The organism is Paenibacillus sp. KN14-4R, from assembly GCF_052180255.1.
Taxonomy (GTDB): Bacteria; Bacillota; Bacilli; order Paenibacillales; family NBRC-103111; genus Paenibacillus_AM.
In genome coordinates, this window is the sequence record NZ_CP197466.1 from 3,757,149 (window position 1) to 3,855,000 (window position 97,852).

Here is a 97,852-nt window from a genome sequence, read left to right on the forward strand (position 1 = left end):
CAAAGGCCGTGACAAACACGATTTTGACAGCAGGATAAGTTTCTTGGATCAACTCAGCCGCCTGTAAACCATAGATACCCGGCATATGAATATCGAGAAACACGACATCTGGCTGCAATCTACTTACCTCATCTATCGCTAAAGAGGAATCCATATAAGACCCGATTACCTCTATGTCTGGTATTTCCTGCAACAACTTCCCAAGCTGCATCAACGCTAAATTTTCATCGTCTACTAACATCGCCCGTATCAATTTTGTCACCCCATTACTTATATCGGAATGCAATCTTATCAATTGTATCTATTGTTAGGTCTAATCTAATAATCGTGGAAATTTCAAAATAATTTTGGTACCTGAACCTACGCCGGATATCACTTGGATCACGCCCTGATGAGCGTCGACGATTGCCTTGGCAATACTCATACCCAGTCCAGCACCGTCAATACCTTCTTCTGTATTGGTTCCACGATAGTAGCGTTCGAACAAGTTACGCTTCGTCTCCTCATCCATTCCAATTCCGTTGTCTTCGACGTATATAACCGCATGGCTCACTTCCACTTCGGTCCTTACAATAATTTGTGTGCCGGCCGGATTATGCTTAACTGCATTCATAATCAGATTGTCCAGCATCCGACGAAACCAATGGGTATTGGCCTTCACAAACAAATCATCTTCATACTCTTCAAATATAAAATCTACCTGCTGAATGGTTGCATCGTTCACATATCGGAGAACAGCGCGTCGAACGAATTCATTCAGTTCAATGCTTTCTTGCATTTGGACCGTATTATTTTTTAATTGAAACGTTAGGGAGAAGTCTTGCAGCAATTCCACCATATAATCGCCTTTTCCTCGAATCATACTCCCCATTTCCTTTAATTCCTTTTCCGTAAAGGTAAATTGACCGCTTTCCAGCAAATGCCCGTAACCTTGTATCGTCGCAAGTGGTGTTCGAAGATCATGGGATATGCCAGTCATCCACTCTTCTCTTGTCTTTTCCAGACGAACACGTTCCTTCTCGGAAGTCTCTAGTTTAGCTGCCATGTCATAAAATCCGTCAATGACTTCTTTATATAAGCGATAGCGCATGCGAAGTTTGCCATTTTTTCGAAATACTTTTTTTCGATCTTTATCTGGCAATGCTTCGTGATAATGACCTTGCCCCATTCGTTCAAACCAGTCAGTAAAAAGTAACAAAGGCTGGCCGTAGCGATAACCGTTCCAAGTCGCGAAAGCAAGAGTCAACAGCAGCAAACCTCCACCTAAGTATATTAAGCCTAGAATGAAATCATTTAGAATCGCCTGTTTGGCTACATCACGTTGTTCCTTCCTATTATGCAAAATCCAGGTGTTTCCCGACTGATTGTCAAAATAAACGGCAATATCGGAAATATGCAGGGCCGGCTCCACGCGCATGGAGATGAGCTCAAGTGGACGATAAGGTTCTTGGCGCTTTGCAGCTCCAAGCGATTGAACGACTTTACCCTCTGAATCGACAATCTCTATATATTGCTCGGACTTTCTGATCTGTGATTCTAGAGTTACCATGGATTGCGAACTTATCCTTCCGTTCTCTCCATAAGATTGGAACCAATCTTCCAGCTTATCCACGCCTTCATCCTCTAAGCCAAGCATATAAAAGTACGGTTTATCCATTGTTTCAAGATAGGTCATGATCCGAAACGACCCCATTCGGCCCTTCTCCTCGATTTGAAGAAGTTCCGTCGCTCCATAGGAAGTCTTCAATCCATCAGGCACATTCGATGAAAAGACAACCTTACCTTCCGCATCAACGATTTGGAGCCAACAACCTGATTTTTTAAGTTGATCCGTCCACCGTGCTGGTACTTTTGCACGATTTTCTTCAAAAATTGTTTCCGTTGCTATATTCGATACGGCTCCAATTGGGAATGTCTTTTTTAAATCCTTATTTACTAAATTTTGAAGAATTAAGAGCGAGGCAGCAAGTAAGGTGACCACGACAAACACCCACAGGAAAAAAAATTGTGCTGTAAAATGAACAGCTATCCTTCTTCGGATTCGGCTCATGTGTTCTTTTCCTTCATTAATTTATAACCTAGCCCGCGAACAGTAACCAAATATTTGGGCTCACTTGGGTCTGTTTCAATACGCTCACGGATCTTGCGAACATGCACCATAACCGTGCTGTCATCACCAACGCCATCAATGCCCCAAACAGCCTCATACAGCTGCGATTTAGAGAAAACAATATTCGGATGTTTGCACAAATAGAGCAGCAATTGATAAACCTGGGCAGGACAAGAAACGGGCTCATCTTCGACCAACACCTCTCCCGCTTCTTCGTTCACTGTAAAATGTCCAAAGTCGTACAGAATAGGAGTCTCCACTCTTCTAGCTATTGTCGGCACAATGCCTCTGCGCAGCCTCGCCTTAATTCGAGCCGCCACCTCTAGAGGATTAAACGGTTTCGTTACATAATCATCTCCACCTGTCGCAAAACCAGTCAGCACGTCTAGATCCGAGGTTCTGGCTGTTATATAGATGAGATGAGCGTCAGATAACTCTCTGATTTTGGGACACAATTCGAACCCGGTTTGATCCGGAAGCATGACATCAAGCAGAACAATATCCGCTCCATATTTGTTTAGAAGCCGTAATGCCTCCTGCGCAGTACCTGCCGTATAAATATGGTTGAATCCTTCTTTGCGCAATACCATTTCGAGCATTTGCAAGATGGATTTCTCATCGTCGATCAGTAATATTTTTGCGTTATACATCTTATCCCTCCCTGCCTATCCTACCTACATCTATTCTACCAAATCTTTCTTAACTCCAGCTAAACAGGCAAGATTCATGTTTAGGAAACATTAAGATAACGTTTAGAAGCCCTTTAACCTGTGCGATTACAATCAAGCTGAGGTGAGAAAACATGGGTATACAAAACAAACGAAATGGTATGATCGATGGTTTAAGGGGATTTAGTTTACTAGGTATATTAATGGCCAACATGCTGATATTCCAATATGGTCTATGGGGAAAAGAGAAGATGGAGCTTTTCGGCATCTCTAAACCCGATACCCTCTTTCACCATTTACTAACCGTATTAATTGAGAGCAGCTTTATGCCGATTTTCACATTTATGTTCGGTTACGGCATGATCAAAATGATGGAAAGCCTAGAGTCACGAGGATTGAAGCCAAAGCGCTATTTATCTCGCCGGTTTCTTTTACTCCTTGCTATAGGTGCACTCCATTCTCATTTTTTATGGGAAGGCGACATCTTATTTTTTTATGGCATTATGGGATTTTTTCTACTTCTATTTATGAAAAGGAAACCCAAAACAATTCTTATTTGGGGGGTTGTATTACTCTCAATAATCAGCTTAATGGGGCTCGCACCTAAAGAAGAAAATGATCCGGCTGCGATAGCAGAGCAGACTCGAATGGAAGCCTATGTGAAACAGTCGATCATCGTCAACGGAACAGGTACGTATGAGGAAATTAAACATTTTCGAAATAACGAAGATCCTCTTGGCATGCCTAACTATATGCTCGTTACCGTACTTTTCATCGCTCCATTCATGAGTGCTCCGATGTTTCTGTTCGGGATGTATGCTGCCAAGAAACGATGGTTCGAGAAACTGGAAGATGAACGTGCCTCGTATCGTTTCAAAATGCTCATCTTTCTGCTAACAGGTCTTATACTGAAATCATTGAAGTTTATTCTCCCTGGTTATTGGTGGAGTGGCATTGGTGGGATGTGCGGTGGGAATCTACTTGCCCTTGGTTACATTTTCGGATTTGTCTGGCTCTTCTCAAGAACAAAATCTTCAACTTGGCTGATGCGATTCCAAGCAGTTGGAAAGCTATCACTAACGAATTACCTCATGCATACCGTCATCTGTACAACAATTTTCTATGGCTACGGTTTTGGTAGGTTCGGGAAATTGGGGGTACTCGCAGGATGCGGGCTCGCGATGTCTATTTATGCCGTTCAACTTTTCATCAGCCCACTGTATTTGACCCGTTTTCGTGTTGGACCCATCGAACAGCTTCTACGGATGTGGACTTACTTTTCTATCACAGGTAAACCTAAGCCGCGCAAAGATAACAAAACAATTGCTGCATAAAAAAATAACCAGCTGCGGTATATGCTACATGCAGCTGGTTATTACCTGTTTATCAGATCGTCTTTATTCAAACGTTGTATGTTTAGCCTTCCATTTTTCAAGTGCAATGATCAACCAAAATGAGTAAATCCCAATGGTAATAATGCATAACAACCACCATTTAATCCAATTACCGAATAGTCCTACAGCTGTACCTTCAAATTTTAATCTACGTCCTTCAACAACCGTATGTTCAATCTTCCAACGGTAATTCATAACCAATGCCCAAGGATAACAAATTCCTAAGGTTACACATGTCACCAGAATTCCTAGAATATTTACTCCGATTAAACTAAGCAATCCACCATCAAAATAAGACTTTCCACTATACGCTTGCGCCATGTTGAGATTTACATTGATGTTCGCCGATGATTCCAATATCATCACTCACTCTCATTCATTTTATAGAAAGATTCAACAAATTTTTACAAATTCCTTCAAAATATGAAAAAAAACATATAATCTCTATTTTACCCACATTTCCCCCAACCAGGTGTCAATTAGATACCATTCATTCCACTGCAAGCGTGCATTCACTTTTTGTGAAGACAGGTGTGCAGCTGGAACTTTATCGGAAGGATCTCGATACATCGGCGTGTGATCGGACAGTTCAAGCTGTTTGTTCACAGACTTAACGGGTCTTATCGATTGAGAAAGAGATACCCAACGTTCACCAACCCATGTGCTGACTTTACCCCAGTTCCCTTTAGTCGATGTAATTTCTATGAGTTGAGGGGATAGCGCAAGCGATGTACGCATCATTTTACCATTTGATTGTTCATAAAGCGGGGTGCTAGCTTTCAAGTAGGCTTCGAACTGCTCGTCTTTTATCGCATCATTCGTTGATGTGCCTAGTACGTTATGAATTCCCTTCGCAATACCTTCGGTTAATTGATTCAAGTATTCCGAATTGGATAAACGCATGTCTTCTTCTGGGTTCGTCATGAACCCCATTTCCACAAGAACAGAAGGTACCTTCGTCCAGTTAAATCCTGTAAGGTCTGATCTTGGGATCACACCTCTTGATACCGCCCCTGTTGCAGCAACTGTTTCTTGAAGAATAATGTCAGCCGCTTCTTTACTCTGCGTAAAGATTGACTCCGTATTCTGGCTCAGTGCCGGATAGAGTAGAGAGATTCCCTCTGTCTTCGGTGAACTATCACCATCGGCATGTATACGTACAGCCAGATCGACTTGCAGCTTATTGCATATTTGAGCGCGATCCACATTTGAAATATTGATATCATGTGTATCTCGGGTCATGTAAACTTTATAACCGAAAGCTTCTAGCTTTTCCTTCAGCAGCAGCGAAGCCTCTAAAGTTAGAACATATTCCGGTTTCTTCGTCTTAACTCCTCTTGTACCTGAAGACACTTTCGCTTTCTTTTCCTTCGAGTTCGGGGCTACTGGCTCAAGATTGTTATTGCCGTAAAGCTGATGGCCAGGATCTAAGCAGATCGTAGGTGTATCCTGCCCTTTTGCCTCTGCATGAATTGGCGCTGCTAGTAGCGAGCTGATAAGCAAAGCAGTACCTAGGATAATGAATTGACAACGACGCATGAATCGCATTATTTTTCCTCCTTAATCCAACTCGTTCCAAACCATGTCTTAATTAATATCCAATCGTTCCAGCGCTCTATGGCTTCTACGGATTGTGGGTTTAACTCCGCAATCTTTCCTTTACCCTCTTGATTGGGGTAATGATATAAGGATGTCTCTGCTTTTAGGACAACGCGCTCAGTAACTTTTTCACTGTGACCTTTCAAGTACGGTGTAGACTTGAGATTGACCCACTTTGGACCGAGCCATGTCTGGATTCGATACCATTCACCCATATGAGCGTCAGCCGTTACTTTTCCACTATTAATCTTAGCACCAACAGGAAACGATTCATTCGGACGATTAAATAATTTAGCTGTATCTAGTAATTGAATGTTCTCTTTTGCCGTTTCTACTGGATAACGCTCCCGCCACAGCTTATACCCTTCTTCCACCATGTAAAGTCCAATTTCTTGGTTCTGCTCCCAGATTTGCTTGAAAGTCCAAAGAGGCAGCTCCGTTTCCTCTTGGTAAGTCCCCAGCTCAGCAGTAAACCCAGGGCGACCAAATTGCGCAATGAACCAATCTGTGAAGCCACCACCGGAAGGATCTTTCTCCGGCTTCACTTGGCTGTATCCAGTCATATAAGTGATCGCATCTGCCATCTTCTTATCGCGTGATAGATTTTCGGATGCCGTATAGAAATTCCAGTACAAAATTTCACCTGAAGTATGATACGAAAAAGCAATTTCTGGATCGATCTCATTGGAAAATTGGATCATGCTGCGTGCTTCCGCCGCCTCCGCAGGCTCAGAACCTTTATAGTTCTTGAACATCGGATACTTAGAAGCATTACGAATGCTAGACCACATGGCAGGATATTGGCGATTAATATCGATTCCTTCTGCATTGGCTTTCCAACGTTTGAAATTCGTGCTCCCCTCATTCATCTGTACCAGATACGAATGGAAATCAGCTGGAAAAGCATCCAAACCTTTCTGCTGCAGGGTTACACCATCTGGATTTACCATCGGCACAAACCAAATGGAGCAATTATTGAGCAGTTGTTGAACGATATAATGGTTGTACTTCATGTTGTGCTCATAAGCATAAGTATAACGGTCGATCATATACATGATCAGATTTGTCCCCATCCATTCTCTCGCATGCTGCGATCCATCAATTAGGACGGTAGCGTCTCCTTTTCCAAGCTTCAACGCCATAATTTCACGACCAAATGTTGTCTTCCCAATCGACTTAACCTCAATTAAGGCTGGATAAGCCGCTGCAAGTTGATCCATGTGCTTGGACATTAATTCATATGTATACACTTGATACGGATCAACAATATCCTTACTTACAGAACTTGCACGCACACTTCCTACATGAATAACTCCCATCACTAAACATAATGCTAGAGTAGCCGCTAGTAATCTTGGCAGTGTTCTATGCTGTCTCTTGTTCCTCAATTCTCTCTCCCCTAATCTTGTTCATCTAGGAAATATTACCCTATTAACCTCGTATATTTTAAGGGATTTTCGACAAGATTTCTATATTTTCGAAAAATAATAAATATATTGTCATCGTGAAGATGAAAAAAAGACACCTCCAAAAGGTGTCTTTCTCACATGCTATAGTCAAATAATTATTCAAACTCCACGTTATGATACACTTGCTGCACATCTTCCAGATCTTCCAGTACATCCATCATTTTATCAAATTGGGCTTGTACATCATCTGAAAGTGTAATGAATGTTTGTGGAAGCATTGTAATTTCAGCAACTGTAAATTCGGTGATTCCTTCTTGTTTGAAAGCGTCTTGAACAGCAGCGAACTGATCCGGCTCTGCATAAATAATAACCGAATCGTCTTCTTCCAAGATGTCACGAACATCTAAATCTGCGTTCATTAGAATTTCTAACGCTTCTTCTGCTGTTTTACCTTCCATACCGATAACAGCTGTCTGATCAAACATATAGTTTACAGAACCACTTACACCAAGGCTGCCGCCATTCTTGTTAAATGCAGCACGCACCTCAGATGCGGTACGGTTCACGTTGTTTGTCAAAGCGTCTACAATTACCATGGAACCGTTGGGTCCAAAGCCCTCATAACGAAGCTCGTCGTAGTTCTCATCAGAACCACCCTTCGCTTTTTCAATCGCACGATCGATGATCGCTCTTGGTACATTGTATGTTTTAGCACGTTCAACAACGAACTTCAAAGCTTGGTTGGATTCCGGATTCGGTTCCCCTTGCTTCGCGGCTACATAAATTTCCTTACCGAATTTAGCATAGATCTTACTTGTGTTGCTATCTTTCGATGCTTTCTTATCTTTAATATTGTTCCACTTACGTCCCATAATTCCAGCTCACTTTCCACAATAAATGTGCACTTCTATCTAATTTTATCGTGCAAAGCGATTTTGAGCAAATTTTTAGGAACTTGATTATCTATTTCTGCACAAAAAATATTGTCTGAAATGAAATCAGCATGATATTGATAGGACAATTTGAATAAAAATTAAATTTTTCGATGTCGTTAGCATCTTTAGGATTGTAATTGCGAATGTTCACTTTCATTAGACAGCCCCCTGCTGTGAATATTGTTAAATTGCTGCGAGATGAGTGTATGAAATCCATCTATTCCATCGATCTCAATACGTTCTTCTTCCTCGGAAAACAAGATCTGATGCCGGTTGTAATACTTCTTCCAGAAGGCTACTGCCGTCTTGTTATTTTTCAATTGATCCACTCTTATATTCCCTTTCACTTTTTCAAGTACATGCTCAACTGCTATCGAAGCAATTCCCAAACCTCTATATTTCTTTAAAATAAACAATTCTTGAATGGTAAAATCAATTCCCTTGGGTACAAAGGGAGGGGTGCATACCAGAATAAATCCAACAATTTTGTCATGATACGTAATTAAAAATGGATGCAGTTCCTCTCTTTCCAAATATAAATAAGTATTCGTAAGATCAAACTTCCCATTTTCTTTCGGATCTTCCGACGTATATTCAGATAAATCGTATAAATATAAATGATATAAATTTAGGAATAGTTCCCCTTGTTCTTTTTTAACTTTCGTAATTTGTGTGTTCATCATAATCCCCACCTTTTACTTCATTATAGGAAGGGCTCTGTTCAGAACATAGATAATAAATGATCTAAATCATTTATTGCACACAAAAAAGCCACATCAGAACAGGCTCCCAATGTGACTTTTAGTAATTATGTTTTGGTGTAAACAATTTTTTTAATGCTATCATAAGAAAGACAGTATTGTGCTTGCAGCTCATCAATCTTTGCACCTGTAGAGAAACTGTATCGGATTTCGGCATTTCGTTGTTCCAGGTATTGCCTACTACCCGATTTTTCGCCCCATTTGGTGCGGGAACCTTCTCTTTTTGGTACATAAATCAATCCACCATGCACATATTTCTGAATTTCCTTAAGTAACTGTTCCGGTAAAACAATTTCAGCATTTGTGTATTTCATCTTAGCTTCGCTCCTTAAAATGTGTAGTTTTTTAAGGTAGCAAAGTCTAAATGACCAACTATTTTTATGATGCTAAAAATATTAGCGGTGAGGTAAAGCTAGCTCTATACAAACAACCGCCGTTGTTCGTCTTTTAGACTTTGCATAGAGCGAATAGAAAATCTGTTCCTACATCTATTCATAGCGGAACCTCCTTTCTGTTATTTTCAAAATATTGTAACATAAATTTTAGATCTACTCTTTAAACCCTATCGAAAAGGAGAAATATAAATTGCCAAACCAACTGCGAAACATTGAAGAAACCGATCAAGTCGTACTCAAGTTCTACGAACCCCATAATAAAAAGCAATTAGAAAACTACTACCTAGCAGAGGAGCAGCTTCAGTACACCTCTCTGCCATTAGATGCCATCGCTAAATGCGACACGGATGATGAGCGTCACCCCATTGTAATCTTCCATCAGGATCAAATTGCTGGTTTTTTTGTGCTGCATGGATGGGAAGGTGTTCAGATGTATAGTGATAATCGAGATGCACTACTACTGAGAGCATACTCTATCAACACACCCTACCAAGGAAAAGGGATAGCCAAGCAATCCTTAGAACTGCTGCCTCAATTCCTTAAACAAAACTTCCCTGATAAAAATGAAATTATTTTAGCAGTTAATCAGAGAAACATTGCCGCCCAGACTGTATATCAGAAAACGGGTTTTATTGATAAGGGTATTCGTGCAATGGGTAGAAACGGTTCGCAGCTCATTTTACATATGCAGCTACTGCCATAGAACCCTACGTTCCAAAATACGATAAGCCCTGCAATCGGACAATGGCCTGTGCACGATCCACAACCTCTAACTTGCTATAGAGATTACTAATATAATTACGAGCGGTACCTTCAGCAATATGGAGGGTATCCGCAATTTCACGATTGTTCAGTCCTCTAAGAATAAGCTGTGCAAGTTCCAGCTCTCGATCTGTTAGCTTGACTCTATCCAGGCTGGATCTCTGCCATTGTCCTTGATCTTCTGAAAATCTACTCATTCGTTCCACCAACTTAGCCGCAACAGCAGCAGGCAGAATATACTGACCCGACACGGCATCACGAATGGAAGCGATCATTTTATCCCCATCCATGTCCTTGAGCATGTATCCACTTGCCCCGCTTGCCATACCCTCAACAATATAGTCGGTTTCAATGAATGTTGTTAAGATGAGAATAAACGTCTTCGGACAATTCATCTTCATGCGCTTCAGTGCAGCAATCCCATTCATCATCGGCATCTGGATATCAAGCAACACCAAATCGGGATGGAGATCTTCAACTATTTCACAAGCTTCCAACCCATTCTTCGCCACACCAATAACTTCAAAGTCATCTTCTAAATCCAGAATCGTTCGAAGCCCTTCCCTAGTCAACAGTTGATCATCTGCGATCACAATTGTAATTTTGTTCATAAGTTATCCCCTAACAATCGCATTGGGTACGGTAGATCAATTTTCAGATGACAACCTTGATCCGGCCAGCATTCAATCGATAAACTTCCACCTATTTGTTCGACACGTTCTTTCATAACTTTCAAACCAAATCCCATTACAATTGCGCTAGCGCCTTTCCCACGATCTTTAAGCCTGATCTGCAAGTCTGATCCAACTGTCTCTAATGTAAAACGAAATTGTTTACTTCCGCCATGCCGAATTCCATTGGTCAGCCCCTCTTGCAGCGCATGATAGATCGTCTTCTTACAAACATTGGATAACCCCGATACATCTTGAATATGAGCGTGGATGGCAGCCCCCGTATTTCGCTCTGTGTCGCGAATTAATTGTTGCAACATGGGAGTCAGCGCAGCGAACTTATCCTCTTTTAACATATGAACGGAGCCTCGAATCTCATTAAGGCTATGCCGTACAAGGTCCTGCGCCTCTTTTAGCCTTATGGAAGCAGCCTCCATATCCCTTTGCATCAATCGCCTGCCCGCTTCAATCTGAAGGATTGTTGATGTGAGTGTATGTCCAACGATATCATGGATTTCCTGTGCAATCCGATTTCGCTCTTCATAAACAGAAACTTCGGCTAATGCTGCAGACGTCTCACGCATCGATAACTCCAAACTTCGAGTTCTTTCTTTAACCTGATCTTCTAGACTATTATTTAAATGCTGGATACCTGTATACAACTTCGCATTTTCAATTGAAATTGCACATTGCGAAGCGAGTAACTTTAGCACCTCTAACCGCTGCGGTGTAAAAACACGAGTCGCCAGTTTATTTTCCATATAGAGCAAGCCAATGAGTTGATTCTTGTGCATAATTGGTAAGCAAAGAACCGACTTAAGTCCTTTTTCCCTAACAAAAGAATTCCTTGCAAACATACCTACCCTCGCTGCGTCATGCAGCACAACTTCTTCCCTTGTTCTTGCCGCATATCCGATAATAGCTGCTGGAACCAAGTCCGAATCCTCTTTGAGATGTACCGATTCAATATGGAGCTCCTCCACAGTTCCGTGCGCTTCGACCATCCATTTTTCATTATGATTAAAAATAAGTGCGCCGTACTCTGCCCCTGCGTTGTGGAGCATAATTCGCATCAAAGTTTGTAGGAGACGGTTCATCTCTACCTCTCCCGACAAAGCTTGCGTAGACATAATAAGGGAGAGTGAATCCACCCGCTCTAACGCTGATTCTCGTCTGATGTGCAATAAATGACCGTATTTTTGCTCCATATCGGCCGCTTTTGCCTTTGCTCCCCACTCTAAATAAGCTTCATAGGCTTCTGTCATATAAATTTTTGCAAGATGTTCCTTACCTTGCCCAAGACCATACCTGCCGAAACATTCAGCTGCCATCGCCAAATCATGAATATGAACATACTTGCGCGCAGCTTCGATCGACTTTTCATATAACTGTTCGGCGTGTGGGTTCTTCCCTGCTAATCGAGCCATTTCAGCTTGAAGCAGGAAATACTTGTGCAAGTAATGTTCCGGGCAACGCATGGCATGCTTCTTCATCATCTTCAGATTCTTTTTCAATGTGATCCAATAAGTATGTTGATCTTCAGCCGAGGCTTCTGCATATAACTGCGCCATTACCAATGACTCATACATGATTTGGACGACATTCTCAAAAGGATCTGTACGTGCATTCAAAATAACTCCCGATCGCTTTAAAGCCTCATGTGCTTCTGTATATTGACCGAATATATAGCCAGGCAAATATTCCAGAACACAAACAAGCTCTTCAATGATCTGGAACTGATCCCCATGCACCGAAGTTGCAAATTCCGCACTATGAACATCAGTGGCTGCAAATGGATCATTCGGTGCGCGATATCCTGTCAATCGGGCAATAAGTGCAGCTAAGATTACCGCCTGCTTCCAATGGAGACTATTATTGTGCCGGAGTAACTCTCCGGAATGTGCGATTAATCGATCATAAATGTCCTCTAACGAATGGCCAAATTGCAGTAATATGCCGCTATTGATCAGCACACTCTGGTTACCATGCCACAAATCCCCCGACTCTAAGCCCACTTTACCAGCATGCTCACTAAAATTCTGAAGCATATGGAGTCTATCGTGCCGCCAACAGTCACAACACAGCGCGAAGGAGGAAAGTGTTTTGACATATAAATGCGGGTATGGTTTCGATATCTGACATGCAAGCATTCCCCATTTATAGGTCTCTTCATAGTGATGAAAGCGAAAGTACAAGAACATCGCGTATCCAATAAATCCAATCGATGCCTCTGGGGTCATTCCATATTCAAGTGTCATTTCGATCATTGTAATCGAACTCGCAACCCAACCCTTTTGATTGATAAAATAGCATGCATTTCCCACATGAACGAGTGCAGACATGGCAACCTTGCGTGCTTCATCCTTCATGGGCTGCATTTGATAAAATGACTCAATGGGATGTTTCTTTATTTTCCGACGGAGCTTGAGCCATGCAAGAGTCAATTCAAACGTACTCGGTTCAAATTGATGGCGGATATCCAGCAACTCTAGTGTCTGACGACCTAAGGCAATAACTTCATGATAATTATCTTGACTGGATTCGAATTGGATCATCATGTTGCAGACAATTGCCTTGTCCAAATTGGAGCTTGCTTTACTCATTAGCAATTGGAACAATTCATTTGCTTCAGCAAAATGCGCACACAAATATTCGGCCTCTGCTCGTTCGCGATAAATTTGAAACGTTACTGTGTAAGCTTCACCCCAACTAGCTTCATCGAGCAGATCTGTAGCTCCGCGTAAGTATCGAAGTGAAGTTTCATAAGCTGTGGATTGTTTTGCTTTCAAAGCTGCCTGGAGGTTGAGCTCTGCTAGCTCCATTTTTTGAGCGGGAAGATGGATACGTGCCAATGCCTGATTCAAGTGGTTTACGACATGAAAAAGATTTGTGTTGTTTTCACCAGATTTCAATTGTTGAGTCAAATAAGAACCAATTGTCATGTGTATGTCAGGACGATCTGCCTCCGGAATAAGCCTATAAGCGGCTTGCTCGATTCGATCATGTAAAAATTTATACTTTGTGCTATTCTCCTTGCTGATAGACTGTATCAATCTTTCCTCGATAGCAACCGCTATCATTTCCGATAACTCTAGTACGGAAAGCCCTGTGATCGATACAAGCGCTTCTAGATCAAATTGGCTCCCCAAAAATGCAGCATAGCCAAGAACACGCCTCATTTCACTTGGGAAATAGTTGATTTTATCCGCAATATAACCCGTCGCATTATCCGAGAGATTCATTTCTGCTATACCCTCTATATCCCATTGCCAGATTCTGCTCGTTTGTTCAAATGTCACTTGCTTATGATCAATCAAATCCTGAAGAAGCTGCTTAAGGAAAAACGGATTACCTCCCGTCTTATCAAGCAGTATTTTGGCAATTTCATCATTTCCACTGAGATTGTTACGCATTGCATCGCTTAATAACTGCTTCAGGTCTGTGATTTCAAGGCTCTTCAGTTGAATGCTATTTATCGGTAAATTACGCTTTATCAAGTGGCTCTCAAATTGATGAAGTGGATGATCAGGTGCAATTTCACCGTCCCGATAGGCTAGTATGAGGAGCAGATTCTTCGTACCTTTATCATCTAGAAGATAAGTCAGATATTGAAGAGATGCCTCATCTGCCCATTGGAGATCATCAAAAAACAACACGAATGGACGGTCTCGATGCAAAAATAACTGGATAAATCGATTTAGAAGTAGATGTAGTCGATGCTTGGCCTCAAAAGGTGGCAATGACTGTACCTCCACTTGAGGCCCAATCAGCAATTCCAGCTTAGGAACAAGTTCAATTAGCAATTGTCCATATCCATCTAATGCTTCTAATACACGAAGCTTCCAGACTTCCATCTGCAGCTTACTTTCCATCAAGATCTGACTCATTAATTGTTCAATCACTTGTATCCATACATCATAAGGAAATTTCGCATGCTGAATTGCACATTTTCCTGTAGCATAGAGTCCATCTTGTGGGATTGCTTGCTGAAGTGTGTATTGAATAAAAGTCGTCTTTCCCATTCCTCCATGACCAATTACTCGTACGGTCTCAGCCATGCCATTCGATACCCGCTCTAGTGCATCTAGTAACTTTTGCTGTTCTAACCTTCTTCCGTAAAAATGTGTGGGGATAATCAAATGTTCTGGACTATCACTGCTTGCCACAGTAATCGATTCAATCCTACCTGAAGTCTGAATTTGAGCTAAACATGCCTCTAAATCTGATTTGATGCCAAATGCACTGGCGTATCGATCTTCAGGTATTTTTTCTAAGCATTTATCAATAATATTCGAGATTGCTAGTGGGATAGAAGACAATCTATGATGAAGAGGTTCTGGCTTACTGGCTAAATGGTGATAGACAATATCCAGAACATCCTGTACTTCAAATGGTAAACTTCCAGCGAACAACTCATATAAAATAACACCCAGCGAGTAAAAATCTGAACGATAATCAGGTGTTAATCCTGTTCGTCCTGTCTGTTCCGGTGAAATGTATGGCAAAGTATAATCAGATTGGTTACTTGCTTGGTGTCTAGGATACTTAAACGTGTCTGATGAACACATCCGAATATCGACAAACTTCACTTCTGATGTGTCTAGATTAACGATTAATTGAAAAGGGGTAATTTCATTGAGCCTAATATCCGCACGATGAATATGCATGAGACTGTCAGCTGCGGCTGCAGCAATTTTAAGTTTGGATTGTAACCCTAATGCACTATTGTTTGTATGCGTGCGTACTACTTGATCGAGGGTACTCCCTCCGATATCTTGCATGAAGATGACGGGCCTACTCCCAACGATTTCAAAACCGTATACTTCTAACGTTCCTCTACCATCCAACTTGGTAAGCATGTCATACTCATATCGAAATGCTTCAATGATAGCTCCCCCTGGATATTCATCACAAGTTGTCTTCGCAATCACGCTTAATCGATCTTCCAAGCGCAGCAATCGATAGTACGCGATCTCTCCGTTCTTACTGATTACATCTATCGTTTGATAACTTGTTATCTCGATCATTCAACAGAACTCCTTATTCGTCCTTAGATATAATTATTATAACATTCCGAACAATTAGATTGAAAAAGAAACCAGACGTCCGAAGAGTTGTCTGGTTTCTGAATGGGTACTCTTTTATTGAGGAGCTGGAAGATCAGCTAGCTTTCATATGATCAACTTTAATCCTAAGGGATTGTTTGCTGTCAAAATAGTGAGCATTGTCATCACTTTTGTCATATGACAAGTCAAAAAACGACAAAAAACACAACCTTTGTGGTTGTGTCTTCGTATCATCACTTTCTATTCATCTACCATACGCTTCTTGAACACGTATGCAGCTAACAAGTGAATAACGATTGCCCATAGTAAAATGACACCAAGTTTAGAACCTACTTCTAGGAAGCCTGCTCCATCTTGAACTTGATTAGCCAATTCAATCAGCTGCAAATTCGGCATGAGTTTTACAAATGCTAGAGATGGATTGTAATCAATTATTGGCATTAAGAATGTACCGAAACTGAATATCCCTATAACTGGTAAAATCGCTACGGATGCTTCCATGACCGATTTGGTTAACAATCCAATCAATGAGCCTACCCCGATATAGAAAATCGAAGACAAGAACAACGCAATACCAACGAGCAAGACATTATTCGGTTGATAACCCGTTAAGAAGATCGAAATCACAACAACTAGTGCAGCCGCAATGAAGCTTAACAAGCTTTTACCGCAAAAGATTTCAAACGTTGTAGCCGGTGATAGCATAAGCCCTCGAAGGGTGTTCTTTTCTTTTTCTTCCGCAATGAGTGCCGATTGAAAGTAAGTTCCAATAAGGATAAAGCCTAGATTAATGACCATGTAATGCTCGGCTATTGTCTCCACACCCATGCGACCATATAAAGCGGCCAATATTAATGGAAAGAACAGTGTTGAACTGACAAACATGTTTCTGGATATATCTTTATAGTCTTTCTTTAAGATCGCGTTAACGCGTTTCATTGAGAATGTCATCATGATAATTTCCTCCCTGTTACCTCTACAAATATGTCACCTAGCGTTGGATGATTCGATTCCACAGATACAACTTGATCCGAACTCATATATTGGAACAATTGCTCAGCCCCGGCAGGTCCTTTGGGTATAACCACTTCCGTACCATCAACTAATTCGACCGTAATCGTCGCATCAGCGCGTTCTTGACGCAGCTTTTTCGGAGAATCTAGCAATTGAATCTCTCCATTATTCAGGAATGCCACCCGATCACACAGCGTCTCTGCTTCATTCATATCATGTGTCGTTAAGAAGATCGTCGTACCCTTCTCTCTTAACTGTAGTAATCCTTCATAGATATGTTTTGTGTTCACAGGATCAAGTGCCGATGTCGGCTCATCCAGGAATAATAACTCGGGTTCATGCAAGAAAGCACGTGCCAAGATGATTCTTTGCAGCATCCCTTTCGATAATTTCGAGATGATCTTCTTGCTCTCTTTTGTTAAATTGACCATCTGTAGAACTTCATTAATTCTTGTTTCCGGTACATCATATAAATCACAATACATCTTCAAATTATCGTAAACCGATAAACGTCCATATAGCGAAGTGTTATCTGTAATGATTCCGATTTTTTTACGATACTTCGGATCTTGCAACTTTTCAGTCGGTACTCCGAATACGTATGCCGTTCCTGATGTCGGTTTTAATTGCGCCGTTAATATTTTAATCGTAGTTGTTTTACCTGATCCGCTCGGTCCAAGGAATCCGAATATCTCACCCTTCTTAACTTGAAAGGATACATTTTTTAATGCTTTAGATGTTGAAAATGATTTTTCTAAGCCGTTCACTTCGATGATGTTTTCCATCGTGCTCTTCGCCTCCGCCATGTTTTTTGCTATACCCTAATCCTAGACCAGATCAGGAAAGTCCGCATTATAATCCCGGTGAAAGGAGCATAAACAAGGGGGTTTGGAGCATTTCGAGGGGTGAATGGAGCTTATTTCATACCCATCATTTCCTTTAATTCCGCCATTTTCGTCTTAGATAGAGGAACCGTAGACCTCGATCGGTCATCAAGAACTAGACTGTAACTATTGCGTGTAAAGGTCACTACTTCTCTTACCTTTTGCAGATTCACAATGTACGAACGATGGCAGCGGAAAAATCCGTAGGTCTGTAATCTCTCCTCCAACTCATTAATTTTGAAAGTCGTCGGATACGATTCTCCATTGACACAAAGATTGGTTTGTCCGTCGTTACTTTCTATATAATCGATCTCAGGTGGATTAAATAAAATGATCTTGTCATTCATCTTGGTTGGTATCTTTTCGAATCGAACGAACGGAATGACTTGTTCTGCATCTGAATCTTCCTCTTCCCCGAGTTCAACATCTCTAGAATTTGGCTCAGGCTGTAGTGGTGGAGCATCTTCTTCCGGCTCTTGCACCTCGAATGCCTTTAGTCCTTTTTCATCTAATCGGTATACTTGGCTTGTCACGCTAATAGCTGACTCCATATTGCCAGTCAACACTAACAACGCTTTCCCGCTCATAGCTAAAGTTTGAAGCAATTTTTGTAAAACAAACTTTGTTTCGTTGTCGACATTCTGATCGGGTTCCTCCAATACGAAAAGCATCGGATTTTGGAACAGCAACCGTGCATACTGCACTCTTCTTTTCTCTGAAGGGTTTAGCTTTGCTACGCGTACTTTCACTTTATGCTCTAACTTAACCGTGCGGAGCACCTCTTCTATTTTCAAATCAGAATCATACAGCCCTTTATAGTAATTAAAATTCTCTTTAACGGTAAGCCTTTCATAAAGCCCTTCTTCTAATCGTAAAAAACCAATCTGCGATGCATAATCCTTCCGATTACCGGCAAGTACGACATCGTTCACCCGAATCTCCCCACTGGAGATGGGTAAACTTCCAAGCAGCATCGAAATCAGCGTATGACGCACATTCATACTCGAATAAAGCGCAACTACATCATGCCGCGCTACCTTTATATTAAAAGCTGGAAAAACCAGCACATTCTCCGTATATCGTTCTAAGTCTTTCATTTCTAACACCGTTGTCATGTCATCACCTAGTATGTCAGTATTTTCAATGTTCTTTGTTTATTGAATCTGACTATTATACAATAATTCACTATTAGTGTTATTTCTTATTTGTGAATAAGGATTGAAAATCATTGTATAATCATAAATATAAAAAATGGAGGGTGTACACAATCCCATGGATCTCGAAACGCTATATCGGACTTATAAACAACTATTACTCTCTGTCGCTTACAAGCTGCTCGGTTCTTATACAGAAGCAGAAGATGCCTTACAGGACATCTTCGTCTCCTTACGTGATGTTGAGCTTGAATCTATTACCCACCCGAAAGCTTATTTAGTCAAAATGATCACAAACCATTCCTTAAACCGAATAAAATCCGCCCAGCGCAAAAGGGAACTCTACACCGGACCCTGGCTTCCCGAGCCAGTCATATCTCTTGGAGATGAAGAGCCTTCTGCGTATCTGATTCGTCAGGAAATCTTCGGTTATGCGCTGCTGGTACTCATGCAGAAGCTTACACCCTTGGAACGAGCTGTCTTTGTATTAAGGGAATCGCTTGGATTTGAATATCCTGAAATTGCTGAAATGCTCCACAAAACCGAAGCTGCTTGCCGGAAAATATACAGTCGTGCCAAAGCCAAACTCGGTTCCGATCTTCCCCATGAAACAGCTTATGAAAATGCCGATCCATTCGTTCAGGCTTTTGCCAAAGCAGTGGAATCCGGTCGATTCGAGCCTTTCATTCAGTTATTAACAGAAGATGCGGTTCTGCTTAGTGATGGTGGAGGTAAAGTGCGTGCAGCAATATTCCCGATTTTGGGCAGAGAGCGCGTAAGTGCCTTCTTAGAAGGTGTCAGTACGAAGGGTAGTTTACAAGGGGATATCCGTCTAGTGTGGATCGGTGGTCAAAGAGGCATTTTGATAACACGCCCTGACATGCCGCCAAAAGCCATTTGCTTTGGATACGCCCCTGACAATCAGAGGATTAATGCCGTTTATTTCATCGTTAATCCTGAAAAGTTAACACATGTCACAAATATAACCTCTGTGTTGTCTTAGATAACGAAAAATAAATCATTCCTAACTGGAGGTATACAAGATGCAAATCAGATTCAATCACCAACAAACAAGTCCGGAAGCTTACAAAACCATGATCAAGATGGAAAGCTTCATTAAATCTACTGGGCTCGATCCCGTCCTTTATGAATTTATTAAGATCCGTGCATCGCAAATTAACGGCTGCGCATTCTGCCTAGACATGCATATGGCCGATCTGAGAAAGATGGGGGAAACCGAACAACGCGTTCATCTGATCAGCGTGTGGAGAGAAGTTCCTTTCTACTCGGAAAAAGAAAGAGTTGTCCTCGAACTAACGGAAGCTGTAACCCAAATAGCGAATAATGGCGTTCCGCAAAGTCTGTACGAGAAAGTGAAGGAACATTTTACAGATGAAGAATATATGACCCTAATTATGGCGATCAACACAATCAACTGCTGGAATCGTATCGCGATTTCGACAGGTATGTTTCCTGGTTGCTTTAATTAAGCTCCAAATTTATAACGTGCAGGCAAAAAAGCAAGGTGATCCTAAAAAAGGATAACCTTGCTTACTTCGTTTCAACTACAATTCTATTCATCTACTCGGTAATCAACCCATAAGCTGAAATTCGCTTAATTCTTCGTGCTACCAGCATCGATACGATATAGGCCATTACCACGATACTAATACAGAGAATGACGATCGATGGCGCTTTTACAATAAAATTCACGCTATGACTGCCCATTCCAGAGAGCAACAATGTAAGCATGAAGTTCGTAAAGAAATAGCCGAGTACCCCACCGATCACAACCCCAATAATCACAATAGGAACAAAACTTAATGCGATTTGATTCATAAGTTGAAGTGTGGTGTATCCAATCGCTTTTAGTATCCCAAATTCCCTCTTGCGCTTGAGAATCATGGTCTTAATCACGAGATAAAGGAGAAGCACAACAACGAGCACTGTTATCGCAAGAATCATGACCATGACTGCAAATACAGCCGAAATGTATACACTGCTCTGACTACTGATCGCCTCATCGATATCAGTGATTTCTTCGATCGTTTGTCCATATTGTGCTTTCATATCACGGATAAAGCTCTGATTATCCATACCTTTTAAATATATTTTGGTCGAAAGGTGTTTATAATCCGGAATAATATGCTGGATTCCAGGCAAAGTAAAATAGGCGGCCTGCCCCATATTGCCTATCGATTGACTCAGCCCAGTAATTAAGTACGGGTAAGAGGTTTCACCAACCCCCACTTTCACGGTGTCACCGATCTTTTTTCCCAGCTGTTTAGCTACTACCCAAGAGACAGCAATTTCATTATCATATTGTGGATACCGACCTTCATAGACAGTCTGATTGTCCAGCTTGCTAAAATCATCCGAGATATAGGAGTAAACCTTCTGCTCCTCGACCTTGGTTCCAATCATATCCAGCATCGATGTTTTTTGGACATAATCCAATTGTTTGAGATGCTCTATCACTTTTTTATTGTCTGATTCTGTTTTAGATAATATCGCGACATTGGATGTCTCTGCACCAACGAGATGAACAAACGCCTTGTTGTCTATGGCCACATTGTAATACAGGACAATCGCAAACACGGATGTGAATGTAATTGCCGTAATAATCGCCATAATCATCATATTCTGCTTGCGATTCATCATGACCGTTTTGCAAGCAAGCAAGAGTTGCAGTGCACCCTTTGACTTCTCAAGCGGGAAAAAATTCTTTTTAAAATTGTGTGTCATGAGCCCACCTCTTAGTGCTGTCACAGGGTGTAGTTTTCTGATTTGCAGAGAAGAAAGCATCGTAACAACCGGCACTAAAATAACAACGATCATAATGCTAATCGAGTTTACTGCTAGATTGAAGTGGCTTATCCACAGCAAACCACACATTGATGAGATGATTCCCCCGAATATAGGAATGAGCAGGTAGGAAATCGATGCGCCCGTCATGCCTGCAACAATCGTAATTAAAGTAAACTGTAAATTAATGGAATAAACAATTTGTCTACTTGTATATCCGATCGCTTTCAGGATACCAATATTCACGATAGCATCATTGATACTATCTGTCACACGGAACTTGATAACAATCAGAGAAACAAGCAGAACAACTGCTGCAAACGCAACTAGAATCATAGCCACAATATTAATCGTAATACCATTGGCATCTTTCGTAAACTCAATATTCCCCTCATAATAAGTTGGAGCTGCAGCTGATTGACTAAATTGCGGGAATTGTTTGTTGTAAGCATTCAGCAAAGCGGTTGACTTTTTCGAGTCCATAAGTGCTGCGGACATCATCGTCCCTTTTGCTTCTTCCCCTAGTTGATTGGACAATTCCTTGTAAGCAGCTGATGGCAGCATATATTTAATGATTCCCATATTGTTCGTGCCCATCATCGTGACTTCAAAAAAGCCTGCGATTCGATAAGAATACGCTTTCTCTTGATAAGTCATGGTAAAGGTATCACCTAATTGGTAACCTCCGCTAGACTTAAAACTTAAGGGTACATAAATATCATTCTTCTGTATCCCGTCAAGTTTCTCAATTAACTTAAACGGTGAAAAGTTAGGCTTACGATCTGCATCTAATATCACAGCAGCGCTATCCATGTCACTATTGCCATAACGAAATTTTGTAGTTGGCATTAAAGTAACGTTTTCTGTCTCGAACTCTTTTACATCAGCATGTTTTTTCAAAAAATCACTGTAAACTTGTTTATAATTAGCATTGCTCATAATGATGCTGATATGCGGATCATGTAATTCTTTGACCTTATCATCATAGAACGTATTCATTTTGGTAATAACCAATAGACCGACATTAAGCAGCAGTGCAGCAATGGTGATTAAAATAAATAAAGAGATTGCGGCACTCTTTCCTTTTTTAATATTAGCAAGGGCGAGATTAAAGATTTTCATCTTACCACCCCATTTCAGTGAGGAAGGTCGTTAGCTTCTCATGCCGTTTTTGATTATGTTCTTTGCTATAATCACCTAATCTGAGATCGCCGCATATCACGCCATCACGTAGGTAAAGAATACGATTACCGCGCAGAGCTGTCTTCATATCATGGGTAACCATCACAATGCTCTGCCCATTCTGATTCACCTCAGTCATAATCTCTAGTACACTGTCACTTGAAGCGGAGTTCAGCGCTCCAGTCGGCTCATCTGCAAACACAATTTTAGGGCTATTAATAAGTGCACGTACAATTCCTGCTCGCTGCGCTTCACCACCCGAAAGCTGAGAAGGGAATTTCCCCCATGACGTTTCATTTAATCCGACCTGCATAAGCAGCTGCTTTGCTTTTGCAATGATAGCGCGTTTGTTCTTGCTTACAAGTAAACCGCTTACCAGCGTATTATCCAGCACACTCATATTGTCTAATAAATAAATTTGTTGAAAGACAAATCCGCAATTATTTCTTCTAAAAATCGCAAGCTGATCGCTATTAAGCTTTGAAATATCTTCTTGCTCAAAATAAATGGAGCCTAGTGTGGGCTTGTCCATACCACTTATCGCATAGAGCAGCGTAGATTTTCCTGAACCTGAGCTCCCCATAATAACCGTGAAGTCGCCTTCCATGAGACTGATATCCAGATTTTTCAGCACATGCTGTTGATTCCCACCACTTGAAAAAGTTTTGCATAATTTCTCTGTTCGCAGCAAAGCGTTCGCCATATCATTAACCACCTTTAGGATTGATCATAAAAAAAAAAACTGTAATATCGATTACAGTCTTATCATACAAAATCAATTCTTATTTAATCTTTGTTCAATCCTTAACCAAACCTTAAATCATTTAAGCAAGTTTAATTCTTAGTGCAACGGTAAAACCATCTTGACGGTTGTAACACGCTATATCACCTTGCATCTTCTGCATTAAATATTGAGAAATGTAGAGCCCAAGACCCGAACCCATCTGCCCATCTACGTTTCCGCCTCGATAAAACTTATTAAATAAGAGCGGTAATTCGTCCTTATTGATCCCTTTTCCATAATCCATAATATGAATCTCTAAGTAATCATCTTGAATATGGGAAGTAATCTGAACTGCAGTACCCGCATACTTGTAAGCATTGCTCAAGATATTGTCGAACACCTGCTGCAGACGCGTGACATCCGTTAGAATCATACAGGAGGGAATGTTAACATAGCTAATTTTGTCATCATAATTTACACTTGCAATCATACCGTTTAAGACATCACTTAATTCCTCAGCTACTGTAACTTTTAATTCTTCCAATTCTTCTAAAGTCGCATGAAACATATCCGTTATTAAAAGATTAATCTGCTCTGCTTTGGAGTAAATCATGTTTAACTGCTTGACCTCTTTATCTTCGCTCGCTCGAATCAGCATTAATTCACTCACAGCTTTTATCGTAGCCACTGGCGTCTTAATGTCATGACTTAAACTCGCGACGAGCTCTTTCTTACTCCGATTTGCTGCATACTCACTCTGACGTGCAGCCGCCAACTCTTCACGCATGATATCGAAACTCTCCGTGAAGGCTCCAAAAGGGTTGTTTTTATTCATTTTCAAAGGAATATCTAAGTTCCCTCTTGCGATGTGCTTAGCAAAACGCTGCAATTGTTTGAATGGTTGAAAAACCGTCTTATGCAAAAAGATTGCGTATAAGATACATAGCAAGGTTAGTATGCTAAACGTTGTGATGATGACAACTGCAAGTCTTTCTTTCATTTGCTGAATGACTTGATTCGTATCATTAGGAATAAGAAGTTTCCCCGCATAAGCGCCTTGTAAGGTAAGATCGATCATCACACTTCGATGCTTAATGGCATCATGGATGGAAGTGAATAATCCTGGCGACGTTTCAAAAAGAACGGTCCCTCCATCACCCAGAATGATAAATGGTTGTTTAATGGCATTAAAGTCCCCTTGTTCCATATGCCCGTTCCGTCTTTCAAATGTCTTAACAATCTCATTAACCGTAACCATGTCCACATCCGTATCTACCTTCGTCTCAATGACGAGAAAAGATAAGATAAAGCCGGCAAGAAAAATCGCAAGTAGCGTAAGGTAGATCCATCTTACTTTCATACCCCATTATCCTCTAGTAAATAGCCTTTGCCCCATACGGTTTTGATATATTGCGGCTCATTCGGATTTACTTCGATTTTTTCGCGTAGATGCCGAATGTGAACATTAAGCGTTCCATCCCCTGTGAAGGAATCCTCCCATACATTTTGGAATAGTTCATCTTTGGTCACCACTCGATTTCGATTATTCGCTAAATAACAGAGTAGTTTATACTCTAATGCTTTAAGCTTAACTTCCACACCCTTTACGCGGATACGGCACAACTTATCATCGATCCTGACCTGCCCAAACTCTAGGTTATCCGTCGAAGCTGCGGTAGTCCGATTCCCATACCTTTTAAGAACAGCTTTGACTTTGGCAAGTAGTACACTAAGTGTATAAGGTTTTTGTATGTAATCATCCCCGCCAATGTTAAGTGCAATCAAGATATCATCGTCACTCGAACGTGCACTAATGAACAGGATCGGTATCTCCGTCGTTTGTCGGAGCTTTTTACATAAATCAAAACCCGACGATTCCCCTAGGTTGATATCCAAAAGAATCAGTGATGTTTCATTTTCCTCTAAAAATTGTATGCATGCATCCGCACTTGTCACATAGGCAGATTTAACTTCAAACATATTAAAATATTCACTTGTCGTTTCTGCTAGAAACGTCTCATCATCCACAATTAAACAATCATATTTCATATCTACGCTCCTCCCCCACAATATACCATGATAGATGCGGTTACGGATATTTAAAAACTAAAAAAGCCCCATAAAATGGGACTTTTCTATCACTATTTTATCAATAATTAGACTTTACTTCCTATCCAGTAAACTCTTTAACTTAGCCGGATAATCTGTAATGATACCGGAGACACCATACTGTATGGCCTGCTCCATCATCTCTGCATCATTAATCGTATAAGGATAAACCTGCAATCCTTGCTGAACAGCATCTCGAACATCCTCAGCATCAATGCGACGGAAGTTGGGATGCAAGGAATACACAGGTACCCCTAATGTAGAAGCTAGTGCAGAATGCCTTACCAAGTTCACATCATAGAGCAATCCGATCTTCGCCTCAGGCTCCAGCAGCTTCAGACCAAGCAAGCTTTTGAAATCAAACGAGGATACCACGACGCTGTCCAATCTTCCTCTTCTACGCAACAAATCTACAAGAGCCGGTTCCAAGTGATGATCATACGTGTGCTTAATTTCGACATTGATCATGATATGCGGCGGCACCAAATCGAATACTTCCTCAAGTAACGGGATTCTTTCATTCGCGAACTTCTCGTGGAACCAACTTCCCGCGTCAGCCTTTTTCAATTCTTCTACAGTCAATTGATGAATATAGCCTGTCATGTCCGTTGTACGATCCAATGTTGCATCATGACAAACAACAAGCTGCCCATCCTTTGACAAATGTACATCAAGCTCTAACCCTTCCGCACCCTGTTCAAGCGCGAGTTGGAACGAGCCTAGTGTGTTCTCAGGCGCTTCTCCTGCTGCACCTCTGTGTCCAATAATTAAAGGTCGGTTTGCTTTCATCTTCTTCCCATCCTCTCTCTTATATCTAGCTATAAAATGAAAAATCCCTCTGAAAAAGGCATGCCGGCACAAGCCGATTTACCTCTCTCAAAGGGTTATCTCCATGACTCTACCACTTTGAAACGAATCGAAAATCTAATTTATATTTGACTAGACCCAAAGCTCAACCATGCTCGTAGACACGGCCAAAGCACCCGCTTCAAGACTATCATCAATTTCTTTCTTGTTCCCAACTAGACCACCTGCAATAATAGGCAAGGGCGTCATATTCATCATTTCACGGATGACGCGCGGCATAATCCCAGGCATCACTTCAATCGCATCTGGCTTACTTTGTTCCACAGCCTTGATTCCTCGGGCAACTGCGCTTCGATCAATGAGAAAAATACGCTGTATCGCCATCAAGCCCATTTCCTTAGCCACACGAATCAAGTTACTTTTTGTCGAAATGATCCCAGTGGGACATATATGCTGCGCAATAAAGGCAACTCCACTTCGATCTGAGGCAATACCCTCTATGAATTCCATATGTATAAAAACTAACTTGTTCGCAGCTTTAATTCGGTCTACCAACTCTTTTATATTAAAAATAGAGCTAGCAAGTATAAAAACGATGTTAACAGGACTCTCCAAAACACGATCCAAATCTTTCTCCTGCTGTACAGCCGCAATCGTCTGATGCTCCACTAAATCCACTATCGGATACAATAGATGTCCTCCTTGATATCGGTGTCCTATTGGCACCAATATACCTGCGAGAAGAAGAACTGTCAATCCATTTTGACAAATCCCTTTTCACTTGACAATATGCTTCGCTGCTCCTATACAATAAAGCAAAAACTAAAGGAGGATGATGACAATGAACGTTCTCTCCCTTAGACATGAACTGGAAACTCTATTCGATGCATTTTCTGTCGAACAGCAATTCAGCGGTGTCGCACTCATTGCCCGAGAAGGAGAACCCCTTCTACACAAAGCATACGGGAAAGCCAACTATGAGCACAATATCGACAATCATTTGGATACGAAATTCTGCATTGCTTCCATCACCAAACCGATAACTGCGATGGCTATCCTCATGCTTGTTGAAAAAGGGATCCTTGATCTTCATCACAGCTGCCTGGCGTACTTGCCCGATGGCCAAATACTAGACAAGCAGATTACGGTACACCACTTACTCACGCATTCCTCAGGCATACCCGATTTTGAGACGATGCCTGGATTTGCTGACCTCGGACGAAAAGCTTATTCTTACACCGAGCTGCTCGAATTGCTTTCCCCTTTTTCCCCCGACTTTGCTCCTGGACAAGGATGGAAGTACTGTAATACAGGCTATAATTTACTTGGCTGGATAATCGAGCATATCTCCGGCATGACGTATGATCAATATATTGAGAAACACATCCTACTTCCCCTAGGAATGACTAATACCCATTGTGGATACAATCAGCAGATTACCAAAAATCTGGCTGCTGGGTACTCTTGGGACGATCAAAACAACAGCATGATCCGGGCACCATACTTCGAACTCAACAATTTCCGTGCATCCGGTAACTTATGCTCAACAGCGATGGATTTGCTGAAATGGGACCGTGCCATCTATACGCAGCAGCTCGTGTCTGCGGATACACAACGTCTCATTTTTACGCCACATACCGTCGTGAATCCCGATCGACATTACGGCTATGGATGGTATATTTATCAAGATAGTCGGGGGCATGGAGGCTGGCTGCCTGGCTACTGGAGTAAATACATGCAGTATCCGGATCAACAAATGACGATCATCCTCCTAGGTAATCATGATTTCACCTTGGATCGCTCCATTTTGGAACGAACCAAAAATATTTGGTCATCTTTACAAGAAACTTACAAAAGCCCAATTGACATATAAAGACCAGTCACTATAAGATCAATATAAGAGTTCTGACTTTTCCAATAATCGAAAAAAGCATTTTGGGTGGAGACGATGAGAAAACCCTGATGCCTAAGTGATTCCTTGATCGCAAGGAATTACTTAGGCACGGGTTTACTCATCGTCTTTTTTGTTAAGATTTATCTTTTCCTTAACAATATTTTATATTGGGAAAACATAGCACTAACAAATGGGACCTAAAGTGAAGACTATGATTATCTAGTTGAAACATTCGATATGAGGAATAAGCGGATATTGATCAAAAAATACAATGACACGAGAGGGGATATTATATCCATGAATTTGAAAAAATGGTTGATGGGAACAACGGTTGCACTCTTTACTATGACAAGCCTAGTTGCCTGCTCTTCCAACTCTGCTACAAACCAAGCTACACCCGCTGCCAAAGTAGAGGAAGATAAGTCACCTATCAAAATCCAATACTGGCATGCACACGATGACGATCAAACCAAAGCATTGAATGATGCCATTCAAGCATTTAATACCAAATACCCATGGATTACGGTAGAACCTATTTTCCAAGGTGATTACGACACATTGCAAAAGAAACTAATGGCAGCAGTAGCAGCTAAAGAAGTTCCAGCTGTTACGAATATTGAAGTTTCCGCACTGCCTCAATTCGCCGATGCTGGCGTACTTGCTGAATTAGATCCTTACATCAAAAGAGACAAGGTTGATACGAAGGACTTCTCCCAAGGGATGTTAAAAGCTTATTCATTCAAAGACAAGCAATATGCGCTTCCACTTATTGTAAGTACGAGCGTGTTCGTGTATAACAAAACCATGTTTGAAAAAGAAGGCGTAACTCCACCGCAAAAATGGGATGAAATCGAAGCATTTGCTAAAAAGTTAAGCAAAAAAGAAGGCAATGAAGTTTCCCGTTATGCATTCTCCGTTCCTGGATGGTCCACTTGGTATTATGATCCTTGGATTACAAATGCAGGCGGATCGATCTTGACAGAAGATAAGAAAAAATCGGCTATGGATCAACCAGACAGCATGAAATTCTTGAAAAACTTCAAAGAGTGGAAAGACAAAGGTTACATGCACATCGGCTATGGTAAAGGTGCTTCCGATACCATGCGTCAAATGTTCTTCGACGGTAAAATCGGAATGGTTGAACACACTTCCGCTTTAATTAAATGGTATATCGAGAAAGCGAAATTCGAGATCGGCGTTTCCTTTATCCCTGGTGACAAAAAACGTATCTCCCACATGGGTGGAGCTAGTATCGCAGTTATGGAAGGCGCACAACAAAAGCAAAAAGATGCGGCTTGGAAATTCGTTGAGTTTATGACAAGTGCTGAACGAAACATCAAATGGGCAGATGGCACTGGCTACCTCCCTACTCGTAAATCCGTTGTAACTTCAGAAGAAGGTAAAGCTTACTTCACGAAATACCCGCAATACAAAGCGGTAATCGATAACTTTGATAACGTAGTAGGCGGGTTGCAGCACCCTGGTTATGGCGAATTCAGCTCTGCGTATAAAGACGCTCTCGGTAAAGTCGTTCTTGAAAATGCTGATCCAGAAGCTGAGCTTAAAGAAGCTGCTAAGAAAATGAATGACATCCTCAAAGACTTTTAGAGCAATGTTCAAAAAGTGTCGTGATGGAGAAGGAAGAGTGCCTAAGGCATTCTCTTTCCCCAGCGCGACACCCCTTTTTTTATAACACACTCTATATAAATGTAGAAATGAGGTAGGTTCACAAACATGAACACCCCAATCATCGAGACAAAAACAACGCCCACGAAACCGAAGAGAGCATTGTTTCATTATCGTAGAAAAGAAAGTTTTAAAGATTTCCTTCTAGCGCTACCTGCTCTATTGCTTCTCGGAATTTTCACCTATTATCCACTCGCTAATTCCGTCTATCTCAGCTTCACAGATTGGAATATGTTGAAACCGATAAAGAAATTTATAGGTTTTTCCAATTATGAGAAACTGCTCGTAGATCCAGAACTGTATCACACGCTAAAAGTAACATTTCTTTATACGATCATTGAAGTATCGCTTGAACTCCTCATCGGTTTGGCGTTAGCGGTTCTGTTCAATGTAATGAGTAGAGCATTCAGTGCGATGCGCCTAATTATTTTTATGCCGCATTACATTTCGATGGTTGTCGCATCTATGGTGTTCATATGGATTTACAATCCGGATTACGGCATTCTGAACAGTATGTTGAAGCTATTCGGCATCTCGCCTGTCAATTGGTTAACCAATCCTTCGACAGCACTATGGGCTGTTATTATTGTAGCGATCTGGAAGGGCGTCGGATTTACGATGATTATCTTTATCTCGGGCTTGCGTGGCATTCCACTAGATTACTATGAAGCAGCAAGTATTGATGGAGCGAACAAATGGCATCAACTTCGTTACATCACCATTCCGTTATTGTCTCCGACAACGTTGTTCCTCGTGATCACATCGTTCATTTCATCCATGCAAGTATTCCAATCTGTAGATGTTATGACGAATGGCGGACCACTCAAATCCACGCATGTCATGGTGTATTGGATATACGAAATGTCGTTCGGACAGTTCAAAGTTGGTAAGGCATCGGCATTAATCATTATGTTCTTTATTCTCATTATTGCACTCACTGCAATTCAGTTATTTATCTCTAAAAAGAAAGTTCACTACGAAGGGTAGGTGCTCCATAATGACAATTCGTAAATTGGGAAGCACTTCCCGTTATGCACTCGCTATCATCGTTACTTTACTCATGCTGTTTCCATTATATTGGCTTATTATTACTTCATTTAAGTCACCGGCTGAACTGAAGAGCGCCGTACCTACATTCTGGCCGCATGAATTCACCTTCAGTAACTATGTAGATGCATTTAATAAAGCACCATTTCTCCGCTACGGTCTGAATACAATCATCCAGACAGTTGGCCTTGTACTGCTTCAGGTCAACGTTGCTTTATTTGCTGCCTATGCGTTCGCCAAGGGGAATTTCCCCCTACGTGATACATTATTTGTGGCTGTCATTGCAGCCATGGTCGTTCCAGAACAAGTTGTCTTCGTTCCTGTATACGTGATGATGTCGAAGCTTGGATGGTTAGATTCATTCTGGGCACTGATCATTCCCAATGGAGCCTCCGCTTACGGGATCTTCCTATTACGACAGGCTTTCAAATCCGTAAATAATGAAGTAATCGAAGCAGCGCGTGTTGATGGTTCCGGTCGAATCCATATTCTATATCGCATCTTGGCTCCTATGGCTATGCCGACCGTTATAACTGTTATTATCTTTAAAGTAATCAGCAGCTGGAACTCCTATTTCTGGCCGCTCGTCATGACGAATACAGATAATATGCGCGTGTTAACTGTCGGAATTGCTATGTTGAAAAATTCAATTGGGGGTGGTGAGACACTAAACTTCCATCTCGTTATGGCGGGTAGTGTCATCGTTATTGCACCAATTGTACTGCTGTTTATTTTTGCACAAAAATATATCATCACCGCAATGTCCAATTCAACATTTAAATGATAGATACACGTCTAGAAAACAAGGATCTAAGACGGGAGGTTACTAACAATGATAAAACCACTTTGGCATCGAATCGGGAAAAATATCGGGGTTGCTGCATCTACAGCTGCAATCCTGCTTCTCGTTGCTTGTGCGCAGTCACAACCTAGTGCTAATGTTCCAACAACTTCACCAGACAATAAAGGAACCGCATCTGGCAAAAATACAGCATTGCGTACAGCTGAATTTTTTGACCCGAACAATGGGAAAGATCAACTGACAATCCGTTATTTTCATTTGGACTCCCCAGATGACTCTACAGACAGCATCTTGCTTCGGACACCTGAAGGAAAGACCCTGCTTATCGATGCAGGTACACCCCAAGTTGGTCAGAAACTCGTCGATTTTTTAAATAAGCTCAACATTCAATCACTTGATGCTGCTTTAAATACACACCCGCATTCCGATCATATCGGTGGATATTCCACCTTACTAGAGAAAGTAAAAGTCGATAAATTTTATATGGAAAATCTTCCATACCCGGATTCCAAATCTTATAACAACGTCATTAAAGTGCTAGAGAGTAAAAAGATTCCTGTGGAGTACCCGGAAGATGGTTCCACAATTCCCCTTGGCAAAGATGTGAAAGTGGAAATATTAAATCCGCGAAAAGGGGACTTACCTGGCGTTGTCACAAACTACGACTACTCCACAATAAATAACCAATCTATGGTCATCAAAGTCACGTATAAACAGAACAGCTTCCTATTCACCGCTGATATCTACAAAGAGCGTGAATACCAACTTGTCGATTCCAAAGGAGCAGCCTTGCGTTCAGACTTTATGGATGCTCCCCATCATGGAAATGCCACATCATCTTCTAACACATTCATAGAAGCGGTATCACCTAAAATTGCAGTAATCAGCACCAACCTTCTCCTAGCACCCGATATTATGAAACGGTATGAGAAAAATAAAGCGCAGGTATACGCGACAGCCCTGCACGGTAATATCCTCATCAAATCAGATGGCGAGAAGATACAAGTTGTGACGGAAAAAGATTGGCAGGCCAACTAACGAAAACTGCCATTATACGAAGATCTTTCAAAGAAACCACTAAACGTTAAGTTTAGTGGTTTTCTACAAGCAAACGCTCATATTAACGCATTCGTTGTTAATGTCCACACAACCTGTACATGTCTCTCATACCTTAATATTAAGCTACCGCTTGTGGAGACACAAAAGCTAGCATTGATTCTAGTTGGAGTTGGTGATACTCATGATCTATACAGCACTTGGAGATTCCATCACATACGGTCAGAATGCCTCATCTTTGACAAAATCATATCCCCATTTAACAGCATCTGCTCTCAATACGAGTGCACGTCAGGTTCGTGTGTCTGTTCTAGCTCGTCCTGGCTGGACCAGCAGCAATTTATTACGCGCTCTGGTATGGAGAGGGTCATCTGCCATTAGCCGCTCCTCCATGGTTTCGGTATGGATTGGAGGTGTAGACTTAGCTAACGGCGCTTTAGCCTTACTTCGAAGCCATAAGTCGATAGATGTTGAGCAAATAGCAGCAGGCTACAGCAGGAACTTAAGTGCTATTTTTACTCATATTCGAAAAAGGAGTCGTGCTCGTATCGTATGCTGCACCCAATACAATCCATTTCCGAATAGCCCTCTTGCCATTGAGGCGATTGCTCTATTTAATGGCATGGTAAGTAATATTGCTCATCATCACGATGTCACCGTTGTTCCCACCCATAGGTGGTTTGAAGGCAATCAGGCCGAACTCTTAGATGGATATCGAAACGGAAAAATCGAAGATGCCTTAGGCGGATTTATGCCTATTCACCCCAATGATCGGGGGCATCGAATGATTGCAACGGGATTGAGCCCGTATCTTATCCCACGACAGTAATCGATGATATTTGTCACCCTGATATCGGCACAAAAATTTGAATAACGTTATCCGCTTGGTTGACCCCATTAAAACGATCACCATAATACTCAAAATCAAAAACACCGTTTAGTTCCAACCTGTTCTGCATAAACCACGTTCCATAAATGTAACGATAGGTTAACGGTAATTTCTCTACGCATCCAAGGTGCTCGAACACCATATAGTTCCCTTTTGGAATAACAAATTGCTGCTGTTCATCTGTCACCTCTAGATTCTCTGCTGTTGAAGCCGCCAAATAGGTGTATGTGACATCTAGCTCCATGTTATCAGCATATTGAACGATGCCGAACTTGTCAGCTCGCTTATTCCGGCATTGCTTGAACAATTGGTTCCAACAATCATGAATATGTGCAATTGAACTGCTCTGGGGCAAATAACCCCTGACTACTTTTTCATCAAGGTGAATCTGTTCCACCGCTTCCGCTTCAAGCTGCTGGATATGATCAAGGTATTCTGTTCTAAGCTCTTTCATCAACAAATTCGGCGGAATGCGACCAGCACCTCTCCACTCATTCGGCAGCACACCAAACCGCGACTTAAACGCTCTTGTGAACGTTTCATGGGATTCAAATCCGTACAGATTAGAAACATCTATAATCCGATAGTTTTTCCTGCGGAGCGTCTGCGCAGCTTCTGTTAATTTTCTAGCCGTCATATATTGCCCTACCGTATGACTTGTCACTTGGTGAAATAGTCTTTGAAAATGAAATTTGGAATATCCCACATGATTGGCAATATCATCAACATTCGTTTTTTGATCGAGTCTTTGCTCAATAAACGCGACAGCTTCCATTATTCGTTCGATATATTCCATTAAATAATCCTCCATTATGATAAGCCGAAATCTTTATCATCATTTTAGCATCATTCGTCAAAAAGATACCGTTTCACTCCTCTATAATACTCCGTGAAGTCAATTGAAGAAGGAGTGAGCCATCGATGTATCATCCGCGTTTACAAGGTAATCATTTTGACATGGGCTATAAATATGGAAGCTTATTGTATAGCAAAGGGGTCCGATTCGACCCCGTCATCCAATTAAATGATGATCAGATTAAGTTTGGTTCAGAGTCTTTATCCATCTGTAAGAATTATTATCCAGAAATCCTCGAAGAGATTAAAGGCATGGCGGAAGGGGTCCATTATCCTTTTGAATCATTTGCGGCTTTTCTATTCAATCTTGGCGTCTTTGGTGAAGCATACGGGTGCACTTGTTTTTGCTTTAAACACGGGAACGATATCGTATTTGCTCGCAATCATGATATGTTTTCCCAATTCAAAAAAACGACAGAAAGCTGCTTATATCGACCGAATAACGGCTATACATTTATTGGTCAAGGGGATGCCTTAATTGGCAAGGAAGACGGAGTGAATGAACATGGTCTTGCGGTTGGCATGACATTTGTAGCTTCTAAGCAAATCAAACCTGGATTCAATTTTTTGTTCATCGTTCGCTACTTGCTGGAGAAAGCACGGAACGTAGAGGAAGCAATCTCCCTGCTCCGCTCATTGCCTATATCCACAGCTCAGAACATCATTCTAGCAGATAAAAGTGGCGAGATGGCCGTTGTTGAGTGCTGTTCGCAAAGAATCGTAGTAAGAAGGCCCGAGAACGAGGACAACTTCCTCATTGCAACCAATCAATTTATGGATCCATCCATGTCCGAGCTTGATCATCGCCCCGAAAGCGACTGGTACTCGACACAAACCCGGTACCACAATGTATATCAATCCCTGCTAAAGGCAGAAAATCGTGATACTCTTCAGATCGCTCAGGACATTCTATCCGGCAAATGCGGGTTCATGTGTCAATATAAAAAAGAACTACGGTTCGATAGTCTCTGGTCCTTCATCGTTAGATTAAATGATTTGAAAATCTTGAGAGCCGAAGGAAATCCCGGCAAAACAAAGTTTGAGGAAGATACTCGCCTCAATTGGGCGATTCAGAAAGGGTAGTAGAGACGAGTGGAGCAAGCAAAAAAGCTCCACTCTATTGAGTGGAGCCTTAATTATTTTTGAGCTCTAGGACGAACGAATAGGATGATTCCAAAGATACATAACAGTATGCCTACAAGCTTGAAGATCATTCCCGCAGATGATTCTCCCGTTTTAGGAAGAAGAGATACCGAATTGTCATCACCTTTATTAGATGTAGAATCATTTGTTTTCGTATCTGTAGGTTTTGAATCCTTTATCTTTGTATTCGTAATGTCATAGCCGTGTACTTCGGATTTGTATCCTGCAACAGGATGTTCTTTTACAGTATACGTATAAGCTTCGCCATCTTTATCATAAGTTGCTAAATCTGCAAACGTATATTTCCAACCATTTTCCGCTGTTACTTTCTGTGTTTTAATGACTTTGTCATTTTGTAGTAAGTCAACTTGGATCATGCTTGGACGGTCTGCCGCATTATCGTCGTTCCACGTCTTCGTTCCTTCTACTTTAGTTAGACCGCCCGGAACTGGTGGAAGTGGATTTACTGGTTCCGTTGGTTTTGTGCCCGGATTTGTAGGCGTTGTCCCTGGTTCCGTGGGTGTTGTTCCTGGATCTGTTGGTGTTGTGCCCGGATCCGTTGGTGTTGTTCCTGGATCTGTTGGTGTTGTTCCTGGATCTGTTGGTGTTATACCTGGATCCTTTATTTTTGTATTCGTAATGTCGTGACCGTGCACTTCCGATTTGTATCCTGCTACCGGTTGTTCTTTTACGGAATACGTAAAGGCTTTGCCCACTGCATCATTTACTGCCAAATTCGCAAATGTATATTTCCAACCATTCGCTGCTGTTACGTCTTGGGTTTGGATGACTTGACCGTTTTGCAAGAGGTCGACTTTGATGCTGACCGGACGATCTGCCACATTGTCATCTTTCCACGTTTTGGTTCCTTCTACGGTTGTTGTTTGCGCTACTTTTGTATTCGTAATGTCATAACCGTTGACTTTGGATGTATATCCTTCTACCTGCTGTTCTTTGACGGCATAAGTGTAAGCTTTGCCCTCTGCATCATTTACTGCCAAATTCGCAAATGTATATTTCCAACCATTCGCTGCTGTTACGTCTTGGGTTTGGATGACTTGACCGTTTTGCAAGAGGTCGACTTTGATGCTGACCGGACGATCTGCCACATTGTCATCTTTCCACGTTTTGGTTCCTTCTACAGTTGTTGTTTGCGCTACTTTTGTATTCGTAATGTTATAACCATTAACTTCGGATGTATAACCGGCTACGGGTTGTTCTTTTACAGTATACGTATAGGCATTACCGTCAACATCATATGCAGGTACATCTGCAAACGTATAGTTCCAACCACTTGCTGCCGTTACGTCTTGGGTTTGGATCACTTGACCTTTTTGCAGCAAATCTACTTTGATTGTATCTGGTCGATCTGACGCATTGTTATCATTCCATGTTTTTGTCCCTGATACAGACATCGTTTTCACTTTATTCGGAATCATAAGCTTAACGCCTTTTTCAGCATTCGCATCAATCTTAAAGCTGATTTTTTTATCAGGGTCAAAATTCAAATAATCTGGAGCACTAATCTCTTGTACATAATAGTTTCCTACAACTAAGTCAGGAACTTCAACTATACCTTGTTCACCCGTTGTGTGGATACCTCCAATTTGTTCACCTGACTCTTTGTACAACTTAAACGAAACATCTGGGATGAATTTATCTTTATTCCCTTCAATGTGCTTAACAATTCGTAACGTTCCTTTAGGTGGTAAATCACCATCGGCAGCGCCACCCATATCAATATTTTTAACCTGAGCATCGCCTGAATCAGATACTGAATCTTCATATAGAATCTGGTAATCGACTGTATAATTATTTTTAAAGAAATCTTGTTTCTTTCCACTCGCAGTGATATCGGTTTTATAGTTAATAATATAACTATAACCACTGCCTTTAGCCTTATTAATAACAACATCGAATGAGGTATCGCTGGTAATATCAATACGAACTCCATACTTACCATATTCATTCAATGAAATATACTTACCATTAACTGCTACGGAAAAACTATTTTTCTGAAGCGTTTGTCCTTCTTGTATACGATCTGATATTTTAATATCTTTATTCAAATATTTCTTTCCATCATTCACATATAAAACCCAACGCACTTCATTGGTATTATTCGGTAGAATATCGCCGGCTTTGCTGAAAAAATTTGTAGATGTTCCGCCACTAGTTGGGCCAACAATGGTTACCGATTGCTTAACTAAAGTAGTACCGAGATCAGTTTCAATGGTCTTTGTTTCTCCCGCTGGTATATAAGATCCCATTACTTTAAAATAGAAAAAACCTCTAATATTTTGAAGTTTTTCAACGGTATCACTAAATGTACATACCACATTCGTTTTCGTTACTTGACAAGTACCAAAATTATCTCCTTTGCCATTTTCTAATGGGAATGTTCCACTAAATCCTTGCAATTCTGGAGGCAGTGTTAATGTTAGTGTGTCTCCAGCCTTCATTTTATTTCCAGATTTATCACTGAAATTCACTGTGATTTGAGTCTGTTCACCGTAATTCAATTTTGTTTTGTCAATCATGAAACTATCAACAAGTCCGGTTGTATTCAATTCTTGTGCATTTGCTATTACAGGTACAAGACTCTGACCTATAGTAAACATAAAGATCATAATGGTTAAAAACATTGAAAATACTCTTTTTGACTGCCTGCTCATGCTGTTTCCTCCTAATTTTCCTTTTTATATCAGGTAGCATTTGGGCTACTCTATTATTTTCCCTTTAATAATCAGTCGATGGGTAGGGTTTATTATTGGATCACAAGTAATAAGTGTAAATTCCTTATCCTTGCCGTCGGGTTTAAGTACCCACACCTCATCTGGCTTGACACGTAACTTTTCCGTTACGGTGTATTCGAACTGTCCTCTTCCATTATTAACCTTGATTTGATCCCCCAAAGTCAGTTCATCCAACCTATTAAAATTCCTTCCATACGTCCGACTTCGATGGCCGGCTATGGCATAATTCCCAACTTCACCCACATTGCCCGTATTCACAACACTGGCGACAGTCTTTCTCATGTTCTCTTGCGTTGCTTCGTGAAGAATGGGAAGCTCTAAATCTATTTTGTCGATCGTTAGAATTCCTTCTGTAATCCCATCCTCTTTGAAGGCTTTATGGTCTTCGCTGCCTCGAACCGCGGGAAGGGTAGATGTGAGGTTCACGCCTTTCTGTGCTTGCTCCACAGGTTCTTCCGTGATGTCAATGTTATGAAGACTCGCCTGCCATTCCTTGAGCAGCTGTTGTTGCTGATAATCACGATACATCTCCGTCATTTTTGGAAATACCATGAGCACGATTCCAGTAACGATAAGCAGGATGGCCGTGATTTTTTTATTCATCTACCCTTTCACCTCCCCTAAACGCAAAAAAACGCCAGACTGCATTAACAATGTTAATTGCAGCCGGACGATCATAAGTCAGTAACTCTTAGATTCCAAAGCTTTGCGACCTAACCTTTCGATTAGTGTGCCATATTTATGTATTTGTCCTTAGTTATGACCTAATGGCTTATTGGTATAGACCAATATATACCATGCATATATGAATGTCAATTTTTGAAAATAAAAAAAGTGAAAGTTTTTCAGAACGAGACACCCCTCTGCTAATGAAACAATAGCCAGAGTATCACTTAACAATTAATATCATATTCCTATTTCTCTCATTTTCACCGTTACTTTCTCGACCCTGCCATCCATATCCGCCCCGTCAAACTTCGGAAGCTTCAGCTCACTTACGATTGTTCCGTCGCGCATAAACATAATACGCTCCGTCCGCGCCGCAACCTTGGCGTCGTGAGTTACAAGCATAACTGCAGTACCTTTCGTGTTGATATCGGAAAATATGTCCATAATCTCCTGCGCAGATTTTGAGTTGAGCGAACCCGTCGGCTCGTCGCCGAAGATGATTTCGGGGCTGTTCATAAGCGCTCGACATATTCCCGCACGCTGAAGCTGACCTCCCGAAACCTGTGTAATGTCGCGCTTTTCAAGCTCCGCAATGCCTACCCTTTTCATAAGAACTCTTGCTTTTTCCGTAATTTTTGCAGCGTTTTTTCTGCTGCCCCGCATGGACGGAAGAATGATGTTGTCGATAATATTCAGATTTTTAAGCATAGTCGGCTGTTGGAAAATAAATCCCATTTTTATTCTGCGTATATCTGAAAGCTCATTCTCCCCGACCGCCGATAAATCCCTACCGTCAAAAACGACCTTTCCGTCATTAACGCCATCCGTTCCGCTTAGCGCAAACATCAGCGTTGATTTTCCCGACCCCGAAGGTCCCATAACCGCAACGAACTCGCCCTCGTCTATGTAGGCAGACACTCCATCGAGAATATTGCGCTTTTCATCGCCCTCGCCGAAAGATTTTACAATATGATCACCGATAATAATCTTCTTCATATGCCTACTCCTTTATATTTTCAGAAATTTTTATTTGTCCCGCGCCCGATGTGCCGATTATTGTTGCGATAAGTACCGAACCTATCATCATTAGCGGACTAAACAGATACGCCGAAAGCGGATTGACCGCAAACTTAAACGTCGACGCTCCAAAGGAGGAGATCACCGCACCCGCAAGCATCTCTCCGAGAGTGTTAGCCAGAAGCGTGCCGAGAACAATTCCGACAATCAGAACGAATACCGAACGCGAAACATACTGCGCCTTAATATCCGAGTTTGTAAAACCAAACGCTTTCATGACGGCAATGGAATATCTGTCTTTTGCGACAAGCATTTTCATAAACAACAGTGTAACCAGTACCGTTATAATGAGCGCAACGGCAATTGCAGCACTGGAGACCTTTCTGACGGAGCTTATTATCGAGCCGAATGTCTGTGTAACAAATTCATCAATGTCTGAAATCTTTGCAAAAACAAACCTGTCCGCATATACCGAAGTTCTTTCGACGACAAAAGATTTATCCAAAAGCTCCGCGCAGATAATGCTCCACATCATGTCTGCCGAATTGTCGGTAAAAACAGCCTTTGCGGTTTTGCCACCGTTGGTAATGTCGGAATAAATTCCGCTTATCGTGAGACTTTTCTCTTTCCCCTCAATCACTAGCGTAATGACATCGCCGACCTTTTTGCTCAGCTCATTGGCGTTCAAAGCCGAAAGTGCAATTTCGTTTTCTGCGGAGGGTGCTCTGCCCTTGGAATATTCTATAGGGAATATCGAATGGTCGCCGAGTTCAACTTTTATATTTTCCTCCGATCCGTCTTCCTTTTTTGCTTTGAATGTTTTTGTTGTAAGGACAGCATATTTTGAAATGGTACTGTCGCTCTTCATCATCTTAATAATTTCAGCGGCTTTTTCAGAGATATTGTCGGTCTGCTGAATATCAATGCGCATATCGTAGTTTCCAATCCCCATATATTGGATAAAGCTTTTTGAGGAAATCGTGTTGTACAGGTTCTGCGGAACAATAATGATAAATGCCGAAATCACCAGCACCGCAAGCATTGTGGCGTAAAGTCTTTTCCTTGCGAGAACATCTTTGATACCGAGAAAAATATTCGTGTTAAACAGCCTGTTTCTGCTCAGGCTAAAACGCTTTGCGCCCGCGTTTTTTTCCTGTGAAGTGCCAAATCGTATTGCTTCCGCAGCAGATATTTTCCGAAAGCGTCTCAGCACTCCACTTACATAGGTAATAATTGCAAGGAATACAAGCAGTATACCGATTATTCCTAAAGCCACGGCAAAAGAGGAATTTTCGCTTTCACCCATATAAAGCCGTATATTTTCAAGAAGATTGCCTTTAAACATAATCGAAAGTGCAAAACCAAGAATACTGCCTACCGCCGCAATCGCTGCATATTTCGCAAGATAAATCTTTTTTATGTCGGAAACACGCAGCCCTATTGCCTTCATAACGCCAATTTCGCGGTAGTCGTCTTCGATTTTCGCAAGGAGCGTAAAGCGTATGCACATAAATGCGATCGCAACGACAAGTCCGCTTACAAGAAGTATTACCGCAATCATCATTCCGTCTGAAAGTGCGTTCATCATTTTGAAAAGTCGATATGTAACTGTTGGTCCGTTCGCTTCAAGTCCTGCGGTGACATAAGCAGTCTCAAATGCGCTGAGTGCCGACAAATCCTTTAATCTGAACTCAATCAGATACTCCGTACTTCCAAGGTTTTTTATTTCCGTGTAATCATTTCTACTTACAAGAAATCTCTTTGAGGCGGAGAGCGTGGAATTCATCTGCGAATCGCGGAGAAATCCCGCAACGATAAATTCCTTTCCGCTAACTACGGCCTTATCACCGACCTTTGTGGTCTTGTCCCTCATATAGCTTATTGGAACATAAAGCTCGCCGTCGGTTACGTTTATGATGTTTCCGTCAAGATCAAGAAGATAATCGAATTTATCACTCTGCATGCTGAAACCGTTATCCTGAACACTATTTGCAAGCGATCTATTGTCCAATCGAATTTGTGAGCCGTCCATGTTGAGAAATTCAATCACCTGAAAATCATCCACATTGTTATTTTTCTCCGCAAAAGATGTAAGCCGCGCAATATCAATTTCACCCGAATGCATCTGCATAAAATGCGGAGTTTTAGCTTGTTTCATAAGCGTATCTAGCGCGCCCGAAAGATTGACGACGAGTATCGCCGCGAGCGAAACAAGCATAGCCGAGGCGGCGACAAATATGATTGTTGTCAGCGTGATCAGTTTGCTCTTTAAAATATCATTGCGGATTATTCTGTTATACATAAGTCACCTCTGCGTTCAAGCTTTTTAACCGATTTCAAGTTGTACAGAATTACTGAAGTCACACATAACAAAATCCCAGCGATAATAATAAGCAATCCCGTACCTCTGCCACTGCCCGTGCCAATGATCTTTCCCACACTGTCAGCAAGCACTCCTCTGTCAACTAACAAAGGAGTGAACACATAATCCGCAAGCACACCCGAAAGCGCATAAGCGGCAACAAATCCAAGCTGTGAAATTAACCCTATTAATGACCATGCTCTGCCCTGAACGGAATCATCAATGTTGGTACGAACAAGAAAATCGAGGCTTACGTTTGCAAACGGCATCATGGCAAAAAAGAGAAACCCCGAAATACAGATCAAAACAATATTTTCGCGCAATCCGAACGCCACCATAAACATTCCTACACAAAACAGCGAAATCGAAAGGATTTTCACATAACCTTTTTTTATTGGAAGAAATCCTATTATCACACTTGATACGAGCATGCCCGAAGCGACAATGGTTTCAATCGTTCCTATTACGGAGCTGTCCGTAAAAGCTAGCAGCATCGGTATGGAAAGTGTTTCGATAACTCCAAGGAAAAATGTCAGCACCGATGTCATAATCACAAGAACAAGCACACCTCTGTTTCCGGAAACAGCGCTCCAACCGTCTTTGAATTCGTGGATAAACGATTTTGTCTGTTCGTATGTCTTGGAAGCAAGACCGCTGCGTACAGCAAGAGTAGTAGTAACAGTGACAAAAAAAGTGCAAATGTCGATTACAAGCAACAGCTTTATATCCGAAACAGTGAGCAAAAATCCCGCAATTATAGGAGAAATCAGAAATTTCGCCGAGCCTGCCACCTGGACAAGACCGCTTGCCTTAGAGTACTGCTCCTCGGTAAGTAAATCCGTAACCGTAGCTTTGTATGCGGGATCAAGTAGCGATGCAAACACAGAGCTTATTGTAACTCCCACGCAAATCTGCCATAACTGCGCTTCTCCGTTAAGCATACATATCAATATAAATACAAGTCCCAGCACAGAAAGACTATCGCCCAGCACCATTAGAAGCCTGCGGTCATAGCGGTCCGCAAGCACTCCCGCCACGGCACTTAAAAGAAGCGACGGCATAAACGCAAGTAAGATTACCAGTGCCATTGCCGATGCCTTTCCCGTCTGCTCAAAAACATAAACCCCAAGCCCGAACGCTGTAAGCCCGCTACCTATCGCTGAAGTAAGCTGTCCCGACCACAGAAGAAGAAATTTTCCGAAGGATTTTCCCGATTTATTCATTGCTGCCTCCATCTCCACTGCCAAACATCTGCATAACGATGGACATTAGACTTCCGCTTTCGGCACCAAGCATCCTTTCTACGTTGAAAACAAACGCCTGCATGCGTGAAGCGCGCTCCTCGTTCGTCATTTCAACCATATCATCATCAAAAACGGTATTCGCATATATCACAACCATTTCCATGCATTCATACGGGAACGGCGTGTTGAACAATCCTTGCTCTATGCCTTCACGGATGATTCCCGTCAGTATCGGGGGAACGCCGTTGATGATGACCTTTTGTATTTTCTGATGCATAAGCGCGTTCTGCGGCTTGTGAATGTGCTCCATAATTTCCTTGCTGCTTCCGTCACTTATGTTAAGAGCCATAACAACGCCAATAATGCGCTCGTGTAATGGAATACTCTTGTCTGCTCCAATTTTATGCGCCGCGCCTAAAAGACGAACACTATACCGCTCAATCAGCGCATTCATAATATCCTCCTTAGACTTGAAGTGATAATACAGCGTTCCCCGCGCAATTCCGACCTTTTCGAGAATATCGTTTGTACTAGTACCGTCAAAGCCCTTCTGACCAAAAAGCTTATCAGCTGCGTCAAGTATTTCGTTCCTGCGTTCCTCGGCTTCTTTTACAACTCTCATTTTAATTACCTCCTCTATCACCGACCGACTGCCTGTCGGTTAAATAGTAACATGTTATTTGGTGATGTCAAGGGCATTCTTAATTACGTCAAAAAAATGCCACATAAAACACACCAATAAAAAAGAGCCTTCGCCCCGAAGTACTCTATTAAAACGTATCCTGTTCTACTGCTTATGAAGGAAACGAACAATTGATGGATTATTCAGCGACCAAAGGAGCCATTGTCGCCTTCACACGTTCCCTATCTAAGTCCCTAATCAGCAAAGACATTCGAGTCAACGGCGTCGTCCCTGGAACGATATGGACTCCACTCATTCCCGCTTCTTTCCCAGCGGATCAAGTAGCAAACTGGGGCGCCAAAACTCCGATGAAACGTGCGGGGCAACCCTATGAGATTGCTCCAGCCTACGTTTATTTAGCATCGGACGATTCCTCTTATGTATCCGGACAATTTCTTCATATCACCGGTGGAGTAATTATGAACGGTTAAGCAAAAAGGAGCTGACTCAATGCAGCTCCTGCACGATAAGTTCTTCGTTTGCTGAGGGTCTGACAAAAATTTTGTGTAAAGTCAGTTAATAGACTCTCCTGGTTATAATCAAAGCTACTTATTCATTCACTGTAAAATGTACATCTGGATATTGGACAGCCGCAGATTGCAGCGTGGAGTCGCTCTTTCCTTTTAAATAGTGATCGAAGAAAGCAACACTAAAGGCATTCACAATCCGATGATCCCGCCTTGGGTCTGAACTGCTTAGTCCGAGCATTGGAGAAAATAGCGAAAGATCGGAGAAACTTGCATGCTTCGAACCCGGAATCAAGATCGATAGCCCACCGCCTGCTAGGGCATTTCTAGACTTCTCGATATACTCTTTGCGTGGGGCTTCGAATGCTTCGCGAGTTACATTGCCCAACTTCCCCGCAACATCTTCATATTTCGTCATTACTCTACTGTACGTTTCATCGGAATACATCATAAGGAGCGGTTTCCCTAAGCCTTTTTCCGAAACTGATGGGCCATAGAACCCACCATCCATACTCACTGCTGCCTTCACGCGTAGATCATTCTTGATCATTTGCAAAGTCACGGCACCTCCGAATGAATGACCCAGCATGCCGACCCGATCTAGATCCATTTTTCCAGCAAAACGACCCGCAGTATCATACTGATTTAGCTTCTCCAATTGATTAAGTACAAAAGTAGCATCAGCTGTCCAAAGCGGAATATGCGATTCATACTGGCTATTTGAGGTCAAATTGCGATCAACCTTACTTAAGGCGACTTTTCCATCTGGATACATCGAAGCTGCCGATTCATACGCATAATCAATGCCCACAACGATATAACCGTGACTCGCAAGCTCCTCTACTTGGAACGTATTTTGATTCCGATACCCATTCATCCCATGGGAAAAGATCAACACCGGGTAACGACTTTCTTTATCCGAAAGCTGAGCATCCAGCCAAGCGCGGGATTGAACAAGCTCTAGGTTGTTTAGTGTAAAAGCAGGGAGATCCATCATTTTGGTTGAGATCGCTGCCGTCATATCCCGTGCGTTCTGGAGGTAAGGACTTACATGAAGATTGACTCTTTTGATCGTTGGATACCAGAACTGCACCATCAGCTCACGCTTGTCAGCAGGGTTATTCGAATAAGGTTCTCTACGTTGCTCATCCACCCAATGATATGTCGTCGTTCCGACGGAATACGGACCTGTCATTTTCTCAAATGAAAAGACTGGCAACATTGTAGGCAAGAGGATCGAGACTAGGAAAAATACACTGAGCAGCCCAGCTTGAACTGCAACCCGAACTTTCCTTCTGCTGCCTTTTCTTCGTTTTACGAAATAATAATGTGTAGTCAATAACAGAGGTGTCACATACGCCGGAATCATCTCCCAACGGGCACCTTCTACCCAGATTTGTGCTAGTATCAGACCATAGGAAACCGCCAAAGCATAATAACTCCTAACGCCTTTCCAATTGGTAATCAAAGCCCAGAACAACAAGCTAAAATTAATCATAATCAAACCAATCTCAAGCAGCCTCATCTCATCATCCCCCTCATTCTCATTCTTTCTCTGCTCATAATTTACGCAGTAAAAATTAAGAGGAAGTGGAGGATCATCTGAATACTTTCTGAAGATTGGATTGGGGAAATAAATATTTCTCTATTCAACTCGAAAGCTCTGTTTTCTCATCCACATCGTTGCAACCCACTTTTCCCCTTTGATCACGGGTGTACCTGCATGCAAGGTGAGTTCGTTTAATTCCTGATTGTTGTAAAAATATTCGAAGTAGACCGCCATACCTTTATTAGGGGACACAGAAAGAGTAAGCTTAGGAAACGTTGTTTCCCCACCTTCCTCTACGTTATTCAAATACATCACGAGCGTACTAATTCGATTGTTGGCAACTGCTCGAGATGTCTCTGCAAAGAAATCATAATGAGGTTTATACTCTTGGCCGAAGGTATATTGCAAAACTTGCAGACCATCACCATGCTCAATTGGAATATTCATAATTTGCGAGATTCGCTTCTCGATTCGTGTAACCGTCTCATTCTCCTCACAGAACACCCCGCTGCTCGTCCTAATAGGATTGACCGCACGATCTTCCCCTATTTTTGAGCGCTGTAATCGTTCCTTAGAAATTTCGATAAGCTCATCGCATTCCTCATCACTAAGCACATTTCCTAATACGACTACTAGTGGCTCTTCGTATTTGGCAACAATTCGAATCTCTCGATCTTCGGTCTTGATTGTATTTCCTGCATGATAAAATATCGTCTGTTCCTTCACTGTCATATTCCCTATCATTCTTATGCATCTCCCATAAAATAACATCCACTACAAAAATAGGATACCATAAAATGGATGGACCCGCTCTTTTAACTTCAGAAAAATCAAAAAACGGACTGCCGAAGCAATCCGTCCTTGTGTCCTATGAACCCTATCTCCTATCCGAAGATCAGCAAAAAAGAAGTCATCTATCTCTTCTGATCTTCATAGTAAGCAAGATCGGCAGCCTTTTGATTTTTCCCGCCAGTCCAGTAACCCATTATGATTTTCGGGTTCTTAAAGATCGCCCAATCCCCAAGCGTGTCAAACTTCCTGGTCGAAGTAAACAGGGTGGCTTTCCTTATTATCCCGAATAATTTCCCATTCTTCTTTCCCCATTGCTTCAAGCGTTTTGCAAAATCGGCATCTTCGGTCATTAACATCTTCTCATTGAACCCCTGAATCGCATCGAAATCTTTTTTATAACACCAGAACATCCCAACGGCAATATTCCCGTATCTGAGTAAAAGGGGGAGTAAGATGACCATTGCCGAAGCAATAATTCCTATTGAAACCCTCTCAAACTGTATAGCGCCCACTCCGCCGCCAATATACTTGCCTGTCTTTAATAGGGTATCAACCTCTACCAACATATTCTCTGCCATCCAACTGTCCGCATCAATGGTGACTATCATTTCTCCCCTAGCAGCGCGTACCCCTACGTTTCTAATTTTAGAGAGATTTTTGCTATCTTCCGTAATGATTATACAATTATATAATTCGGCAATCTGCCTTGTCCGATCCGTACAACGATTTAGGACAACTACGACTTCTATACCGCCTTGATAAGAAGCTGCTGCTTTCTGAATTGAATCCAGACATCTTTGAATATATTTTTCTTCATTATGGGCTGGAATAATTACAGTCAAATCAACACGTTCTTGATCCTTAACCCCAATAAACATACATATGCCTCCTTATGATTTAATCCCTTCCAACAATAGCGTCGTAGCTTTATGGAACATGAGCTTCATCTCATCTTTACTCATGAAATTGTAGCTATCAGCCAGGCCCGAATAGAAACTCAATATGATAAATGCGAGCTCTTTTGGGTTTTCTTGCTTAAACTCGCCTGATAATATCCCTTCCTCTATGAAGGATTCAAAATTGTTCATGTACTCGCCCACATAACCAATGAATTGGATCCGTGATTCTTCACTAGCCGTACTTTTCAAATATTCCTCTGCAGCTTTTGAAAGCTGCCTCTGCATCGAATCCACAAAAAAATCAGCGAATGCATAGAGTTTATCAATCATGTTTTGATAGTTCGATGCAATCTCAATCCATTGACTCCATGATGCCGTAAATATTTGTTTCGTTATATAATTAAATAGGTCTTCCTTGTTTTTAAAGTGATGATAAATAGCTCCCTTGCTGCATTGCACCCCCTCGCAAATATCTTTAATTGAAGTTGCCGCATAGCCTTTTTGTGCAAACAGAGTTTTGGAAACATCCACAATTTTTTGCTTCGTGGTACTTTCCATCTTTTCGTTCTGCTTCAACGTTAATCCCCCATCTCATTAACATACCGAACGCTCGGTATGTTTTAAGTATAAATTTACCAATAATTATCGTCAAGATAAGATGTAATAAATTTGCAGGATTGTAACATTTATTTCCATAGGAGTGAGAATCGGTTCGAGTCCGAACTCGCAAAAAAGCGACCTTACGAGGTCGCTTTTGGATAATATTGGTGGAGGGGAACCGTGGCTGTGTAAAACCACAATTCGCCGCCGTGCTATTCATTTTACACTTTAAACTTCATAACGAGAGCTTCCAAGTTGCCAGAATCTTTGCTAAGCAAGTCAGTAAGTGAAGCAACCTCCTGAACTAAAGAGTTTTGCTTGGCAGTCATATCGTTCACAGCTTTAACTCCTGTAAGCGATTCTTCAGCTACAGCTGCCATTTCGGAAACAGATGCTGCAATTTCTTCTGAGCCTGCCGCCATTTGTTCGCTGATCGCAGAAACCTCCTGAACTTGCAAAGACACTTTTTGAGTGGATTTCAAAATGTTTTCAAATGATTCGATTGCTTCTTCCATCTTTTTTTGACCCGTCAATACTTCTCCCGTCACTTGCTGCATCGCACGTTCAGTTTCTTGAGAGTCTTTCACAATTTCTTGCAGCAATCCGAATATTTGCCCTGCTGAATTAGAGGAATGCTCTGCCAGTTTTCGGATTTCGCTGGCCACTACCGAAAAGCCTCTTCCATGCTCGCCTGCTCGTGCCGCTTCAATTGAAGCATTTAGCGCAAGCAAATTCGTTTGGCTCGATATTTCCGTGATGGCGCTAACAATTTTCTCAATATGAGAAGAGCGTTCTTTCAAATTAGATACGATTTCTACTGTAGAACTTACAGAATCGCTAATTTGGACCATCTGCTTGCTAACTTGCTGTATATAGTTCACGCCGCCTGCTGCCTCTTTCTCCGTCTCAGCTGCGGCACTAGCAAGATCCTCCGCGGATACGGCGACACGCTGCACACCTGTTGACATTTCATTGATTGCTTGAGAAGCATCAAGTGTGCTTTGCACTGATGTTGTCGCCCCTCGCTCAATACTAACTCCCTGTCTCGTAATTTCCTCTGTCGCACTTGCAGTTTCTTTCGTATTTTCAACCAGTTTACTCGACGAACTCAATACACTATGGGAGGTATCACGGACATCTTTAATAATGGATTGCAGGGTTTCCAACATAGCATTTAAGGAATTCGAGATTTCTCCGATTTCATCCTTGCCGGAGTAATTCAGTCTTCCGGTAAGATCACCCCCGCTCTGCGCAATTTCGGTGATTTTTTCATTGACTAACTTAAGTGGTTTTATCTTAACAAAAATAATAATAAATATTGCAAGTAATGCTAGAAATGTAATTATAAGCAAAAACACAGCTACCGTAAGCATCGAGCTTGCTTTTTCCTTTGCAGCATTTGCTTCATTTTCCACTCTAGTATTCATCTTTTGTTGAAACTGCTGCAGCGGCTCCATGATGATCTTCTTGTTTGTATCGTAATTGCTGTCAAACATGAGTTCCCGGGCTTTGGTAAAATCTTTGCCTTCCACAGCTTTCATTGCCGCATTTTCTGTTTTGACAAGAACATCCGAATATTGTTTTGATTGTGATATAAGATCCAACTCTTCTTTGGGCGCACCCAATTCAGTTAATTTCATCACTACATGATCTCTCGTTTTGGTCTCGTTTACTTCCTTCCAATAATTATCATAGTGGGCTTTATCTCCGAACTGCACAAAAGCTCTTGCTTCGTTAGTCAAATAGTCCGAGGAGTTGGCTAAATCGATACCTAACTGCTTGAATTCTGCTTGTCTTTTTACAGCGGCGCGTTCCTGCGCTACGCTATTTTCAAGGCTATAAATACTAATTCCGTTCAAGACTGTCAGAAAAATAAAAACTCCACTCATCGTTTTAAGCCAGGTAGAAATCTTCATTATAAGCTTCTCACTCCTTTATTATGAAAAATGACTATAATCACTTTATCGGTCGACTTTATTCGACAAAAAATAGGTCTTTATACCTTTTTTCAAAAGATGTGATTTTCAAGCCTATTTACATTTTGCGCACAAAGCAAGAAACAAAAAAGCAGCTGACACAGAAACTCTGCGTCAACTGCTGCTTTCTAAGTTCAAAGAACATGTAGCAAAAAGAAATCTACCCCAGATCAAGATTTACTTTGCAATTAGATATACGCCAAACAAAATAACAATGACACCTGCGACTTTGGTAAGCGTCAATTCCTCGCCGAACAACCACACTGCAGGGAACATGGCCAGCACATAAGCAAGACTTTGCATCGGATAGGCAACGCTAAGCGGTAAACGGGATAACACGATAAACCAGACTATGGTTGCGATACCGTAAAGCATCAATCCACTCCAGATGGCTGGTGATAAGATCAGCTTCACCCATTGTAAGCCCCCGCTCTGCTGTAATCCGATTTTGAACAAAATCTGCCCGATTACCAAGAGTATAATATTACTAGACAACAAGCCATAACTCAGCAGCTTACTCATCAGATTGTCTGCTCTCCTTCATAATCGTCAATTCTTGAGCCAATCGCAGCACTTGATTGCTTAGCTTGGTAATTACGATCGTCATGTGCAGCATAATGGCAAAACAGAATAACAGCCCGAACAGGAATAGTATCGCAGGCGCATATTTAACACCTAGCCACTTCGCGATCTGCTCCACGAACGTAACATTCAAGGATACAACTAGCAGCGATGTACCAAACGTTATCCATAACAGGGAGTACTGCTCCTTTAGTTTCTGTCTTCTAACCAGCTCAAATATCATAATCAAAAACGATAATGACAGCAGCACAGACAAAAAATAGATGGTCATAATGGCTGTTTCACTTCCTTAGGGCGGGCAGCGCACATGATGACAGATAGCGTTACCTTGATCATATAATAGATAGATTTTATGGGAGTGATGGAAGATTTGCCGGCTTGTCGTACTCGCATTTCTGTTTTCACTTCCGCGATTCTGCATCCCTTGCGCTTCAAATAGACGATTGATTCCACCTCGGGGTAATCCATCGGATAATAATCTGCATACAAGGCGATAACTTTGCGATTAGCTGCACGGAAACCGCTGGTCGTATCCGTGAATCGCTGACCTAAGACGACACGCAGCAAGCCAGTGAAGAACACCATTCCGATACGACGCATTACTGTTGATTTGTATGACGTTTCTTCTACATAACGAGAGCCGATGACAAGATCATGTTGCTTTATTTGTTCGAACAATTTAGGTAGCTCTTCTGCACAATGCTGTCCATCAGCATCCATCTGTACAGCAATGTCATAGCCATTTTTCAACGCATAGCGGTAACCTGTCTGCATTCCGCCACCAATCCCAACATTAAAAGGCATTGTCAGCACTTTTGCACCGTGAAAGCATGCTATTTCAGCAGTCCGATCCGTAGATCCATCATTAATCACTAACACATCAGCATCGGCAGCATGTGCGTAAATATCTTGAATCACTGCTCCAATGCTGTTCTCCTCATTATAGGCCGGTATAATGACGAGCTTCTTCCGTGCATTCACATTAATCATCCTTCCACCAAATACGTGGTTACTTGTTTTTTACGTCTTCTGAGCCTAATCATATGAATCAGTTTATCAACAGCTAGGGCGGTATACATAAGCAGGAACACAATATTCGGGTATCCATACCTCGAAAAAGCTATAAATGGTATATAGATCACTGTAAAATACATAATGGTCAGCAGCACAGGCAGCTGACGTCGCCAACTACTTACCCTCCGAGATAGTACAATTCCCGCTATGCTTAATCCCACTAACAGCGCTTGAATAATATGCATAGCCACTTGACCTATACCAAGCACAGGGCGCCAGTAATAGGACTCAAAGTAAAGCCCGATTAACTTGCCTATCGTATACCAATACAAATAAATGAGCGGCTCATGAGTGAAGCCATATTTCAATATATCGATTCCTTTGGCCACTGCGCTGGAGTCAGAGCCTTCAAAGATCGTCTCGGGATCATATTGAGGATAAGCGTCAAAGAAGCCCGCAGGAGGCATCTGTTCGTAAATACGAGTAGCCAGTAAAAATGGGCTGCCGCCGGAATCTGTAAACATAATAAAGCGATCGAACGTGATCATATTGCGTATCCACCATGGGGATAACAGAATTATGTATACTATACCGATAATACATGTGAATCGTAGCATCTCTTTCCATGTGTACTTCTCTTTCCACCATAGAATAAGCAGTACAGCTGGAAATAAAGTTGCATGTGGTTTTAAGTAAGCTGCTGCTGCGGTAAGTACTCCTATAAGCGCATACCATCCCCATCGCTTGGACTGTACAGCGGTTATGAACACACAGACTAGCAGCAATATGATGGTACGGAACAGCGCTTCAGAGAGAATAACGCCTGATGAGAAGTAGTCTGGAAGGTATAGTGCATTCAGCACACATGCAATGAAGGCTATTCTCGAGTTAAACACATACCGTGCGATAATGAAGATCAAATAAAGAGAGCCTGCTTGAAGCAAGCATTGGAACAGGCGAAAGGCTATTACTCCTCCGCCATCCTGTCCGAAGATCGCCAGGAACCCCGCTAAAACAAAAGGAAAACCCGGCATGATGAATGCGGTTGGATCCGTTCCTGTATTATAGGCAAGTGTGCCTTCGTTCAGCATTAGCTTCACTGTCTGAATATATTTCACGTCATCATTGTTAGGATTATTTGGATCCCCCAAAAAAAAGTAGTCTCCATAGTATAGAACGATCGACATGGACATCACCAATACGAAAGCCATAAGTACATACAATATTCGTCTTTCCTTGGGATTTGTTATTTTATATGAAAACAAGTACCTTCTCTCCCATTCTATTTATTGTTAGGATCAACAGCAGTGCTACAATGGTCCATTTTATTATGAAATATTTTCCTTTGATTTCCTTTCACATCCATTGAGGATATCATGAATTGATAAGAGTGTCCATTGCCCCAGTGTAAACGTAAACCTTTGATTTCCCCAGAAAATTGAGTTAATTTCCCAATATTTTTCGGATATATCATTTATTTTTTATAAATCAAGTAGGAAAGGAGAACATAATAAAAGAAAGAAATAAGGAAGCCAAAACATTGGAGGAAATCATGGGCAGAATAGTTCATTTTGAGATTCATGTAGATGACATGGAGCGTGCCAAGAAGTTTTATGGAGAGATATTTGGATGGACATTTGAGGATTGGAGCACTTATGCTGGAATGCCCTATTTTGGAGCTGTTACGGGCAAAGATAATGAACTTGGAATCAACGGGGCTTTGATGCAACGTCAAGGGGCCTCCCCAGAACCAGGTCAGGCTATGAATGGTTATGCATGTACAATTGGAGTGGGGGACTACGATTCTACTGAAGAAAAAATTGTTAGTCTTGGCGGCAAGGTCGCATTACCAAAGTACGCACTCCCTGGAATGGCGTGGCAAGGGTATTACATTGACACTGAGGGAAATGTATTTGGCATCCATCAGCCAGATAAGAACGCAAAATAATATTTTTCATCGCATACATAAAAACCCAGTCCTGAGCGGACTGGGTTTTCATTTATGGAGGCGAGGGGAGTTAAACCCCTGTCCGAAGGCAACGCCACAAAGGTGTCTACAGGTGTAGTGACGTTTTGATGCCACCCGAGGAACTCCCTATTCATCGGATTCCCTTTGGGTCAGCCTGAGTATCTCCTTCATCACACTTCAGGCTGAGACTAATTGTCCGCAGTCGAATAATAGGGATTTCTCAGTTATAGAAAAGTTCTCTTCAAGATGTTGCTTGCACCTATGATTCATCTAAATAAACAATAGCATACCTCTATCAACCAAATGGTCGATTGCTATTTCGGATGTTACCGAAATCGTAAAGGACAACGTACAAGGCTCTCGTCCTCACGGCAATCTATTAGGTTGATTTACATCCCAGCAGTTAGTAGTATATACAATTATAGGACTATACTTCTATTAAGGAGAGAAATCTATGGCAACCCAACAACAAGCGGCAACACAATCCATGATTGACTGGCTGGCGGATGAACACGAACTCGGCCGAAAGCCTAGCAAAATTGAAATTGCAGGAGAATTTGATTTATATGACATGCATTACTACATATTCAGGTATAAAAAAACAATGCTCGGGAAATGGCTCCTTGGCGTCTGTGGCGGTTATGAAAGTCCATCTGATACGGAACATTGCGGCCATATATTCAGTGAGATGGAACTCTATAACCCAGCCACTGCGGAGCAGGAAGCTGTAGTTATGGTAGAAATGATCCGCGAGTACTGGATGAAGCAAGCTGCAGCTATTGAGACCGCACAAACACAAGATAACCATACAGGGCCTCAGGACGATTCATCCGGCATTTTTACCGGGTTCGTTCTGCTGAACTCTCCTGAGTGTGATCTTGATCAGGTGAAGGCGAACCTTCTGCAGGACTGGCACATCTCCTGCCCACCGATAGAGGGAGAAGGTCAGAACCTCGAGGAGGAAAAGGAAGGAACACTTGTCTTTGACGTGGACGGCTTCACCTTAGCAGTAAGCTTTGTCAATGCTCCCGTACCGGACGGTGAGGCTGAGCATTACGCGCAGGGAAACTACCTTTGGCAGGGGGCCGCGGAGGTCACCAAAACGCATGTAGCCCAAATCATACTGGCTGTATTTACCCGCTCCGGCTCCTCGCTGGACAGCGGCAGGCTGTATACAAAGCTGGCTGCCAGTTGTTTGAAGCTGCCCAATGCTATAGGGATCTATACATCCGGTACCGTATTTCAGCCTGAACTTTTTCTGGAAATGGCTGAAGTAATGAAGTCTGATAATATATTCCCTTTATTGAATCTGGTTCACTTTGGTCTTGTCAGAACTGAAACAGGGATAAATGCATATACCTATGGGCTGAAATCATTTGGCAAGGATGAAATAGAAATACTTGAGAGTCAGGTAACCGCCGCTGAGCTACGTGACTTCCTGATTAATATTTCCGATTATATTGTAGAACAGAACGTCACTTTAAGTGATGGAGAAACGATCGGCTTCACGGCAGAACAGAAGTTAGCAATTACCCGTTCCGAGGGCGTGAATGTCAATGGAGACAGCCTCAAAATTAAATACTAATCCCACCATAATGGAATCTCGACCTGGTTGAACATGCCATTCGGGCTGGTAAATCATTTGCATTAGCGATAAGCGAGGAAATTGCAATTAAATGGAGTAAAGTACATATTTCCCATCCAAATGGGTTGTGTTCAAGCAATGAAAACTCATTCGGTATGAATGGTGGCGTTCTAACCACCATTCATACCGAAAACGCAAAAAAAGACACCCTCTAGGGTGTCTTTTCTGTTACTCCATATGGAGGCGAGGGGAGTCGAACCCCTGTCCGAAGATAACGACACATAAGCTTCTACGGGTGTAGTCACAGTTTTGATGTCACCCGAGTATCGCCCCGTAACCGGCTATACGTTGGGTCAGCCTGATTGTCTTCTTCAGCACACCCCAGGCGGAGATGTGACAGCGTATTCCACTATATGTTAGCCCCTATTCTAGTCACATGGACGATGCTAGATAGAAGCACGCTCACAGGTTATTAAGCTGCGAATGCGTAGTTGTTATTAGTTTTGCCGTTTAATAGGCTTTAGCGTTGATGAAGTGGCCGCGTCCCCACTACCCGCTACCCATGCTCGAACTATCCCCGTCGAATCCAGAAACGCCCCCGAATTATAAAGGCGCATCATGTTCGGTACGGATACATGTCCGTGAGCAGGATGCTAATTGTGAATCAATTGGTGCTTTATTGCTTTCTTAGTATAACACAAAACAACGCTAATCGTACCATTAAGATCGTGGAATTGCAGGATACTCGTCCCATGGATAAGTCTGACTTCCACCGCAACTTCAGGCAACTATCTGCTTGCTATCTAGCCACCTTCTGCTTCTCACGCAGTGCACGTTGAATATCACGCTGTGCATCACGTTTTGCCGCAGTCTCACGCTTGTCATAGTTCTTCTTACCACGACCTAGCCCAAGCAGCAGCTTCGCATAACCATTACGAACATAGATCTTAAGCGGTACAAGCGCATAGCCTTGTTGCTTAGACAAACCTAACAACTTATTAATCTCATACTTTTTCAGCAAAAGCTTACGTGCTCTCGTCGGATCTATTGGATTATGGCGATTCCCCTGCTCAAAAGCAGAAATATGCATGTTATGAATAAAAGCTTCACCATTTCGAATCGTAGCAAATGCATCGCCAATATTAGCTTTGCCTTTCCGCAGCGATTTGATTTCAGTGCCTGTAAGCACAAGACCGCATTCATACGTTTCCTCGATAAAATAATCGTGAGACGCTTTCTTGTTTTGGGCTAGCTGTTTACCATCACTTTTATTTACCATGCAGTTAGAACCTCCTTCTCCACGCAAAAGGACAAAGGGCGAAGCACTCGCGCCTTCGCCCACTGCCTTCCGACCACTTTAAATAAGTGGTCTCATTGTATCAGCTTCGCCCCGCAAAATCAAGCGCGGGGCGAAGCTGCAGCACTTCCGATGTCCACCTTAGCGGCGACGTCGATTACGCTCTGGCGGTGTTCCAGTGGAACCACCACCGCCGCTTTCTTGGCCGCCTGAACGGCGTCCTTTGCCGAGCGCGTTAACCGAGCTCGCCCAATCGCCAGCATAACTGCTGGATTCACCGTCGTTCCAGTCGACGGGTGTAATCCGCAAGCCTCTTGTGGATTCACCTTCTGCTCCGCCGGAAGTATGCTTCGCATCCCGACCTCCACGCTTTCCTTCACGCTGTGAAAAGGATGCATCGCCATTCCCTTTACCACGCTTACGACCATTCACATGCTCGTTCACAATTTCTCTGGCGCGTCCGCTCAATCGATCACTTCCACGATCTTGCTCCTTCACACGCTCTTGTTCACTTCCAGCATCACCTTTTCCGAATGCAATGCCGCCTTTGCCCTTTTTCTGCTTCCCTTTGCCACTACCTTGGTCAGCAAACGGATTATATCCATCACGCCCAGCCGAGTTGTCTTTTCTTCCAACCTTATCACGACCACCACGACCTGATCTATCAGTACGCCCCGAACCTGGTGTTACCTCAACTCCGCCAAACGCGAAGCCCACATCTGCAGCATCCTTCTTAAGACCGCTGCCCATGGATCTAGCCCCATTCTTACCTCTATCTTCGCCGCCAGCAGCTTTATTCTTGCCACGACCCCCAGCAGCTTCACCCGTACGTCCTTGACCACCAAATGGACCTTTCCCTTTACCGCCTCTACCGCTATCTCGTTCTCCACGAGCAAAGCCACCGGCTGTCGCGCCGCCGCCTTTACCTGTATTTTTCGCACGATCACGCTGTGGAGCTGCGCCGCCGCGTTTGCCACCACGGCTGGCACGATCGATAAAGCTCATCTTCGTACTGCTGCGAGGCTTCATATCGACCATCTCAAAATCAATCGTATGATCATCCATATTCACGCGCGCAACACGCACTTTCACTTCATCGCCAATGCGGAATATTTTCGATGTCCGCTCACCAATCAAGGCTAGCTGCATCTCGTGATAATGGTAATAGTCGTCAGTTAGATCGCTTAGACGAACCAAGCCTTCAACCGTATTGTCTAATTCAATAAACATTCCGAAGCTTGTAACCGATGAGATAATCCCTTCGAATTCCTCACCAATCTTATCCAGCATAAACTCAGCCTTTTTCAGTGCCTCTGTATCCCGCTCTGCATCGACTGCCACACGTTCACGCTCTGAAGATTGCTGCGCAATGTCCTCCATACGCTCGGTTAAATATTCATGGCGTTTAGCACTTAGCGTTCCATTTTCAAACACTTCACGCATAACGCGATGAATGATTAAGTCAGGGTAACGACGAATCGGAGACGTAAAGTGAGAGTAATACTCAGCTGCTAATCCAAAATGCCCCAAGCTTTCTGAGTCATAACGCGCCTGCTTCATCGAGCGCAGCATGATTGTCGAGATAACTGTCTCTTCTTTCGTACCCTTAATTTCTTCAAGCAGCGTCTGAAGCGCCCTAGGATGAACCGAGTTGCCTTTCCCCTTTACCACGTAACCGAAATTCGTAATGAACTGCATGAAATGCATCAGTTTCTCAGAATCTGGGTCTTCATGAATCCGATACAAGAACGGAACCTTCATCCAGTGGAAATGCTCCGCAACCGTTTCATTGGCTGCAAGCATGAACTCTTCGATGATCATCTCTGCAATGCTGCGTTCTCTTTTGACAATATCCGTAGGTTTACCTTCTGGATCCACAAGCACCTTCGCTTCTGTAAAATCAAAATCGATCGCACCGCGCTGCATCCGTCTGGAACGTAGCTTCATCGCAAGCTCTTCCATCAAATGAAAATGCTCAATTAAGCCTGCATACCGCTCCACTAACTCTGGATGCTCATCTGGCTCTTTCAGCAATTTGCGCACATTCGTATACGTCATCCGTTCCGTTGTCTTAATAACCGATGTGAATACATCATGACGCACAACACGCAAAGTCTCATCGAATTCCATTTCGCAAGACATCGTCAAGCGATCCACTTGTGGATTCAGCGAGCAGATTCCATTTGACAGGCGATGTGGCAGCATCGGTATGACACGATCGACGAGGTACACCGAACAACCACGACGATACGCTTCTTGATCGAGTGCCGAGTCCTCACGCACATAATAACCAACATCCGCAATGTGAACGCCTAGTAAATAGTTGCCGTTTGGCAGACGCTTCACATGTACCGCATCATCAAGATCTTTTGCATCCTCACCATCGATGGTAACAATCGTTTCACCACGCAAATCACGGCGACCCACTAATTCATCGGGATGAATTTCATCGGGTACTGACTCAGCCTCGGCTATCACTTCTGTTGGGAATCCTTCAGGCAATCCATATTTACGAATAATCGATAAAATATCTACACCCGGATCATCCTTATGACCCAAGATCTCCACAATTTCACCTTCTGCAGCCGCGCGCCCCTCTGGATAGTGAACAATCTTCACAACAACCTTTTGGCCATCCACAGCACCTGCAAACGCCTCACGAGGAATAAATAAGTCACGTGTCATTCGCTTATCATCTGGGATTACAAAGCCATAACTTTCATGATGTTGGAATGTTCCTACGACCTGCGTATTCGCACGTACAACAACACGTACAACTTCGCCCTCAAGTCGTCCCCCAGCTGGACTTTTACTCGTTACACGAACGAGAATAATGTCCCCATTCATTGCCGTGTTCATATCATTGGCGTGAATGTATACATCGGGATGTTCCTTATCATCTGGCAAAAGAAAGCCAAATCCCTTGGCATGCGCCTGCAACTTACCCCGCAATAAATTCATTCGTTCTGGCACGCCGTAACAATCGTTACGTGTACGCAGAATATAGCCCTCTTCCTCTAGGGAATTCAAGAGCTTTAAAAAATCTTTAAAATCTACAGCATCTTTAATCTCAAAATGCTTTTCGAGCTCGTTATAAGTCATCGGCTTATAAGCAGTCTCACGCATAAAATTCAATATATCCTGTCCGGTCATCACCGTCTGTCACCTTCTCGTCTTTTCCTACCTTATCCATATGCATAACTTATTGTACATGTTTTACTGCATTTAAGCCAATATCAACCAACTTTGTGCCCAATCTGTACAATTCCGTACAGTCCCTATTAGTATGACCGAAAAAGTGCACAAAAAAACAGCATGTACTTGATGTACGTGCTGTTTATCTTTGATTCTCACTTATAGAGAATAACTTGTCTATTCACTTAAGAAATTTTCACGACATAAGCAACTACGATGGATAGAATGAAAAAGGCAGCTGCTATCCCCATCGTCAAACGCTGTAAAAATAAGTCTAGTCCGCGTGCTTTTTGTTTACCGAACAAATGCTCAGCACCACCGGAAATTGCACCAGATAAACCTGCGCTCTTACCTTTTTGTAGCAACACGACAATGATCATTGCAAGCGAAGCGATTACAAGCAATATTTTCCATAAAAGTTCCATATCTACACCTCAATAGTTATTATATCGATTTCATATTCCGATCTGATTACCATAATCTACGATTATAAAAACATGCACTATTTATTTTATCATACATAGACTTTTGTAGCAACAGGACAAACCTAGGAAGTAGAGATAAAAATGGTTAAAAGAGCTGCTTTTTATCATTATTAGAAAGCGATCTAGTATCAAAGTGGCATACGAAGGGGAAAGCAGCACTGGAGGAGCGGAGCGTTCGCCTTTGAAATCGTGAACATACCTTTAATATCCATTCACCGTTCACGATTTCAACAGCGACCAGAAGTGCTGCTTTCACCGTAGTAACCAACCAATCCAACCATTTTCCAAAAACAAAAAAGCAGCGCACAAGCTCTAATGACTTGTGCGCTGCTATTATAGCTGAACTTACATTTTACGTCTTGAATTACTTCTTGAAGTTTTTCAAGTTGTAGAATGCTTTGCGTCCAGCGTATTGTGCTACATAGGACAACTCGTCTTCGATGCGAAGCAATTGGTTGTACTTCGCTACGCGGTCTGTACGAGAAGGAGCACCTGTTTTGATTTGTCCTGCATTCGTCGCAACAGCGATGTCAGCGATTGTGCTATCTTCGGACTCACCAGAACGGTGGGAGATAACTGCTGTGTAACCAGCGCGCTTAGCCATTTCGATTGCATCGAAAGTTTCAGTCAATGTACCGATTTGGTTCACTTTTACCAAGATGGAGTTACCGATACCTTTTTCGATACCAGTGGATAGACGCTCTGTATTTGTTACGAACAAGTCGTCACCAACTAGTTGTACTTTACTGCCTAATTTCTCAGTAAGCAATTTCCAACCTTCCCAATCGTCTTCGGACATACCGTCTTCGATTGTGATGATTGGGTATTTTTCTACCCAAGAAGCAAGTAGATCTACATACTCAGCAGATGTGTAGGATTTGCCTTCACCAGCAAGTGTGTATTTACCGTCTTTGTAGAATTCAGTGGAAGCAACGTCCATACCTAGGAATACGTCAACACCTGGTTTGTAACCTGCTTTTTCGATCGCTTCGATGATTGTTGTGATCGCTTCTTCGTTGGAAGAAAGGTTAGGAGCGAAACCACCCTCGTCACCAACAGCTGTGTTAAGACCTTTAGCTTGAAGTACAGCTTTTAGGTTGTGGAAAATTTCAGCACCTGTACGAAGTGCTTCTTTGAAGCTTGGAGCGCCAACTGGAAGAACCATGAACTCTTGAACGTCAATGTTGTTGTCCGCGTGCTCACCACCATTGATGATGTTCATCATTGGAACTGGAAGTTGTTTTGCGTTGAATCCTCCAAGGTATACATAAAGAGGAATGTCCAAAGCTTCAGCTGCGGCGCGAGCTACTGCCATGGATACAGCTAGAATTGCGTTAGCACCAAATTTACCTTTGTTTGGTGTGCCGTCCATTTCGATCATTTTGTTATCAATACCTACTTGATCAAGTGCATCTAGACCAATAAGCTCAGGAGCAATAATTTCGTTTACGTTCTCAACTGCTTTAAGAACACCTTTACCTAGGTAACGGGATTTGTCACCATCACGAAGCTCAACAGCTTCATGAGCACCAGTGGAAGCGCCTGATGGAACGATAGCGCGGCCTACTGCGCCGGATTCAAGGTAAACTTCTACTTCAACTGTTGGGTTACCGCGGGAGTCTAATACTTCGCGTGCGTATACTTCTGAGATAATTGTCATGGATTAAACACTCCTTATAAGGGTTATTATTTTTATTTATTTTTTAAGAATGGAAGCACCCGTCATGTCAGCTGGTTGCTTAACTTGCAGAAAATCTAACATAGTTGGAGCAATGTCTGCTAAGATGCCACCTTCTCTTAATTGTACATCGTTACTTGTCACAATGAAAGGAACCGGGTTTGTTGTGTGTGCCGTATGCGGTTGATCCGCTTCGTCACGCACAATATCCGCGTTACCATGGTCGGCTGTAATGCAGACAACCCCGCCTTTAGCAAGAATCGCTTCTACAACTTGACCCAAGCACTCATCTGTTGCTTCGATAGCCTTGATTGTTGGCTCCAGCATTCCGGAGTGACCCACCATATCAGGGTTTGCAAAGTTCAAGATAATCATGTCTTGACGCTCAGCTTCGATTTCTGCCACTGCTGCTGCAGCAACTTCGTAAGCACTCATCTCTGGTTGCAAGTCATAAGTTGCAACTTTTGGTGAAGGAATCAAGATTCTTGTTTCACCTTCAAGCTCTTCATGACGACCACCGGAGAAGAAGAATGTTACGTGCGGATACTTCTCAGTTTCCGCAATGCGAAGCTGCTTCAGATTGTTCTGAGCTGCTACATCGCCTAGTGTGTTTTGCAGATCCTTCGGACCATAAGCAACCACACCTTCAACTGCATCGCTGTATGTGGTCATACAAACGAATATCAAGTCAGTCGGCATATTTGCTCCGCGATCAAATCCAGTAAAGCCTTTAGCTGTAAATGCCTCAGCAAGTTGAATCGCACGGTCTGGACGGAAGTTGATAAAGATCATGGAGTCGCCTGATTCAACACGGCTAACCGGTTGATCATTCGCATCCACGATTACCGTTGGCACAACGAATTCATCAAATACATTATTTGCATATGAATTCGTAATAACAGCAGCAGGATCACTGTTTTTTGGACCTTCGCCATATGCCATTGCACGGTAAGTTTTCTCTACACGATCCCAACGCTTATCGCGATCCATTGCATAGTAACGACCGTGAACAGTCGCAATTTGACCTACGCCAAGCTCTGCAATTTTCGCTTGAAGCTGCTCCATGTAGCCTTTACCAGAGTCTGGCTTCACGTCACGTCCATCCATGAAAGCATGTACGTATACATCTTTGAAGCTTTCTTTGGCAGCAAGCTCAAGAAGAGCGAACAAGTGAGAGATATGAGAGTGAACGCCGCCATCAGAGAGCAGTCCCATGATATGAAGCTTCTTGTCATTTGCCTTCGCATGGCGAATCGCATTTAGCAATGCTTCATTTTCGAAGAACTCGCCATCACGGATCGATTTCGTAATACGAGTTAGATCTTGATATACGATGCGGCCTGCACCGATGTTCAAGTGACCTACCTCAGAGTTACCCATCTGCCCTTCTGGTAGTCCTACCGCTTCCCCACAAGCTGTTAAAGTCGTGTGTGGGAAAGTGTTCCAGTATTTGTCGTAATTCGGTTTCTTCGCTTGTGCTACGGCATTACCCTGTACTTCACCGCGAAGTCCAAATCCATCGAGAATAATAAGCGCAACCGGTTTCGGTCTAGCCATCTTATTTCGCCCCCTGGACAAGTTGGATGTAGGAGTCAGTCTCTAGAGACGCGCCACCAACTAGTGCTCCATCTATATCAGATTGACCCATATATTCACGTACGTTCGCAGGTTTTACAGAACCGCCGTATTGAATCCGAACAGCGTCAGCAACACTGCCATCATATAGAGAAGCGACTAAGCTGCGGATGTATGCAATAACTTCATTCGCATCTTCAGCTGTGGAGGATTTACCCGTTCCAATCGCCCAAATTGGCTCATAGGCAATCACAACTTGCTTCGCTTGCTCTGCATCAATACCTTTGAAAGCAGCTTCTGTTTGTACTTTACATACTTCTTTTGTTTGACCTGCTTCACGTTCTTCAAGCTTCTCACCCACACATACGATAGGAGCAAGATCGTGTTTGAATGCAGCATGAACTTTTTTGTTTACGATCTCATCGGATTCGGCAAAATAAGCTCTACGCTCAGAGTGCCCGATAATAACATAATCCACGTCAAGATCTTTCAACATTACGCCGGAAATCTCACCCGTAAATGCGCCGTTATCTTCAAAGTGCACGTTTTGCGCACCAATTTTAATGGATGTACCTTTGGCTGCTTCTACTAATGCTGGCAAAGCTGTGAATGGCGCACAAATGACGCTTTCTACACCTTCAACTTCTGCTTGACCTTTAACGCCATTAAAGAATGTAACCGCCTCAGATACGGTTTTGAACATTTTCCAGTTCCCTGCAATAATCGGTGTTCTGCTCATGCGACTCATATCCCCTTTTCTTCTACTTATCGTTTAATGCTACTACACCTGGAAGTGCTTTACCTTCCATGAACTCCAAGGAAGCACCGCCACCTGTGGAGATGTGATCCATTTTGTCAGCAAGACCGAATTTCTCGACTGCTGCTGCGGAGTCACCACCGCCGATTATCGTGTAACCAGCTGTTTCAGCACAAGCTTCAGCTACGGCACGCGTACCGTGGGAGAATGGCTCGATTTCGAATACGCCCATTGGTCCGTTCCATACAACAAGCTTGGATTCTTTAATTGCTTTTGCAAAAATCTCACTTGATTTCGGTCCGATATCAATACCTTCCCATTCAGCTGGGATGTTATCGATCGATACAATGTCTGTATTTGCAGATGCACTGAAGTCATCCGCAACGACGATATCTACTGGAAGTAATAGATTTACGCCTTTTTCTTTCGCTTTGTTAATAAATTCAAGTGCGAGATCAAGCTTTGTATTGTCTACAAGAGATTTGCCGATTTCATGACCCTGGGCTTTAAAGAACGTATACGTCAAGCCGCCGCCGATAATCACATTATCAGCGATCTCAAGCATTTTGTTAATGACATCAATCTTATCTTTAACCTTTGAACCGCCGATAATCGCTGTAAAAGGACGTTCTGGATTGTTCAAGGCTTTACCAAGTACATCAAGTTCCTTCTCCATCAAAAGACCAGACACTGCTGGCAAGTGATGCGCGATACCTTCAGTTGAAGCATGCGCACGGTGCGCAGCGCCGAATGCGTCATTCACGTACAGATCTGCAAGTTCTGCAAAAGCTTTTGCAAGTTCTGGATCGTTCTTCTCTTCGCCTGCATAGAAACGAACATTCTCAAGCAATAATACATCGCCGTCTTTCATCTCTGCGATTTGTGCTTTAACCGTTTCACCAATAGCCTCATCTGCCTTGATTACTGGCTTGCCAAGTAGCTCAGAAAGACGTACTGCAGCAGGAGTTAGGCGCAATTTTTCAACAACTTCACCGTTAGGACGACCCATATGGGAAGCAAGAATCACTTTCGCGCCACGTTCGATCAAATATTGAATCGTAGGCAGTGTTTCACGAATCCGTTTGTCATCAGTAATTTTACCATCTTCTAAAGGTACGTTAAAATCAACGCGCATAAATACTTTTTTACCGGAAACTTCGACGTCGCGAACGCTCTTTTTGTTCAATGGAATTCCTCCTAGGGGTAGGTTTATAGTAAAAGCTTAACATAAAGAGAGAAAGAGGAGAATCGCTTCTCCTCTTCAGTTTTGTTGCTTATATAATCGCTTGTTCTTATAGACCTTTTTTCGCAATGTAGGAAGCTAGGTCAAGAACACGGTTGGAGTAACCCCACTCGTTATCGTACCAAGATACAACTTTAACCATGTTGCCGCCGATTACCATCGTTGTCAAAGCATCGATAGTGGAGGAAGCTGGGTCGCCGTTGAAGTCGCTGGATACCTTTGGCTCTTCGGAGTAGTTCAAGATGCCCTTCATTGGGCCTTCAGCTGCTTCTTTCAAAGCTGCGTTTACTTCTTCAACAGTAACGTCTTGCTTAAGTTCTACTACCAAGTCTGTAACGGATACGTTAGGAGTAGGAACGCGCATGGACATACCATTCAATTTGCCTTTCAATTCAGGCAATACAAGGGATACCGCTTTAGCAGCGCCAGTTGTAGTAGGGATAATGTTTTGAGCTGCTGCACGAGCACGACGCAAGTCTTTGTGCGGCAAGTCAAGAACGTTTTGGTCGTTCGTGTAGGAGTGAATTGTGTTCATCATACCTTTAACGATACCGAACTTGTCGTTCAATACTTTAGCAAATGGCGCCAAGCAGTTTGTTGTGCAAGATGCGTTGGAGATGATTGTGTGGTTAGCAGCATCGTATTTATCTTCGTTTACGCCCATAACGATTGTGATATCTTCGTTAGTTGCTGGAGCGGAGATGATAACTTTCTTAGCGCCACCTTTAAGGTGCATGGAAGCTTTGTCTTTCGCTGTGAAAATACCAGTGGATTCAACAACGATTTCAGCGCCAACTTCAGCCCAAGGCAATGCTTCAGGGTTACGCTCAGCAAATACTTTGATGGATTTGCCGTTAACTTTGATTTCGCCTTCGCCAGCTTCTACAGTTGCATCTAGAACGCCGTGAGTTGTGTCATATTTAAGCAAGTGCGCAAGAGTTTTTACGTCAGTCAAGTCGTTGATTGCAACAACTTCAACTTCAGTGTTTGTAAGAGATGCGCGGAATACGTTACGTCCAATACGTCCAAAACCATTAATACCGATTTTTACCATGAAGATCGTCCTCCTAGATAAATGCAATATATTTCAAGATGCACGGTAAAGTACATCAAGATGACAAAATAAGTAACTAACAAGTTAAGATTAAGAGATATACTTCATGATTTCATGTGCGGCTGCTTCATCCGTTACAAGAATGTCCTCGTGACCGAATCGAAGCACAGAAGCAATCGCTTCTCCCTTACTCTTCCCACCGGCAACACCGATGACAATTTCAGTCCGCTGAATGTCTTCTAGCTGTAATCCAAGTGTCGGCATCTTATGTACAACCGTACCCACTTTGTCAAAATAGTATCCGAACGCTTCAGCTAGTGCACCGGCATTTTGCAATTTCGCAGTTGTTTCATCGTCCACTTTTCTTCGTTTTGCCATTATCATAGCATCCCCGATTCCGTGAACAACGATACGGCACTTACGGACAAAGTCAATGATCTCCTTAATGTTTGCCTCTTGCATGAGCGATTGATACGCTTCTTCGCCAAGATCATCAGGTACGTGGAGCAGTCGATACTGCCCTCCTGTTTTCTTCGCCATCTCAGAAGCAATCGTGTTCGCTTGCATCTCCACACTTTCACCAAGTCCGCCTCTTGCAGGCACGAACCAAGATCCTTTCAGTGGAGCTGAGGTAACAAGCTGACTTGCAATGCGCGCCATAGTTGAACCGCCTGTTACAGCAATAATATCGTCGTTCGTTACATTTTTGCGAAGCACAGTGGCTCCAGCAAGACCCAGTTCTCTTTTCGTAAAAGAGGATGTATCTGCATCTCCTGCAACGATCACAACTTGTTTCAGATTAAAGGCGGAGCGGATTTGCTCTTCCAGATCGGTTAAACCGAACACTTCTTTAATCATCGGCTCTATATCCTGTAATAGCTGTCGTCCGACTTCTGATACGCTCATCCCGCTTACTTCGATTTCAATTAGGCCATGAGCCTTTAAGAAATCAATTTCACTGCGCAGGATTCGCTCTGTCATATCTAATGACATCGCAAGCGTTCTTCGGCCAATTACACCTGAGACCATAATATGGTGCAGCACGGTGTACCTTTTTTTCATTACTTCTAGAAAATCCGGCATGAGCTGCCTTTGAATTTCAAGGATTTCTCTCATTCTACACCTGCCACCAGGACATTTTATGTCCCATGGGTTCATTTTAAGTCCCACCTGACTACGTTTCCTATTATACCTAATAATGAGAGAGGAAGCAACTGTCGTATGACGCTTTTTTACCACATATGGTTATAGGCTTTCAAAAGATCCTCGATTTTATTCTGCACCCTTGATTTTTTCTGTACGTTATCCTATAATTACTCTTGCTGTCACTTATAATTTGCGCCCGTGGTCCAATGGATATGACGTAGGCCTCCGGAGCCTGAGATCGAGGTTCGATCCCTCGCGGGCGCGTATATTTACAAGAACCAAGCTCCTTCATTTAGAAGGAGCTTTTTTAATGGATATCGAATTATATATCATTACCCTGATGTTGTTTGACCTTTGTTGACCTTTAGTATAATTTCAGGTATGATAACAGAAACAGTATAATATTAATGAAGCCGCGCGTAACGCACGCTCTGCTAATTTAAGGAGGTCAAGATTATGAGTGGTTTTATTCCAATGGTAGTTGAGCCAGATGCAAGAGGCGAACGTTCGTATGACATTTACTCACGTCTGCTGAAAGATCGTATTATTTTTCTAGGATCACAAGTCAATGATCAAGTCGCAAACTCCATCATTGCACAGATGTTGTTCTTGGCAGCACAAGATCCGGATAAAGACATCTCGCTATACATTAACTCCCCTGGTGGTTCCATCACTTCCGGGATGGCGATATTTGATACCATGCAGTACATTAAGCCTGATGTATCTACGATTTGCGTAGGGATGGCTGCTTCCATGGGTGCTTTCTTGCTTGCTGCTGGTGCGAAGGGTAAACGTTTTGCACTTCCGAATGCAGAAGTCATGATTCACCAACCACTTGGTGGTGCTGAGGGTCAAGCTTCAGATATTCAAATTCGTGCGAATCGTATCATTAAATTACGCGAAAAGCTGAATGGCATTTTAGCAGAACGCTCTGGACAACCTATCGAAAAAGTTGATCGCGACACAGACCGTGACTACTTTATGACGGCAGCTGAAGCGATGGAATACGGTTTAATCGATAAAGTAATCGAGAAATTGTAATCCGCTCCACAACCCCATAAAAAACATAAAAAAGCCGCTGATTCCTCAGCGGCTTTATTGTTGATTCCTCTTATTGATTATCCAGTTCCTCTTTGCTTACTAAAGTAGCAAGAGCTGTTACAGCTTGATCAGCATCAGAACCTTCAGCGGAGATCGTAACTTCAGTTCCAGTGGAAATTGCCAAACTCATGATACCCATGATACTTTTGGCATTCACTTTCTTCTCATCCTTCTCAACAAAAATTTCAGATGAGAACTTATTCGCTTCCTGAACGAATAATGCGGCAGGTCTTGCATGAAGACCGGTCTTTAATTTCACAACGACTGGGCGTCTTGACATCGAACCAATTCCCCCTTTTTCTCTACAAATTTATTATACAAATTTTACCATTGTAACCAAAAGAAAACGCACTCATTTAACATTAGTATACCATTTCATCAACAATTACACTACATAAATATACGAACAGCCTTATTTAATCCCACGAATTCGATCAGCAAGCTCATCCAGCTTACGCAGACGATGATTGACACCTGACTTACTTACTTGACCTTTGAGCAAGTCCCCTACCTCTTTGAGATTAATATCGGGGTTTTGTAAGCGAACCTCTGCAACTTCACGCAGCTTTTCAGGCAAAGTATCTAAACCAAGTTCTTTATCAATGAGCCGTATGTTATCGATTTGGCGCACTGCTGCGCCTATCGTTTTATTCAAATTCGCTGTTTCACAATTTACAATTCGGTTCACAGAGTTACGCATATCCTTCATAATCCGCACATCTTCAAATCGCAAGAGCGCTTGGTGTGCGCCTATTATCGAGAGAAATTCAATAATTTTCTCGCCTTCTTTGATATAAAGCACAAACCCTTTTTTCCGTTCGATAAATCGTGCATTGAGATCAAACTTATTCGCTAAATCTGTTAATTCGCCACAATGTTCTTCATACATGGAGGAAATCTCCAAATGATAGGATGACCCTTCTGGATTATTAACAGACCCACCCGCTAAGAACGCACCTCGTAAGTATGAGCGTTTGCAGCAATTCCCACGAATAATACTATTATCAATCCCATCTGTAAAAAGAAACCCTTCTGATACAATGTACAACTCCTTCAATAATTCCTGAACGCCATTAGGAACACGAACGATATAGACATTGTTTTTCTTTAGTCGCATCTTTTTACGGACAAGTAATTCAGTATGCAAACCATACAACTTCTTTAAAAGTGAGTAAATTCTACGAGCAATCGCGGCATTTTCTGTAGAAATATCAAGAATAATTTTTTGATTCGTGATCTGCACAGAACCATTCATACGAATAAGCGCTGAAAGCTCTGCTTTCTCGCAGCAAGCATCACTCTCGATGAGCGTTAGCTCTTTTTTCGTTTGAGCCGCAAAGGACATCCTTCTCACCTCTTTCTTAACATCCAGCTTTCCACAATGTGATAAATATGATCACTGAGCTTAGCAGCATCATGACGCAGATAAGTACGGAACATGACAAGCCGATCGGCAATCACTTCATAGCCCCGTTTTTTTACTTCCTCTAAGTCGAGATGAACCGCTTTTGCTCCTTTTTCAGCATACTTATCTTGCACTTGTGCAGGAATCTCACCATTATTCACGATCACATAATCAAATAGATGATGCCCCACATGCGCATGAACTGCAGCAAGATGATCGCTGACCGAGTAATTATCGGTTTCACCTGGCTGTGTCATCACGTTGCAAATGAACATTTTGACCGCATTCGACTTTAAAATTTCTTCAGCTACATGCGGAACGAGTAAATTTGGCAATATACTTGTGTATAGAGAACCAGGCCCGCACAATATCGCATCTGCCTCTCGAATCGCTTGAAGTGCCTCCGGTAAAGGCTGCACATCAGATGGTTCAAGAAAGACACGTTTAATCCGACTACGCGCTTCTGGAATTTTGGACTCACCCACTACAAAGGATCCATCTTCCATTTCTGCCTTGAGAATAATCGCCTGATTCGCCGTTGGCAGCACACGTCCGCGAACAGCAAACACACGAGACATTTCTTTAATGCCCGTTACAAAATCCCCGGTAATATCTTTCATAGCAGCTAATATTAAATTGCCGAGCGAATGACCCGCAAGACCCGTTCCCTCACGAAAACGATATTGCAGCATCAGCGAAAGCAGTGGCTCTACATCAGCAAGAGCTGTGAGCACATTTCGAATATCACCCGGAGGAGGCATACCTAATTCTGACCGCAATACGCCTGAACTTCCCCCGTCATCAGCGACAGTTACAATTGCTGTAATATCGAGTGGTTTTTCTTTTAAACCACGCAGCATAACAGACAAACCTGTTCCACCGCCAAATACGACGATCTTGGGTCTAGGCATTGGCCCGTAGCCCGTACTTGACATAAGTTTCACCCTCTTATTGACGATCCCGTTCCGCATCACGATGACTTACTCTTACAACTTCTGTCTCTGAGGAGCTTAGCATCTTACCTAAGTATTCTGCAATTGCTACAGAGCGATGCTTACCACCCGTACAGCCAATACCAACAACAACTTGGCTCTTGCCTTCTTTTTTATACTGTGGCACCAGAAATTGTAGCATATCTAGAAGTTTCGCTAAAAACTCCTGCGTTTCATTCCACTTCATGACATAATCATATACTTCTGCATTCTGACCTGTTTGTGGACGAAGCGTGTCAACATAATGTGGATTAGGTAAGAAGCGTACATCGAATATTAGATCCGCATCAATGGGTACTCCGAATTTAAAACCAAAAGAGATGACATTTATGGATATGCGATTCGCATCTAGATTGGTGAATCGCGAGAAAATACTTTGCTTCAGTTGAGCAGGTTTTAATGAGCTCGTATCAATCACTTGGCTTGCTAAACCTTTTAGTTCTTCTAGCAGCTTCCGTTCGGCATGAATTCCATCAAGGGGCAATCCGTCTTTTGCAAGCGGATGACGACGACGTGTCTCTTTATAGCGCTGAACTAGCGTAGCGTCCGTTGCATCAAGGAACAAGATTTCATACGTAATGGTGTAATTTTCACGCACGGTGCGTAAAGATTCGTGTAATGCTGTGAAGAACTCTCTGCCCCTTAAATCGATAACAAGCGCCACTTTACCAATTTTACCTTGCGATTGTTCAATTAATTCTGCAAATTTCGGTATTAGCACAGGGGGCAAGTTATCTACGCAAAAGAAACCAAGGTCTTCAAAGCATTGAACAGCAATTGTTTTCCCTGCTCCAGACATCCCCGTGATGATAACAAGTTTGGCAATCGTGGATGCGTTGTCCATGGTTTAACCCTCTCCCGTTAGGTCAGACACAATCGACCTGTTTCTAGAATAAATTCAAACCTGCCGCGCCAATTGCGCCAGCATCATTACCAAGCGTTGCAGCGACAATATCTACATCTGCCTTAAGTGGAGCAGGTGCATATTTCTCAAACGTCTGTCTGACTGGTTCGAACAAAAGTTCACCGGCATGAGATACACCGCCACCAATAATAAACCGTTCAGGATTAATAACAGCAGCTAGATGCGCCATTGAACGACCTAAATAGTAAGCAGCACGATTGACGATGCGAAGAGCAGCTTCATCTTGCGCACGCGCAGCTTCAAAAACGTCCTTCGCACTAATTTTAGGCAGTAGGGCAAGGCTTGTATGTTCACCGCGTTCAACTGCATTCGTGGCCATTCTTACAATTCCAGTTGCAGATGATACGGTCTCTAAACAACCGAACTGACCACAATTACATTGGATCGCCTCCATATCAGGAACCACACTCATATGACCCAGCTCGCCAGCCATCCCTTTGAATCCTTGATAAATACGACCATTAAGAACAATGCCGCCACCGACACCTGTACCTAGCGTGTAGCACACAAGGTTGGAAATTCCTTTACCTGCTCCACCCCACGCCTCACCAAGTGCAGCAACGTTCGCATCATTATCTATTTTTACAGTTTTACCTAACTTCTCTTCTAAACTTTGTTTAACAGGGACATCGCGCCAACCTAGATTTGCTGACAATTCTACAATCCCTTCACGAATATTGAGGAAACCTGCAATCCCAGCTCCAACTCCAGCAACTTGCTCCCAAGGATATCCCGCTTCTTCAACAGCCTTCCTGCAGTAATCTGCAATTCGTTCCAGCACGGCTTCTGTGCCTTCTTCAGCTGCTGTCGGTCCTTCATACTTATGGAGCAATTGACCTTGTTCATCGCAAAGGCCTACTTTAATACTCGTTCCACCGAGATCAACGCCAACGTAAATCTGATTAGCCATCTAATGTCACCTCAAAGAAATGTTATGTTCAAAATAATCCGGGCACCCCTTACACAGTTCAACTATAAGCCAACCCTGTGTCAAGGTCAAGGACATCCAAATGTGATCAATTTGCTATATAAAAAACGTGGAGCACCATCACATCCACGTTCTGAATAAACGATATTTCGATCTTATGCTTCAAGGAATCTTTCGCAATCAAGTGCTGCCATACAGCCGCTACCTGCTGCTGAAATAGCTTGACGGTATTTGGAATCTTGTACGTCACCACAAGCGAATACACCTGGAATGTTCGTTTCACTAGAACCTGGCTTCACAACGATATAGCCGTGCTCATCCGTCGTAATTTTTCCACCCAGGAACTTCGTATTCGGCGTGTGACCGATCGCCACGAAAATACCATTTGTTTCAATTACTTCTTCTTCGCCTGTAGCATTGTTACGAACTTTAAGTCCTGTTACACTCATACCATTTGCTTCAACAGCAAGTGGTGTTTTATCCAGGGCCCAAGAAATTTTCGGATTGGAACGCGCACGGTCCTGCATAATCTTGGAAGCACGCAGTTCATTTCTACGGTTAACAAGAATAACCTCAGAAGCAAATTTCGTTAAGAAGTGTGCTTCTTCCATTGCGGAATCACCGCCGCCAACCACGATAATCTTTTTGTTACGGAAAAAGAATCCATCGCAAGTTGCACAAGTGCTCACACCGCGACCCACATTTTCACGCTCATTCTCAATACCTAAGTATTTAGCAGAAGCACCTGTTGAAATAATAACAGTCTCAGCAACAAGCTCACCGATTCCTTCTACTTTCAATTTGAATGGACGTTCGCTGAAATCAACTTCGTTAACCCAACCTGTTTTGAACTCTGCACCAAAGCGTTCTGCTTGCTTACGCATGTTGCTCATAAGCTCAGGTCCCATGATGCCTTCAGGGAAACCAGGGAAGTTTTCCACTTCCGTTGTGGTTGTTAATTGTCCACCTGGTTCTGGTCCTTCAATAACAAGCGGATTAAGATTAGCACGTGCCAAGTAAATAGCTGCTGTTAATCCAGCAGGACCTGTACCGATTACGATTGATTTGTACATAGGGTACTTCCTCCTTAAAAAGAAAAGGGTTCCTTTTCATGGTAGTTGGATTATAGATCTATATCTAAAACTCCGGCCATAGAGCAGCCATTTTTTCTTTTAAGCCACAAGCCTCGTCAATTAATTTCGCATTTTTGCTTACGGTTGTAACCGTAGTGCCATATCGATCGGCGACTTCCTTATACGTAATCGCTTTGCGATGCATCTTGGCAATCCAATATTCAAGTGCAGCTGACCAGCCCTCAATCTTCGTGATTTTTGGCGTATGAGGATACACTCTGGATAGGAAATCCACCCATAGTGTCTCCAAATCATGCTGTTGTATCAGATCATAGTGCTTACGCATGTACTGATAAGCTTTTTCCATGACGGCCTGCCACTTTGGTTCCCATACTGGCAAATGTAAACCTAGTGAAGCATCCTTCACTTCACGTACTTTACCATCGATATGCGCTTCAATCGGACCTTCAACCCCAATTGACCGAAGGACGAATAAAGCAGCTTTTTTTACAGCATCTTCTTCATCAGGCTCTCGTACAAATTCAAGCAATGTTTGCTTAACCTCTTTATCTCCGATGAGGCCAAACGCTTGAATCACCTGCAGCTTCGTGTTGCGATCTCCGTGGCGCAGCCCCCAGAAGAAAGAGGAACGTACTAGCGGGTCTTCTTTCAGATGTTCTGAAATACCGTCAGTCGCTTTCTCGATCATACGGAACTGCTCTTCAAAAGGAAGATGATAATGATAATGCAGCTTCCCGAGCTTTCCTGCTTGCAACTCTTGCATTTGCAGTAAATAGAACGGAGCTACATCTGATTTCGGATCAAGTTTCTCAGCCTGATGCCACAAGCGCTTTGCCTCTGCATAACGCCCAATGTTACTTGCAGCTACTGCTGTATAATGATAGAGGCAAGGGTCATCGTTACCCTCGCCATACTTGATTAGACGCTTAAATAATCCATAAGCTGTTGTATGATCCCCTAGAATCCCCATCGTCGTAGCTAATTTGAACATATGATCAGGATGCATAGGCACTGTATTTTTCAACATGTGTAAAATCGTCTGAACCTCAGCTTCTTTACGTAAATGTTGACTAAAAATCGCTAAATTGCAAAGTCCATGCAAATTTCCTGGCTCAAGCTCTAACACTTCATGAATCGTATCGACAGCTTTGTCGAATTGACCCGTGTAATAGTAAGCCAATGCTAAATTGTTACGTGCCGCTAGAAAATCAGGGTGCTTCTCTACGATCGATTCTAGTGTACGAATTGCCTCACTGAAACGTCCTGCTTCAAGAAGTTCACGAGCATGATCATGCTCAAACAATCCTTCTCTAGACTTAATTCGAGTGACCTTTGGCGCACGTTCGAGTTCATAAGTCAGCATCTCTATCATCTCTTCTGACTCTTCAAGATACAATCCTCTCGGATCATTCTCTAAGTACTGAATGAGTGCCTTCTCTGCCAATTCAAATCGTTCCATATTCGCATAATTATTCGCCATGTAGAAATAACACTCGGTCGAGGCAGGATCAACCTGCTCCACGACTTGTGTTAAGACTTGATTGGATTCTTCATACTTACCCATTTCAGACAAAACACCAGCCAAATTGCAATAATTGATTGGGTTGTCTTTTTCATATTCAACGGTCCGGCGAAAGTACTTCAATGCCTTATCATAATGATATCGATCTAAGGACTGTACAGCCCTTTCGAAAAAGAAGGTGGCATCCATGCGAACAGGTATGACATTCGCTTTGGTCGTAGCAACATTCGCGGTGACACGCTTTTTTTTCATAACAAGGCACCTCCATCACTTTCCAGTATACGCCTTAGTATACCATACACCATTCCCTTGTAAAATCAGCTATGTCTTAGATTCCGCCGTATTTAAATAACGAGGAAATGGATCCACCGTCAGAGATAATACGGATTGCATCACTTAACAGTGGTGCTACAGATAAAACTTTGAAGCGCTCTGGATGCTCCCCAGAAATTGCTAAGGAGTCCGTAATCACGACTTCTTTAATATTCGGATGGTCCAGACGCTGTAATGCCGGTCCGGAGAAAACAGGGTGAGTGGCACATACGTATGCATCCTCAGCTCCACGTTCTTTAAGTCCTTCTACAACATTCACAATCGTCGAACCTGTATCAATCAGATCTTCAATAATAATGGGTGTACGGCCTTTTACGTCACCGATTACGTGTGTAATTACCGATTCGTTGTGCTCAGGACGTTTCTTGATCATAATCGCGAACGGAGCGTCAAGAATGTTAGCCATTTTCTCTGCTGTCGTTGCGCGACCCGCATCTGGAGACACGATAATCGGATTTTGGATATTTTTCTTGCGGATATAATCTGTAATTAAATCTAGTGCTGTCAAATGGTCAACTGGAATATTGAAGAAAGCTTGAATTGCTGGCGCATGTAGATCGATCGTAATTAAACGATGGGATCCAGCAGCTACAAACAAATCTGCAATTAACTTCGCAGAAATCGGTTCGCGCGGAGCCGCTTTTCTTTCTTGACGGGAGTAACCATAGTAAGGAATGACCAGGTTAATTGTTCTAGCTGATGCTCTCTTCGCTGCATCCATCATAATTAACAATTCCATCATGTGTTCGTTAATCGGATCACAGAATGTTTGTACCAAGAACACGTCACAATTCCGAATACTTTCCTCATAGCAACAGTAGATTTCGCCGCTCTTGAAACGGGATAGTTTAATTTTACCTAGCGGTTCGCCTAATTCGTCACAAATACGTTTGGCTAGTTCAGGGTTGGAAGACCCGGAAAAGATTTTTACTTGGTTTTGGGATGTCATGGTTACCTCCGAAAAATGGATTCCGCACGAAAAATCTCCCCAAGGGACGGGAAGACATTATTCGAGCATCGTTGTCATTTCATGTCACTTCAATTTTATTATACATGAAACTCATGTAAATTAAAAAGGAAGTAACCTTCTACTTCTTGAGCAAAATGTGGCAAGTTTCGTAAATCCGATATCTTTTAAGCAATTTTCTGCCAAATCCAAGTTCTCAGCTAACCGTTCTGGCTGATGAGCATCCGAGCCAATTGTGACAGGAATCCCAATCTGGTAAGCATATTCTAACATTTCTCGACTTGGATACATCGATTGTGCCTGATGGCGTAATCCAGATGCATTTAATTCAATTGCAACATCATGCGCTTTAATAATATCCAACGTTTCCCTCTCAAGTGAGCCCATATCTTCCGTCGACTTATAACCAAACCGCTTGATCATATCGATATGACCAAGAAAATCATACAGTCCACTCGCAGCCGCTTTCTGAACAGCATCATAGTACTGCCGATATACCGTATTCACATCACGGTTGTTCCATTCATCTAACTGTCGAAAGTCGGAAACGTCCCATTTTCCTAGAAAATGAACCGAACCAATGACATAATCCCATGGATAAGCTTTAATAATCTGTTCAATCTGCTCCTCATAGCCTTCGATATAATCACCTTCAAGCCCAACGCGAATCTCAATTTGATCTTTGTACTTGTCTTTTAGACGAAGTGCTTCCTCCACATAGCGAGGTAATTCTTCCATCGCCATCGCCATCTCTGGCAAATATGCAGCTGGATCAACATGCAAAAGCGGCATATGATCGGACAGACCAAGCTGAGTGAGTCCGATCGCAATGCCGCGTTCCACATATTGTTCGAGTGTTCCTACTGCATGACCGCAGCGCTCATGATGAGTATGATAATCTATGAACATTCGAATAGCCTCCTAGACTTTCTTCGGATTCAAATGGCGGTTTTGCAACTCTCGCATAACATCATCCAAAGGTAACTTCCGATCCCGCAATAAGACCATCAAATGAAAGATAAGATCACTTGCTTCGTAACGTAATTCATCATTGTCACTATTTTTAGCAGCGATAATGACTTCTGCTGCTTCTTCGCCGACTTTTTTCAAAATCTTATCGACGCCTTTTTCAAATAAATAGGTTGTATAGGAACCTACAGGACGTTCCATATCCCGAGAGGCAATCACAGATTCTAAGGAGGAAAGCATCGCAAAACGATCCCTGGATGTAGGAACATCAGCTTGATCAGATTGACCTAACTGCTCTTCAAGCTCAACTTTTCGATAAAAACAAGAATATTGACCCGTGTGACAAGCAGGACCTTTCGGATCGACTAATACAAGTAAAGTATCTGTATCACAATCATAACGAATTTCTTTGACCTGCTGCACATTGCCAGATGTTTCCCCTTTGTGCCAAAGCTCTTCACGGGAGCGACTCCAAAACCACGTTTCTCCTGAGGAAATCGTACGTTTAATCGATTCTTCATTCATATAAGCAAGCATCAAGACATCCTTCGATAAGATATCCTGCACAATCGCTGGAACCAATCCTTGAGCGTCATATTTCACATTGGCCACTTGAAACACGCCATTCGATTCTGATGATGTTGTCATCTTACTGCCACCCCTTTGCTGCGCAATTCATTTTTTACATCGTTAATCGTTAATTCTTTATAGTGAAAAATAGTTGCAGCCAACCCTGCATCTGCGCCGCCTGTTGTAAATACATCGTGAAAATGCTGCTTGGTACCCGCTCCGCCTGATGCGATAACCGGAATATTTACAGCTCTTGCAACTTCACTTGTTAGGCGCAAATCAAAGCCATCTTTCGTTCCATCTGCATCCATGGAAGTGAGCAGAATCTCACCCGCCCCAAGCTGCTCTAACTGTTTCACCCATTTCAATGTTGGAATGCCTGTTGCAACGCGCCCACCGTGTGTATATACTTCCCATTCACCCCAAGCCTCGTTGAACTTCGCATCAATCGCAACCACGATACACTGCGCACCAAACTTACGAGCACCATCTGTAACAAGCTCAGGGTTACGTACAGCTGCGGTATTCATCCCAATCTTATCTGCACCGGCTCTTAGCAAGCGGCTCATGTCTTCAACCGAGCTGATCCCTCCACCTACTGTAAAAGGAATCGTGATTTCACCTGCGGTTTTACGAACGACATTCACCATTGTTGCGCGACCTTCAATGGAAGCTGATATATCTAGAAACACAAGCTCATCCGCGCCTTCACGGTCATAAATAGCCGCAAGCTCAACCGGGTCGCCTGCATCGCGTAAGTTTACAAAATTAACGCCCTTAACTACCCGCCCATCTTTTACATCTAAGCAGGGAATAATTCGCTTCGTTAACATGGGTTGCACCCTCCTTTCAGTTGGTATCTTCATTTATTCACTTTCCAAGTTCAGCAAGTGCATCACCTAAGACAATCGCACCTGTGTATAACGCTTTACCCACAATCGCTCCACCTACACCCGCATTCGCATAAGCAGCAAGCGCAGTTAGATCGCTTGGACGGGATACACCGCCTGAAGCGATTACAGTCTGACCAGATACACGTGCCAACTCAACTATTGCATCCACATTCGGGCCTTCCATCATGCCATCTCGGGAAATATCGGTGAAAATAAACGTCTTCGCGCCATGCTCAGCTAGTTGAACCGCTAAATCCGTCGCTTTCACTTGTGAAGTCTCCAACCATCCACGTGTAGCGACATAACCATCCCGTGCATCAATGCCGATCGCAACTTGCTCCCCATACTTTTGAAGAACACGATAAACAAAATTTCGATCTTCAATTGCGGCCGTACCTAGAATGACCCGTGAAACACCTAATGAAAGAAGTCGATCGACATCCTCTTCTTTTCGCAGTCCACCACCGACTTGTACAGGTACGTTTACGTTTTTGGCAATCGTTCCGATCAATTGATCATTAACAGGATAGCCTGCTTTCGCTCCATCCAGATCTACAAGATGAATCCACTTCCCACCTTGCGCTTCCCAATCTTGGGCAACAGCAGCAGGATTATCGTTATATACGGTTTCTTGGTTATAATCGCCTTGCACAAGACGCACACATTTCCCATCGCGAATATCGATGGCTGGATAGATGATAAATGATGACATTATTTTGTCCCCCTGACTTCACAAATCGCCTCAAACAAGTTATTATATATACCCCTCTTTGTACACATCTTGTGTATAGGATGTGTACAGAAAGCTATTTCAAAATGATTTATACACAGGTATATCTACCTCAAAAACATTATCAACATGTGGATAAAAAATTTCGTTTCTATTCCTATCCACATATTAACGAATTGCTGCACATATCCACAAAGTTGCGAAGTAATCGCATCCCGAGTTCACCACTTTTTTCAGGGTGAAACTGCATGCCATACACTTGATTGCGGCCGACAATCGCAGTAACAGGCTGCCCATAATCGGTACTTGCCAGCAGATCGCTTTGCTCTTCGAGCAATACATGGTACGAGTGAACGAAATACACATGACCTTCTTCAATTCCTGTAAGTAAAGGATCCGACTTCGCAATCGCAAGCTGATTCCAACCCATATGCGGAACTTTCAAATCCCCACGAAAACGAACGACACGTCCAGGAAGCAAATTTAGTCCTTCGTGTGTACCATATTCTTCACTTGTCGTGAACAGCAGCTGCATACCTAGACATATACCAAGTAGCGGCTTACCTGTCTTCACATATTCCAGAACCACTTCATCTAATCCACTTTCACGTAACTGTGCGATTGCATCTCCAAAAGCTCCAACGCCTGGTAAGATTGCACCCTCCGCCGCTAAGATTTGCTGTGGATCAGATGTAATAAGCGCCTCATGTCCCAAACGTTCTACCGCTTTACTGACAGAGTGAAGGTTGCCCATCCCGTAATCGATAATTGCAATCTGCGTCACCTTACAGCACTCCCTTCGTTGAAGGCACTCCCTGTACGCGTGGATCTACTGTTGTCGCTTCATCCAATGCTCGTGCAAGTGCCTTAAACACCGCTTCGATCATGTGGTGCGTATTGCTTCCATAGTGCACGATAACATGAAGTGTAATTCGTGCTTCGAGTGCTAACTTCCACAGAAATTCATGCACCAATTGCGTGTCGAACGAGCCAACAACTTGTGTCGGATATTCAGCGCGATACTCCAAGTGTGGACGGTTAGAAATATCAATCACAACTTGCGCCAAAGCCTCATCCATCGGAACGAATACAGATGCATATCGCTTAATTCCTCTTTTATCACCTAATGCTTCGCGCAGTGCTTGACCTAAGCAAATCCCAATGTCCTCCACTGTGTGGTGATCGTCAATCTCAATATCACCTTTTGCATCCAGGTTCAGGTTGAATTGTCCATGTTTCGTAAAAAGGTCTAACATATGATTCAAGAACGGAACCGGGGTTTCCAATTCCACTTTCCCTTGTCCATCTACTTCAAATGTAAGCTTAATATCCGTCTCATTGGTCGTTCGCTTAATAGAAGCCACTCGGCTTGTTGGCATCGGTTCAGTCATTGTTACTCCCCCTCATTTCGCTCTTTGTTTAGTCGTACTTCAATTGCTCTGGCATGCCCTTCTAACCCTTCTGTGCGGGCTAATGTCATAATCATATCGCCATTAGCAAGCAACGCTTCACGACTATAATGAATGACACTGGATTTCTTTATAAAATCATCCACACTCAGCGGAGAAGAGAATCGTGCGGTGCCATTGGTTGGCAGGACATGGTTCGGTCCCGCAAAGTAGTCGCCTACTGGTTCGGACGAATATTGTCCGAGGAAGATCGCTCCCGCATTCTCGATGCGGGGCAGCAATGCGAACGGCTCGGCTACGAGCAGTTCGATGTGCTCAGGTGCGATCGCATTGGCGAGTCGCACCGCTTCATCGATCGTGGCGGTTAGCACGATCGCTCCGCGATTCGCCGTCGATTCAGCGGCGATATCGCGGCGTGGCAGCGCTTCGAGCTGCCGCGCGAGTTCCGCTTGCACCGCTTGTGCAAGCGGAAGCGACGGGGTGAGCAGCGTAGCTGGCGAAAGCACGTCATGCTCAGCTTGAGCGAGCAGATCAGCCGCGACGTACGTCGGGTCGGCTGAATCGTCTGCGAGCACGACAATGTCCGTAGGCCCGGCAATCATGTCGATGTCGACGACGCCAAACACGTTGCGTTTGGCTAGAGCGACATAAATATTACCCGGGCCGACGATTTTGTCCACCGCGGGAATGGACGCGGTGCCATACGCTAAGGCGGCGATGGCCTGTGCCCCGCCGACACGGTACACCTCCGTGATCCCAGATTCCGCTGCGGCAACTAGGATGTGCGGGTTAATCCCCGCACCACCCGCCGTTGACGGGGGCGTCACGATCACGATCTCGCTAACCCCCGCCACCTGTGCCGGGATGGCGTTCATGAGCACCGAGGACGGATACGCAGCCGTCCCACCGGGCACGTACAACCCGACCCGCTTCAGCGGTCGGATCACTTGCCCGAGTATGCTGCCATCCTCTTGCAAATCCATCCACGAGTTGCGCTTTTGCTTCTCGTGGTAAGCGCGAATGTTCGCGGCTGCTTGGCGCAGCGCTCGCACAAATTCGGCGTCAACCTGATCATATGCCGCCTCAAACTCCGCTGCGTCAACGCGCAGCGAATCAATCTCCACGCGGTCAAACTCCCGCGCGTAGCGAAAGAGCGCCTCATCGCCCTCTGCGCGCACCGTCTCGATAATGCGATTCACAGTGGCGTTCTGCTCTGGCGTTCCATACTCCACTTCCCGCTTTAACGAAAATTCGCTGGCCTGCACAATCTTCATCGACTTCATCCCCCTTTAGGTTCTAGCTCCGGCTCTCCACCGCCAACGATTGCTGCAGCATATCGCACAAACGCTGAATCTCCGCATTCTTCATTCGATAACTAACCCGATTCGCAATCAAGCGGCTTGTTATTTGGAAAATTTCTTCCATCTCTACAAGCCCATTCTCACGAAGGGTTTGCCCGGTTTCCACCATATCAACAATCCGATCACCTAGCCCAATTAGTGGGGCTAATTCAATCGATCCATTTAACTTAATAATCTCAACCTGCTGCCCTTTTTCACGAAAATAAGCAGCAGCAACATTCGGGTATTTCGTCGCAACGCGTGGATTAAGAACCGGCTTCCAATCTGGACTTGCAATGACCGACATCCGGCAGCGGGCAATTCCCAGATCGAGCAGCTCATACACATCACGATTTTCTTCCATCAGCACATCTTTACCGACGACGCCAATATCCGCTACGCCATACTCGACATAAGTCGGCACATCGACTGGCTTGGCCAGAATGAACTCCATCCCTGCTTCAGGAAAGGCGATGATCAATCGACGGGAGTCATCCGTTTCTTCTGGAATTGGAATTCCTGCCGCTCGAAATAGCTTGAATGCTTGTTTATAAATGCGCCCTTTAGGCATCGCAACCTTTAACATCTCTCCCATCGTCTAAACCTCCTCTATACAAGTGACAATCTCTTGGTAGATTAGTCCTTGATACATGTATTTCCCATCCTTAATTTGTAGATAAGATGCTACTGTTTCCAGCTCTGACAGTAACAGTGTCTGTACAAACACACCCGCTTCTGCTCGATATTCAGCCGCACATTGTAAAGCTGCCGCTCGATGTTTAACATCATAAATAATTAAGATTCGTTTCGGTTCCTGGATCGTATTCCTATCAATCACTTCTAAGATCCGATTCGTTTTTAATGAAAAGCCAGTTGCAGGAGCAGATCGACCGAACTGTTTTAATAAATTATCATACCGCCCACCTGAGCAGACCGGAAAGCCATGTTCTGCTGCATAACCCTCGAATGTCATACCTGTGTAATAGTCAAAATCACCAATCATCGTCAAATCGATCAAGACGTGCTGACTTACTCCATAGGCATCAAGCACCTGGCATATCTCACGCAAATGCTTAATTGATGCCTGCGATAGCGGGTCTTCGGTCATAACCAATGCCTGATCACACACTTCTGCCCCACCGCGCAGCCTCAATATATTCATCAATTTTTCTTGGACATCGCTCTCTAATTGAAGCTTGCTTAAAATGTCCCGAAAACCTACATAATCCCGGTACAGCAAGCAATCTTTCAGCGATTGTTGAACCTCAGTTAGCCCCACTAACATTTCTTGAAAGAAACCATGCAAGAATCCCACATGACCTAACGCGATTTTAAAAGTTTCCACCCCTGCAGCCTGCAGAGATGCAATCGCAAGTGCGATCACTTCCGCATCCGCATCGGGTGAAGCATCCCCAACAAGCTCAACACCTGTTTGATAAAACTCAGCCCCGCGTCCTGCTTCTACTTCCATCGCTCGAAATACATTCGCATGATAGGAGAGTCGAATCGGGAACGCCTCCTCTTTTAACATGGAAGACACCACACGCGCGATCGGCGTTGTCATATCCGAGCGCATCACCAAAGTTGTTCCATTTCGATCAAGTAATTTAAACAGCTTTCGATCCTCCGTCGAGGAGGCTTTGCCGACTGTATCGTAAAATTCCAGTGTTGGTGTAATAATCTCTCGATAGCCCCATCGCTCCATACAATCCAATACTTGACGTTCAACCTTGCGCATCTGCACAGCAGCCTCTGGCAAAAAATCTTTCATTCCTGCAGGCTTTTCAAATACTTTCGGTCTAGACATCTCGTTCACCTCAAAATCTATTTTTTGATTCATTTTATTATCTATTTTCACACAAAACGCTTTAGTTCACTACCAAGTTACCATACTACCAAAATGAAGTTATCCGTTATTTTATCACTTCACTATCATGGCGTCAATTACTGAAATTATGAAAAAAAGAGAGCAGGATATTCCCCACTCTCTTTGGTCAATGAAATTATATCACCCTTCACGTATCACCCTTAATGGATTTCCAGCAACGAAGCTGCCTGCCTCAACATTTTTATGAACAACAGTTCCCGCTCCAACAACTGCCCCATTCCCAATGGTAACGCCTGGCAGAATCGTGCAGTTCGCACCAATCAATACATTCGAACCAATATGTACTTCACCTAATCGATATTCTTTAATTAAATATTCATGAGCCAGAATCGTCGTGTTATAACCTACAATCGAATTATCACCAATCGTAATTTTCTCTGGAAAAAACACATCTACCATCACCATCAGGCCGAAGGCCGTATTCTTACCGACCTTCATACCTAACATGCGACGATATATCCAATTTTTAAAAAGCAGGAATGGCGAATAGCGAGCTAATTGGATCCAGATGAAATTTTTCATCCCTTTCCATCTGCTAACCGTATGGTAAATTTGCCACAATGCATTTGGACCCTCTACTGGATATCGATCTACATTTCTCAATTCTTAAGCCTCCGTAACTCCCGCTATTGGCAAAAGCTCTCGCATATCATCGATGATGTAGGTTGGGTGATATTTTTTTAAGTATTCCGTTCCCTTAAGAGACCAATTTACAGCCACTGTCTTTAATCCAGCACGCTGCCCAGACTCTATATCATAATGCGAGTCTCCCACCATGACAGCTTCTGTCTCACCTTCAAGACCTAAATTACGAAGTGCCAATAAAATACCTTCTGGATGCGGCTTGGCTTGCTCAACATCATCCACCGTAATCACTGTATCGACATACTTATCAAGTCCACAAAGTTTGAGGCCCATTTCCGTTGTCATTCGAACTTTACTCGTCACAATCCCGATTAACACACCGGCTTCTTTTAAAGCAGCAAGAGTCTCTTCCACATGTGGAAAGGCCGTTACGAAATCATCATGATTCACTATATTAAATGTTCGATAGGAAGATACGATCTCTTCGACTTCATCTTGTTCCGTAAAATAGCGCATTTGCTCATAAAGAGGTCGACCCATATGAGGAATAAGCAATTCTCGTGTATAGGGTATGGGTGTTTTGCCTTCTAGTGCATGAAGAAAAGAGCGAATAATAAGTTCATTGGTATCTAAAATGGTTCCATCTAAATCAAACAGCATTGCTTTTATCATGATCTGCCTCATTTCTGTATGATGTACATTCTCTATGAGTTAGACTGATCCACAGTATCTACTTTTGGTGCTTTACTCGAAACGATAGGGTCTAAATAACGCTCACTTGCATAGCCTTTCTTTCTTCTCACGATAATTAATACAATCGCTACAATACAGATCAGAATCGCTACAAGCTGCGAAATACGAATGTTACCGCCATATGTCATCGCTCCAGCTTCGAATACAAGCTGCATCGGTGACCACATTGCATCCATGATTGATGCTAACCATGTAGGCCCTGTAAAGGATAGAGAGTCCGTGCGTAAGCCTTCAATAAAGAATCGACCGATTGAGTACCAGATGAAGTAACTCATGAACAATTCACCGGCACGAAGGAAAGGTCGTCTGCGCAGCCAGAAAAGAATAAGAATCCCGATCACATTCCACACCGATTCATATAAGAATGTCGGATGATGGAAGGCTCCATCGATATACATGTTATTCACAATCCAATCTGGTAAATGCAAGGTATGACGAAGGAAAGATTCCTCAACGGGTCCTCCATAAGCCTCCTGATTGACGAAGTTCCCCCAACGACCTATCAACTGTCCTGCAATCAGTCCTGGTGCACATATATCGACAATTCGCCAGAAACTGTATCCTTTTGCTCGAAAATAAAAATAACCTGCGATAAGCGCACCAATCAGGGCACCGTAGATTGCAATTCCGCCCTCCCAAACTGCAAATATACTTAATAGGTTATCTTTATAGTTGTCCCATTGAAAAGCCACATAATAAATCCGAGCGGCAATAATAGCCGAAGGTGCCGCAATAAGCAGCATATCCATGAAAAAGTCAGGATTGATTTTAAAACGTTTACCTTCTTGTATGGCTAATAATAATCCGATTAAAGCAGCCGCACCTAGAATCACTCCATACCAGTGAATGGATATCGGCCCTATTGATAATGCAATCGGGTTCATTCAATCCTTGCCTCCTAATTAACTTTTCAGATCCAAATCTTAATCCACGTCTTCCATATCTTCTGAGATCGTTTCCGTCAATTTGTTCGTAAATTGCAGAGCCGCATTGTAACCCATTCGTTTCAAACGATAGTTCATCGCCGCAACTTCAACAATGACTGCAAGATTTCGACCTGGTCGAACAGGGATCGTCACGAGTGGAACATCCGTATCAATAATCTTCGTTGTTTCTTCATCTATTCCTAATCGGTCATACTGCTTGTCCTGCTGCCAGTTCTCTAGTCTCACCACAAGTGCAATTTTCTTTGCTGTACGAACCGCACCTGCGCCAAACAATGTCATCACATTGATAATACCAACTCCACGAATTTCAAGGAGATGGCGAATTAACTCTGGTGCAGTCCCCGTTAATACTTTATCTGCGGTCTGGCGAATTTCGACCGCATCATCTGCAATTAGACGATGTCCTCTTTTGACTAACTCTAGTGCTGTTTCACTCTTACCAATCCCACTAGACCCCGTAATCAGCATACCAATACCGTATACATCTACGAGTACCGCGTGGATTGTCGTACTTGGTGCCAGTTTATTTTCGAGGAGACCTGTGATTCTAGAAGCAAGAATAGTCGTCTGCATGTTGCTTCGCAATACCGGTAACTTGTTCTTCTCCGCTTCCAATAACAATTCCTCTGCTACTTCTAACCCACGTGTAATAATAATGCACGGTGTATCCGGAGATTCACATAACATACGTGATCGTTCTCTACGCTCTTCTTCTGTGAGCGTTGCAAAAAACGTTACTTCTGTCTTTCCTAAAATTTGCACACGCTCATTCGGATGATAGTTAAAATACCCTGCAATTTCCAAACCAGGTCTATATAAATCTGCAACCGTAATTAGGCGATTCACACCTTCTTTACCGCATACGATTTCTAAATGAAGCTGACTGATCAAATCCGATACTTTTACTTTTTTAGACATCTGATATCGTTCCTTTCATGGTCCAATACTTCCATCCTAATAGAATTAAGAATCGAAATCAACATACAAAGCCGCGAGGATCACCAAATCATAGAATATACAAAAGAACCTAGGGGCATATTTGCCACTAGGTTCTCATTACCTAAAAGAGATTAGGCATTGTATAAAATTGAGCTTGTCGTTTCTTTATCGAAGAAATGCGCTTTGTTCATATCAAGAGCAAGCTTCGCGTTTGTTCCTTCTTTAAGCGTAGAACGACCGTCTACACGAGCAATGATCGTGCCGTTACCTAGACCATTTAGGTATAAGTACATTTCGTGACCAAGGTTCTCAGAAACCTCGATTACTGCGTTTACAATTGTATTCGGGGAAGCTTCCATAAATACTGGCTCATCATGGAAATCTTCTGGACGAAGACCAAGAACAACTTCTTTATTTGCATAGCCTTTATCACGAAGAATTTGCGCTTTACCTGCTGGAATTTCTACGTTCACATTGCCAGAGGAGAAGTAAAGAGCGCCGCCTTTATCAACTAGAGAACCTGTAATAAAGTTCATGGAAGGCGATCCGATAAAACCAGCTACGAACATGTTCGAAGGTGTGTTGTAAATAACTTCTGGGGAAGCCGCTTGTTGGATAATACCTTTATCCATAACAACGATTCTGTCACCCATTGTCATCGCTTCGATTTGGTCATGCGTTACGTAGATGATTGTTGTTTGAAGACGCTTGTGCAACTTCGCGATCTCAGCACGCATGTGAACACGCAGCTTAGCATCAAGGTTGGAAAGAGGCTCATCCATCAAGAATACTTGCGGCTCACGAACGATAGCACGTCCTAAAGCAACACGTTGACGTTGACCACCGGAAAGTGCTTTCGGCTTACGATCAAGCAAATGTTCAATATCTAGAATTTTAGCTGCATCACGAACACGTTTGTCGATGTCAGCTTTTTTGAATTTACGTAATTTCAAACCGAACGCCATATTTTCATAAACGTTCATATGTGGGTACAAGGCATAGGATTGGAATACCATCGCAATATCGCGGTCTTTTGGTGCCACGTCATTTACAAGACGATCGCCAATGTATAATTCACCTTCAGAAATTTCCTCAAGTCCTGCAATCATACGAAGAGTTGTTGATTTACCGCAACCTGATGCTCCTACAAGAACAACGAATTCCTTGTCTTGAATATCTAAGTGAAAGTCTTTAACTGTTGCTTCATCATTTCCGGAATATTTCTTTACGATATGGTTTAAACGTACGCCTGCCATTATGCTCTTCCCCCTCAAATTTCTAGTAAATTAAGTACAATTTCATCTTAGCGTAAACGTATTCATATGACTATGCACAAAGCCTACAAAATTTAGCGCCTCCTTTTGTTCACTTTGTACAAAGCCATGCACATTTTCACCAAAACAGCGTCACTGAAGGTTCGAACATCCAGCCCAACCTCCTGTTTAAACTTATCCAGCCGATAAAGAAGCGTATTTCGATGAATGTATAACTTCTTAGCAGTCTCGCTTACATTACAATCCATGACAAAAAACTGCTCCAATGTCGACAATGTTTCACTATCTAATACACTTTCATTCCCTTTCAAAACATCATGCAGAAAGGTTGATTTCTGCTCGTCTGAAAGCTGGAACATCATCGCTTCAAAATGCAGCTGCCATGACATATGCACACGATTCATTCCATGAAAGGTACGTCCAACCGTTATCGTCTCACGCAATTTATGAATGGAAGCAATTAGTTCCACATCAGGGATACATGGGTATGCGATCGCAATACTACATTCAAGCCCCCACTCTGCTTCCAACATTTCATGCAACCCCGACCCGATATCCGAAAGTTCTTCCTCAATTGTTCCTGACCCTTCCGTTAGTTCATTGCCTTTGCTTGCAAGAAGCTCTTCGGATGCAAGAATAAGCCATTCCTTTTCCAGTAATGGCAATAATATAATTTCCCCGCTAAAGAATGAATCTAACAACTTTTGAAAAGAATGATGTGTCACTTCTTGTGACGTGTTATCCATACTTAACAGCAATGGAATACGATTTTCTTGTAATTGAAGGGGGATGATCAAAGAATTCGGCATCTCAGCTTGATGCGATCCCTTTTTCAATTGATCCAACACCCATATTTGCAGTTCATTTATAACTTGCTCTTCTGTCTTGACCCTGCTTGCCTGCTCAATGGCAGAAGAATTGTTAATACGCCGTATCATGAGTTCAATTAATGCTCGTTCAGTATGCGATAAGGTTGTCCCTCGTACAGTTAGCACTAAAATTTCATCCCCATGATGTTCCAGAAAAAACAACTCATTTTCGGCTGTATCGATATTATCATTATTTTTTTGGTCGCCATACATTTCCCAGTTAAACTTTGTTAATAACTCAAGCCCAACTGACCGTTCCAAAATCGTCTCCAATTGTTCCCTTATCTGTTCCCAGTTCATAGGGCCACTCCTTGCTTGTGATCGACTTTTTCATATTTTATCACGTTAACCAAGGGATGGACAGTGAATGCCGTTATTGCATCTGGGAACTTATCTCTTGAGGAGTACGATGATGATGGATAGCAGAGCAAATACGATTCCAATCAAATATAAAAAAGATACCGTTTGCCGCTGATTTAATCCCCACTTCATTAAGCTGTGATGTGTATGAAGTTTGTCAGCTTTATGCAATCCTTGTCCTTTAAGAAGACGCCGCATAAACACAATCACCGTATCTAGAATCGGGACGCCTAAAGCCAATACGGGTACAAATATGGACAAGATAGTTGCACTTTTATAGGCCCCATCTATTCCGATTACGGCAATGGAATAACCTAAAAAAACTGCACCTGCATCCCCCATGAATATTTTGGCCGGATAGAAATTGTACGTTAAAAAAGCAAGGCAAGATCCCACTAATACCCCTGCTAACATCGCTAATAGCGGCTCATTCATTAAGGCTGCAATAATAAATAAGGTAAAAGATGAGATCGTCACAATACCTGAAGCAAGGCCGTCAACCCCATCAATAAAATTAATCATATTCGTAATTGCGAATACCCATATCACCGTAGTTAACCATGCTAACCACTGTGGGAAAATAATCATTTCGTCTAACTTCCAATTGGACATGCCTGTGATTTCAATTCCATACCAGATTGGTACCGTCGATACGACACCATAGATGATAAGGCGTGGCCATACAGGAAAATCCTTACCTTTTGTCTTAAACCAATCATCTAAGAGGCCTGTCAGCATTAAGATCGTGCCACCCAGCATGATCGCCTGAGCGGCTGGGTATGATCGAATAAAAATAAGGATGGAAGCCATACAGCCTAAATAGATCGCGACACCACCCATAAGTGGGATCGGATCATTATGAATCTTACGCTTTGAAGGGCGATCCACGAATCCGATATGCATCGCATACTTCTGAAGCAAAGGCACGATTAAGAAGACAATTGTAAATGAAACAAACAATGGGAAAATCATATGCATCGCTTCCGAACTCCTTTCTGCCGCGAAGGGAATGCAAGAAGTAGGTTTTCCTAAACAAAAAACCTCCATACAAAATGAAGAGTTGGAAATATTTAAAGCAATAATTGGAGATAAATAGAAATAGCACAATTATACATGTTAAAGGAGTGATGATATTGGTTTGGGATCATTGGCAGCTCGCACGTTGTATTGTTCTTTTTGTTGCGATTGCCTATTTGCTCATCGGCATTCAAGTAACGATGTCACATTATCGGCAGAACTTCTATCGCAGAGTCATGTGGGCACCGGTATTGTCCTCCCCGATCTATTTTATCGTCGGACTGTTTCTAGCCTTACTGGGTCCAATGTGGTTACTGCATACTTTTCACGTTTTAATGTGGATAGCTTTACTAAGTGGAATTGTAGGCTTTTATTATCATTTTCGCGGTGTAGGGCTCAGAATTGGTGGATATGCGCTACGAAACTTTCTAGTAGGTCCACCTATTATGATGCCCTTAATGTATGCCGCGATGGGTGCACTTGGCCTTCTGGCCGTATATTGGAGATGATGATATGGTAAAAAATAACGAAATACATTACCCCATGTATGATGTCATGTCACAGCAGCAGCATTGGGACGAGCATACACGTTCAATCGTCACATCTAGACTGCTAAGGGAAGATCAGTTTCATTTTCTAAATCTCATTGAGATCGAAGTACTACGTGCCTGGTGCTCGCGCTTAATGGACGATGATCGAAGTGACATCATAACGTACATTTTAGGTCATATTGATCGATCACTATTTGAAAATAAAGGAGAAGGACAACGAAAAGCACATGTTCCTCCGGCTCCTATATTAATTCGCACAGGTTTAAATGATGTAGAAGATTTATCTCTGTCTCTTCATAGCAAGCATTTCTGGGAAATATCAACTGAGATCCAGCAAAACTTGATGAATGACATTAGTGAAGGCAAAGGTCAGCAAGGAGATGAGCACATGCGTGTCCCTCCCAAAGAATTCTTCCAGAAATTATTAATATGGACTGTTGAAGCTTATTACTCCCACCCTAAAGTATGGTCTGAGATCGGTTATGGGGGACCTGCCTATCCACGCGGGTACGTTAGACTCAGCCATGGCCAGGCTGATCCTTGGGAGGCAACGCGTAAGCCATGAATTGGAGATATGAGAATGAAGAAGTTGATATCGTCATCGTTGGAGCTGGAGCTGCAGGTGGTGTACTAGCCAAAGAGCTTAGTGAAATGGGTATGAGTGTCGTTCTATTAGAAGCTGGTCCAATGCGTGATCCCCAGCATGATTTTGCAAGTGATGAACTCGCTATGCAAACTTTAGGTTGGCAAGAAACTAGAATAGTAGATGGACAACATCCGTTAACGATGGGGCATAATAACAGTGGATATGGGGTTGGCGGAGGAACACAGCATTTTACTGGTGTATTTTTACGTTTCCATGAATCGGATTTCAAAACACGTTCTATTGACGGCGTAGGTGAAAATTGGCCCATCCATTATAAAGATTTAGAGCCCTACTATGCCAAAATAGAAAAAGAGGTCGGAGTAGCAGGCCCTCGTCATTTTCCTTGGGGAAATTTCCAAGGGCCCTATCCTTTACCTGAACGTGACTTCTTAAGTCCGAATGCGGATATGTTTCGACGTGGCTGCGATAAGCTTCAGATTCAATCTGTTGTCTCCCCACTAGCCATTCTGACTGCTCCTTATGAAGGAAGACCTCCCTGCATTAATCGAGGATTCTGCAATCAAGGTTGTATGCCCAATTCCAAATTCAGTACATTAATTGTACACATTCCTAAGGCAATCAAAGCTGGCGCCGTTTTACTTACGGAATGTATGGTCAATCAGGTGCAAGTCGGAGCAGACGGTTTAGCGAAAGGTGTCGTATTTATTCATAATGGGATTGAGTATGCACAAAAAGCAAAGCTTGTTATTCTTTCTGCTTATGCGGTAGAGACACCTCGTCTATTATTGAATTCTGCAACTTCGCAATTTCCTAATGGATTAGCAAATAGCTCGGGGTGGGTAGGGAAAGCAATTATGACTCACAGTTCTCATGATGTATATGGAGAGTTTCAAGATGAGATTCGGTTATACAAGGGTACTCCCGTACTTGCTACAACACAGGATTTCTATGAGACCGATACGATTCGATCATATGCTAGAGGTTATACCCTGCATTCGCATGGAGCTCGCCCCGTATCCGCAGCAAAGGGAATTATGGAGTCTGACAGCCAGTTTCTATGGGGAAGTAAATTACGTGATGCGATGTTTAATTATAACTTTTATGGACGAATCACGATGGTTGGAGAAGTGCTCCCGGATGCGAATAACAGAGTCACAATTAGCGATGAGAAGGATAAGTTCGGAATTCCTCGTGCTAATGTCTCGTTCAGCTATGGTGAAAATGATTTACGTTTAATTGATCATGCTGTAGAAAATATGAAGTCCATCATTCGTGCAGCCGAAGGAACGGTTAAATATGTCGTACCCGACACCGCACATCTGATGGGTGGCTGCCGTATGGGAGATGACCCTAGTACATCAGTTGTGAATTCTTATGGACAAACGCATGACATTCCAAATTTGTTCATTTGTGATGCCAGCATCTTCGTCACATCCAGTGGAGGAAATCCGACGAATACCGTGATGGCTCTAGCTGCAAGATCAGCAGATTTCATTATTGAGCAAGCAAGTAAGCAGGAGCTTGGCTAGACGACAGCCTTCTCCTGTCCTGAACCAATTCTTCTGCTGTTAAATCATTCACATATAGCTTATAAACTTCATCCAGATTCACCTTGCCCCCCTTTAACTCTATCCACGATTTAGTCCCATATAAAGTTGCAGTATTATAGAAAAAAGTATGTTAGATTATAGTTCGTACTGTTTTTATAGACTGAGAATGAATGAGGAGGTATTTCTTACATGGCAATCGCAGAGGTTACTATTATCCCAATCGGTACTGGCACAACAAGCCTAAGCTCATATGTTGCTGATATGCAAAGGACTCTGTCTGAACAAACAGGAATCACTTACCAGCTTACACCGATGAGTACAATCATTGAGGGCCCGTTAGAGCGTTTATTAGAGGTAATCGGAGTTCTTCATGAAGGGTGCTTCGTCAGTGGCGCTGCGCGTGTCTCTACCTCAGTAAAAATCGATGATCGTAGAGATAAGGCGGCATCTTGTGAACAAAAAATGCAGTCCGTCAACCAGAAGATGCAATTAAAGACCGATCCCATTTCCAACATTTAAACCATCAGTAACAGCGTAAATCTATCGCACAGCACTTGTCTTTTTAAAAACAAAAAAAGACCTCAATTGAGGTCTTTTTATCTGTATGAGCCATGAAGGACTCGAACCTTCGACACCCTGATTAAAAGTCAGGTGCTCTACCAACTGAGCTAATGGCTCTAATGGTAATAGAAATGGTGGAGGCTGATGGATTCGAACCACCGAACTCGAAGAGAGCAGATTTACAGTCTGCCGTGTTTAGCCACTTCACTAAGCCTCCATATAATCAGTATCCCGAATTTATTCATCCGTTATACAAAAAAAATGGTGGCTCGGGACGGAATCGAACCGCCGACACGAGGATTTTCAGTCCTCTGCTCTACCGACTGAGCTACCGAGCCATAATATTCAATTAAGCTTGTCCATAAGTAAATAAATGGCGGAGCTGACGAGATTCGAACTCGCGGTCTCCTGCGTGACAGGCAGGCATGTTAGGCCTCTACACCACAGCTCCAAATGCAATTTATTTAATGGTGCCGTCGAGAGGACTTGAACCCCCAACCTACTGATTACAAGTCAGTTGCTCTACCAGTTGAGCTACAACGGCATATTGTTTTCTTCTAGTTAAGCAAGCGCTTCACTTTTAGAAATAAAAAAATGGTGGAGGCTAACGGGATCGAACCGCTGACCCTCTGCTTGTAAGGCAGATGCTCTCCCAGCTGAGCTAAGCCTCCGAAATGATATTGGTAGCGGCGAAGGGACTCGAACCCCCGACCTCACGGGTATGAACCGTACGCTCTAAACCAGCTGAGCTACACCGCCACGTTGATTAAGTTTTAGAGAAGAATAGAACTGGCGGAGAGAGAGGGATTCGAACCCTCGCACCGCTTACGCAGTCTAACCCCTTAGCAGAGGGTCCCCTTATAGCCACTTGGGTATCTCTCCAATTAATGCTGCTAAGTACAATGCTTATTCATTATACAGGGTTTATTCCCTGAAAACTAGTAGCTAAACGAAGGTAAATCATGGTATTTAGATAAGCCCTCGACCGATTAGTATTGGTCAGCTCCACACATTGCTGCGCTTCCACCTCCAACCTATCAACCTCGTCGTCTACAAGGGGTCTTACTAATTGGGAAATCTCATCTTGAGGGGGGCTTCGCGCTTAGATGCTTTCAGCGCTTATCCCCTCCGTACATAGCTACCCAGCGGTGCTCCTGGCGGAACAACTGGTACACCAGCGGTACGTCCATCCCGGTCCTCTCGTACTAAGGACAGCTCCTCTCAAATTTCCTACGCCCACGACAGATAGGGACCGAACTGTCTCACGACGTTCTGAACCCAGCTCGCGTACCGCTTTAATGGGCGAACAGCCCAACCCTTGGGACCTACTTCAGCCCCAGGATGCGATGAGCCGACATCGAGGTGCCAAACCTCCCCGTCGATGTGGACTCTTGGGGGAGATAAGCCTGTTATCCCCAGGGTAGCTTTTATCCGTTGAGCGATGGCCCTTCCATGCGGTACCACCGGATCACTAAGCCCGACTTTCGTCCCTGCTCGACTTGTAGGTCTCGCAGTCAAGCTCCCTTATGCCTTTGCACTCTTCGAATGATTTCCAACCATTCTGAGGGAACCTTGGGACGCCTCCGTTACTCTTTAGGAGGCGACCGCCCCAGTCAAACTGCCCACCTGACACGGTCCCTCTACCGGTTATACGGTAGTAGGTTAGAACTCCGATACGATCAGGGTGGTATCCCAACGTTGCCTCCACCTAAGCTGGCGCTCAGGTTTCAAAGGCTCCCACCTATCCTGTACAGATCGTACCAAAGTTCAATATCAAGCTGCAGTAAAGCTCCATGGGGTCTTTCCGTCTTGTCGCGGGTAACCTGCATCTTCACAGGTATTAAAATTTCACCGGATCTCTCGTTGAGACAGCGCCCAAGTCGTTACGCCATTCGTGCGGGTCAGAATTTACCTGACAAGGAATTTCGCTACCTTAGGACCGTTATAGTTACGGCCGCCGTTTACTGGGGCTTCGGTTCACAGCTTCGGATTGCTCCTAACCACTCCCCTTAACCTTCCAGCACCGGGCAGGCGTCAGCCCATATACTTCGCCTTACGGCTTCGCATAGACCTGTGTTTTTGCTAAACAGTCGCTTGGGCCTTTTCACTGCGACCCCCTCGAGCTATTCACTCTACCGGGGTACCCCTTCTCCCGAAGTTACGGGGTCATTTTGCCGAGTTCCTTAACGAGAGTTCTTCCGCGCGCCTTAGAATTCTCTTCTCACCCACCTGTGTCGGTTTACGGTACGGGCACCTTGACCTGACTAGAAGCTTTTCTTGGCAGTGTGAAATCATGACCTTCGGTACTTTAAATTTCCCTCCCCATCACAGCCCAGCCTTATGATGTGCGGATTTGCCT

87 protein-coding genes, 9 tRNA genes, 1 rRNA gene, 1 other RNA gene, 1 pseudogene and 1 riboswitch (2 of these 100 only partly in view) are annotated in these 97,852 nt (G+C 42.9%); of the genes and pseudogenes, 20 read left to right on the forward strand and 79 right to left on the reverse strand.

Annotated elements, in window-relative coordinates; genetic code table 11:
- The 3 genes in view from ACSBOP_RS18525 to ACSBOP_RS18535 are tightly spaced (at most 60 nt apart) and all read right to left on the reverse strand, a layout consistent with a single transcriptional unit that may run on beyond the window.
- A protein-coding gene (locus ACSBOP_RS18525) for a response regulator (RefSeq protein ID WP_442601978.1) crosses the window boundary here: on the reverse strand, window positions 1–253 show its 5' end (the start). Its footprint begins 887 nt before the window's first position; 253 of the gene's 1,140 nt are visible here — the first part of the coding sequence; its start codon is at window positions 251–253; the stop codon falls past the left edge of the window.
- Between the two features lie 60 nt (window positions 254–313).
- Window positions 314–2,050 (reverse strand): sensor histidine kinase, encoded by a 1,737-nt coding sequence (locus ACSBOP_RS18530; RefSeq protein WP_442601979.1) that lies wholly within the window; start codon window positions 2,048–2,050, stop codon window positions 314–316.
- Entirely contained in the window at window positions 2,047–2,760 is a 714-nt protein-coding gene (locus ACSBOP_RS18535) for a response regulator transcription factor (protein ID WP_442601980.1), read from the reverse strand. The genes ACSBOP_RS18530 and ACSBOP_RS18535 overlap by 4 nt, the downstream gene beginning before the upstream one ends.
- A gap of 152 nt (window positions 2,761–2,912) precedes the next feature.
- Between ACSBOP_RS18535 and ACSBOP_RS18540 the strand changes: the two genes are divergently transcribed.
- A complete protein-coding gene (locus ACSBOP_RS18540; protein WP_442601981.1) occupies window positions 2,913–4,112 on the forward strand; it encodes a DUF418 domain-containing protein in 1,200 nt (399 codons plus the stop codon).
- Between the two features lie 63 nt (window positions 4,113–4,175).
- Here the strand turns inward: ACSBOP_RS18540 and ACSBOP_RS18545 are convergent, their stop codons facing one another.
- From ACSBOP_RS18545 to ACSBOP_RS18570, 6 genes are all read right to left on the reverse strand, one after another.
- Window positions 4,176–4,535 carry a DUF898 family protein gene (locus ACSBOP_RS18545; RefSeq protein WP_442601982.1) on the reverse strand — a complete coding sequence of 120 codons (360 nt, stop codon included), beginning with the start codon at window positions 4,533–4,535 and terminating at the stop codon, window positions 4,176–4,178.
- Between the two features lie 81 nt (window positions 4,536–4,616).
- The gene (locus ACSBOP_RS18550) at window positions 4,617–5,720 is read right to left on the reverse strand and encodes an N-acetylmuramoyl-L-alanine amidase (protein ID WP_442601983.1); all 1,104 of its coding nucleotides are present in this window, start codon (window positions 5,718–5,720) and stop codon (window positions 4,617–4,619) included.
- Window positions 5,720–7,159, reverse strand: a complete 1,440-nt coding sequence (locus ACSBOP_RS18555; protein WP_442601984.1) for a M14 family zinc carboxypeptidase — start codon at window positions 7,157–7,159, stop codon at window positions 5,720–5,722. The genes ACSBOP_RS18550 and ACSBOP_RS18555 overlap by 1 nt, the downstream gene beginning before the upstream one ends.
- Window positions 7,160–7,335: 176 nt before the next feature.
- On the reverse strand, window positions 7,336–8,052 hold the full coding sequence (locus ACSBOP_RS18560) for a YebC/PmpR family DNA-binding transcriptional regulator (RefSeq protein WP_442601985.1): 717 nt from the start codon (window positions 8,050–8,052) through the stop codon (window positions 7,336–7,338).
- Window positions 8,053–8,240: 188 nt separating this feature from the next.
- The gene (locus ACSBOP_RS18565) at window positions 8,241–8,798 is read right to left on the reverse strand and encodes a GNAT family N-acetyltransferase (protein ID WP_442601986.1); all 558 of its coding nucleotides are present in this window, start codon (window positions 8,796–8,798) and stop codon (window positions 8,241–8,243) included.
- Between the two features lie 125 nt (window positions 8,799–8,923).
- A complete protein-coding gene (locus ACSBOP_RS18570) occupies window positions 8,924–9,190 on the reverse strand; it encodes a CD3324 family protein (RefSeq protein WP_442601987.1) in 267 nt (88 codons plus the stop codon).
- 271 nt (window positions 9,191–9,461) lie between these two features.
- On the opposite strand from ACSBOP_RS18570, the gene ACSBOP_RS18575 reads away from it, so the two are divergent.
- Window positions 9,462–9,974 (forward strand): GNAT family N-acetyltransferase, encoded by a 513-nt coding sequence (locus tag ACSBOP_RS18575; RefSeq protein WP_442601988.1) that lies wholly within the window; start codon window positions 9,462–9,464, stop codon window positions 9,972–9,974.
- A 4-nt stretch (window positions 9,975–9,978) separates the two neighbouring features.
- On the opposite strand, the gene ACSBOP_RS18580 is transcribed toward ACSBOP_RS18575, so the two are convergent.
- The 5 genes from ACSBOP_RS18580 to ACSBOP_RS18600 all read right to left on the reverse strand — a co-directional run bounded on the left by ACSBOP_RS18580 (window position 9,979) and on the right by ACSBOP_RS18600 (window position 18,783).
- Window positions 9,979–10,644, reverse strand: a complete 666-nt coding sequence (locus ACSBOP_RS18580; RefSeq protein WP_442601989.1) for a response regulator — start codon at window positions 10,642–10,644, stop codon at window positions 9,979–9,981.
- Entirely contained in the window at window positions 10,641–15,731 is a 5,091-nt protein-coding gene (locus ACSBOP_RS18585; protein WP_442601990.1) for an AAA family ATPase, read from the reverse strand. The genes ACSBOP_RS18580 and ACSBOP_RS18585 overlap by 4 nt, the downstream gene beginning before the upstream one ends.
- Before the next feature lie 279 nt (window positions 15,732–16,010).
- The gene (locus tag ACSBOP_RS18590; protein WP_442601991.1) at window positions 16,011–16,724 is read right to left on the reverse strand and encodes an ABC transporter permease; all 714 of its coding nucleotides are present in this window, start codon (window positions 16,722–16,724) and stop codon (window positions 16,011–16,013) included.
- Complete coding sequence (locus tag ACSBOP_RS18595; RefSeq protein ID WP_442601992.1) at window positions 16,721–17,569, reverse strand: ATP-binding cassette domain-containing protein; 849 nt, start codon at window positions 17,567–17,569, stop codon at window positions 16,721–16,723. The genes ACSBOP_RS18590 and ACSBOP_RS18595 overlap by 4 nt, the downstream gene beginning before the upstream one ends.
- 131 nt (window positions 17,570–17,700) lie before the next feature.
- A complete protein-coding gene (locus ACSBOP_RS18600) occupies window positions 17,701–18,783 on the reverse strand; it encodes a LytTR family transcriptional regulator DNA-binding domain-containing protein (protein WP_442601993.1) in 1,083 nt (360 codons plus the stop codon).
- 157 nt (window positions 18,784–18,940) lie between these two features.
- Here ACSBOP_RS18600 and ACSBOP_RS18605 point away from each other — a divergent pair, with 157 nt between their 5' ends.
- Together ACSBOP_RS18605 and ACSBOP_RS18610 are read left to right on the forward strand one after the other, a co-directional pair.
- The gene (locus ACSBOP_RS18605; RefSeq protein WP_442601994.1) at window positions 18,941–19,825 is read left to right on the forward strand and encodes a sigma-70 family RNA polymerase sigma factor; all 885 of its coding nucleotides are present in this window, start codon (window positions 18,941–18,943) and stop codon (window positions 19,823–19,825) included.
- Window positions 19,826–19,865: 40 nt separating this feature from the next.
- Complete coding sequence (locus ACSBOP_RS18610; RefSeq protein WP_442601995.1) at window positions 19,866–20,312, forward strand: carboxymuconolactone decarboxylase family protein; 447 nt, start codon at window positions 19,866–19,868, stop codon at window positions 20,310–20,312.
- Between the two features lie 91 nt (window positions 20,313–20,403).
- Here ACSBOP_RS18610 and ACSBOP_RS18615 read toward each other — a convergent pair whose 3' ends face one another.
- The 6 genes from ACSBOP_RS18615 to ACSBOP_RS18640 form a co-directional block, all read right to left on the reverse strand.
- Complete coding sequence (locus ACSBOP_RS18615) at window positions 20,404–22,749, reverse strand: ABC transporter permease (RefSeq protein WP_442601996.1); 2,346 nt, start codon at window positions 22,747–22,749, stop codon at window positions 20,404–20,406.
- A 1-nt stretch (window position 22,750) separates the two neighbouring features.
- Window positions 22,751–23,512 (reverse strand): ABC transporter ATP-binding protein, encoded by a 762-nt coding sequence (locus ACSBOP_RS18620; protein WP_442601997.1) that lies wholly within the window; start codon window positions 23,510–23,512, stop codon window positions 22,751–22,753.
- 121 nt (window positions 23,513–23,633) lie between these two features.
- Window positions 23,634–24,893 (reverse strand): ATP-binding protein, encoded by a 1,260-nt coding sequence (locus ACSBOP_RS18625; protein ID WP_442601998.1) that lies wholly within the window; start codon window positions 24,891–24,893, stop codon window positions 23,634–23,636.
- Window positions 24,890–25,582 (reverse strand): response regulator transcription factor, encoded by a 693-nt coding sequence (locus ACSBOP_RS18630; RefSeq protein ID WP_442601999.1) that lies wholly within the window; start codon window positions 25,580–25,582, stop codon window positions 24,890–24,892. Before ACSBOP_RS18630 ends, ACSBOP_RS18625 begins: the two co-directional genes overlap by 4 nt.
- Before the next feature lie 114 nt (window positions 25,583–25,696).
- Complete coding sequence (locus ACSBOP_RS18635; protein WP_442602000.1) at window positions 25,697–26,431, reverse strand: glycerophosphodiester phosphodiesterase; 735 nt, start codon at window positions 26,429–26,431, stop codon at window positions 25,697–25,699.
- 150 nt (window positions 26,432–26,581) lie between these two features.
- Window positions 26,582–27,139, reverse strand: a complete 558-nt coding sequence (locus ACSBOP_RS18640) for a glycerol-3-phosphate responsive antiterminator (RefSeq protein WP_442602001.1) — start codon at window positions 27,137–27,139, stop codon at window positions 26,582–26,584.
- Between the two features lie 151 nt (window positions 27,140–27,290).
- On the opposite strand from ACSBOP_RS18640, the gene ACSBOP_RS18645 reads away from it, so the two are divergent.
- The 6 genes from ACSBOP_RS18645 to ACSBOP_RS18670 all read left to right on the forward strand — a co-directional run bounded on the left by ACSBOP_RS18645 (window position 27,291) and on the right by ACSBOP_RS18670 (window position 33,763).
- A complete protein-coding gene (locus tag ACSBOP_RS18645; RefSeq protein ID WP_442602002.1) occupies window positions 27,291–28,322 on the forward strand; it encodes a serine hydrolase domain-containing protein in 1,032 nt (343 codons plus the stop codon).
- A gap of 318 nt (window positions 28,323–28,640) precedes the next feature.
- Window positions 28,641–29,951, forward strand: a complete 1,311-nt coding sequence (locus ACSBOP_RS18650) for an ABC transporter substrate-binding protein (RefSeq protein ID WP_442602003.1) — start codon at window positions 28,641–28,643, stop codon at window positions 29,949–29,951.
- Between the two features lie 126 nt (window positions 29,952–30,077).
- Window positions 30,078–31,016, forward strand: a complete 939-nt coding sequence (locus ACSBOP_RS18655; RefSeq protein ID WP_442602004.1) for a carbohydrate ABC transporter permease — start codon at window positions 30,078–30,080, stop codon at window positions 31,014–31,016.
- A 10-nt stretch (window positions 31,017–31,026) separates the two neighbouring features.
- On the forward strand, window positions 31,027–31,860 hold the full coding sequence (locus ACSBOP_RS18660) for a carbohydrate ABC transporter permease (protein ID WP_442602005.1): 834 nt from the start codon (window positions 31,027–31,029) through the stop codon (window positions 31,858–31,860).
- A gap of 48 nt (window positions 31,861–31,908) precedes the next feature.
- A complete protein-coding gene (locus tag ACSBOP_RS18665) occupies window positions 31,909–32,916 on the forward strand; it encodes a ComEC/Rec2 family competence protein (protein WP_442602006.1) in 1,008 nt (335 codons plus the stop codon).
- A gap of 202 nt (window positions 32,917–33,118) precedes the next feature.
- A complete protein-coding gene (locus ACSBOP_RS18670; protein ID WP_442602007.1) occupies window positions 33,119–33,763 on the forward strand; it encodes an SGNH/GDSL hydrolase family protein in 645 nt (214 codons plus the stop codon).
- 13 nt (window positions 33,764–33,776) lie between these two features.
- Here the strand turns inward: ACSBOP_RS18670 and ACSBOP_RS18675 are convergent, their stop codons facing one another.
- Window positions 33,777–34,619, reverse strand: a complete 843-nt coding sequence (locus ACSBOP_RS18675; RefSeq protein WP_442602008.1) for an AraC family transcriptional regulator — start codon at window positions 34,617–34,619, stop codon at window positions 33,777–33,779.
- Between the two features lie 125 nt (window positions 34,620–34,744).
- Here ACSBOP_RS18675 and ACSBOP_RS18680 point away from each other — a divergent pair, with 125 nt between their 5' ends.
- Complete coding sequence (locus ACSBOP_RS18680) at window positions 34,745–35,761, forward strand: C45 family autoproteolytic acyltransferase/hydolase (RefSeq protein ID WP_442602009.1); 1,017 nt, start codon at window positions 34,745–34,747, stop codon at window positions 35,759–35,761.
- Window positions 35,762–35,814: 53 nt separating this feature from the next.
- On the opposite strand, the gene ACSBOP_RS18685 is transcribed toward ACSBOP_RS18680, so the two are convergent.
- The 6 genes from ACSBOP_RS18685 to ACSBOP_RS18710 form a co-directional block, all read right to left on the reverse strand.
- Window positions 35,815–38,496 carry a Cna B-type domain-containing protein gene (locus ACSBOP_RS18685; protein ID WP_442602010.1) on the reverse strand — a complete coding sequence of 894 codons (2,682 nt, stop codon included), beginning with the start codon at window positions 38,494–38,496 and terminating at the stop codon, window positions 35,815–35,817.
- 45 nt (window positions 38,497–38,541) lie between these two features.
- Entirely contained in the window at window positions 38,542–39,180 is a 639-nt protein-coding gene (locus ACSBOP_RS18690; protein ID WP_442602011.1) for a class D sortase, read from the reverse strand.
- 55 nt (window positions 39,181–39,235) lie between these two features.
- Window positions 39,236–39,322, reverse strand: a riboswitch (cyclic di-GMP riboswitch).
- 161 nt (window positions 39,323–39,483) lie between these two features.
- The gene (locus ACSBOP_RS18695; RefSeq protein WP_442602012.1) at window positions 39,484–40,242 is read right to left on the reverse strand and encodes an ABC transporter ATP-binding protein; all 759 of its coding nucleotides are present in this window, start codon (window positions 40,240–40,242) and stop codon (window positions 39,484–39,486) included.
- Between the two features lie 4 nt (window positions 40,243–40,246).
- The gene (locus ACSBOP_RS18700; RefSeq protein ID WP_442602013.1) at window positions 40,247–42,565 is read right to left on the reverse strand and encodes an ABC transporter permease; all 2,319 of its coding nucleotides are present in this window, start codon (window positions 42,563–42,565) and stop codon (window positions 40,247–40,249) included.
- A complete protein-coding gene (locus tag ACSBOP_RS18705; RefSeq protein WP_442602014.1) occupies window positions 42,550–43,848 on the reverse strand; it encodes an MFS transporter in 1,299 nt (432 codons plus the stop codon). Before ACSBOP_RS18705 ends, ACSBOP_RS18700 begins: the two co-directional genes overlap by 16 nt.
- Window positions 43,841–44,491 carry a TetR/AcrR family transcriptional regulator gene (locus tag ACSBOP_RS18710; RefSeq protein WP_442602015.1) on the reverse strand — a complete coding sequence of 217 codons (651 nt, stop codon included), beginning with the start codon at window positions 44,489–44,491 and terminating at the stop codon, window positions 43,841–43,843. The genes ACSBOP_RS18705 and ACSBOP_RS18710 overlap by 8 nt, the downstream gene beginning before the upstream one ends.
- 167 nt (window positions 44,492–44,658) lie before the next feature.
- Between ACSBOP_RS18710 and ACSBOP_RS18715 the strand changes: the two are divergent.
- A pseudogene (locus ACSBOP_RS18715) lies at window positions 44,659–44,982 on the forward strand (SDR family oxidoreductase); the annotation flags it as partial.
- Window positions 44,983–45,100: 118 nt separating this feature from the next.
- Here the strand turns inward: ACSBOP_RS18715 and ACSBOP_RS18720 are convergent.
- The 9 genes from ACSBOP_RS18720 to ACSBOP_RS18760 form a co-directional block, all read right to left on the reverse strand.
- Window positions 45,101–46,543, reverse strand: coding sequence for an alpha/beta hydrolase family protein (locus ACSBOP_RS18720; protein ID WP_442602016.1), 1,443 nt, complete (start codon window positions 46,541–46,543; stop codon window positions 45,101–45,103).
- A 120-nt stretch (window positions 46,544–46,663) separates the two neighbouring features.
- Entirely contained in the window at window positions 46,664–47,311 is a 648-nt protein-coding gene (locus tag ACSBOP_RS18725; protein WP_442602017.1) for a 2OG-Fe(II) oxygenase, read from the reverse strand.
- A 170-nt stretch (window positions 47,312–47,481) separates the two neighbouring features.
- Window positions 47,482–48,237, reverse strand: a complete 756-nt coding sequence (locus tag ACSBOP_RS18730; RefSeq protein ID WP_442602018.1) for a glycosyltransferase — start codon at window positions 48,235–48,237, stop codon at window positions 47,482–47,484.
- A gap of 12 nt (window positions 48,238–48,249) precedes the next feature.
- Window positions 48,250–48,834, reverse strand: coding sequence for a TetR/AcrR family transcriptional regulator (locus ACSBOP_RS18735; protein ID WP_442602019.1), 585 nt, complete (start codon window positions 48,832–48,834; stop codon window positions 48,250–48,252).
- A 245-nt stretch (window positions 48,835–49,079) separates the two neighbouring features.
- Window positions 49,080–50,774: a methyl-accepting chemotaxis protein gene (locus tag ACSBOP_RS18740; protein ID WP_442602020.1), complete on the reverse strand. Its 1,695-nt coding sequence runs from the start codon at window positions 50,772–50,774 to the stop codon at window positions 49,080–49,082.
- Window positions 50,775–51,011: 237 nt separating this feature from the next.
- A complete protein-coding gene (locus tag ACSBOP_RS18745) occupies window positions 51,012–51,356 on the reverse strand; it encodes an EamA family transporter (protein WP_442602021.1) in 345 nt (114 codons plus the stop codon).
- The gene (locus ACSBOP_RS18750; protein WP_442602022.1) at window positions 51,349–51,687 is read right to left on the reverse strand and encodes a DUF2304 domain-containing protein; all 339 of its coding nucleotides are present in this window, start codon (window positions 51,685–51,687) and stop codon (window positions 51,349–51,351) included. Before ACSBOP_RS18750 ends, ACSBOP_RS18745 begins: the two co-directional genes overlap by 8 nt.
- Window positions 51,684–52,406 (reverse strand): glycosyltransferase family 2 protein, encoded by a 723-nt coding sequence (locus ACSBOP_RS18755; protein WP_442602023.1) that lies wholly within the window; start codon window positions 52,404–52,406, stop codon window positions 51,684–51,686. Before ACSBOP_RS18755 ends, ACSBOP_RS18750 begins: the two co-directional genes overlap by 4 nt.
- Window positions 52,403–53,581 (reverse strand): ArnT family glycosyltransferase, encoded by a 1,179-nt coding sequence (locus ACSBOP_RS18760; protein ID WP_442602024.1) that lies wholly within the window; start codon window positions 53,579–53,581, stop codon window positions 52,403–52,405. The genes ACSBOP_RS18755 and ACSBOP_RS18760 overlap by 4 nt, the downstream gene beginning before the upstream one ends.
- Window positions 53,582–53,982: 401 nt before the next feature.
- Here ACSBOP_RS18760 and ACSBOP_RS18765 point away from each other — a divergent pair, with 401 nt between their 5' ends.
- Together ACSBOP_RS18765 and ACSBOP_RS18770 are read left to right on the forward strand one after the other, a co-directional pair.
- Entirely contained in the window at window positions 53,983–54,378 is a 396-nt protein-coding gene (locus ACSBOP_RS18765) for a VOC family protein (protein WP_442602025.1), read from the forward strand.
- A gap of 475 nt (window positions 54,379–54,853) precedes the next feature.
- The gene (locus tag ACSBOP_RS18770) at window positions 54,854–55,984 is read left to right on the forward strand and encodes a DUF4261 domain-containing protein (protein ID WP_442602026.1); all 1,131 of its coding nucleotides are present in this window, start codon (window positions 54,854–54,856) and stop codon (window positions 55,982–55,984) included.
- A gap of 235 nt (window positions 55,985–56,219) precedes the next feature.
- Here the strand turns inward: ACSBOP_RS18770 and ssrA are convergent.
- The 10 genes from ssrA to ACSBOP_RS18820 all read right to left on the reverse strand — a co-directional run bounded on the left by ssrA (window position 56,220) and on the right by ACSBOP_RS18820 (window position 68,384).
- Window positions 56,220–56,584, reverse strand: a transfer-messenger RNA (tmRNA) gene (gene ssrA / locus ACSBOP_RS18775).
- Window positions 56,585–56,783: 199 nt separating this feature from the next.
- Complete coding sequence (smpB, locus tag ACSBOP_RS18780) at window positions 56,784–57,263, reverse strand: SsrA-binding protein SmpB (RefSeq protein WP_442602027.1); 480 nt, start codon at window positions 57,261–57,263, stop codon at window positions 56,784–56,786.
- A 159-nt stretch (window positions 57,264–57,422) separates the two neighbouring features.
- Window positions 57,423–60,437 carry a ribonuclease R gene (gene rnr / locus ACSBOP_RS18785; RefSeq protein ID WP_442602028.1) on the reverse strand — a complete coding sequence of 1,005 codons (3,015 nt, stop codon included), beginning with the start codon at window positions 60,435–60,437 and terminating at the stop codon, window positions 57,423–57,425.
- A 224-nt stretch (window positions 60,438–60,661) separates the two neighbouring features.
- The gene (gene secG, locus ACSBOP_RS18790) at window positions 60,662–60,901 is read right to left on the reverse strand and encodes a preprotein translocase subunit SecG (RefSeq protein ID WP_442602029.1); all 240 of its coding nucleotides are present in this window, start codon (window positions 60,899–60,901) and stop codon (window positions 60,662–60,664) included.
- Between the two features lie 424 nt (window positions 60,902–61,325).
- Window positions 61,326–62,621, reverse strand: coding sequence for a phosphopyruvate hydratase (eno, locus tag ACSBOP_RS18795; protein WP_442602030.1), 1,296 nt, complete (start codon window positions 62,619–62,621; stop codon window positions 61,326–61,328).
- A 36-nt stretch (window positions 62,622–62,657) separates the two neighbouring features.
- Window positions 62,658–64,196, reverse strand: a complete 1,539-nt coding sequence (gene gpmI, locus ACSBOP_RS18800; RefSeq protein WP_442602031.1) for a 2,3-bisphosphoglycerate-independent phosphoglycerate mutase — start codon at window positions 64,194–64,196, stop codon at window positions 62,658–62,660.
- A 1-nt stretch (window position 64,197) separates the two neighbouring features.
- Entirely contained in the window at window positions 64,198–64,953 is a 756-nt protein-coding gene (tpiA, locus tag ACSBOP_RS18805; RefSeq protein WP_442602032.1) for a triose-phosphate isomerase, read from the reverse strand.
- Window positions 64,954–64,975: 22 nt separating this feature from the next.
- The gene (locus ACSBOP_RS18810) at window positions 64,976–66,157 is read right to left on the reverse strand and encodes a phosphoglycerate kinase (protein ID WP_442602033.1); all 1,182 of its coding nucleotides are present in this window, start codon (window positions 66,155–66,157) and stop codon (window positions 64,976–64,978) included.
- Window positions 66,158–66,263: 106 nt separating this feature from the next.
- Complete coding sequence (gap, locus tag ACSBOP_RS18815) at window positions 66,264–67,268, reverse strand: type I glyceraldehyde-3-phosphate dehydrogenase (RefSeq protein WP_442602034.1); 1,005 nt, start codon at window positions 67,266–67,268, stop codon at window positions 66,264–66,266.
- A gap of 90 nt (window positions 67,269–67,358) precedes the next feature.
- Window positions 67,359–68,384, reverse strand: a complete 1,026-nt coding sequence (locus tag ACSBOP_RS18820) for a sugar-binding transcriptional regulator (RefSeq protein WP_442602035.1) — start codon at window positions 68,382–68,384, stop codon at window positions 67,359–67,361.
- Window positions 68,385–68,606: 222 nt separating this feature from the next.
- On the opposite strand from ACSBOP_RS18820, the gene ACSBOP_RS18825 reads away from it, so the two are divergent.
- A tRNA-Arg gene (locus ACSBOP_RS18825) sits at window positions 68,607–68,678 on the forward strand.
- Window positions 68,679–68,870: 192 nt separating this feature from the next.
- Window positions 68,871–69,455: an ATP-dependent Clp endopeptidase proteolytic subunit ClpP gene (gene clpP, locus ACSBOP_RS18830; protein WP_442602036.1), complete on the forward strand. Its 585-nt coding sequence runs from the start codon at window positions 68,871–68,873 to the stop codon at window positions 69,453–69,455.
- A gap of 70 nt (window positions 69,456–69,525) precedes the next feature.
- Here clpP and ACSBOP_RS18835 read toward each other — a convergent pair whose 3' ends face one another.
- From ACSBOP_RS18835 to ACSBOP_RS18950, 24 genes are all read right to left on the reverse strand, one after another.
- Window positions 69,526–69,795, reverse strand: a complete 270-nt coding sequence (locus ACSBOP_RS18835; protein ID WP_442602037.1) for an HPr family phosphocarrier protein — start codon at window positions 69,793–69,795, stop codon at window positions 69,526–69,528.
- Between the two features lie 132 nt (window positions 69,796–69,927).
- Entirely contained in the window at window positions 69,928–70,860 is a 933-nt protein-coding gene (gene whiA / locus ACSBOP_RS18840; protein ID WP_442602038.1) for a DNA-binding protein WhiA, read from the reverse strand.
- A gap of 5 nt (window positions 70,861–70,865) precedes the next feature.
- On the reverse strand, window positions 70,866–71,855 hold the full coding sequence (locus ACSBOP_RS18845) for a gluconeogenesis factor YvcK family protein (protein WP_442602039.1): 990 nt from the start codon (window positions 71,853–71,855) through the stop codon (window positions 70,866–70,868).
- 13 nt (window positions 71,856–71,868) lie between these two features.
- Window positions 71,869–72,756 carry an RNase adapter RapZ gene (gene rapZ, locus ACSBOP_RS18850; protein WP_442602040.1) on the reverse strand — a complete coding sequence of 296 codons (888 nt, stop codon included), beginning with the start codon at window positions 72,754–72,756 and terminating at the stop codon, window positions 71,869–71,871.
- A 43-nt stretch (window positions 72,757–72,799) separates the two neighbouring features.
- Window positions 72,800–73,747 carry an ROK family glucokinase gene (locus ACSBOP_RS18855; protein ID WP_442602041.1) on the reverse strand — a complete coding sequence of 316 codons (948 nt, stop codon included), beginning with the start codon at window positions 73,745–73,747 and terminating at the stop codon, window positions 72,800–72,802.
- 173 nt (window positions 73,748–73,920) lie between these two features.
- The gene (gene trxB, locus ACSBOP_RS18860; RefSeq protein ID WP_442602042.1) at window positions 73,921–74,838 is read right to left on the reverse strand and encodes a thioredoxin-disulfide reductase; all 918 of its coding nucleotides are present in this window, start codon (window positions 74,836–74,838) and stop codon (window positions 73,921–73,923) included.
- A 64-nt stretch (window positions 74,839–74,902) separates the two neighbouring features.
- Window positions 74,903–76,633 (reverse strand): tetratricopeptide repeat protein, encoded by a 1,731-nt coding sequence (locus ACSBOP_RS18865; RefSeq protein ID WP_442602043.1) that lies wholly within the window; start codon window positions 76,631–76,633, stop codon window positions 74,903–74,905.
- Window positions 76,634–76,709: 76 nt separating this feature from the next.
- Complete coding sequence (locus ACSBOP_RS18870) at window positions 76,710–77,663, reverse strand: ribose-phosphate diphosphokinase (RefSeq protein ID WP_442602044.1); 954 nt, start codon at window positions 77,661–77,663, stop codon at window positions 76,710–76,712.
- Window positions 77,664–77,783: 120 nt separating this feature from the next.
- Complete coding sequence (gene hisJ / locus ACSBOP_RS18875) at window positions 77,784–78,590, reverse strand: histidinol-phosphatase HisJ (RefSeq protein WP_442602045.1); 807 nt, start codon at window positions 78,588–78,590, stop codon at window positions 77,784–77,786.
- Window positions 78,591–78,602: 12 nt separating this feature from the next.
- Window positions 78,603–79,298: a bifunctional phosphoribosyl-AMP cyclohydrolase/phosphoribosyl-ATP diphosphatase HisIE gene (hisIE, locus tag ACSBOP_RS18880; RefSeq protein WP_442602046.1), complete on the reverse strand. Its 696-nt coding sequence runs from the start codon at window positions 79,296–79,298 to the stop codon at window positions 78,603–78,605.
- Window positions 79,295–80,053 (reverse strand): imidazole glycerol phosphate synthase subunit HisF, encoded by a 759-nt coding sequence (hisF, locus tag ACSBOP_RS18885; protein ID WP_442602047.1) that lies wholly within the window; start codon window positions 80,051–80,053, stop codon window positions 79,295–79,297. Before hisF ends, hisIE begins: the two co-directional genes overlap by 4 nt.
- A gap of 37 nt (window positions 80,054–80,090) precedes the next feature.
- Window positions 80,091–80,825, reverse strand: a complete 735-nt coding sequence (gene hisA, locus ACSBOP_RS18890) for a 1-(5-phosphoribosyl)-5-[(5-phosphoribosylamino)methylideneamino]imidazole-4-carboxamide isomerase (protein ID WP_442602048.1) — start codon at window positions 80,823–80,825, stop codon at window positions 80,091–80,093.
- Between the two features lie 175 nt (window positions 80,826–81,000).
- Window positions 81,001–81,597 carry an imidazole glycerol phosphate synthase subunit HisH gene (gene hisH / locus ACSBOP_RS18895; RefSeq protein WP_442604530.1) on the reverse strand — a complete coding sequence of 199 codons (597 nt, stop codon included), beginning with the start codon at window positions 81,595–81,597 and terminating at the stop codon, window positions 81,001–81,003.
- 31 nt (window positions 81,598–81,628) lie between these two features.
- On the reverse strand, window positions 81,629–82,234 hold the full coding sequence (gene hisB / locus ACSBOP_RS18900; protein ID WP_442602049.1) for an imidazoleglycerol-phosphate dehydratase HisB: 606 nt from the start codon (window positions 82,232–82,234) through the stop codon (window positions 81,629–81,631).
- 2 nt (window positions 82,235–82,236) lie between these two features.
- On the reverse strand, window positions 82,237–83,526 hold the full coding sequence (hisD, locus tag ACSBOP_RS18905) for a histidinol dehydrogenase (protein ID WP_442602050.1): 1,290 nt from the start codon (window positions 83,524–83,526) through the stop codon (window positions 82,237–82,239).
- 22 nt (window positions 83,527–83,548) lie between these two features.
- Complete coding sequence (gene hisG / locus ACSBOP_RS18910) at window positions 83,549–84,187, reverse strand: ATP phosphoribosyltransferase (RefSeq protein WP_442602051.1); 639 nt, start codon at window positions 84,185–84,187, stop codon at window positions 83,549–83,551.
- 3 nt (window positions 84,188–84,190) lie between these two features.
- Window positions 84,191–85,399 (reverse strand): ATP phosphoribosyltransferase regulatory subunit, encoded by a 1,209-nt coding sequence (locus ACSBOP_RS18915; protein ID WP_442602052.1) that lies wholly within the window; start codon window positions 85,397–85,399, stop codon window positions 84,191–84,193.
- 201 nt (window positions 85,400–85,600) lie between these two features.
- Window positions 85,601–86,083, reverse strand: coding sequence for an acyltransferase (locus ACSBOP_RS18920; RefSeq protein WP_442602053.1), 483 nt, complete (start codon window positions 86,081–86,083; stop codon window positions 85,601–85,603).
- 3 nt (window positions 86,084–86,086) lie between these two features.
- A complete protein-coding gene (gene ppaX, locus ACSBOP_RS18925; RefSeq protein WP_442602054.1) occupies window positions 86,087–86,737 on the reverse strand; it encodes a pyrophosphatase PpaX in 651 nt (216 codons plus the stop codon).
- A gap of 32 nt (window positions 86,738–86,769) precedes the next feature.
- On the reverse strand, window positions 86,770–87,702 hold the full coding sequence (gene lgt, locus ACSBOP_RS18930) for a prolipoprotein diacylglyceryl transferase (protein WP_442602055.1): 933 nt from the start codon (window positions 87,700–87,702) through the stop codon (window positions 86,770–86,772).
- A gap of 39 nt (window positions 87,703–87,741) precedes the next feature.
- Window positions 87,742–88,683: an HPr(Ser) kinase/phosphatase gene (gene hprK, locus ACSBOP_RS18935; protein WP_442602056.1), complete on the reverse strand. Its 942-nt coding sequence runs from the start codon at window positions 88,681–88,683 to the stop codon at window positions 87,742–87,744.
- Window positions 88,684–88,835: 152 nt separating this feature from the next.
- A complete protein-coding gene (locus ACSBOP_RS18940) occupies window positions 88,836–89,960 on the reverse strand; it encodes an ABC transporter ATP-binding protein (protein WP_442602057.1) in 1,125 nt (374 codons plus the stop codon).
- 92 nt (window positions 89,961–90,052) lie between these two features.
- On the reverse strand, window positions 90,053–91,147 hold the full coding sequence (locus ACSBOP_RS18945) for a PucR family transcriptional regulator (RefSeq protein WP_442602058.1): 1,095 nt from the start codon (window positions 91,145–91,147) through the stop codon (window positions 90,053–90,055).
- A 90-nt stretch (window positions 91,148–91,237) separates the two neighbouring features.
- A complete protein-coding gene (locus ACSBOP_RS18950) occupies window positions 91,238–92,185 on the reverse strand; it encodes an MraY family glycosyltransferase (RefSeq protein WP_442602059.1) in 948 nt (315 codons plus the stop codon).
- A gap of 149 nt (window positions 92,186–92,334) precedes the next feature.
- Between ACSBOP_RS18950 and ACSBOP_RS18955 the strand changes: the two genes are divergently transcribed.
- The 4 genes from ACSBOP_RS18955 to ACSBOP_RS18970 all read left to right on the forward strand — a co-directional run bounded on the left by ACSBOP_RS18955 (window position 92,335) and on the right by ACSBOP_RS18970 (window position 95,451).
- Entirely contained in the window at window positions 92,335–92,733 is a 399-nt protein-coding gene (locus ACSBOP_RS18955) for a hypothetical protein (protein ID WP_442602060.1), read from the forward strand.
- Window positions 92,734–92,737: 4 nt separating this feature from the next.
- The gene (locus ACSBOP_RS18960) at window positions 92,738–93,340 is read left to right on the forward strand and encodes a gluconate 2-dehydrogenase subunit 3 family protein (RefSeq protein WP_442602061.1); all 603 of its coding nucleotides are present in this window, start codon (window positions 92,738–92,740) and stop codon (window positions 93,338–93,340) included.
- Window positions 93,337–94,911, forward strand: coding sequence for a GMC family oxidoreductase (locus ACSBOP_RS18965; RefSeq protein ID WP_442602062.1), 1,575 nt, complete (start codon window positions 93,337–93,339; stop codon window positions 94,909–94,911). Before ACSBOP_RS18960 ends, ACSBOP_RS18965 begins: the two co-directional genes overlap by 4 nt.
- Window positions 94,912–95,121: 210 nt before the next feature.
- The gene (locus tag ACSBOP_RS18970) at window positions 95,122–95,451 is read left to right on the forward strand and encodes an MTH1187 family thiamine-binding protein (protein WP_442602063.1); all 330 of its coding nucleotides are present in this window, start codon (window positions 95,122–95,124) and stop codon (window positions 95,449–95,451) included.
- An 86-nt stretch (window positions 95,452–95,537) separates the two neighbouring features.
- Here ACSBOP_RS18970 and ACSBOP_RS18975 read toward each other — a convergent pair.
- From ACSBOP_RS18975 to ACSBOP_RS19015, 9 genes are all read right to left on the reverse strand, one after another.
- Window positions 95,538–95,610: transfer RNA gene (locus tag ACSBOP_RS18975), tRNA-Lys, on the reverse strand.
- A 15-nt stretch (window positions 95,611–95,625) separates the two neighbouring features.
- Window positions 95,626–95,710, reverse strand: a tRNA-Tyr gene (locus ACSBOP_RS18980).
- A gap of 45 nt (window positions 95,711–95,755) precedes the next feature.
- Window positions 95,756–95,831: transfer RNA gene (locus ACSBOP_RS18985), tRNA-Phe, on the reverse strand.
- A gap of 36 nt (window positions 95,832–95,867) precedes the next feature.
- Window positions 95,868–95,944, reverse strand: a tRNA-Asp gene (locus tag ACSBOP_RS18990).
- A gap of 17 nt (window positions 95,945–95,961) precedes the next feature.
- A tRNA-Thr gene (locus ACSBOP_RS18995) sits at window positions 95,962–96,037 on the reverse strand.
- Window positions 96,038–96,088: 51 nt separating this feature from the next.
- A tRNA-Val gene (locus ACSBOP_RS19000) sits at window positions 96,089–96,164 on the reverse strand.
- Window positions 96,165–96,174: 10 nt separating this feature from the next.
- Window positions 96,175–96,252, reverse strand: a tRNA-Met gene (locus ACSBOP_RS19005).
- 31 nt (window positions 96,253–96,283) lie between these two features.
- Window positions 96,284–96,375: transfer RNA gene (locus ACSBOP_RS19010), tRNA-Ser, on the reverse strand.
- An 87-nt stretch (window positions 96,376–96,462) separates the two neighbouring features.
- Window positions 96,463–97,852, reverse strand: a 23S ribosomal RNA gene (locus tag ACSBOP_RS19015) (it continues 1,536 nt past the right edge of the window).

Bases quoted from the DNA above. Each gene is read 5' to 3' on its own strand.
- ACSBOP_RS18965 (WP_442602062.1), top strand. From the start codon at position 93,337: ATGAATTGGAGATATGAGAATGAAGAAGTTGATATCGTCATCGTTGGA.
- ACSBOP_RS18610 (WP_442601995.1), top strand. From the start codon at position 19,866: ATGCAAATCAGATTCAATCACCAACAAACAAGTCCGGAAGCTTACAAA.
- ACSBOP_RS18955 (WP_442602060.1), top strand. From the start codon at position 92,335: ATGATATTGGTTTGGGATCATTGGCAGCTCGCACGTTGTATTGTTCTT.
- ACSBOP_RS18565 (WP_442601986.1), bottom strand. From the start codon at position 8,798: ATGATGAACACACAAATTACGAAAGTTAAAAAAGAACAAGGGGAACTA.
- hisIE (WP_442602046.1), bottom strand. From the start codon at position 79,298: ATGACAACATCATCAGAATCGAATGGCGTGTTTCAAGTGGCCAATGTG.
- ACSBOP_RS18750 (WP_442602022.1), bottom strand. From the start codon at position 51,687: ATGACCATCTATTTTTTGTCTGTGCTGCTGTCATTATCGTTTTTGATT.
- ACSBOP_RS18645 (WP_442602002.1), top strand. From the start codon at position 27,291: ATGAACGTTCTCTCCCTTAGACATGAACTGGAAACTCTATTCGATGCA.
- ACSBOP_RS18970 (WP_442602063.1), top strand. From the start codon at position 95,122: ATGGCAATCGCAGAGGTTACTATTATCCCAATCGGTACTGGCACAACA.
- ACSBOP_RS18595 (WP_442601992.1), bottom strand. From the start codon at position 17,569: ATGGAAAACATCATCGAAGTGAACGGCTTAGAAAAATCATTTTCAACA.
- smpB (WP_442602027.1), bottom strand. From the start codon at position 57,263: ATGGTAAATAAAAGTGATGGTAAACAGCTAGCCCAAAACAAGAAAGCG.
- ppaX (WP_442602054.1), bottom strand. From the start codon at position 86,737: ATGATAAAAGCAATGCTGTTTGATTTAGATGGAACCATTTTAGATACC.
- rapZ (WP_442602040.1), bottom strand. From the start codon at position 72,756: ATGGACAACGCATCCACGATTGCCAAACTTGTTATCATCACGGGGATG.
- ACSBOP_RS18675 (WP_442602008.1), bottom strand. From the start codon at position 34,619: ATGGAATATATCGAACGAATAATGGAAGCTGTCGCGTTTATTGAGCAA.
- ACSBOP_RS18570 (WP_442601987.1), bottom strand. From the start codon at position 9,190: ATGAAATACACAAATGCTGAAATTGTTTTACCGGAACAGTTACTTAAG.
- whiA (WP_442602038.1), bottom strand. From the start codon at position 70,860: ATGTCCTTTGCGGCTCAAACGAAAAAAGAGCTAACGCTCATCGAGAGT.
- gpmI (WP_442602031.1), bottom strand. From the start codon at position 64,196: ATGGCTAGACCGAAACCGGTTGCGCTTATTATTCTCGATGGATTTGGA.
- ACSBOP_RS18685 (WP_442602010.1), bottom strand. From the start codon at position 38,496: ATGAGCAGGCAGTCAAAAAGAGTATTTTCAATGTTTTTAACCATTATG.
- ACSBOP_RS18540 (WP_442601981.1), top strand. From the start codon at position 2,913: ATGGGTATACAAAACAAACGAAATGGTATGATCGATGGTTTAAGGGGA.
- gap (WP_442602034.1), bottom strand. From the start codon at position 67,268: ATGGTAAAAATCGGTATTAATGGTTTTGGACGTATTGGACGTAACGTA.
- hisH (WP_442604530.1), bottom strand. From the start codon at position 81,597: ATGGGCAACCTTCACTCTGTCAGTAAAGCGGTAGAACGTTTGGGACAT.
- hprK (WP_442602056.1), bottom strand. From the start codon at position 88,683: ATGTCTAAAAAAGTAAAAGTATCGGATTTGATCAGTCAGCTTCATTTA.
- ACSBOP_RS18590 (WP_442601991.1), bottom strand. From the start codon at position 16,724: ATGATGACATTCTCAATGAAACGCGTTAACGCGATCTTAAAGAAAGAC.
- ACSBOP_RS18720 (WP_442602016.1), bottom strand. From the start codon at position 46,543: ATGAGGCTGCTTGAGATTGGTTTGATTATGATTAATTTTAGCTTGTTG.
- ACSBOP_RS18765 (WP_442602025.1), top strand. From the start codon at position 53,983: ATGGGCAGAATAGTTCATTTTGAGATTCATGTAGATGACATGGAGCGT.
- ACSBOP_RS18940 (WP_442602057.1), bottom strand. From the start codon at position 89,960: ATGGCAGGCGTACGTTTAAACCATATCGTAAAGAAATATTCCGGAAAT.
- ACSBOP_RS18545 (WP_442601982.1), bottom strand. From the start codon at position 4,535: ATGATATTGGAATCATCGGCGAACATCAATGTAAATCTCAACATGGCG.
- ACSBOP_RS18865 (WP_442602043.1), bottom strand. From the start codon at position 76,633: ATGAAAAAAAAGCGTGTCACCGCGAATGTTGCTACGACCAAAGCGAAT.
- ACSBOP_RS18845 (WP_442602039.1), bottom strand. From the start codon at position 71,855: ATGTCAAGTACGGGCTACGGGCCAATGCCTAGACCCAAGATCGTCGTA.
- ACSBOP_RS18740 (WP_442602020.1), bottom strand. From the start codon at position 50,774: ATGAAGATTTCTACCTGGCTTAAAACGATGAGTGGAGTTTTTATTTTT.
- ACSBOP_RS18585 (WP_442601990.1), bottom strand. From the start codon at position 15,731: ATGATCGAGATAACAAGTTATCAAACGATAGATGTAATCAGTAAGAAC.
- ACSBOP_RS18600 (WP_442601993.1), bottom strand. From the start codon at position 18,783: ATGACAACGGTGTTAGAAATGAAAGACTTAGAACGATATACGGAGAAT.
- hisF (WP_442602047.1), bottom strand. From the start codon at position 80,053: ATGTTAACGAAGCGAATTATTCCCTGCTTAGATGTAAAAGATGGGCGG.
- ACSBOP_RS18655 (WP_442602004.1), top strand. From the start codon at position 30,078: ATGAACACCCCAATCATCGAGACAAAAACAACGCCCACGAAACCGAAG.
- ACSBOP_RS18855 (WP_442602041.1), bottom strand. From the start codon at position 73,747: ATGGCTAATCAGATTTACGTTGGCGTTGATCTCGGTGGAACGAGTATT.
- eno (WP_442602030.1), bottom strand. From the start codon at position 62,621: ATGACAATTATCTCAGAAGTATACGCACGCGAAGTATTAGACTCCCGC.
- ACSBOP_RS18700 (WP_442602013.1), bottom strand. From the start codon at position 42,565: ATGTATAACAGAATAATCCGCAATGATATTTTAAAGAGCAAACTGATC.
- secG (WP_442602029.1), bottom strand. From the start codon at position 60,901: ATGGAACTTTTATGGAAAATATTGCTTGTAATCGCTTCGCTTGCAATG.
- ACSBOP_RS18635 (WP_442602000.1), bottom strand. From the start codon at position 26,431: ATGAAAGCAAACCGACCTTTAATTATTGGACACAGAGGTGCAGCAGGA.
- hisA (WP_442602048.1), bottom strand. From the start codon at position 80,825: ATGTCATCATTTATCATCTATCCAGCCATCGATATTCGCGATGGGAAA.
- ACSBOP_RS18820 (WP_442602035.1), bottom strand. From the start codon at position 68,384: ATGAGAGAAATCCTTGAAATTCAAAGGCAGCTCATGCCGGATTTTCTA.
- trxB (WP_442602042.1), bottom strand. From the start codon at position 74,838: ATGTACAAATCAATCGTAATCGGTACAGGTCCTGCTGGATTAACAGCA.
- clpP (WP_442602036.1), top strand. From the start codon at position 68,871: ATGAGTGGTTTTATTCCAATGGTAGTTGAGCCAGATGCAAGAGGCGAA.
- ACSBOP_RS18580 (WP_442601989.1), bottom strand. From the start codon at position 10,644: ATGAACAAAATTACAATTGTGATCGCAGATGATCAACTGTTGACTAGG.
- hisJ (WP_442602045.1), bottom strand. From the start codon at position 78,590: ATGTTCATAGATTATCATACTCATCATGAGCGCTGCGGTCATGCAGTA.
- ACSBOP_RS18695 (WP_442602012.1), bottom strand. From the start codon at position 40,242: ATGAAGAAGATTATTATCGGTGATCATATTGTAAAATCTTTCGGCGAG.
- ACSBOP_RS18690 (WP_442602011.1), bottom strand. From the start codon at position 39,180: ATGAATAAAAAAATCACGGCCATCCTGCTTATCGTTACTGGAATCGTG.
- tpiA (WP_442602032.1), bottom strand. From the start codon at position 64,953: ATGAGCAGAACACCGATTATTGCAGGGAACTGGAAAATGTTCAAAACC.
- ACSBOP_RS18745 (WP_442602021.1), bottom strand. From the start codon at position 51,356: ATGAGTAAGCTGCTGAGTTATGGCTTGTTGTCTAGTAATATTATACTC.
- ACSBOP_RS18960 (WP_442602061.1), top strand. From the start codon at position 92,738: ATGGTAAAAAATAACGAAATACATTACCCCATGTATGATGTCATGTCA.
- ACSBOP_RS18730 (WP_442602018.1), bottom strand. From the start codon at position 48,237: ATGTTTATTGGGGTTAAGGATCAAGAACGTGTTGATTTGACTGTAATT.
- ACSBOP_RS18560 (WP_442601985.1), bottom strand. From the start codon at position 8,052: ATGGGACGTAAGTGGAACAATATTAAAGATAAGAAAGCATCGAAAGAT.
- ACSBOP_RS18705 (WP_442602014.1), bottom strand. From the start codon at position 43,848: ATGAATAAATCGGGAAAATCCTTCGGAAAATTTCTTCTTCTGTGGTCG.
- ACSBOP_RS18615 (WP_442601996.1), bottom strand. From the start codon at position 22,749: ATGAAAATCTTTAATCTCGCCCTTGCTAATATTAAAAAAGGAAAGAGT.
- lgt (WP_442602055.1), bottom strand. From the start codon at position 87,702: ATGAACCCGATTGCATTATCAATAGGGCCGATATCCATTCACTGGTAT.
- ACSBOP_RS18950 (WP_442602059.1), bottom strand. From the start codon at position 92,185: ATGCATATGATTTTCCCATTGTTTGTTTCATTTACAATTGTCTTCTTA.
- ACSBOP_RS18755 (WP_442602023.1), bottom strand. From the start codon at position 52,406: ATGATTAATGTGAATGCACGGAAGAAGCTCGTCATTATACCGGCCTAT.
- ACSBOP_RS18680 (WP_442602009.1), top strand. From the start codon at position 34,745: ATGTATCATCCGCGTTTACAAGGTAATCATTTTGACATGGGCTATAAA.
- ACSBOP_RS18670 (WP_442602007.1), top strand. From the start codon at position 33,119: ATGATCTATACAGCACTTGGAGATTCCATCACATACGGTCAGAATGCC.
- ACSBOP_RS18630 (WP_442601999.1), bottom strand. From the start codon at position 25,582: ATGAAATATGATTGTTTAATTGTGGATGATGAGACGTTTCTAGCAGAA.
- ACSBOP_RS18650 (WP_442602003.1), top strand. From the start codon at position 28,641: ATGAATTTGAAAAAATGGTTGATGGGAACAACGGTTGCACTCTTTACT.
- ACSBOP_RS18625 (WP_442601998.1), bottom strand. From the start codon at position 24,893: ATGAAAGTAAGATGGATCTACCTTACGCTACTTGCGATTTTTCTTGCC.
- ACSBOP_RS18945 (WP_442602058.1), bottom strand. From the start codon at position 91,147: ATGAACTGGGAACAGATAAGGGAACAATTGGAGACGATTTTGGAACGG.
- hisG (WP_442602051.1), bottom strand. From the start codon at position 84,187: ATGGGAGAGATGTTAAAGGTTGCGATGCCTAAAGGGCGCATTTATAAA.
- ACSBOP_RS18660 (WP_442602005.1), top strand. From the start codon at position 31,027: ATGACAATTCGTAAATTGGGAAGCACTTCCCGTTATGCACTCGCTATC.
- ACSBOP_RS18530 (WP_442601979.1), bottom strand. From the start codon at position 2,050: ATGAGCCGAATCCGAAGAAGGATAGCTGTTCATTTTACAGCACAATTT.
- hisD (WP_442602050.1), bottom strand. From the start codon at position 83,526: ATGAAGATTGTGCAGGCCAGCGAATTTTCGTTAAAGCGGGAAGTGGAG.
- ACSBOP_RS18770 (WP_442602026.1), top strand. From the start codon at position 54,854: ATGGCAACCCAACAACAAGCGGCAACACAATCCATGATTGACTGGCTG.
- ACSBOP_RS18620 (WP_442601997.1), bottom strand. From the start codon at position 23,512: ATGGCGAACGCTTTGCTGCGAACAGAGAAATTATGCAAAACTTTTTCA.
- ACSBOP_RS18915 (WP_442602052.1), bottom strand. From the start codon at position 85,399: ATGTCTAGACCGAAAGTATTTGAAAAGCCTGCAGGAATGAAAGATTTT.
- hisB (WP_442602049.1), bottom strand. From the start codon at position 82,234: ATGACTGAACCGATGCCAACAAGCCGAGTGGCTTCTATTAAGCGAACG.
- ACSBOP_RS18665 (WP_442602006.1), top strand. From the start codon at position 31,909: ATGATAAAACCACTTTGGCATCGAATCGGGAAAAATATCGGGGTTGCT.
- ACSBOP_RS18535 (WP_442601980.1), bottom strand. From the start codon at position 2,760: ATGTATAACGCAAAAATATTACTGATCGACGATGAGAAATCCATCTTG.
- ACSBOP_RS18550 (WP_442601983.1), bottom strand. From the start codon at position 5,720: ATGCGATTCATGCGTCGTTGTCAATTCATTATCCTAGGTACTGCTTTG.
- ACSBOP_RS18710 (WP_442602015.1), bottom strand. From the start codon at position 44,491: ATGAGAGTTGTAAAAGAAGCCGAGGAACGCAGGAACGAAATACTTGAC.
- ACSBOP_RS18725 (WP_442602017.1), bottom strand. From the start codon at position 47,311: ATGATAGGGAATATGACAGTGAAGGAACAGACGATATTTTATCATGCA.
- ACSBOP_RS18870 (WP_442602044.1), bottom strand. From the start codon at position 77,663: ATGACATCCCAAAACCAAGTAAAAATCTTTTCCGGGTCTTCCAACCCT.
- ACSBOP_RS18605 (WP_442601994.1), top strand. From the start codon at position 18,941: ATGGATCTCGAAACGCTATATCGGACTTATAAACAACTATTACTCTCT.
- ACSBOP_RS18835 (WP_442602037.1), bottom strand. From the start codon at position 69,795: ATGTCAAGACGCCCAGTCGTTGTGAAATTAAAGACCGGTCTTCATGCA.